This is a genomic window from Streptomyces sp. NPDC058701 (genome assembly GCF_042715295.1).
Taxonomy (GTDB): Bacteria; Actinomycetota; Actinomycetes; order Streptomycetales; family Streptomycetaceae; genus Streptomyces.
Window position 1 is genome coordinate 635 of record NZ_JBHXSY010000034.1, and the last position, 81894, is coordinate 82528.

The 81894-nt window shown below is 73.6% G+C and carries 66 protein-coding genes; 42 read left to right on the top strand and 24 right to left on the bottom strand.

The features are described from left to right. The first annotated feature begins 363 nt into the window (after window positions 1–363). Entirely contained in the window at window positions 364–1227 is an 864-nt protein-coding gene (locus ACFWW8_RS28440; protein WP_386532952.1) for a hypothetical protein, read from the top strand. Between the two features lie 72 nt (window positions 1228–1299). On the opposite strand, the gene ACFWW8_RS28445 is transcribed toward ACFWW8_RS28440, so the two are convergent. Continuing rightward, window positions 1300–2571 carry a DUF1015 family protein gene (locus tag ACFWW8_RS28445; RefSeq protein WP_386532803.1) on the bottom strand — a complete coding sequence of 424 codons (1272 nt, stop codon included), beginning with the start codon at window positions 2569–2571 and terminating at the stop codon, window positions 1300–1302. An 88-nt stretch (window positions 2572–2659) separates the two neighbouring features. On the opposite strand from ACFWW8_RS28445, the gene ACFWW8_RS28450 reads away from it, so the two are divergent. The 4 genes from ACFWW8_RS28450 (at window position 2660) to ACFWW8_RS28465 (ending at window position 6741) form a co-directional block, all read left to right on the top strand. Next, window positions 2660–3721: an HAD-IIA family hydrolase gene (locus ACFWW8_RS28450; protein WP_386532806.1), complete on the top strand. Its 1062-nt coding sequence runs from the start codon at window positions 2660–2662 to the stop codon at window positions 3719–3721. 34 nt (window positions 3722–3755) lie between these two features. Next, window positions 3756–4820 carry a FecCD family ABC transporter permease gene (locus ACFWW8_RS28455; RefSeq protein WP_386532809.1) on the top strand — a complete coding sequence of 355 codons (1065 nt, stop codon included), beginning with the start codon at window positions 3756–3758 and terminating at the stop codon, window positions 4818–4820. Window positions 4821–4888: 68 nt separating this feature from the next. Further along, window positions 4889–5890, top strand: a complete 1002-nt coding sequence (locus ACFWW8_RS28460; RefSeq protein WP_386532955.1) for a FecCD family ABC transporter permease — start codon at window positions 4889–4891, stop codon at window positions 5888–5890. Beyond that, window positions 5887–6741: an ABC transporter ATP-binding protein gene (locus tag ACFWW8_RS28465; protein ID WP_386532811.1), complete on the top strand. Its 855-nt coding sequence runs from the start codon at window positions 5887–5889 to the stop codon at window positions 6739–6741. Before ACFWW8_RS28460 ends, ACFWW8_RS28465 begins: the two co-directional genes overlap by 4 nt. Before the next feature lie 37 nt (window positions 6742–6778). Here ACFWW8_RS28465 and ACFWW8_RS28470 read toward each other — a convergent pair whose 3' ends face one another. Further along, window positions 6779–7126, bottom strand: a complete 348-nt coding sequence (locus tag ACFWW8_RS28470) for an SCP2 sterol-binding domain-containing protein (protein ID WP_386532813.1) — start codon at window positions 7124–7126, stop codon at window positions 6779–6781. Between the two features lie 64 nt (window positions 7127–7190). Here ACFWW8_RS28470 and ACFWW8_RS28475 point away from each other — a divergent pair, with 64 nt between their 5' ends. The 5 genes from ACFWW8_RS28475 to ACFWW8_RS28495 all read left to right on the top strand — a co-directional run bounded on the left by ACFWW8_RS28475 (window position 7191) and on the right by ACFWW8_RS28495 (window position 12409). Next, window positions 7191–7526, top strand: a complete 336-nt coding sequence (locus tag ACFWW8_RS28475) for a hypothetical protein (protein WP_386532815.1) — start codon at window positions 7191–7193, stop codon at window positions 7524–7526. 7 nt (window positions 7527–7533) lie between these two features. Beyond that, on the top strand, window positions 7534–8349 hold the full coding sequence (locus ACFWW8_RS28480; protein ID WP_386532818.1) for a TlyA family RNA methyltransferase: 816 nt from the start codon (window positions 7534–7536) through the stop codon (window positions 8347–8349). Between the two features lie 20 nt (window positions 8350–8369). After that, a complete protein-coding gene (locus ACFWW8_RS28485; protein WP_386532820.1) occupies window positions 8370–9263 on the top strand; it encodes an NAD kinase in 894 nt (297 codons plus the stop codon). A gap of 104 nt (window positions 9264–9367) precedes the next feature. Then, window positions 9368–11086 carry a DNA repair protein RecN gene (gene recN, locus ACFWW8_RS28490; RefSeq protein ID WP_386532958.1) on the top strand — a complete coding sequence of 573 codons (1719 nt, stop codon included), beginning with the start codon at window positions 9368–9370 and terminating at the stop codon, window positions 11084–11086. Window positions 11087–11296: 210 nt separating this feature from the next. Next, a complete protein-coding gene (locus ACFWW8_RS28495) occupies window positions 11297–12409 on the top strand; it encodes a glycosyltransferase family 4 protein (protein WP_386532823.1) in 1113 nt (370 codons plus the stop codon). Window positions 12410–12527: 118 nt separating this feature from the next. On the opposite strand, the gene ACFWW8_RS28500 is transcribed toward ACFWW8_RS28495, so the two are convergent. From ACFWW8_RS28500 to ACFWW8_RS28510, 3 genes are all read right to left on the bottom strand, one after another. Further along, on the bottom strand, window positions 12528–14147 hold the full coding sequence (locus ACFWW8_RS28500) for a PucR family transcriptional regulator (RefSeq protein ID WP_386532826.1): 1620 nt from the start codon (window positions 14145–14147) through the stop codon (window positions 12528–12530). Between the two features lie 22 nt (window positions 14148–14169). Then, window positions 14170–15552 (bottom strand): FAD-binding oxidoreductase, encoded by a 1383-nt coding sequence (locus tag ACFWW8_RS28505; protein ID WP_386532829.1) that lies wholly within the window; start codon window positions 15550–15552, stop codon window positions 14170–14172. A gap of 99 nt (window positions 15553–15651) precedes the next feature. Then, window positions 15652–17463 (bottom strand): glycoside hydrolase family 15 protein, encoded by a 1812-nt coding sequence (locus ACFWW8_RS28510; RefSeq protein ID WP_386532961.1) that lies wholly within the window; start codon window positions 17461–17463, stop codon window positions 15652–15654. Between the two features lie 456 nt (window positions 17464–17919). Here ACFWW8_RS28510 and ACFWW8_RS28515 point away from each other — a divergent pair, with 456 nt between their 5' ends. The 13 genes from ACFWW8_RS28515 to ACFWW8_RS28575 all read left to right on the top strand — a co-directional run bounded on the left by ACFWW8_RS28515 (window position 17920) and on the right by ACFWW8_RS28575 (window position 32616). Continuing rightward, on the top strand, window positions 17920–19572 hold the full coding sequence (locus tag ACFWW8_RS28515; protein WP_383910751.1) for a CTP synthase: 1653 nt from the start codon (window positions 17920–17922) through the stop codon (window positions 19570–19572). Window positions 19573–19650: 78 nt separating this feature from the next. Next, window positions 19651–20289, top strand: coding sequence for an NUDIX domain-containing protein (locus ACFWW8_RS28520; RefSeq protein WP_386532832.1), 639 nt, complete (start codon window positions 19651–19653; stop codon window positions 20287–20289). Between the two features lie 219 nt (window positions 20290–20508). Then, window positions 20509–22491: a tetratricopeptide repeat protein gene (locus ACFWW8_RS28525; protein ID WP_386532835.1), complete on the top strand. Its 1983-nt coding sequence runs from the start codon at window positions 20509–20511 to the stop codon at window positions 22489–22491. Window positions 22492–22643: 152 nt separating this feature from the next. Continuing rightward, complete coding sequence (ald, locus tag ACFWW8_RS28530) at window positions 22644–23759, top strand: alanine dehydrogenase (RefSeq protein WP_386532838.1); 1116 nt, start codon at window positions 22644–22646, stop codon at window positions 23757–23759. Window positions 23760–24085: 326 nt separating this feature from the next. Then, the gene (locus tag ACFWW8_RS28535) at window positions 24086–25246 is read left to right on the top strand and encodes a ParA family protein (protein ID WP_386532841.1); all 1161 of its coding nucleotides are present in this window, start codon (window positions 24086–24088) and stop codon (window positions 25244–25246) included. Beyond that, window positions 25231–25740, top strand: a complete 510-nt coding sequence (locus ACFWW8_RS28540; RefSeq protein ID WP_386532843.1) for a hypothetical protein — start codon at window positions 25231–25233, stop codon at window positions 25738–25740. The genes ACFWW8_RS28535 and ACFWW8_RS28540 overlap by 16 nt, the downstream gene beginning before the upstream one ends. Window positions 25741–25799: 59 nt before the next feature. Next, entirely contained in the window at window positions 25800–26981 is a 1182-nt protein-coding gene (locus ACFWW8_RS28545) for a segregation/condensation protein A (protein WP_386532846.1), read from the top strand. After that, window positions 26978–27622 (top strand): SMC-Scp complex subunit ScpB, encoded by a 645-nt coding sequence (gene scpB / locus ACFWW8_RS28550; RefSeq protein ID WP_386532849.1) that lies wholly within the window; start codon window positions 26978–26980, stop codon window positions 27620–27622. The genes ACFWW8_RS28545 and scpB overlap by 4 nt, the downstream gene beginning before the upstream one ends. Before the next feature lie 27 nt (window positions 27623–27649). Then, window positions 27650–29050 (top strand): pseudouridine synthase, encoded by a 1401-nt coding sequence (locus ACFWW8_RS28555; protein ID WP_386532852.1) that lies wholly within the window; start codon window positions 27650–27652, stop codon window positions 29048–29050. 125 nt (window positions 29051–29175) lie between these two features. Continuing rightward, complete coding sequence (gene pnuC, locus ACFWW8_RS28560) at window positions 29176–29784, top strand: nicotinamide riboside transporter PnuC (RefSeq protein ID WP_386532854.1); 609 nt, start codon at window positions 29176–29178, stop codon at window positions 29782–29784. Then, window positions 29781–30860 carry an AAA family ATPase gene (locus ACFWW8_RS28565; protein WP_386532857.1) on the top strand — a complete coding sequence of 360 codons (1080 nt, stop codon included), beginning with the start codon at window positions 29781–29783 and terminating at the stop codon, window positions 30858–30860. Before pnuC ends, ACFWW8_RS28565 begins: the two co-directional genes overlap by 4 nt. Further along, complete coding sequence (locus tag ACFWW8_RS28570) at window positions 30857–31600, top strand: NUDIX domain-containing protein (RefSeq protein WP_386532860.1); 744 nt, start codon at window positions 30857–30859, stop codon at window positions 31598–31600. The genes ACFWW8_RS28565 and ACFWW8_RS28570 overlap by 4 nt, the downstream gene beginning before the upstream one ends. Further along, complete coding sequence (locus ACFWW8_RS28575; RefSeq protein WP_386532863.1) at window positions 31597–32616, top strand: ADP-ribosylglycohydrolase family protein; 1020 nt, start codon at window positions 31597–31599, stop codon at window positions 32614–32616. Before ACFWW8_RS28570 ends, ACFWW8_RS28575 begins: the two co-directional genes overlap by 4 nt. 24 nt (window positions 32617–32640) lie before the next feature. Here the strand turns inward: ACFWW8_RS28575 and ACFWW8_RS28580 are convergent, their stop codons facing one another. The 3 genes from ACFWW8_RS28580 to ACFWW8_RS28590 all read right to left on the bottom strand — a co-directional run bounded on the left by ACFWW8_RS28580 (window position 32641) and on the right by ACFWW8_RS28590 (window position 34316). Further along, entirely contained in the window at window positions 32641–33354 is a 714-nt protein-coding gene (locus ACFWW8_RS28580) for a DNA polymerase beta superfamily protein (RefSeq protein WP_386532865.1), read from the bottom strand. A gap of 76 nt (window positions 33355–33430) precedes the next feature. After that, window positions 33431–33892, bottom strand: a complete 462-nt coding sequence (locus ACFWW8_RS28585; RefSeq protein WP_386532867.1) for a Rieske (2Fe-2S) protein — start codon at window positions 33890–33892, stop codon at window positions 33431–33433. Between the two features lie 82 nt (window positions 33893–33974). Continuing rightward, on the bottom strand, window positions 33975–34316 hold the full coding sequence (locus ACFWW8_RS28590) for a DUF952 domain-containing protein (protein WP_386532869.1): 342 nt from the start codon (window positions 34314–34316) through the stop codon (window positions 33975–33977). A gap of 122 nt (window positions 34317–34438) precedes the next feature. Between ACFWW8_RS28590 and ACFWW8_RS28595 the strand changes: the two genes are divergently transcribed. The 5 genes from ACFWW8_RS28595 (at window position 34439) to der (ending at window position 39260) form a co-directional block, all read left to right on the top strand. Continuing rightward, entirely contained in the window at window positions 34439–34924 is a 486-nt protein-coding gene (locus ACFWW8_RS28595; RefSeq protein WP_386532964.1) for a YidB family protein, read from the top strand. 136 nt (window positions 34925–35060) lie between these two features. Beyond that, window positions 35061–36149, top strand: coding sequence for a prephenate dehydrogenase (locus ACFWW8_RS28600; protein WP_386532872.1), 1089 nt, complete (start codon window positions 35061–35063; stop codon window positions 36147–36149). A gap of 205 nt (window positions 36150–36354) precedes the next feature. Then, window positions 36355–37083 carry a (d)CMP kinase gene (gene cmk / locus ACFWW8_RS28605; protein ID WP_386532875.1) on the top strand — a complete coding sequence of 243 codons (729 nt, stop codon included), beginning with the start codon at window positions 36355–36357 and terminating at the stop codon, window positions 37081–37083. Between the two features lie 56 nt (window positions 37084–37139). Beyond that, window positions 37140–37727, top strand: a complete 588-nt coding sequence (locus tag ACFWW8_RS28610; RefSeq protein ID WP_386532966.1) for a lysophospholipid acyltransferase family protein — start codon at window positions 37140–37142, stop codon at window positions 37725–37727. A 75-nt stretch (window positions 37728–37802) separates the two neighbouring features. Beyond that, window positions 37803–39260 carry a ribosome biogenesis GTPase Der gene (gene der, locus ACFWW8_RS28615; RefSeq protein ID WP_386532878.1) on the top strand — a complete coding sequence of 486 codons (1458 nt, stop codon included), beginning with the start codon at window positions 37803–37805 and terminating at the stop codon, window positions 39258–39260. A gap of 36 nt (window positions 39261–39296) precedes the next feature. Here the strand turns inward: der and ACFWW8_RS28620 are convergent, their stop codons facing one another. After that, window positions 39297–39719 (bottom strand): hypothetical protein, encoded by a 423-nt coding sequence (locus ACFWW8_RS28620; protein WP_386532881.1) that lies wholly within the window; start codon window positions 39717–39719, stop codon window positions 39297–39299. Window positions 39720–39877: 158 nt separating this feature from the next. Then, window positions 39878–40681 (bottom strand): hypothetical protein, encoded by an 804-nt coding sequence (locus ACFWW8_RS28625; RefSeq protein WP_386532884.1) that lies wholly within the window; start codon window positions 40679–40681, stop codon window positions 39878–39880. Between the two features lie 297 nt (window positions 40682–40978). On the opposite strand from ACFWW8_RS28625, the gene ACFWW8_RS28630 reads away from it, so the two are divergent. Both ACFWW8_RS28630 and ACFWW8_RS28635 read left to right on the top strand, forming a co-directional pair. Beyond that, window positions 40979–41938, top strand: a complete 960-nt coding sequence (locus ACFWW8_RS28630; protein ID WP_386532887.1) for a transglycosylase family protein — start codon at window positions 40979–40981, stop codon at window positions 41936–41938. A 78-nt stretch (window positions 41939–42016) separates the two neighbouring features. Continuing rightward, on the top strand, window positions 42017–42997 hold the full coding sequence (locus ACFWW8_RS28635) for a helix-turn-helix transcriptional regulator (RefSeq protein ID WP_386532890.1): 981 nt from the start codon (window positions 42017–42019) through the stop codon (window positions 42995–42997). A gap of 308 nt (window positions 42998–43305) precedes the next feature. Here the strand turns inward: ACFWW8_RS28635 and ACFWW8_RS28640 are convergent, their stop codons facing one another. Continuing rightward, entirely contained in the window at window positions 43306–44421 is a 1116-nt protein-coding gene (locus tag ACFWW8_RS28640; RefSeq protein ID WP_386532893.1) for a phosphatase PAP2 family protein, read from the bottom strand. A 231-nt stretch (window positions 44422–44652) separates the two neighbouring features. Continuing rightward, complete coding sequence (locus ACFWW8_RS28645; protein WP_386532895.1) at window positions 44653–45786, bottom strand: glycosyltransferase family 39 protein; 1134 nt, start codon at window positions 45784–45786, stop codon at window positions 44653–44655. 290 nt (window positions 45787–46076) lie between these two features. On the opposite strand from ACFWW8_RS28645, the gene ACFWW8_RS28650 reads away from it, so the two are divergent. Beyond that, entirely contained in the window at window positions 46077–47765 is a 1689-nt protein-coding gene (locus ACFWW8_RS28650) for an MFS transporter (protein ID WP_386532897.1), read from the top strand. A gap of 266 nt (window positions 47766–48031) precedes the next feature. After that, a complete protein-coding gene (locus ACFWW8_RS28655) occupies window positions 48032–49204 on the top strand; it encodes an acyl-CoA dehydrogenase family protein (RefSeq protein ID WP_386532899.1) in 1173 nt (390 codons plus the stop codon). Between the two features lie 10 nt (window positions 49205–49214). On the opposite strand, the gene ACFWW8_RS28660 is transcribed toward ACFWW8_RS28655, so the two are convergent. Then, complete coding sequence (locus tag ACFWW8_RS28660; protein WP_386532902.1) at window positions 49215–49667, bottom strand: cell division protein SepF; 453 nt, start codon at window positions 49665–49667, stop codon at window positions 49215–49217. Window positions 49668–49950: 283 nt separating this feature from the next. On the opposite strand from ACFWW8_RS28660, the gene ACFWW8_RS28665 reads away from it, so the two are divergent. The 4 genes from ACFWW8_RS28665 (at window position 49951) to ACFWW8_RS28680 (ending at window position 53735) form a co-directional block, all read left to right on the top strand. Next, the gene (locus ACFWW8_RS28665) at window positions 49951–51258 is read left to right on the top strand and encodes a DUF5685 family protein (protein ID WP_386532905.1); all 1308 of its coding nucleotides are present in this window, start codon (window positions 49951–49953) and stop codon (window positions 51256–51258) included. Between the two features lie 77 nt (window positions 51259–51335). Beyond that, window positions 51336–52151: a DUF1684 domain-containing protein gene (locus ACFWW8_RS28670; RefSeq protein ID WP_386532907.1), complete on the top strand. Its 816-nt coding sequence runs from the start codon at window positions 51336–51338 to the stop codon at window positions 52149–52151. A 132-nt stretch (window positions 52152–52283) separates the two neighbouring features. Beyond that, on the top strand, window positions 52284–53168 hold the full coding sequence (locus tag ACFWW8_RS28675; RefSeq protein ID WP_386532910.1) for a S1 family peptidase: 885 nt from the start codon (window positions 52284–52286) through the stop codon (window positions 53166–53168). 87 nt (window positions 53169–53255) lie between these two features. After that, window positions 53256–53735, top strand: coding sequence for a hypothetical protein (locus ACFWW8_RS28680; protein ID WP_386532912.1), 480 nt, complete (start codon window positions 53256–53258; stop codon window positions 53733–53735). Between the two features lie 26 nt (window positions 53736–53761). Here the strand turns inward: ACFWW8_RS28680 and ACFWW8_RS28685 are convergent, their stop codons facing one another. The 7 genes from ACFWW8_RS28685 to ACFWW8_RS28715 form a co-directional block, all read right to left on the bottom strand. Beyond that, window positions 53762–54655: a DUF4231 domain-containing protein gene (locus ACFWW8_RS28685; protein WP_386532969.1), complete on the bottom strand. Its 894-nt coding sequence runs from the start codon at window positions 54653–54655 to the stop codon at window positions 53762–53764. A gap of 72 nt (window positions 54656–54727) precedes the next feature. Continuing rightward, window positions 54728–58747 (bottom strand): FxSxx-COOH system tetratricopeptide repeat protein, encoded by a 4020-nt coding sequence (fxsT, locus tag ACFWW8_RS28690; RefSeq protein ID WP_386532915.1) that lies wholly within the window; start codon window positions 58745–58747, stop codon window positions 54728–54730. Beyond that, window positions 58731–60146, bottom strand: coding sequence for a TIR-like protein FxsC (locus ACFWW8_RS28695; protein ID WP_386532971.1), 1416 nt, complete (start codon window positions 60144–60146; stop codon window positions 58731–58733). Before ACFWW8_RS28695 ends, fxsT begins: the two co-directional genes overlap by 17 nt. A 43-nt stretch (window positions 60147–60189) precedes the next feature. Further along, the gene (locus tag ACFWW8_RS28700; protein ID WP_386532974.1) at window positions 60190–60927 is read right to left on the bottom strand and encodes an AAC(3) family N-acetyltransferase; all 738 of its coding nucleotides are present in this window, start codon (window positions 60925–60927) and stop codon (window positions 60190–60192) included. A 119-nt stretch (window positions 60928–61046) separates the two neighbouring features. Further along, window positions 61047–63329 carry a radical SAM/SPASM protein FxsBH, inactivated beta-hydroxylase extension form gene (fxsBH, locus tag ACFWW8_RS28705; protein WP_386532918.1) on the bottom strand — a complete coding sequence of 761 codons (2283 nt, stop codon included), beginning with the start codon at window positions 63327–63329 and terminating at the stop codon, window positions 61047–61049. 29 nt (window positions 63330–63358) lie between these two features. Continuing rightward, window positions 63359–63523, bottom strand: coding sequence for an FxSxx-COOH cyclophane-containing RiPP peptide (gene fxsA / locus ACFWW8_RS28710; RefSeq protein WP_267722526.1), 165 nt, complete (start codon window positions 63521–63523; stop codon window positions 63359–63361). Between the two features lie 237 nt (window positions 63524–63760). Beyond that, window positions 63761–64663, bottom strand: coding sequence for an alpha/beta fold hydrolase (locus ACFWW8_RS28715; protein ID WP_386532921.1), 903 nt, complete (start codon window positions 64661–64663; stop codon window positions 63761–63763). A 324-nt stretch (window positions 64664–64987) separates the two neighbouring features. Between ACFWW8_RS28715 and adhE the strand changes: the two genes are divergently transcribed. Then, complete coding sequence (gene adhE, locus ACFWW8_RS28720) at window positions 64988–67606, top strand: bifunctional acetaldehyde-CoA/alcohol dehydrogenase (protein WP_386532924.1); 2619 nt, start codon at window positions 64988–64990, stop codon at window positions 67604–67606. 96 nt (window positions 67607–67702) lie between these two features. On the opposite strand, the gene ACFWW8_RS28725 is transcribed toward adhE, so the two are convergent. Next, entirely contained in the window at window positions 67703–68305 is a 603-nt protein-coding gene (locus tag ACFWW8_RS28725) for a TetR/AcrR family transcriptional regulator (protein WP_386532927.1), read from the bottom strand. Between the two features lie 186 nt (window positions 68306–68491). Between ACFWW8_RS28725 and ACFWW8_RS28730 the strand changes: the two genes are divergently transcribed. Both ACFWW8_RS28730 and ACFWW8_RS28735 read left to right on the top strand, forming a co-directional pair. Continuing rightward, the gene (locus tag ACFWW8_RS28730; RefSeq protein ID WP_386532930.1) at window positions 68492–69883 is read left to right on the top strand and encodes a purine-cytosine permease family protein; all 1392 of its coding nucleotides are present in this window, start codon (window positions 68492–68494) and stop codon (window positions 69881–69883) included. A gap of 74 nt (window positions 69884–69957) precedes the next feature. Then, complete coding sequence (locus ACFWW8_RS28735; RefSeq protein WP_386532932.1) at window positions 69958–71613, top strand: amidohydrolase; 1656 nt, start codon at window positions 69958–69960, stop codon at window positions 71611–71613. Between the two features lie 89 nt (window positions 71614–71702). On the opposite strand, the gene ACFWW8_RS28740 is transcribed toward ACFWW8_RS28735, so the two are convergent. Together ACFWW8_RS28740 and ACFWW8_RS28745 are read right to left on the bottom strand one after the other, a co-directional pair. After that, window positions 71703–72887 (bottom strand): AAA family ATPase, encoded by a 1185-nt coding sequence (locus ACFWW8_RS28740; RefSeq protein WP_386532935.1) that lies wholly within the window; start codon window positions 72885–72887, stop codon window positions 71703–71705. Between the two features lie 150 nt (window positions 72888–73037). Beyond that, window positions 73038–74156 (bottom strand): DUF3533 domain-containing protein, encoded by a 1119-nt coding sequence (locus tag ACFWW8_RS28745; RefSeq protein WP_386532938.1) that lies wholly within the window; start codon window positions 74154–74156, stop codon window positions 73038–73040. A 147-nt stretch (window positions 74157–74303) separates the two neighbouring features. On the opposite strand from ACFWW8_RS28745, the gene ACFWW8_RS28750 reads away from it, so the two are divergent. The 3 genes from ACFWW8_RS28750 to ACFWW8_RS28760 all read left to right on the top strand — a co-directional run bounded on the left by ACFWW8_RS28750 (window position 74304) and on the right by ACFWW8_RS28760 (window position 80337). Further along, window positions 74304–78161, top strand: coding sequence for a DNA polymerase III subunit alpha (locus ACFWW8_RS28750; protein WP_386532941.1), 3858 nt, complete (start codon window positions 74304–74306; stop codon window positions 78159–78161). Next, window positions 78158–79186, top strand: coding sequence for a hypothetical protein (locus ACFWW8_RS28755; protein ID WP_386532943.1), 1029 nt, complete (start codon window positions 78158–78160; stop codon window positions 79184–79186). Before ACFWW8_RS28750 ends, ACFWW8_RS28755 begins: the two co-directional genes overlap by 4 nt. Before the next feature lie 290 nt (window positions 79187–79476). Continuing rightward, window positions 79477–80337 (top strand): esterase/lipase family protein, encoded by an 861-nt coding sequence (locus ACFWW8_RS28760; RefSeq protein WP_386532946.1) that lies wholly within the window; start codon window positions 79477–79479, stop codon window positions 80335–80337. Window positions 80338–80409: 72 nt separating this feature from the next. Here ACFWW8_RS28760 and ACFWW8_RS28765 read toward each other — a convergent pair whose 3' ends face one another. After that, complete coding sequence (locus ACFWW8_RS28765) at window positions 80410–81519, bottom strand: lytic polysaccharide monooxygenase (protein WP_386532949.1); 1110 nt, start codon at window positions 81517–81519, stop codon at window positions 80410–80412. Window positions 81520–81894: the final 375 nt, after the last annotated feature.

Below are 81894 nucleotides of genomic sequence, written 5' to 3' on the forward strand. Positions count from 1 at the left end.
GACGACGACCGTGGCGGCCGTCCGTCCAGCGGTGGCGGCGACCGCCCCAGCTACCCGCGTCGCGACGACCGTGGTGGGGACCGTCCGTCGTACCCGCGCCGTGACGACGACCGTGGCGGCCGTCCGTCCAGCGGTGGCGGCGACCGCCCCAGCTACCCCCGTCGCGACGACCGTGGTGGCGACCGTCCCTCGTACCCGCGCCGTGACGACGACCGCGGTGGGTTCCGTGGCGGGCGTGACGACCGCGGTGGCTACCGTGGCCGCGACGACCGTGGCGGCGACCGTGACTTCCGCTCCGACCGCGACCCGGTCAAGCGGCTCCCGATCGACGACGACGTCACCGGCTTCGAGATCGACTCCGACGTGCGCCAGGAGCTCCTGAGCCTCCCCAAGGGGCTCGCCGAGGAGGTCTCCAAGAACCTGGTCATGGTCGCGCGCCTGATCGACGAGGACCCCGAGCGGGCGTACGCGTACTCGCGCATCGCCCTCCGTCTGGCCTCCCGTGTCGCCGCCGTCCGCGAGGCCGCCGGCTTCGCCGCGTACGCCACGCAGAAGTACAGCGAGGCGCTCGCGGAGTTCCGTGCCGCCAAGCGCATGACCGGCTCGGTCGAGCTGTGGCCCGTCATGGCCGACTGCGAGCGCGGCCTCGGCCGTCCCGAGCGGGCGCTGGCCATGGCCGGCGAGCCCGAGGTGCAGAAGCTGGACAAGGCCGGCCAGGTCGAGATGCGACTGGTCGCCGCCGGTGCCCGCCGTGACCAGGGGCAGCTCGAAGCCGCCATCGTCACCCTGCAGAGCCCGGAGCTGGCCTCCAGCACCGTCCAGCCGTGGACCGCTCGCCTGCGGTACGCCTACGCCGACGCCCTGCTCGCGGCCGACCGCGAGGACGAGGCGCGCGAGTGGTTCGCCAAGACCCTCGAGGCGGACAAGGACGGGGCGACCGATGCCTCCGACCGCCTCGCGGAGCTCGACGGCGTCGAGTTCGTGGACGCGTCGGCCGAACACGCCGACGACGCCGACGAGGATGACGTCGATGTCGATGTCGACGTCGACGACGAGGATGACGACGACCAGGACGATGCGGAGGTCGCCGCGGCCGAGCGCGCCTCCGACGTCGCCGAGTACTACGACGAGGACGACGAGGAGTACGAGCCGCAGGAGCGGCCCGTGGCCGAAGACGTCGCCCCCGACGGTGACGACGAGCAGGACTCGGGCCGCGACAAGGCCTGAGGCATGACGTGAGAAGGGCGGTACCCCGGTCGGGGTACCGCCCTTCTGCATGTCCGGAGCGGTCCGCAGCCGTCAGACCAGGCCGCGCAGCACCAGGCCCGTCGCCGGCTTCGGGCCGAAGGAGGTCGACTTGCGGGGCATGGTCACGCCCTGGCGGGCCAGGTCCCGTACGACGTCCTCCCGGACCGGGTGCAGCAGGACCGCGGTGCCGCCGTGGCGTTCCGCCATGGCCACCGTCGACGGGGTGTCGTGTATGTACGTGATGTGCTCCGGGGTGTCCGGGACGTTCCACACGGCGTCGAGCAGGGTGGCGTGCAGGACGGTCGCGTCCAGCCGGCGCCAGGCCTCCGGGCGGTCGTGTCGGACCGTGCGGTCGAGGAGCGCCTGGTCGGGGTCGGTGACCAGGTGGAAGCTGCCGTCGCCGGTGAGGAGGAAGGCGTTGCCGCGCTCCGAGGCGTCCGCGAGGGCTTCCAGGGCCAGCGGGAGCGGTCCGTCGAGCGGGCGCACCCGGAACAGGCCGTCGAGCGCCGCCAGGGCGTCGGCGACCGGCAGGCGGCGCAGCATCCGGTGGATGGCGCGGACCTCCAGGGGGTAGTGGACGGTGTCCACCAGGAGGACCAGGCCGAAGTCCCACGGAGACGGGGAACCGTGCTCCTGCTGGAGGCGCAGGTAGGTGGCCCAGCGGTGATGGCCGTCGGCGATCAGGGCCTGGCGGTGCCCCAGGTCGGTGGTGACGGCCGCCAGCTCCTCCGGATCGGTGATGGCCCACAGGCGGTGCTGGAAGCCGTCCTCGGTCGTGGTCGACAGGAGGGGCGGGCGCCCCGCCGTCCGCTCCACGACCGCCGTCGCGCCCGTGCGGGGGTCGTCGCCCCGGTAGGTCAGCAGGAGCGGTTCGAGGTTCGCCGAGGTGGCCCGCATCAGGCCCGCCCGGTCGGTGACGACGTCCGGCATGACGTCCTCGTGCGGGAGGACGATGCCCGCTTCGGCGTCGGACAGGGCCAGGGCGCCGATGATCCCCCGTTGCAGCAGCCCGGCCCTGCGCTGCTCGTACACGTACAGTGCGGGCTCCGGGTCCGCGTGGAGGACGCCTTCGGCCAGCCAGTCGTGGAGGGTGCGCGCGGCCTGTTCGTTGCGGGCGGCCGGGGTGCCGGCCTGGGGCAGGATCAGGCGCACGATGTTGTGCGGATCGGCGGATTCGAGGTGATCGACTCCGTCCGGGCGTACGACCACGTCGTACGGCGGCGAGGTGACGGCGGCGAGGCTGCCGACCCGCTCCGCAACGTAGCGCAGGCCTTGGAACGGGATCAGACGCAGCCCGTGGTCAGCGGTGCCAGGTGTGGTCATTGGTGCATGGTAAGACCCGTCTTGGTATGCGGGATGATCGGGGGTGACCGAGGAATCACACAGATCGAACACATCGGGAGCGGACAGGATGACCAGCGTGAGCAGGAACAGTCCCGCGGCGAGTGGGCGGAGTCTGCACCAGGCGTACGACACGGCCCTGCTCGACCTCGACGGGGTGGTGTACGCGGGCGGGCGGGCCATCGCGCACGCCGTGGAGTCCCTCGCGGCCGCCCGGGCCGACGGGATGCACCTCGCGTACGTCACCAACAACGCGCTGCGGACGCCGGAGGCCGTCGCGGCCCACCTGGGCGAGCTGGGCATCCCGACCGAGGCGGACGAGGTGATCACCTCGGCGCAGGCGGTGGCCCGGCTCATCTCGGAGCAGGTGGAGCCGGGGTCGAAGGTGCTGGTGATCGGCGGTGAGGGTTTGCGGGTCGCGCTGCGCGAACGCGGTCTGGTGCCGGTGGATTCGTCCGACGAGGAGGGGCTCGTGGCGGTCGTCCAGGGGTACGGGGGCCCGGAGCTGCAGTGGTCGCGGTTTGCCGAGGCGGCGTACGCGGTCAACCGGGGCGTGCCGTGGTTCGCGTCCAACACCGACCTGACGATCCCCGGGGCGCGCGGGATCGGACCGGGCAACGGGGCCGCGGTGGAGGTCGTACGGATCGCCACGGGCGCCGAGCCGCAGGTGGCGGGCAAGCCGCTGCCCCCGATGCACCGGGAGACGGTGCTGCGGACCGGCGCGAAGCGGCCGCTGGTGGTCGGGGACCGGCTGGACACCGACATCGAGGGCGCGTTCAACGGGGAGGTGGACTCGCTCCTGGTGCTGACCGGGGTGACGGACGCCGCCCAGCTGGTGCGGGCCGAGCCCCGGCACCGGCCGACGTACGTGGACCGGGACCTGCGCGGGCTGCTGACCGGGCAGCCGGAGGTCACCGAGGAGGACGGCGCGTGGCGTTGCGGCGACTGGGTCTGCGCGGCGGACGCGGACGCGCTGGAGCTGCGGAGCATTCGCACGGCGGACGGGCCGGAGGGGCCGGACGGGGATCCGGTCGACGGGCTGCGGGCGCTGTGCGCGGCGGCCTGGACGGCCGCCGGGGACGGATCCTGCACGCTCGACGCGGAGAAGGCGCTGGCCCGGCTGGGCCTCTGAATCGTAGGGGGCGAGGGTAGGCTAACCTAACCTGGTGTTGGTCGAGAGTCCCCCAGAACCCGAACCGGGTGCCGCCGCGAGCGCGCGGCCCGTCGTCGCGGCCCGTCCGCGCCACGGCGTCCGCGCCGCCGGCCTGCTCGCCGCCCTCGTGGCGCTCGCGCTGATCGCGGTGGTGAGCATCGCGGTGGGTGCCCGGCAGGTGCCCCTGGAGGAGGTCTGGCACGGTCTCTTCTACTACACGGGGACGCCCTCCGACGTGGTGGTGCGGGACCTGCGGGTCCCGCGCACCCTGCTCGGGCTGATGGTCGGGCTGGCGCTGGGCCTGTCGGGCGCGGTGATGCAGGCGCTGACCCGCAACCCGCTGGCCGAGCCGGGCATCCTCGGCGTCAACGCCGGCGCCGCGGCCGCCGTGGTCTCCGCGATCAGCTTCTTCGGGGCGAGCTCGCTGGGCGAGTTCGTGTGGTGGGCCTTCCTCGGTGCCGCGGCCGTCTCGGTCCTCGTCTACGTACTGGGCGGGAGCCGCAGCGCGACGCCGGTGCGGCTGGCGCTCGCCGGCACGGCGGCCAGTGCGGCCCTCGTCGGCTACATCAACGCCGTACAGCTGATGGACAGCAAGGCCCTGGACAAGCTGCGGTTCTGGACGGTGGGTTCGTTGGCCTCGGCCAACGCGGACACCGTCCGGCAGGTGGCGCCCTTCCTCCTCGTCGGGGCCGTGCTCGCGCTGATCCTGGGCCGGCCGCTCAACGCGATGGCCATGGGCGACGACACCGCCCGGGCGCTCGGGGCCCGCCTGACGCGGACGCGGATCGCGGCGATGGCCGCCATCACCCTGCTCTGCGGCGCCGCGACGGCGGCCTGCGGGCCCATCGCGTTCGTCGGCCTGATGATCCCGCACCTGGTACGGGCCTTCACCGGCCCCGACATGCGCTGGGTGCTCGCGTACTCGGCCGTCCTGTCGCCCGTGCTCCTGCTCGGCGCCGACGTCTTCGGCCGCGTGATCACCCGGCCCGCCGAACTCCAGGTCGGCATCGTGACCGCGCTCATCGGCGGCCCCGTCTTCATCTACCTCGTCCGGCGCAAGAGAATGGCCCAGCTGTGATCGTGAAACTCCCGACCGGCCGGCCCGTCCGGTCGGCTGGGCCCCGCGCGCTGCGCTCGCCCGGCGGGATGTCGCTGCGGGTCGACCGGCGGGCCGTGTCCGTCGCGGTGCTGCTCACCGCCCTGGCCTTCGTCCTGGCGGTCCTGCTCATCGGAACGGGCGACTTCCGGATCGCGCCGTGGGACGTCGTGCAGACCGTGCTGGGCAACGGCACCCCGGCGAACGACTTCATCGTCAACGACCTGCGCATGCCGCGCGTGCTGGTCGCGCTGCTGGTGGGCGCCGCCCTCGGCATGTCCGGGGCCGTCTTCCAGTCGGTCTCCCGCAACCCGCTCGGCTCGCCCGACCTGCTCGGCTTCGGGTACGGCTCGGCGGTCGGCGCGCTCGTCGTCATCATCCTGTTCAACGGCAGCGCCGGCGCGGTGGCCGCCGGCGCCCTGACCGGCGGCGTGCTGGCCGGCATCACCGTCTACCTGCTGGCGTACAAGAAGGGCATCCAGGGCTACCGGCTGGTCCTGGTCGGGATCGGCGCCTCCGCCGTGCTCCTCGCCGTCATCCAGTACCTGATCACGAAGGCCCAGCTGGTCGAGGCCAGCCGGGCGCTGGTCTGGCTGACCGGCTCGCTGGCCGGCCGGGACTGGGCGCAGGTGTGGCCGCTGCTCGCGGTCTGCGCGGTGCTGTTCCCCGTGGTCCTCGGACACGGCCGGGCCCTGCGGATGATGGAGATGGGCGACGACGCCGCGTACGCGCTGGGCGTACGGGTCGAGCGGACCCGGCTGCTGCTGATGCTGGCGGCGATCCTGCTCACCACCGCGGCGAGCGCGGCGGCCGGACCGATCAGCTTCATCGCGCTGGCCGCGCCGCAGCTGTCCCGCCGGCTCACGCGATCGCCCGGCGGGAACCTGCTGACGGCCGCGCTGATGGGTTCCGTGCTGCTGCTGGTGTCCGACTGGGCCTCGCAGCAGGCCTTCGGCGCCGACCAGCTTCCCGTGGGCGTGGTGACCGGACTGGTGGGCGGCGTCTACCTGCTCTGGCTGCTCGTCACCGAACGCAAGGCGGGACGCATATGACCGCGACATCCAGGAACGTCAGGAGTGGGCAAGTGCAGCGGCTGACCGCGGAGAACGTGACCCTCGGCTACGAGAAGCGGGTCATCGCCGAGAACCTGTCGGTGGAGATCCCCGACCACTCCTTCACGGTGATCGTCGGTCCCAACGCCTGCGGCAAGTCCACGCTGCTGCGGGCCCTGTCGCGGATGCTGAAGCCGTCGGCGGGCCGGGTGCTGCTCGACGGGCAGGCCATCGCCTCGATGCCGGCCAAGAAGGTCGCCAAGACGCTGGGCCTGCTGCCGCAGTCCTCGATCGCGCCGGACGGCATCACGGTGGCCGACCTGGTCTCGCGCGGCCGGTACCCGCACCAGGGCCTGCTGCGGCAGTGGTCGCCCGAGGACGAGCGGATCGTGGTCGAGTCGATGACCTCGACCGGGGTGGACGAACTCGCCGACCGGGCCGTGGACGAGCTGTCCGGCGGGCAGCGGCAGCGCGTGTGGATCGCGATGGCGCTGGCGCAGCAGACGCCGCTGCTGCTCCTCGACGAGCCGACGACCTTCCTGGACATCCAGCACCAGCTCGACATACTGGACCTGTGCGCCGAACTGCACGAGGACCAGGGGCGCACCCTGGTCGCCGTCCTGCACGACCTCAACCACGCCGCCCGGTACGCCACGCACCTGATCGCGATGCGCGCCGGGGAGGTCGTGGCCGAGGGGCCGCCGGCCGAGGTGGTCACGGCCGAGCTGGTGGAGCAGGTGTTCGGCCTGCGCTGCCAGGTCATCGACGATCCCGCGACGGGCACGCCGCTGGTGATCCCGGCGGCGCGCAGGGCCCGTACGAAGGCCCGCGCGGGGGCGACGGCGCTCTAAGGGCCGTCCCGTACTCCCCGGCGGGCGCGCGGCCTGGCTAGAGCAGGCTCTTGAGGCGCAGGAGGTCGCGGAAACCGGCCTCCAGCCTGACCCGGCCCGAGGCCCAGGCCTTGGCGAACTTCAGCTCGCCCGCGACCATCGCGACCAGGTCGTCACCGGTCATCGCCAGCCGGATCTCGGCCTTGGCGGCCGGGGGACCCGGGGAGACCGCGTCGACCCTGATCCGGCCGCCGTCGAGGCGGCCGGTGAAGGTCCGGTCCAGGTCCGTGACGTGGCAGCTGAGGGAGCGGTCGAGGGCGGCCGCGCCGCGCACACCGCCGTCGGCGCCCGTGAGGTTGTCGGAGAGTCGGTCGAGTGCTTCGCGGCACTCCTCGATCGTAGCCATCGTGATCACGACGGTACCGCAGAGCCGTACGTGGTCGCGGAGCGCTTCGGGGTAGCGTCGGGGCATGACCGACGAAGCGGCCGAGGCCGACGGACCGGCCGCCGGCGACGGACCGGCCGACGACGGACCGGCCGGGGCCGACGACGGACCCGCGGCCGACGACAGACCCGCGGCCGACGACCGCGCCGCCCCGCCCGCCGGGCCCGTGGCGCTGGGCGTCGTACGCACGCCCACCGGCCACGCCGGGGTCGACGCGGAGCTGGCGCGGCTGGCGGAGGCCGACGGCCTCACGGCCGACGGACACGTCGCGGTGTACGAGGATGTGCACCGGGGGCTGCGCGAGGCGCTGACCGCGCTGGACGCACCGCCCGTCCCTGGTCCGTACGAAAACAGGAGCTGAACCGAACGTGGCAGGAGTGGCACGCCGCCGCCTGGACGCCGAACTGGTACGCCGCAGCATGGCCCGCTCGCGCGAGCACGCCGCGCAGCTGATCGCCGCGGGCCGGGTGACCGTGGGCGGGACCACCGCCACCAAGCCCGCGACGCAGGTCGAGACCAGCGCGGCCCTGGTGGTCCTGAAGGACGACGACGACCCGGACTACGTGTCCCGCGGCGGCCACAAGCTCGCCGGGGCGCTGGCGGCCTTCCAGCCGCTGGGGCTGCGGGTCGAGGGCCGCCGGGCGCTGGACGCGGGCGCCTCCACCGGCGGGTTCACCGACGTGCTGCTGCGGGCGGGCGTGGCCCACGTGGTGGCCGTGGACGTGGGGTACGGGCAGCTGGCCTGGGCGCTGCAGAGCGATGACCGGGTCACCGTGAAGGACCGTACGAACGTGCGCGAGCTGACGGTCGAGCAGATCGACGGAGTCCCGGCGGACCTGGTCGTCAGCGACCTCTCCTTCATCTCGATCGGCCTGGTCCTGCCGGCGCTGGTGCGCTGCACGGCGCCGGACGCCGACCTGGTGCTGATGGTCAAGCCGCAGTTCGAGGTCGGCAAGGACAGGCTCGGCAGCGGCGGCGTGGTGCGCAGCGCGGAGCTGCGGGCCGAGGCGGTGCGCGACGTGGCGGCGCGGGCCGGGAAGCTGGGCCTGGGCGTGCTCGGGGTGACCGCGAGTCCGTTGCCGGGTCCATCGGGCAACGTCGAGTATTTTCTCTGGCTGCGGGCGGGGGCACCTGCCCTCGACCCGGGGGATGTCGACAGGGCAGTGGCGGAGGGGCCTCAGTGACAGATTCTTCGGCTTCAGGGGTGGGACGGACCGTCTTCCTGCTCGCGCACACCGGGCGGCCGGCGGCCATCCGCAGTGCCGAGCTGGTCGTACAGGGTCTGCTGCGGTGCGGTCTGGGGGTACGGGTCCTCCAGGACGAGGCGGTGGACCTGCCGCTGCCGCCCGAGGTGGACCTGATGGCCGAGTGCACCCCGGAGGTGCTGGCGGGCTGCGAGCTGCTGATCGTGCTGGGCGGGGACGGGACCCTGCTGCGCGGCGCGGAGTTCGCGCGCGGCTCGGGGGTGCCGATGCTGGGCGTCAACCTGGGCCGGGTGGGGTTCCTCGCCGAGGCCGAGCGGGACGACCTGGACAAGGTCGTGGACCGGGTGGTGACCCGGGAGTACGAGGTCGAGGAGCGGATGACCCTCGACGTGACCGTGCGCACGAACGGCGACGTGGTCCACCAGGACTGGGCGCTGAACGAGGCCGCGATCCAGAAGGTGTCCCCGGAGCGGATGCTGGAGGTGGTCCTGGAGATCGACGGCCGCCCGGTGACCGGCTTCGGGTGTGACGGGATCGTCTGCGCGACCCCGACGGGCTCCACGGCGTACGCCTTCTCCGCGGGCGGGCCGGTGGTCTGGCCGGAGGTGGAGGCGCTGCTGATGGTGCCGATCAGTGCGCACGCGCTGTTCGCGAAGCCGCTGGTGACCTCGCCGGACTCGGTGCTGGCGGTCGAGGTGCAGCCCGGGACCCCGCACGGGGTGCTGTGGTGCGACGGACGGCGGATGCTGGAGCTGCCGGCCGGGGCACGGGTCGAGGTCCGGCGGGGGACCGTGCCCGTACGGCTGGCCCGGCTGCACCACGCGTCGTTCACGGACCGGCTCGTGGCGAAGTTCGCGCTGCCGGTGTCCGGGTGGCGCGGGGCGCCCCACTGACCCGTGGCCCCTCACGTAATAGCACGTCCGTTCGCAGAACCCTGGGCGGGTGACGTCACATGGCACCGGTGAAACCTCGGTATCGTCGTCCCGTGCTTGAGGAGATGCGGATACGGTCGCTCGGAGTCATCGACGACGCTGTGGTCGAGCTGTCGCCCGGATTCACCGCGGTGACCGGCGAGACCGGCGCGGGCAAGACCATGGTCGTCACCAGCCTCGGGCTGCTGCTCGGCGGTCGCGCCGACCCCGCCCTGGTGCGGGTCGGGGCCAAAGCGGCGGTGGTCGAGGGCCGCATCGTCATGCGCCCGGACGCCCCCGCCGCACTGCGCGCCGAGGAGGCCGGTGCCGAGCTCGACGACGGCGCCCTCCTGATCAGCCGGACCGTGTCCGCCGAAGGGCGCTCGCGCGCCCACGTCGGCGGCCGCTCCGTGCCCGTCGGCCTGCTCGGCGAGCTCGCCGACGACCTGGTCGCCGTCCACGGGCAGACCGACCAGCAGGGGCTGCTGCGGCCGGCCCGGCAGCGGCAGGCCCTCGACCGGTACGCCGGGGACGCCGTCGCCGTACCGCTGGAGAAGTACGCGGCCGCCTACCGGCGGCTGCGCGCCGTCGCCGTCGAACTGGACACCCTCGTCACCCGGGCCCGGGAACGCGCCCAGGAGGCGGACCTGCTCCGCTTCGGGCTGGACGAGATCGCGGGCGTGGAGCCGCTGCCCGGCGAGGACGTCGAGCTGGCGGCGGAGGCGGAGCGGCTCGGGCACGCCGAGTCGCTCGCGTCGGCGGCCCAGGTGGCCCACGGGGCGCTCGGGGGCAACCCCGAGGACCCGGAGGCCATCGACGCCAACATGCTCGTCGCGGGCGCGCACCGGGCCCTGGAGTCCGTACGCTCCCACGACCCGGCCCTCGGCGTGCTCGCCGAGCGGATCGGGGAACTGGGCATCCTGCTGGCCGACGTGGCCGGGGAGCTGGCGGGCTACGCCGACGATCTGGACGCCGATCCGCTGCGGCTGGCCGCCGTCGAGGAACGCCGGGCCGCCCTGACCCAGCTGACCCGCAAGTACGGCGACTCGGTGGAGTCGGTACTGGAGTGGGCCGAGCAGGGCTCGGCGCGGCTGCTGGAACTCGACGGCGACGACGAGCGGATCGCGGAGCTGACCGCGGAGCGCGACGGGCTGCGCTCCGAACTCTCCCAGCTGGCGCAGGCGCTGACGGACGCGCGGGTGGAGGCGGCCACGCTCTTCGCCTCCGCGGTCACCGAGGAGCTGGCCTCGCTGGCGATGCCGCACGCGCGGGTCACGATCGACATCCGGCAGGCCGACGACCCCGAGGGGGTGGAGGTCGGCGGCCGGACCGTGGCCTACGGCCCCTCGGGCGCCGACGAGGTCGAACTGCTGCTGGCCCCGCACCCCGGGGCGCAGCCGCGGCCGATCGCGAAGGGCGCCTCGGGCGGCGAGCTGTCCCGGGTGATGCTGGCGGTCGAGGTCGTCTTCGCCGGGTCCGACCCGGTTCCCACGTACCTCTTCGACGAGGTGGACGCGGGCGTCGGCGGCAAGGCGGCCGTCGAGGTGGGGCGCAGGCTGGCGAAGCTCGCCAAGTCGGCCCAGGTCGTGGTCGTCACCCACCTCCCGCAGGTGGCCGCCTTCGCGGACCGGCAGCTGCTGGTCGAGAAGACCAACGACGGATCGGTGACGCGCAGCGGTGTCACCGTCCTGGAGGGAGAGGCCCGCATCCGCGAGCTGTCCCGCATGCTGGCGGGCCACGAGGACTCGGCCTCGGCCCGGGCCCACGCCGAGGAACTCCTCGCCGCGGCGCGCGCGGACGCCTGAGCGCGGGCAGGAACGGGGTCCGGGGCGCGCGATGCGGCCCGGGCCCCTTCGCACGCCCCCACGGGAGCCCCGGGGTAGCCCGTGTGGGTGAGCCTGGGGGGTATCCGGCGGTATCCCGCAGGGAATACGCACCCGTATGGTCCCGGAACGCGCGTACGGGCTGGCATCCTGGGCGACGTCTCTGACTCCCTCACCCTGGAGCTTCGGCCCGTGAGCAGCTCCCCGGTCTCCTCCCCGGTCCCCGCCCAGCCCTACGGTCGGCCGCCGCTGCGCGCCCTCCACGTGCTCGGAGCGGGCGCGGGCGGCGGCGCGCACGTGCGCTCGCTCGCGACCGGGCTCGCCGCGCGCGGGGTGCGCGTCACGGTCTGCGCCCCCGTCGCGGCGGAGGGCGAGTACGACTTCACCGGCGCCGGGGCGCGGTTCGAGCCCGACGCGCCCTGTGCCCTGCGCGCCGCGTGCGCGGAGGCCGACGTCGTGCACGCCCACGGCGTACGGGCCGGCCTGCGGGCGGCGCTGGCCCTGCGCGGGCGCCGGGTGCCGCTGGTGGTGAGCTGGCACGGCGACGGCCCCGCGGCGGGCGGCGCCCTCGGGCGGCTCGGCCGGCTGCTGGAACGGCACGTGGCGCGCGCCGCGGCGGTCGTTCTCGGAGCCTCCTCGGACCAGGTCGACCTGGCCCGGCTGCGCGGCGCGCGGGACGCCCGGCTGGCGCCGGTGGCGGTGCCGGCCGCACCGGAGGACCCGGAGCCGGCCGACCCGGGCAAGGTGCGGGCGGAACTCGGCGCGGTGGGGCGGCCGCTGCTCGTCGCGGTCGGCAGCCTGGTGCCGCACCGCGGGTACTCCGTCCTGCTCGACGCGGCGCGCGCGTGGCGGGAGCTGGACCCCGTACCCCTGCTGGTCATCGCGGGGGAGGGGCCGCTGCGGACGGAACTGTCCCGGCGGATCGGGGCCGAAGGCCTGCCCGTACGGCTGCTCGGGCGCCGCCGGGACGCCGCGCAGCTGCTCGCGGCGGCGGACCTGGCGGTGCTGCCGAGCCGGTGGGAGGCGCGGGCTCCGCTGGCGCAGGAGGCGCTGCGGGTCGGGGTGCCCCTGGTGGCCACGGCGGTCGGCGGCCTGCCCGAACTGGTCGGCGACGGCGCGGCGCTCGTGCCGTACGGGGACCCGGAGGCGCTGGCCGCCACCGTGTCGGACCTGCTCGGCGACGCGGACCGGCGGGCGGCCCTCGCCCTGGCGGGCCGGGCTCAGGCGGCGACGTGGCCGTCGGAGGACGACACCGTCGCGCAGGTCCTGTCGGTGTACGACGAACTGATGGAACGCGGCCGGTAGCAGGGCGTCGTCGACCGCACTGCGGTCCTGCCGCCCTGCTCCCTGCGGCTTCTGGCGTAGCGAACGACGGTGACGACGCCCGCCGGCCCTTCCGCGCCCCGGCTCGCCGGGCCGGGCGTCAGGAGCCCGTGTGGCGGCGGGCGCGCAGGGCCAGGCTCAGGGACAGCACCGTCTCGGGGTCGTCGAGGTCCGTGCCCAGCAGCTCCGAGATGCGGGCCAGCCGGTTGTACAGCGTCTGCCGGTTCAGGTGCAGCTCGCGGGCCGTCTCCGCTTTGCGGCCCGCATGGGCCAGGTACGTCTCCAGGGTCGGCAGCAGCGGCGGCCGCGAGGTCACGTCGTGGGCCCGCAGCGGACCGATCGCGCGGTCCACGAACGCCGCCAGGTCGGGGTGTTCGCGCAGCCGCCACAGCAGCAGGTCGATGTCCAGGCGCCGGGCGTCGTACCAGGGGCGGGCCGGCAGGCCGTGGGCGGCCGTGGCGGTCTCCGCCGCGTGCCGCAGGCCCGCCGAGGCGGCCGCCCAGCCGCCCGCGACGCCCACGACCACCGCGGGCGGTGCGACGGCGCGTTCGAGGCCCGCACGCTCCACACCGGCCCGCAGCGCCAGCGCGACCCGGTCGGCCACCGCCGTGCGCTCCGACTCGGCGCGCAGGGAGACCAGCAGCGGCACCCGGCCCTCGACGGGCCGCACACCGAGCAGGACCGGGACGCCTACGGATGACAGCTCCTCCAGCACCGCGCGGGCCAGCACCGCCCAGTTGCCGGACGGTCCCAGGTCGGAGGACAGCCTCATCACCACGGGGAGCAGCGGTCCCGGACCCGGCTTGAAGCCGAGGACGCGCGCCTGCGCCGGGGCGTCCTCCGCCGGGATGCGGCCCTCGGCCAGGTCCGTGAGGAAGTCGCCGCGGCCGCGCGCCGCCAGCTCGTCCTCCTGCCGGGCCTGCATGAGGACCACCGCCAGGACGCCCGCGGTGCGCTCCGCCGCCATCCGGTGCACGGGGGCCAGCGGGGCGGAGACCCCGACCAGGACGACCCGGGCGCGGACCGAGCCGGTGCCGTGGCCGCCTCCCGGGACGTCGATCACCACCGTGTTCGCGGACGCCTCGACCTCGCGCTGGCCCCGCAGGCCCTCCCAGACCTGGAGCGGGTCGGCGCCCGCGTCCCCGGCCGAGCTGCCGGCCGCATACAGCAGCTGCCCGTCGGGGGTCTCCAGGAAGACCGGGTTCGCCGTGAAGTCGGCCAGGATGCGCAGCACCTGCTGGATGCCGCCGCCGCCCAGCAGGGCCTCCGTACAGCGCCGGTGGACCTCCTCGGCCCGCTGGAGGAGGGCGTAGTGACCGTTGACGATCTCGGTGTGGACCTCCTCGGTGACGGTGACGAAGGGGACCTCCCGGTGCAGCTGGACCAAGGGCAGGCCGGCGGTGCGCGCGGTCTCCACGATGGTCGCCGGCAGCCGGGTGAAGCGCGGGCCCAGTTCGACCACGAGCGCGGCGATCCCCCGGTCCGCGAGGCGGCGCACGAAGGCCCGCTGCTCGGCGGGCCGGGTGCCGAGGCCGAGGCCGGTCGTCAGCAGCAGCTCGCCGCCCTTGAGGAGGGAGGCGATGTTGGGGACCTCGCCCGCGTGCACCCAGCGGACGGTCCGGCCGAGGCGGTCGGCGCAGGCCACCACCTCGGGCAGCCCGCTGCGCAGTCCCGGCAGCTCCAGTGCCCGCTGAACCGTGATCCCGCCCTGGTTGTCCATATCGCGGGACGCTATCAGGGGGTCAGGCGGGTCGGATGTTGTGGTTGAAGCGGAAGACGTTGTCCGGGTCGTACTGCCGCTTCACGGCTCCCAGCCTGCGCAGATTGTCCTCGCCCAGTCCCGCCGCAACGCGCTCCGACCCTTCGTCGCCGGTGAAGTTCAGGTAGACGGCGCCCGTGCTCCACGGCTGTACGTCGGCCCGTACGTCCTTCACCCACCGCCGGCACCGCTCGTCGTCCGCGGGGTCCTCCCAGATGCCGAACGGGTGCACCGCCCAGGGCGAGTCCCGGTACGGGACGGGGAACTCCGCCGGGCCGTCCGCGATGGCTCCGCCCAGCGGGAACAGGATGTGCTGGGTGCCCGTCGGGACCGGCATGGAGCGCGCCCGGGCGCAGAACACCTCGACGAGCTCGTCCGGCAGGCCCGTCAGGTACTCGGCGGACCAGTAGTTCCGCATCCCCGGCGGGTCGTCGATCATGCACTGGAGGTCCGCGTACGGGATCGCGGTGACGACCTCCGCCTCGTGGGGGAGCGCCAGCAGCGGGGCGGCCAGCTCGCGCATCCGCTCCTCGGGCCCGGCGTACGTCAGCAGGACGCCGCAGAGCAGGGTGCCGACCAGGTGGGGCGGCACGAACGGCTCGGGCGGCGCGGTCAGGTAGATGAGGCCCCCGCTCGCCTCCCTCGGGCCGCCCTCGACGAGGTCCCGGAACAGGCGGGTCGCCTCCGGCCCGCGCTCCGGCGCGTACATGAGCAGGGCGATCGACATGGCGGGGAGGTCGTGCAGGCGCAGGGTCAGCGACGTCGCGACGCCGAAGTTCCCGCCGCCGCCGTGCAGGGCCCAGAACAGCTCGGGGTGGTCCTCGGCGGACGCCGTGACGCACTCGCCGTCGGCGGTGACGAGGTCCACGCCCAGCAGGTTGTCGACGGCCAGACCGCACGTGCGGTCCAGCCAGCCGGAGCCGCCGCCGAGGACGAAGCCGCCGACGCCGGTGGTGGAGGCGCGGCCCCCGGTGGTCGCGAGGGCGTGGGGCTGGCAGGCCCGGTCCAGATGGCTCATGGTGGCGCCGCCCGCGACGCGTACCGCCTTGGCCGCCGGATGGACCGTCACCTCGGTCATCCGGCGCAGGTCGACGACGAGGGCGCCGTCGCCGCTCGCGTTGCCGGCCACGCTGTGTCCGCCGCCCCGCACCGCGACCTTCAAGTCCAGTGCGCGGGCGAAGCGTACGGCGGTGACCACGTCGGGTTCACCCTCGCACTGAGCGATGACGGCCGGATGCCGGTCGATCATGGAGTTGAAGACGGCCCGGGCCTCGTCGTACCCGGGATCCCCCGGGGCGAACACCTCACCGGCCAGGTCCTCGCGGAGCGCGGTCAGCGCCGCGCCCGCCTTCGAGAGGGGAGCCATGGCTGCCCCCTTCCACCGGGGGAGGGCAAAGGACCTCTCCAGCGTAGGCGGCCGCGCGGACCGGGGCGCGGCGGGAAGCCGCCGCCCCGGTCCCCGCGATCAGCCCCCGTACGCCCCGCTCGCGGTCAGCCGCAACGCGGTGTCGATCAGCGGGACGTGGCTGAAGGCCTGCGGGAAGTTCCCGACCTGCCGCTGGAGCCGCGGGTCCCACTCCTCCGCCAGCAGCCCCAGGTCGTTGCGGAGCGCGAGCAGCCGCTCGAACAGCCGCCGCGCCTCGTCCACCCGGCCGATCATCGCCAGGTCGTCGGCCATCCAGAACGAGCAGGCGAGGAACGCCCCCTCGTCGCCCTCCAGGCCGTCGACTCCGGCCTCGTCGCCCGACGTCGGGTAGCGCAGGATGAACCCGTCGGGCGTGGACAGCTCGCGCTGGATCGCCTCGATGGTCCCGATGACCCGCTTGTCGTCCGGCGGCAGGAAGCCCATCTGCGGGATGAGCAGCAGGGAGGCGTCGAGCTCCTTCGACCCGTACGACTGGGTGAAGGTGTTGCGCTCCTTGTCGTAGCCCTTCTCGCACACGTCCTGGTGGATCTCGTCGCGCAGCTCGCGCCAGCGCTCCAGGGGGCCGTCCGCGTCCCCGCTCTCGATCAGCTTGATCGTGCGGTCCACGGCCACCCAGGCCATCACCTTCGAGTGCACGAAGTGGCGGCGCGGGCCGCGCACCTCCCAGATGCCCTCGTCGGGCTGGTCCCAGTGGGTCTCCAGGTAGCGGATCAGCTTGAGCTGGAGCAGCGAGGCGTAGTCGCTGCGGGCCAGCCCGGTCATGTGGCCCAGGTGCAGGGCCTCGGTGACCTCGCCGTACACGTCGAGCTGGAGCTGGCCGGCGGCGCCGTTGCCGACGCGGACCGGGGTGGAGCCCTCGTACCCCGGGAGCCAGTCGAGCTCGGTCTCGCCGAGCTCGCGCTCGCCCGCGATCCCGTACATGATCTGGAGGTTCTCCGGGTCCCCGGCCACCGCGCGCAGCAGCCACTCGCGCCACGCGCGGGCCTCCTCGCGGTAGCCGGTGCGCAGCAGCGAGGACAGGGTGATGGCCGCGTCCCGGAGCCAGGTGTAGCGGTAGTCCCAGTTGCGGACCCCGCCGATCTCCTCGGGGAGGGAGGTGGTCGGCGCGGCGACGATGCCGCCCGTGGGTCCGTACGTGAGGGCCTTGAGGGTGATCAGCGAGCGGACCACCGCCTCTCGGTAGGGCCCGTGGTACGTGCACTGCTCGACCCACTCGCGCCAGAACTCGGCGGTGGCCTCCAGGGCCTCCTCGGCGGCGGGGGTCTCCGGCGCCCCCTTGTGCGAGGGCTGCCAGCTGATCGCGAAGGCCACGCGGTCGCCCGGTCCGACGGTGAAGTCGGAGTACGTCGTCAGGTCCTTGCCGTAGGTCTGCGCGTCGGTGTCCAGCCACACCGAGTCGGGTCCGGCGACGGCCACCGTGCGGCCGTCGACCTTGTGGACCCAGGGCACGACCCGTCCGTAGCTGAAGCGCATGCGCAGGGCGGAGCGCATCGGCACGCGGCCGCTGACGCCCTCCACGATGCGGATCAGCTGCGGGGCGTGGTCCTCGCGGGGCGGCATGAAGTCGATCACGCGCACCGTTCCGCGGGGGGTGTCCCACTCCGACTCCAGCACCAGCGAGTCGCCGCGGTAGCGGCGCCGGGTGGCGCGGGGGGCGTCCACGCCGGCCGGGAAGGCCGGGCCGATCCGCCAGAAGCCGTGATCCTCCGTGCCGAGAATGCTCGCGAACACGGCGTGTGAGTCGAACCGGGGCAGACACAACCAGTCCACCGCCCCGTCCCGACAGACCAACGCCGCGGTCTGCATGTCCCCGATCAGTGCGTAATCCTCGATGCGCCCGGACACGTGCATCTCCAGTCGAACGGCCACGTCCGCCCCGAAGGGCGCTTGCATTGCGCGCGGTGCACGCGGTCTCCCATGGGTGGGGAACGCCGCGTTGAGCCAATGATTCCGCATATCGGCTCGGGTCGGCCGTCTGACGGCTGCCCGGCGGCGATGTTCGCAATATCCGAGCAGGATATGACGGCACCCTAGTGATCCACACAAGCCTGCGGAGAATGTGATGCCACCAAACGGGTGAGCAGGCGAAACTTTCCCGCACGACCCCCGCACACCGGGGGGCGGGGCGTCGCCGGAGGCGGACCCGTCCGGGCGCTGATAGGCTGGTACCCCGTGGACCGGTGGTCTGCCTGTGCGAATCAGGAGCCCCGAAACCGCAGCTTCGGCGCCCCCTGAGACCCTTCCGGATCGACGGAGGCCGGCGCCGGACGCACCTCACCTCGCGACCACGGGAGCCCCCTCTTGGCGATGCCGCCCAACTCCATGACGACCAAGCACATCTTCGTCACCGGGGGTGTCGCTTCCTCCCTCGGCAAGGGCCTGACGGCCTCCAGCCTGGGTGCGCTGCTGAAGGCGCGCGGGCTTCGGGTCACGATGCAGAAGCTCGACCCCTACCTGAACGTCGACCCCGGCACGATGAACCCGTTCCAGCACGGTGAGGTGTTCGTCACCAACGACGGCGCCGAGACCGACCTGGACATCGGCCACTACGAGCGCTTCCTCGACGTCGACCTCGACGGCTCGGCCAACGTCACCACCGGCCAGGTCTACTCGACGGTCATCGCCAAGGAGCGCCGCGGCGAGTACCTCGGTGACACCGTGCAGGTCATCCCGCACATCACCAACGAGATCAAGCACCGCATCCGCCGCATGGCGACCGCGGACGTCGACGTCGTCATCACCGAGGTCGGCGGCACCGTCGGCGACATCGAGTCGCTGCCGTTCCTGGAGACCGTCCGCCAGGTCCGCCACGAGGTCGGCCGCGACAACGTCTTCGTCGTGCACATCTCGCTGCTGCCCTACATCGGCCCCTCCGGCGAGCTGAAGACCAAGCCGACCCAGCACTCGGTCGCGGCGCTGCGCAACATCGGCATCCAGCCCGACGCCATCGTGCTGCGCGCCGACCGGGAGGTCCCCACCTCCATCAAGCGCAAGATCTCCCTGATGTGCGACGTCGACGAGGCGGCCGTCGTCGCGGCGATCGACGCCAAGTCGATCTACGACATCCCCAAGGTCCTGCACACCGAGGGCCTGGACGCCTACGTCGTCCGCAAGCTCGACCTGCCCTTCCGGGACGTCAACTGGACCGTCTGGGAAGACCTCCTGGACCGGGTCCACAACCCCGACCACGAAGTCAAGGTCGCGCTCGTCGGCAAGTACATCGACCTGCCCGACGCCTACCTGTCGGTGACCGAGGCGCTGCGCGCCGGCGGGTTCGCCAACAAGGCCCGGGTCCAGATCAAGTGGGTCGCCTCCGACGACTGCAAGACCCCGGCGGGCGCCGCCGCCCAGCTCGGCGACGTGGACGCGGTCTGCGTGCCCGGCGGCTTCGGCGACCGCGGCGTGAACGGCAAGGTCGGGGCGATCACCTACGCCCGCGAGAACAGGATCCCGCTGCTCGGCCTGTGCCTCGGCCTCCAGTGCGTGGTCATCGAGGCCGCGCGCAACCTGGCCGGCATCGAGGACGCGAACTCCACCGAGTTCGACGCCTCCACCCCGCACCCGGTCATCTCGACCATGGAGGAGCAGCTGGCCTTCGTCGAGGGCGCGGGCGACCTGGGCGGCACCATGCGCCTGGGCATGTACACGGCCAAGCTCGCCGAGGGCTCCGTCGTGCGCGAGGCCTACGGCGACGAGGCGTACGTGGACGAGCGCCACCGCCACCGCTACGAGGTCAACAACGCCTACCGCGGCGAACTGGAGAAGAAGGCCGGCCTCGTCTTCTCCGGCACCTCCCCGGACAACAAGCTCGTCGAGTACGTCGAGTACCCGCGCGAGGTCCACCCCTACCTCGTCGCCACCCAGGCCCACCCGGAGCTCCGCTCCCGTCCCACGCGCCCCCACCCGCTCTTCGCGGGGCTGGTCAAGGCGGCCGTGGAGCGGCAGCAGTCCGCGAAGTGACGGCCTGACCGCATAACGTAGACAGCCGGGGCACGGGATCGTGCCCCGGCTGTCGCGTTTTTCGGGAAGGTACGGGCCATGGCCATGGGCAACGACATCGAGGACACACCGGAGTCGTGGGAGGTCGTCGCCTCGCGCACTCCGTTCCAAGGGGCGAAGACGGCGGTCCGTTCGGACCAGGTCCGCATGCCCGACCGGATGGTGGTGCGCCGCGACTACCAGGCGCACCCCGGCTCGGTGTGCGTCCTGGCCCTCGACGAGGACCAGCGGGTGCTGGTCCTGAAGCAGTTCCGCCACCCCGTGCGGCACCGGCTGTGGGAGCTCCCGGCCGGGCTGCTGGACGTGCCGGGGGAGAACCCGCTGCACGCGGCGCAGCGCGAGCTCTACGAGGAGGCCCACGTCAAGGCCGAGCAGTGGCACGTGCTGGCCGACTTCTTCTCCTCGCCGGGCGGTTCGGACGAGGCCGTACGGATCTTCCTGGCGCGGAACCTGGCGGAGGCCGAGGGGAAGCGGTTCGAGGTGTCCGACGAGGAGGCCGACATGGAGATCGCGCGGGTGCCGCTCGCGGACCTGGTGACCGGCGTGCTGGCCGGGCGGCTCGGGAATCCGGGGCTGGTCACGGGCGTGCTGGCCGTGACCGCCGCTCTGGCGGGCGACGGCCTGGACGCGCTGCGCCCGGCTCTCGCCCCCTGGCCGGCCCGCCCGTACGAGGCCTGAGGCGGACGCCGCGGCGCCCGCGGCCGGCGGGCCCTCGCGCCGCCGGCCGGGCGCCCGGCCGGCCCGGAGGGCGGTCGGGGAAGCCCGCGGGTGCCGGTACGGCGTAGTGGTGTGACCATCCGCTGATCCGATTGGGGGATTTGTCCGCCGCGCTCCACCCTTCTCGTCGCTCTGCGTGAACTACGCTCGCAATCCGAAGGCAGCGAGAGGAGCGGATCCGTGACGGATTTCGTCGGGCGGCGGCGTGAGCTCAAGGAGCTGCGCGAGGACATCGCACGGACCGGGCTCGACACCCTCTCCGGCCGGAAGGCCAAAGCCCCCCGGGCGCGGGTGCTGCTCGTCGCCGGGCGGCCCGGATCCGGGCGCACGGCCCTCGCCGAGGCCTTCGTGCGCGAGATCGCCGAGCAGTACCCCGACGGGGTCCTGCGCACCCGGCTGACCTCGCCCGGAGGCGAGACCGTACCCACCGAGCGCGCCGTCAGGGACCTCCTGGAGGGACTGGGGCACGTCGCCCCGGCCGGAGCCGGCGAGGACGACCTGAGCTCCGCCCTGCGGACCGCGCTCGCCGGGCGCCGGGCGATCGTCATGGTCGACGACGCGTCCGACCCCCACCAGGTCGACGCCCTGCTGCCGGACACCCCGGAGTGCCTGGTCGTGGTCACCGCCGAGGGCCCCCTCACGGGCATCCCCGACGTGCGGCCCTGCACCCTCGGCGGACTCGACACCCCCTCGGCCGTGAGCATGCTCGCCCACCGCATCGGCGACATCCGCGTCACCGTCGACCCCCGCGCGGCCGAAGCCCTCGCCGAGGAGTGCGGGGGCCAGCCCGCCGCGCTGCGCCTCGTCGGCGGCTGGCTCGCCGCCCACCCCAAGGCCTCCGTCGTCGACGTGTCCAAGCAGCTGCACGACATGCCGCCCGCCACCGGCGGCCCGCTCGCCCGCGGCTTCCGGCTCGTCTACGAGTCCCTGCCGCAGCCGGCCCAGCGGACCCTGCGGCTCCTGCCGCTCGCCCCCGCCGGGGTCGTCGACTCGCACACCGCATCCGCCCTCGCCGGGTGCTCCGTGGCCGCCGCCCAGGCCACCCTGGACGACTTCGCCGGACTGGGCCTGCTGCACTCCTCCCGCGACGGTCTGTTCCTGGTGCCCGGCTGCCTCGCCCCGCTGCTCCAGGCCCTGCTGGAGGCCAAGGAGCGCCCGGCCGAGGTCCAGCTCGCCCGGGCCCGGATGCTGGAGCGCACCGTACGGCTGCTGCACTCCTGCCGCGCCATGGCCGAGCCCGCCGACGGGTCCGAGGACGGGCCCGTCGGTGGACCGGAGAAGCTGGACGGCCTGCCCCGCGCCCTGCGCTTCCCCGACCGGCGGGCCGCCGCGACCTGGCTGGACACCCGGCTGCCCGCCCTGACGGCGGCCGCCGCGATGGCCGTGGCCGACGGCGGGCTCGACACCCTGGCCCGCCGGCTGGTCGCCGGGCTCGTACGGGCCCTCGCGGACCACCGGGGCACCGCCGAGGCGGCCCCCGAGCTGTACGGGCTGCACCGGCTGGTCCTGGACGTCGCCGAGCGCCGCGACCTGTACCGCGAGCAGGCCGCCGCCCTGCTGAACCTGGCCGACCTGGACGCCGAGACCGGCCGGACCCAGGAGGCCCTGGAGCGCTACCGGGCCGCACTGGCCGCCGGAAAGGCGGCGAACGACCCGTACGCGACCGGCCGCGCGATGGAATCCGTAGGCGGCGCGTACCAGGAGCTCACGGACTGGCACCGGGCCGCCGACTGGTTCGGCCGGGCCCTGTCCCAGGCGCTCGCCCGCGGGGAGCGCGCGGACGAGGCGCGGCTGTACGGGCGGCTCGGGAACGTCCACACCTACGCGGGTCGCTACGGGGACGCGCTGCGCAGCTGGCGGGCCGCCGCCGCGGGCTACCGGAAGCTGGGCGATGTCCCGGGCCAGGCAAAGGCGTTGAGCGAGATGGCGCGGGTGCAGGAGTACGCGGGGCGGCCCGAGGAATCGCTGCACACCTGCCGGGAGGCGGTGGAGCTGGCGCGCCGGGTGGGGGACCAGCGACTTGAGGCCGCCCTCCAGGTCCGGCTGGCCGACACGCTGGACCGCCTCGGTGACCCCGCGGCCGCCAGGCTGCACCGGTCCGCAGCTGACAGATTGCTGGGAGATGACCCCGCAGCCTGCGAAATCCGTAGTGCTTCCGACTAAGATTATTCGTTTGCAAGGCTAGACAGCGACTCATCCTTCATTAGACTGGCTCCACCACGTCATCCTGTGGTGCATCCCGTTGCGCGTTCTTGTGGGCGGGTATGTATGGAAGTGACCCGAAAAATCCCCTGAGCCAAGGACCGTGATCGACGATGAAGGTCGGCATCCCCCGCGAGGTCAAGAACAACGAGTTCCGGGTCGCCATCACGCCCGCCGGCGTGCATGAGCTGGCCCGTAATGGCCACCAGGTCTTCGTCGAGCAGAACGCCGGTGTGGGTTCCTCGATCACGGACGCCGAGTACGTCGCCGCCGGCGCCGAGATCCTCGGCACCGCCGACGAGGTCTGGGCCACCGCCGACCTGCTGCTGAAGGTCAAGGAGCCCATCGCCGAGGAGTACCACCGCCTCCGCAAGGACCAGACCCTCTTCACGTACCTGCACCTGGCCGCGTCCCGCGCGTGCACGGACGCCCTGCTGGAGTCCGGCACCACCGCCATCGCGTACGAGACGGTCGAGCTCGCCAACCGCGCGCTCCCGCTGCTCGCCCCGATGTCCGAGGTCGCGGGCCGCCTGGCCCCCCAGGTCGGCGCCTACCACCTGATGCGCTCGGCCGGCGGCCGCGGCGTGCTCCCCGGCGGCGTCCCCGGCACCTCGGCCGGCGAGGCCGTGGTCATCGGCGGCGGCGTCTCCGGCTGGAACGCGGCGCAGATCGCCATCGGCATGGGCTTCCACGTGACCCTGCTGGACCGCGACATCAACAAGCTCCGTGAGGCCGACAAGATCTTCGGCACGAAGGTCCAGACGATCGTCTCCAACGCCTACGAGCTGGAGAGGGCCGTCCTCGCGGCCGACCTCGTCATCGGCGCGGTGCTGATTCCGGGTGCGAAGGCCCCGAAGCTGGTCACCAACGAGCTGGTGTCCCGGATGAAGCCCGGAAGTGTCCTTGTCGACATCGCGATCGACCAGGGCGGCTGCTTCGAGGACTCCCGTCCGACCACTCACGCCGAGCCGACCTTCCAGGTCCACAACTCGGTCTTCTACTGCGTCGCCAACATGCCGGGCGCGGTTCCGAACACCTCCACCTACGCGCTGACGAACGCCACGCTGCCGTACATCGTGCAGCTCGCGAACCTCGGCTGGGTCGAGGCGCTCCGCCGTGACCCGGCGCTCGGCCTGGGCCTCAACACCCATGACGGCCAGGTCGTTTACGGTCCGGTCGCCGACGCGCACGGCCTCCCGACGCTGGAGCTGAACACGCTGCTCGGCTGACGCGTCAACGACTGACGTCAATCTCACGTATCCGGCCGGACCTTGCTCGCGAGGTCCGGCCGGAGGCGTTCGCGGGGTACCCGGCGACCCCGCTCAACTCGCCTCGAACGTAGCCCTTTAACCCTTTCGCACACCCGCGAAACTTCGCGGCGACAGCTCGGACGCCCTTGACAGAGAGGTGTTCGGTTGCCGACACATCGTGCCGGGTCCGACGGATTGTGTTGCCGCTGGGCGGTGACACGCCATAGAGTCGCCAACCGTCGGCATGGTGCAACGCTGACCTATCGATAAGTGTCCTGGTCACGTCCGAGGAGGTAAGACGACTTGTGAATGAGTCGACATTTGCTCCTGGAGGTGGTCGCGCAGGGACGCCGGAGCGGGGCCCAGGCCCCGCCGGGCTCGAGGCTGTCGGCTCCGTCGCAGTCCGCACCTTCGCAAACCACCAGCACATGCAGACGCCCCGAAAGAGCATGGACGGCCTAGACGTGAACTCCAGGGCCGGCGACCCGAGCGGCGACAAGCCCGTGGGTTTCGCCGACTACGAAAACGTGCCCGAAGGGCACTTCTACGACCCCGACGCGGAGTATGAACCGGACCCCGAGTACGCGGCCACCCTCGCCCCCGACGCTGCCCGGCAGCGCCGTGAGCGGATCGGCCCGACCGGACGCCCGCTCCCGTACTTCCCGATCCCGGGTCCGCTGACCGACCACGGTCCGGCGAAGATCATCGCGATGTGCAACCAGAAGGGCGGCGTGGGCAAGACCACGTCGACCATCAACCTGGGTGCCGCGCTCGCCGAGTACGGGCGCCGCGTGCTGCTCGTCGACTTCGACCCGCAGGGCGCGCTGTCCGTGGGCCTCGGCGTGAACCCGATGGAACTCGACCTGACGGTCTACAACCTGCTCATGGAGCGGGGCATGTCGGCCGACGAGGTGCTGCTGAAGACGGCGGTCCCCAACATGGACCTGCTGCCCAGCAACATCGACCTGTCGGCCGCCGAGGTGCAGCTCGTCAGCGAGGTCGCGCGCGAGTCGACCCTGCAGCGGGCCCTGAAGCCCCTGATGGCCGACTACGACTACATCGTGATCGACTGTCAGCCCTCGCTCGGCCTGCTGACCGTGAACGCCCTGACGGCGGCCCACAAGGTCATCGTCCCGCTGGAGTGCGAGTTCTTCGCGCTGCGCGGCGTGGCGCTGCTGACCGAGACCATCGAGAAGGTGCAGGAGCGGCTCAACCCCGAGCTGGAGCTCGACGGCATCCTCGCCACGATGTACGACTCCCGCACGGTGCACAGCCGCGAGGTCCTGGCGCGCGTCGTCGAGGCCTTCGACGACCACGTCTACCACACGGTCATCGGCCGCACGGTGCGCTTCCCGGAGACCACGGTCGCCGGTGAGCCGATCACCACGTACGCCTCCAACTCCGTCGGCGCCGCCGCCTACCGCCAGCTCGCCAGGGAGGTGCTCGCCCGGTGTCACGCCGAGTGAGTCTGCCCGGAGCCGACGAACTGTTCCGCACGACCGGGGGGATGGCCCTCCAGTCGTCCTCGCCGCGGCGGGGGGCCGAGGAGGCGCCCGGAGCGGAGCACGCGCCGGCTTCGGCGGAGGGCACGGCGGGGGAGGGGCGCGGCCGGGAGGCGGCGGCCGGAACCGACCCCGTGGTGGGGGCACCGAGGCGGCCGCAGGAAGGTTCTGCCAGCTCCGCGAACGGACCGGCCCAGCCGGGCGGCCGCGGCAAGGGCCAGGGCCGGGGCGCCAACCGGCGCCCCAGCGGGCGCGAGCGGCACGACGAGAAGATCACGGTCTACGTCTCCGCCGAAGAGCTCATGGATCTGGAACACGCGCGGCTGGTGCTGCGCGGCGAACACGGGCTCGCGGTCGACCGTGGCCGTATCGTCCGTGAGGCGGTGGCCGTCGTCCTCGCGGATCTCGAATCCCGCGGGGACGCGAGCATCCTGGTACGGCGGCTGCGCGGGCGCTGACCCGGTCCTCCGGGCGCGCCCCACCCGCACCCCGCCCCTCCGCACCAGCCTGGACCGCGATGCACCTCCCCGCCGAACCCGGCCCGCCGACCCGCCGCCCCCTGGGGCGCGGTCCCGGAGCGGGGCCGCCCGCGGGGGACCCGGCGGCCGAAGCCGTCCCGGAGCCCGGCTCGCCCGAGGGGGAGCCCGAAGCCGAAGCCGTAGGGGCACCCGCCGCCGAAACCGTACGGGCACGCGCGGCCGAGCCGCCGGAGGCCGTAGGGGCACCCGCCGCCGAGCCGCCCGTCGAGCCCGGTGGCGCCGCCGAAGCCCCCGAGGCGCCCGCTGCGGCCCGCGCACCGCTTCCGGGCGGGCCGGGAGCCCCGGCGGCCGCGAAGGCCGCAGACGTCACCCCAGCGGCTCCTGGGGGCCGCACGGGGCCCGGCGGCGGGTCCGCGGCGCCGGGCGACGGCAGGTTCACCCTGCGGCTGGCCAACTTCGAGGGCCCCTTCGACCTGCTGCTCCAGCTGATCTCGCGGCACAAGCTGGACGTCACCGAGGTGGCGCTGTCCCGGGTCACCGACGAGTTCATGGCCCACATCCGGGCCATGGGTCCCGACTGGGACCTCGACCAGACCACCGAGTTCCTCGTGGTCGCCGCGACCCTGCTCGACCTGAAGGCCGCCCGGCTGCTGCCGGCCGCCGAGGTCGAGGACGAGGGCGACCTCGCCCTGCTGGAGGCCCGCGACCTGCTCTTCGCGCGCCTGCTCCAGTACCGGGCGTACAAGCGGATCGCGGAGATCTTCGAGGCCCGGGCGGAGGCCGAGGGCCGGCGCTACCCGCGCACCGTGGGCCTGGAGCCGCACCACGCCGAACTGCTGCCCGAAGTGGTCATCGGCATCGGCGCGGAGGGCTTCGCCCGCGTCGCCGCCCGCGCCATGCAGCCGAGGGCGGAGCCCCAGGTGTACGTGGACCACATCCACGCGCCGCTGGTCAGCGTGCGCGAGCAGGCCGGGCTCGTGGTGCGGATGCTGAAGGCGCGCGGCGAGGCCACCTTCCAGGAGCTCACCGAGGACGCCGGGGACACCCTGACGGTCGTCGCGCGGTTCCTGGCCCTCCTGGAGCTCTACCGGGAGAAGGCCGTGGTCCTGGACCAGGAGGCGGCCCTGGACACCCTGACCGTGCGCTGGAGCGGCGGGGACGGCGATGGCATGCCGACGGTGACCGACGAGTTCGACCGGATCGTGGAGGCGAAGGATTGAGCAGCGGCGACGCGGGGGCGCAGGCCCCGGCGGGCGGAACCGGCGCGGTGGCGGCCCTGGAGCTGAAGCCCGCCCTGGAGGCCGTCCTGATGGTGGTGGACGAGCCGGCCACGGAGGCGCACCTCGCCAAGGTGCTGGAGCGCACCCCGAGGGAGGTGGCGCTCGCCCTGCGCGAGCTCGCCGACGAGTACACGACGGCCCGCCGGGGCTTCGAGCTCCGGCTCGTCGCCGGGGGGTGGCGCTTCTACACCCGCGCGCGGTACGCGGCGGCCGTGGAGGCCTTCGTCCTGGACGGCCAGCAGGTCCGGCTCACCCAGGCCGCCCTGGAGACCCTGGCGGTCGTCGCGTACCGGCAGCCGGTCAGCCGGTCGAGGGTCTCGGCGGTCCGCGGAGTCAACTGCGACGGGGTCATGCGGACCCTCCTCCAGCGGGGTCTGGTGGCCGAGGCGGGGACGGAACCCGAAACAGGTGCGATCCTGTACAGGACGACGAACCACTTTTTGGAGCGGATGGGCCTACGCGGCCTGGACGAGCTCCCGGAACTCGCGCCCTTCCTCCCCGAGGCGGACGCGATCGAAGCCGAGACGCAGGAAGGTGTGCCGTCGTTCGATCTGGAGGCACCGTACGCCCCAGAAATGTGAAGACGACGACAAGACGACGGAACTTTGATGCGAAGCAGCGGCAACGGCAACGGTGGCGGCAACAGGAACAGCAGCGGCGGCAGCGGCGGGCGTGGTAGCGCCCGCGGCAGCGGCTCCGGCTCCGGCAGCGGTGGCTACCGCGGCGGCGGCTCCGGCGGTGGCAGCGGCTCCGGCGGTGGCTACCGCGGGGGCTCCAGCGGCGGCGGCTCCGGCTCCGGCGGTGGCTACCGCGGCGGCTCCGGCTCCACGGGCTCCGGCGGCTACCGCGGCGGCTCCGGCTCCACGGGCTCCGGCTCCGGCGGCGGTTACCGCGGCGCGGGCGGCTCGCAGGACCGCGACCGCGACCAGGCCCCCCAGCGTCCCCGCAACCCGCGCCCCGAGGAGCGCCGCTACGACGTGGGCCCCGAGGGCGAGCGCAACGGCCGCGGCGGGGCGAAGGCGGGCGGCGGCGGAGCCCGCGGCGCGGCCGACGGTCCCCGCGGCGGCTCCGGTGCCCGTGGCGCCGCGGCGCGCGGTGGTGCCAAGGGCGGCCCCAAGACCTCCAAGACTCCCGGCATCGGCGGGGCCGGCGGCCCGCGCCGAGGCCCGGGCAGCCGCAGCGGCCAGTCCCGCCCGCGCGAGCTGGACGCGCGGATCGAGGAGCGCGTGCGCGACCGGTACGCCGACAAGCCGGTCATCAAGACCCCGAAGACCTTCCCCGGCGCCGAGGAGGAGGGTGAGCGCCTGCAGAAGGTGCTCGCCCGTGCCGGCATGGGCTCGCGCCGCGCCTGCGAGGAACTGATCGAGCAGGCCCGCGTCGAGGTCAACGGCGAGATCGTGCTGGAGCAGGGCAAGCGTGTCCTGCCGAAGGACGAGATCAAGGTGGACGGCCTGACCGTCGCCACCCAGTCCTACCTGTTCTTCGCGCTGAACAAGCCGGCCGGCGTCGTCTCCACCATGGAGGACCCGGACGGCCGCCAGTGCCTCGGCGACTACGTCACCAACCGTGAGACGCGCCTGTTCCACGTCGGCCGGCTCGACACCGAGACCGAGGGCATCATCCTGCTCACCAACCACGGTGAGCTGGCCCACCGCCTCACGCACCCGAAGTACGGCGTGAAGAAGACGTACGTCGCCGCCATCACCGGCCCGCTGCCGCGCGAGATCGGCAAGCGCCTCAAGGACGGCATCGAGCTGGAGGACGGCTACGCCCGCGCCGACCACTTCCGCGTCGTCGACCAGGTCGGCAAGAACTACCTGGTCGAGGTCACCCTCCACGAGGGCCGCAAGCACATCGTGCGCCGCATGATGGCGGAGGCCGGCTTCCCGGTCGAGAAGCTCGTCCGCACCTCCTTCGGCCCGATCGAGCTGGGCGACCAGAAGTCCGGCTGGCTGCGCCGCCTGACCAACACCGAGGTCGGCATGCTGATGCGCGAGGTCGGTCTGTAGGGACCGCCCGCCCCACCGGCTCACGGAGAAGCCCGCAGCGCCCCACGGCGCCGCGGGCTTCTCCCTTGTCCCGGACCCCTCCGTCCTTTATAGTCAATTTGACTATTAAAGGGAGGGGGCCCGGAATGAACTGGACCTTGAGCTGGACCGAGGTGCTCGGCTTCGCCACCGGCGCCCTGTGCGTGTGGCTGGTCGCCCGGCAGCACGTCGCCAACTGGCCGATCGGCATCGCCAACAACATCTTCTTCATCGCGCTCTTCACCCAGGCCGGCCTGTACGCCGACGCCGGGCTGCAGATCGTCTTCATCGCCCTCGCCGCGTACGGCTGGTGGTCCTGGACCCACGGGGGTGGACCGGGAACCGAGGGGGCCCTGACCGTGCGCCGCACCACGCGCACCGAATGGGTCTGGCTGGCCGCGGCGGGGGCGGTGGGGGTGCTCGGACTGACCCTGCTGCTCTCACGGGCCACCGACTCGACCGTCCCCTTCTGGGACGCGGCCACCACCGGCCTCTCGCTCGCCGCCACCTACGGCCAGTGCCGCAAGCTCGTCGAGTCCTGGTGGCTGTGGATCGCCGCCGACCTGATCTACATCCCCCTGTACGCGTACAAGGAGCTGTACCTGACCGCCCTCCTGTACGTCGGCTTCCTCGCCCTGTGCGTGGCCGGCCTGACCGGCTGGCGGCGGTCGCTGCCCGCGCCGGCCGCCCGTACGGCCCTGGGAGCGAGGGCGTGAGGCGCTTCGGGCACGGGCTGGTGCTCGGCAAGTTCTACCCGCCGCACGCCGGCCACCACCACCTGGTGCGCACCGCCCGGGACCGCTGCGAGCGGCTGACCGTACTGGTCTGCGCCGCCTCCGTCGAGTCCGTGCCGCTGGCCGACCGCGTCGCCTGGATGCGCGAGGCGCACCCGGAGGCGGACGTGGTCGGCGCGGTGGACGACATTCCCGTCGACCTGAACGACCCGGCGGTCTGGGAGGCCCACATGGCCGTGTTCCGCGGCGCGGTGGCCGGCCCGGTGGACGCCGTCTTCACCTCGGAGGGCTACGGGGCCGAGCTCGCCCGCCGGTTCGGCGCCGAGGAGGTCTGCGTGGACCCCGGCCGGGAGCTGTTCCCGGTATCGGGGACGGCCGTACGGGCGGACCCGGCGGCCTGCTGGGACTTCCTGGGTCCGGCCGTACGGGCCTCGCTGGCCCGCAGGGTCGTCGTGCTCGGCGCCGAGTCCACCGGGACGACGACGCTGTCCCGGGCCCTGGCCGCGCACTACCGGCGGCGCGGCGGGGTCTGGGCGGGCACCGGCTGGGTCGCCGAGTACGGCCGCAGGTACAGCGAGGAGAAGCTCGCGGCAGCCCGTGCGGCGGACCCGGACGCCTCCTGGGCGGACGTCTCCTTCACCTCGGAGGAGTTCCCGGTGATCGCCCGGCGCCAGGACGCGGAGGAGGAGCGGGCCGCCCGGCTGGGCTCCCCGGTCCTGATCTGCGACACCGACTCCTTCGCGACCGGGATCTGGCACGAGCGCTACCTGGGCGGCCGCAACGAGGAGGTCGAGAAGACCGCCGCGCTGACCCGCCGGGACCTCTACCTGCTGACCGACCACGCGGACGTCCCCTTCGAGGACGACGGGCTGCGGGACGGGCCGCACCTCAGGCCGTGGATGACCGGCCGGTTCCGCGAGGAGCTCGAAGCCACCGGGAGGCGGTTCCTCGTCGTGCGCGGAGACCGGGAGGAGCGGCTGGCGACGGCCGTGGCCGCGGTGGACGGACTGCTCGCCGAGGGCTGGCACTTCGCCGACCCGCTGCCGGAGGCACGATGAACCGGGGAGCGCCGGCGGGCTACGACCCGTACGCCTTCGAGCCGTTCGCGGTGACCGTGGACCTCGCGGTGTTCACCGTACGGGGCGGGCGGCTGCACGTGCTGCTGATCCGGCGCGGGCAGGAGCCGTACGCGGGCGCCTGGGCGCTGCCCGGTGGCTTCGTCCTGCCGCGCGAGTCCGCCGAGTCCGCCGCCCGCCGGGAGCTGGCCGAGGAGACCGGGCTGCCGGAGGCGGTGGTCGCGGCCCTGCACCTCGAACAGCTGCGCACGTACAGCGAGCCGGACCGGGACCCCCGGATGCGGGTGGTCTCGGTCGCCTTCACGGCGCTGGTCCCGGACATGCCGGAGCCGGCGGCCGGGGGCGGCGGCGACGCGGCCCACGCCTGCTGGGTGGCGGCGGGGGAGGCTTCCGGGCTGGCCTTCGACCACGCGGTGATCCTGGCGGACGCGCGGGAGCGGGTCGGCGCGAAGCTGGAGTACACCTGCCTCGCCACCGCGTTCTGTCCGCCGGAATTCACCCTCGGCGAGCTCCAGGCCGTCTACGAGACCGTCTGGGACGCCGCCCTCGACCGCCCGAACTTCCGCCGCAAGGTGCTGGCCACCCCCGGCTTCGTGGAGGCCGTACCCGGCGCCGCCCGGCTCACCGGCGGCCGTGGCAAGCCCGCCGCGCTCTACCGGCCGGGACCGGCCACCACCCTGCACCCGCCCCTGCTCCGCCCCTCGGAAGGACACCCCCGATGACGACGACCACGAAACGAGCGGCGACGGGCGCTCTCATCGGCCTCGCGCTGGGTGACGCCCTGGGCTACCCCACCGAGTTCAACGACGTCCCGTCGATCCTCGCGAAGACCGGCCCGTGGCGCGAGATGAAACTGCCCCGCCCGGCGATGGTCACCGACGACACCCAGATGACCCTCGCCCTGGCCCGCGGCATACGGACCGCCGCCGAACGCGGCCGCGTCGGCCCCCTGCGCCTGGCCGGGCCCGTCCGGGAGGAGTTCGTCGCCTGGTACCACTCCCCGGAGAACAACCGGGCTCCCGGCCAGACCTGTTTGACGGCCTGCCGGCTGCTCGACCACCCGGACCGGGACTGGCGCGACGCCAGCCGGCTCGGCTCCAAGGGCTGCGGCGCGAACATGCGGGTCGCACCGGTCGGGCTGGTGCCCGGCTGGACGGAGGAGGAGCGGGCCGGCGCGGCCCAGCTCCAGTCGGCCCTGACCCACGGACACCCGACGGCGCTGGCCGCCTCCGACCTGACGGCGCGGGCGGTGTACCTCCTGGCCCGGGGCACCGAGGTGACCGGGCTGGTCGGGCAGCTTCGCTCGTACGCCCTGGAGAACCGCACCCGCTACCACGAGCGCTGGCTCGGCGACCTCTGGACGCGGACGTCCTCCGACGCCTCCGCGACGTCCTTCATCGCCCGGGGCTGGGACGAGTGCCTGGGCGTCCTGGACCGCGTGGCGCAGGCCCTGCGCACCCCCTCCCCGGAGACCGACCCCTGCCTGACGACGGGCGACGGCTGGATCGCGGAGGAGGCCTTCGCCACGGCCCTGCAGTGCTTCCTGCTCTTCCCGGAGGAGCCGCTCACGGCCCTGCGCCGCGCGGCCTGCACGGCGGGCGACTCCGACTCGATCGCCTGCCTGGCCGGCGCCTTCGCGGGCGCCCACCTCGGCGCGGACGCCTGGCCGCGCGAGTGGGAGGGCCGCATCGAGTACCGCGACGAACTCCTGTCCTTCGGCACCCTCTGGGACGCGTGACCCCGTAGGGGGTGAGGCGTCCCGTCAGTGCCGGGACGCGGACGCGGCGGTTTCGGTGTGGACGGCCGAGGCGCGGCGGGCGCGGAGGAGGAAGTCCTCGACGCGGGCCCGGTCCGGGGCCTCGGGGAGGGGCGTGCCGGCCAGGGCGGCCGCGGTCTCCTCGACGAGGCGGGCCATCCAGGCGTCGGTCTCGTCCCAGGTGAGCTCTCCGCGGCGGACCGCCAGGAGGCGGTCGCGCATCGGACCCGCGTCGATGGCCAGGTGCCCCGTGCGCAGCAGGTCCCGGCAGGACAGCAGCAGGCGCAGCAGGTGCATGGCGTGCTTCCAGCGCGGGGCCCCGTGGACGCGGACGTCGGCGAGGAGCTTGCCGTGCTGGGACTGGGCGTACCGGCTGAAGCTGGTGTGGGCCCGGCGGGAGAGGAAGGCCCCGCGGAGGGAGAGGAGTTCCTCGCCCACCGGGGTGACCTCCTCCACCAGGGGGGAGTGCAGGCACTCCAGGATGTTCGGGTTGGCGCGCAGGGCGAGCGCGCAGAAGTGCTCCAGCTCCCAGGAGAACTCCTCGTCCCGGGGGCCCTCCACATGCGTGGGGGGCTTGTCGAAGCGCCAGAACAGCGGAGTCGGGGCGAGGTAGACACCGCGCAGGTCGGTGTCGCTCGCCTCGGTCGCCAGTCCGAACGCCCGGGAGCCCATCACGCAGCGGTAGACGGTGTGGTCCCGCACCAGCGTCAGATCGTCCATCCGGAGAGCCTAAGGGGGCCTGCCGACAGGCCACCCCTCGGATCGTGCCGGGTCGGCACGATCCGAGAGGGACGCCCTAGGCGAGCGAGATGTTGCCGTCCGCCGCCACGGTGATCTTCTTCTCGGACAGCGGGCGGGTGGCCGGGCCCTTGGTGACCGCGCCGTCCGTGTCCTTGAACTTGCTGTCGTGGCAGGGGCAGACGATGGTGCCGTCCGCGACCTTGTTCACGAGGCAGCCCGAGTGGGTGCAGACCGCCGAGAAGCAGCGGTACTCGCCGGCCTTCGGCTGGGTGATCACCAGCTTCTCCTCTTTGAGCACCGTGCCGCCGCCGACCGGTACGTCCGCCGTCTTGGCGATCGCCTTCGCGGCGCTCCCGGCGGGCGCGGACGGTGCCGCGGAGGGTGCGGCCGCACTGCCGGGCTCGCTGGCCGGCTTCGGCTCGGAATCGCCGCCGCAGGCGGCGAGCGCGCCGCCCGCCAGGGTGGCCGCGCCTGCCGCCAGGACGGTGCGCCGGGCGGTACGCGTGGGGTAGCTCATGACTGTCTCCTCGCTCTGTGGCCGGATGGCGTGCAGCATCCTGGCCTGTGACGGGCCCCGGGACGGAGTCCGCCGCGCCTTTTCAGGTTCCCGGCTGCCATGGGGCCAGTGAGGCAGGACTGCCGGGAGTGCGTACGACCTCCCACACGCGGATCACGGCCTCCCGGTTCAAAGGGCCGTGGACGTGCGGGTAGCGGCCCCCTGAATCACCCTCCCGGCGGACGTCCGCCGTCAGGGCTGCTTCGTCGAGTTCCACCGCGAGCAGGGTCCCCCGTACCCCGTGGTAGTGCGCGTCGGCGATCGCCAGTGCGGTCGGGCGGTCCGCCGAACAGTGCACGAATCCCTCGGTGGCGAGTGAGGGCGGGGCGTACGGGAGGCCGGGTGCGGCCGCCCAGTCGGCGAGCGGGACGAGGTGGAAGATCATGCCGAACGTTCTACCGGAGCGGGAGGGGAAGCGGGATCCGGAACCGGAACGGGCGTGTGCGCCAGGTGGCGGCACCGTCCGGTACGGGTGACATTGTCCGTGTCTCGAAGCCGGGTGCGCCGCTGTCCGCGCGGCCCGGTCCCTCTCCGAAAGGCACGACCATGGCGGGTAACGACCTCGGCTCTCTTCTCGGTGGCCTCCTCGGCGGCGGCCAAGGCGGCACCGGAGGCGGCGGCGGCAACATCCTCGGCTCGCTCCTCGGCTCGCTCCTCGGCGGCGGCGGCGCGGCCGGCGCGGCCGGCGCCCAGGCGGGCGGCGGGAACAACCCGCTGGGCGGCCTGATGGACATGCTGACCAAGTCGGGGCTGGCCGAGCAGGCCCGGTCCTGGGTCGGCACCGGCGAGAACAAGTCGGTCAGCGGTGCGCAGATCGCCGAGGCGCTGCCCGACGAGACCCTCCAGAAGGTCGCCGAGCAGGCGGGCGTCACCCCCGAGAAGGCGGCCGACGAGATCGCCAGGACACTGCCCCAGGCCGTCGACAGGCTGACGCCCGACGGACAGGTGCCCTCGGGCTCGCTGGAGGACATCATCCGGCAGCAGAAGCTCTGACCGGCGCGCACGCCGCCGTTCGCGAGGGCCCGGCCCACCGTCCCGAGGGACGGACCGCCGGGCCCTCGCGGCGCGCGCGGTGGCTACGCTGGCCGGGCAGTGCCCCCGCCGTGCCGTACGCAACCCTGGAGCGCCCGTGAGAACCGCCGTCGTCATCGGAACCGGACTGATCGGCACCTCGGCGGCGTTGGCCCTGTCCGCCCGCGGGATCGCCGTCCACCTGGTCGACCACGATCCGGCCCAGGCCCGTACCGCGGCCGCCCTCGGCGCCGGCACCGACGAGGCCCCGGAGGGCCAGGTGGACCTCGCCGTCGTCGCCGTGCCACCGGCCCACGTCGCCGCGACGCTGGCGGACGTGATCGGACGCGGGGTGGCCCGGGCGTACGTGGACGTGGCCAGCGTAAAGGGCGGTCCGCGCCGGGAACTGGCCGAACTGGGCGTGGACGTCACCGCGTACATCGGCACCCACCCGATGGCCGGCAAGGAGCGCTCCGGCCCCCTCGCCGCGACGGCCGACCTCTTCGAGGGGCGGCCGTGGGTGCTGACCCCGACCCGGGACACCGACCACGAGGTGCTCAACCTCGCGCTGGAACTGGTGGCGCTGTGCCGGGCCGTGCCGGTCGTGATGGACGCGGACGCGCACGACCGGGCGGTGGCGCTGGTCTCGCACACCCCGCAGCTGGTGTCGAGCATGGTCGCGGCCCGCCTGGAGGAGGCCGACGAGACGGCGGTCCGGCTCTGCGGGCAGGGCATCCGGGACGTGACGCGGATCGCCGCCTCCGATCCCCGGATGTGGCTGGAGATCCTCTCCGCGAACCCGGGACCGGTCGCCGACGTCCTCTCCGGGATCGCCGCCGACCTCGCGGAGACCGTGGAGGCCCTGCGGGGCCTGCAGTCGGCCGACGAGGAGAAGCGGCGCGGCGGGGCGGCGGGCATCGAGGACGTGCTGCGGCGCGGGAACGCCGGCCGGGTACGGGTGCCGGGCAAGCACGGCGCGGCGCCGACGGTGTACGAGACCGTGGCCGTCCTCATCAGCGACCAGCCGGGCGAGCTGGCCCGCATCTTCGCCGACGCGGGACGGGCGGGGGTCAACATCGAGGACGTCCGCATCGAGCACGCGACGGGCCAGCAGGCCGGCCTCGTCCAGCTGATGGTGGAGCCGCGGGCGGTGGCCGGACTGACGGCCGAGCTGCGCGAGCGCGGCTGGGCCCTGCGTCAGCAGTAGCCGGCCCGGACGCTCCCGCCGGGCTCCGGCGGCGGAAATCCGCCGGTGCGCGGACCCGTACCGCCGGGTTCCGGCCGCGCGGAACCGGCTCCCGGAGGGTCCGGATCCGCCGGGCGGGGACGGGGGGCGCCGGGGCCCGGTAACCTGGGGAGGGGCGCTTTTGGCGCGCCCGGACAGCACCAGCAACCAGGAAGGTGCCCGCACCGTGGAAACCGTAGCTCCGTCCGCCGTGATCGTCGCCATCGACGGTCCCTCCGGCACGGGCAAGTCCAGCACCTCCAAGGCCGTGGCCGCCAAGCTCGGGCTGCGCTACCTGGACACCGGCGCCCAGTACCGGGCCATCACCTGGTGGATGATCACCAACGGCGTCGACACCGACGACCCGCAGGCCGTCGCGGTCGCCGCGGGCAAGCCGGCCATCGTCTCGGGCACCGACCCGCACGCCCCCACGATCACCGTGGACGGCGTGGACGCCTCCGGTCCCATCCGCACCAAGGAGGTCACCTCCAAGGTCAGCGCCGTCAGCGCCGTCCCCGAGGTGCGCACCCTGATCACCGCGCTCCAGCGCTCCATCGCCGCCGCGGCGGCGACGGGGATCGTCGTCGAGGGCCGGGACATCGGCACCACCGTCCTGCCCGACGCCGACCTCAAGATCTTCCTGACGGCCTCCGCCGAGGCGCGCGCCGCGCGCCGCAGCGGCGAGCTCCGCGGCAAGGAGGCCGCCGACCTCGCGGCCACCCGGGAGGCGCTGGTCAAGCGCGACGCGGCCGACTCCGGCCGCAAGACCTCCCCGCTGGCCAAGGCCGACGACGCCGTCGAGGTCGACACCACCGAACTCACGCTCGACCAGGTCATCGAGTGCGTCGTCACGCTGGTGGCCGAGCGGCAGACCCCGCAGACCGCCGGAAGCATCCGGAACGGGCGGTCCGCGTGAGTGAAGCGCCCTCCCTGAAGGGTGCGGAGGTCGGCAGGCGCATCGGCATCGGGCTCATGTACGGGCTGTGGAAGCCGCGCGTCCTGGGGGCCTGGAAGGTGCCCGTCTCGGGCCCCGTCATCCTCGCCGTGAACCACTCCCACAACATCGACGGCCCGATGGTCATGGGCACCGCACCGCGGCCGCTGCACTTCCTGATCAAGAAGGAGGCCTACGTCGGCCCCCTCGGCCCCTTCCTCAACGGGATCGGGCAGGTCAGGGTCGACCGGAGCGGAGCGGACCGGACCGCGATAGGGCGCGCCCTCGGTGTGCTCGACCAGGGCGGAGCGCTGGGGATCTTCCCCGAGGGCTCCCGGGGCGAGGGCGACTTCGCCTCGCTCCGTGCGGGACTCGCGTACTTCGCGGTCCGCAGCGGCGCCCCCGTCGTGCCGGTGGCCGTCCTCGGCAGCGGCGACACCCCGGGACGCCTCGTCAAGGGGCTCCCGGCACTCAAGAGCCGGGTCGACGTCGTCTTCGGCTCGGCCTTCGACGCGGGGGACGGCAGTGGCCGCCGGACCCGTACCGCGCTGGACGAGGCCACCGTACGCATCCAGGACCGGCTGACCGCCCACCTGGCCGATGCCAAGCGCCTCACCGGGCGCTGAGCGAGACTTGAACCAGTAGTGGAACCCCGCTGCGCGGGTGCCACCGATCACCACGAACGACGAGGAACGGACTTCATGAACGACCAGCACGACCAAGGAGCACTTGGCGACGCCGAGTACGCGGAGTTCATGGAGCTCGCCGCGGAAGAGGGCTTCGACATCGAGGACGTCGAAGGCGCGCTCGGGGAGGCCGCTGCCGGCCCCCTGCCCGTCCTCGCCGTCGTGGGCCGGCCGAACGTCGGCAAGTCGACCCTCGTGAACCGGATCATCGGCCGCCGCGAGGCGGTCGTCGAGGACAAGCCCGGCGTCACCCGCGACCGCGTCACGTACGAGGCGGAATGGGCCGGCCGCCGCTTCAAGGTCGTCGACACCGGCGGCTGGGAGCAGGACGTCCTCGGCATCGACGCCTCCGTCGCCGCCCAGGCCGAGTACGCCATCGAGGCCTGCGACGCCGTCGTCTTCGTCGTCGACGCCAAGGTCGGCGCCACCGACACCGACGAGGCCGTCGTCCGGCTGCTGCGCAAGGCGGGCAAGCCCGTCGTGCTGTGCGCCAACAAGGTCGACGGCCAGAGCGGCGAGTCCGACGCGGCCTCCCTGTGGTCGCTGGGTCTCGGCATGCCGCACCCGGTCTCCTCGCTGCACGGCCGCGGTACGGGCGACATGCTCGACGCCGTCCTCGAAGCGCTGCCGGAAGCACCCGCGCAGACCTTCGGCACCCCGGTCGGCGGCCCGCGCCGCATCGCGCTGATCGGCCGCCCGAACGTCGGCAAGTCCTCGCTGCTCAACAAGGTCGCGAAGGAGGACCGCGTCGTCGTCAACGAGATGGCCGGCACCACCCGTGACCCGGTCGACGAGCTGATCCAGCTCGGCGGCGTCACCTGGAAGTTCATCGACACCGCGGGCATCCGCAAGAAGGTGCACCTCCAGCAGGGCGCCGACTACTACGCCTCCCTGCGCACGGCCGCCGCCGTCGAGAAGGCGGAGGTCGCGGTCATCCTGATCGACTCGACCGAGAACATCAGCGTCCAGGACCAGCGCATCATCACCATGGCCGTCGAGGCGGGCCGCGCGATCGTGATCGCGTACAACAAGTGGGACGAGCTCGACGAGGAGCGCCGCTACTACCTCGAGCGCGAGATCGAGACCGAGATGCAGCAGGTCGCCTGGGCGCCCCGGGTGAACGTCTCGGCGCTCACCGGCCGCCACATGGAGAAGCTGGTCCCGGCGATCGAGACCGCCCTCGCGGGCTGGGAGACGCGCGTCCCGACGGGCCGCCTGAACGCCTTCCTCGGCGAGGTCGTCGCCGCCCACCCGCACCCGGTCCGCGGCGGCAAGCAGCCCCGCATCCTGTTCGGTACGCAGGCGGGCAGCAAGCCCCCGCGGTTCGTCCTCTTCGCCTCCGGCTTCCTGGAGCACGGCTACCGGCGCTTCGTCGAGCGCCGCCTGCGCGAGGAGTTCGGCTTCGAGGGCACCCCGATCCACATCTCGGTGCGGGTGCGCGAGAAGCGCGGCGCCCTGCACAAGAAGAAGTAGGAGCGCGGGAACAGCAGCGCGGCGGGACGCCGGGGGTCAGTAGCCCCGGCGCGGAGCGGGCGGCAGGGCCGCCGGGATGTGCGTCATTCCGGTCTGGTGCTGCCGCCCGTTCGTGTAGGCGGGGCTGCCGGCGTACGAGTACGCGGGCTGGGGCTGCGGCTGAGGGGCCGGCGAAGGCTGCCAGCCGTCGGTCTGCTGCCAGGCGGGGCCGCTCCACGCGCTGCCGTACGCACTGCCGCCCGTGTACCCGCCGCCGTACGAGAACGCCGTGAAGCCGAGGTCCTCCTCACCCGTGCGGTCACCCGGAAGGGCCCGGAAGGAGCGCAGGTACTCCGAGTACAGGGCGTCGTAGATCGGGGTGTGCGAGGCGGCCGGAGCACTGACCCGGTCCCATGCGGGGCGCGTGGGGGAGACGCTGCTCGGATGGGACGGGGCGCGGGAGGAGTCGTGTGAATGCACGTATCAGCCAACGAAACCAGCGCCCTGCGGATGCGGGGTGAGGGGCGCGAAAACGCAGATCGCCGGGGGTGCGCGGGACGGACCGCGCACCCCCGGCGCACGCCGCCCGGCCCCCTCGGCGGGGGGTCGGGCGGCCGTTCCGGCGGCAGGGGAGGGCGTCAGGCGCCCGCGGTGCCGGCCAGGGGCATCGAGGCGGCCACGAGCTGGCCCGCGGCGGCGGCCTTGTCCAGCGCGTCGCGCAGCAGGTCTTCGCGCGGCTGCTGCCCGATGGAGCCGACCGGGGCGGCGTAGATGAGCACGCGCTGGGTCTTGTTGACGGCGGCCCGCCAGCCGTCGGTGACCGACAGGGCCTGGTGCGCCTGCCACCAGGAGACCGGACGGCCGCCGTCGAGTCCCGGCTGCAGCACGGCGTGCAGCTGGCCTGCCGCGAGCAGGACCGACCAGCCCGCGAGTCCGGCGGGGAGCTCGGAGGTGTCCGTGACGGGGACGAAGCCCTGCTCGATGAGGAGCGGGAGGAAGTCGTCGCCGGGGCCGTCGCTGCCGGGACGGGCGATGGGCGCGGTCGGCTCGACCACCAGGGCCGGGTGCAGCTCGCCGCCGATCAGGACCAGACCGCTGGTGATGCCGAGGACGGCCTGCCCGCCCGGGTTGCTCTGCGGGGCGCCCGCGGGAGCCGGGGCCGGGCTGTCGCCGGTGATGCTGGCCACGGCGCCCTGGAGCTGCTCCTCGGAGACGGTGACGACCTGCGAGGGGATGCAGGTGGCGTGCGCGAAGGCCAGGACGGCCGTCTCCTCGCCGACGAACAGCACCGTGCTGGTGGGGTCGCTCTGCGGGTCTCCGGGGGTGCGGCAGGAGGTGCAGTCGTAACTGCGCGGCGCGTCGTCGCCGACGAGCAGCCTGTCGGCTTCTTCGTCACCGATCTCGGCACGTACCTCATCACTGACGTCGAGCATGGGCGGCACGGGGTGGCTCCTCGGCATAGGTGCGGCGGGCCGGGGGGTTCCCGGCTCGCCGGGCTCAACGGCCGAGCGGTGGCCGGGGTCACGCCATGGGAGGGAACGGATTCGAACCCGGCCCCCGGAGGGGTGAACCGTCCGACGGGGGCTTTGCTTTCGTGCCAACTCTTTTCTGTTTGTGTGCAGTTGGTGGGCAGTGCTGTGTGTTTCGGGTGCGTGGGCCGCGTCGGCCGACCGGGTGGGGCGCAGGGGCGCGCGGTGTGGCGTGCGGGCGGCCCGGGCGCTCCTCCGTAGCGTGGCCCGATGCCCCCTCTCCGGATCCGGCAGGCCGCGCGCGGGGTCGCGGCCGCGCTGGTGCTCGTACTCCCGTGGGACGCCGCCGCCCGGGCCTGCGCCGCCTCTGCGGGGGCCCCGCCGCCGCCCGCGCCCGGACCGGCCGGCGCCGCGTACCCCGGTTCGCCCGGGATCGTCGGCCGGGGGCCGGGGGACTGCGGGCCGGGCGGGGAGTGGCCCTGGGACTGCGTCGCCGACTGCGAGAGCGGCGGGCGCTGGGCGGTCAACACCGGCAACGGCTTCTACGGGGGGCTGCAGTTCTGGCAGCCGACGTGGGAGGAGCACGGGGGACTGGCTTTCGCGGCCCGGGCGGACCTGGCGAGCCGGGAGCAGCAGATCAGGGTCGCGGAGGACGTGCTGGGCGCGCAGGGGTGGGAGGCGTGGCCGGTGTGCGCGAAGCGGTACGGGCTGGCGGGGCGGATGCACGCGGTGCGGGCCGGGGAGACGCTGGTGTCGATCGCGGCGAGGCGCCGGGTGGCGGGCGGATGGCGGGCCCTGTACGAGGCGAACCGGGGGGTGATCGGGGAGCGGCCGGAGCGGCTCGCCGTGGGCACGCTGCTGGCCCTGCCCCCGGCCGCCGCGCCCCCGCCGGCCAAGGCGCCCGCACCGGCGGCCCCGACGCCGGGACCGGCCGTCCCGATGCCATCGGCCAAGGCGCCCGCAGCGGCGGTCCCGAAGCCGCCGGGCAAGGGGCCCGTACCGGCGGTCCCGACCGCGCCGGGCAAGGCGCCCGCGGTGGCGGTCCCGAAGCCGCCGGGCAAGGGGCCCGCGGCGGCTCCGACCGCGGTACCGGGCGCCTCCGTTGCGGGGACCGCCGCGGGGCGTCCGGCTTCCGCGCCGGTCCCGGCCGGGCCGGTGGCGGCGCCCGCCGTCGGCGGGCCGTCACCGGCGCCGCCCGGGGCGCGGCTCGCGCCGTCGCGCCCGCGCTGAACCCGGGCCGCCCGCGCGCGGCGTGCCCGGGCGGCCCGGAGGGGGAGCGTCCGCTGGGTGACCGGCAGACTGCTCCGCATGCTTGATGCCTCCGCACGACTGCTGCGCCTGCTGTCCCTGCTGCAAGCCCACCGGGAGTGGACCGGGGCCGATCTCGCCGACCGGCTCGGGGTGACCCCGCGCACGGTGCGGCGGGACGTCGACCGGTTGCGGGAGCTGGGGTATCCGGTCAACGCCAGCCCCGGGACCGGAGGCGGCTACCAGCTGGGGGCCGGGGCCGAGATGCCGCCGCTGCTGCTGGACGACGAGGAGGCCGTGGCGGTCGCCGTCGGCCTGCGCACCGCCGCCGGGAACGGGGTGGAGGGGATCGGGGAGGCCTCCGTACGGGCCCTCGCGAAGCTGGAGCAGGTGCTGCCGGCGCGGCTGCGCCGCCGGGTCTCGGCGCTCAACGAGTTCACCGTGTCCATGCTGCGCGACCCCCAGGGCTCCACCGTCGACCCCTCCGTCCTGACCGAGCTGGCCGCCGTCTGCCGGGACGGCGAGCGGCTGCGCTTCGGGTACCGGGACCACGCGGGCACCGTCAGCCGCCGCACCGTGGAGCCGCACCGGCTGGTGTGCACCGAGCGGCGCTGGTACCTCGTCGCCTGGGACGTGGACCGGGAGGCCTGGCGGACCTTCCGGGCCGACCGGATCGAGCCCAGGCCCCCGCACGGGCCCCGGTTCACCCCGCGCCCGCCGCCGGCCGCGGACCTGGCCGCGTACGTCTCCCGGGGCGTGTCGCAGGGCGTGTACGCGGCCAGGGCGCTCATCCGGCTGAAGATGTCGGCCGAGGAGGCGGCACTGGTCGTCGGGCCCAGTGACGGAACCCTGGAACCGGTCGACGCGGAGAGCTGTCTGCTGCGGACCGGGGCGGTGAACCTGACCGTTCTCGTGATTCACGTCATGGTGCTCGGCTGTGAGTTCGAAGTCGTCGAGCCGCCGGAGCTGACGGACCGGATCAGGGCCGCGCGGGATCTCCTGGGCCGGGCCGTGGACTCCGCACCCGTGAAGGAAACGTAAGGGAACTGAGGGCCAATCACCTGGTCCGGTCCACGGGTTCCCGGCAATCCCCGGCGGGAATTACCCCTCTCTCGGAGGGAATTCCACGCGGTCTTCCCGGCGGGCGTGTCGCGCACGGGAAAACAAAGGGAGGCCGTCGATATTCTGTGACACAAGCGTGACCCGGGACGGACTAACGTGCCGGCCGGCCGCTGACGGTACGGGGGGCGCCCGCGGGTCCCGCGGCGGGAACGGCGGAGGCGGGCCGGGTCGGTGACCCGGCCCGCCTCGGTGTCGCGGGGGAGGTGGTGCGCACCGACCCGCGGACGTCAGCCGCCGGTCACCGGACGCGCCGCGGCGCCCCGGCCGGGGGCCCGCTCGGCGTGCGCCGGACGGCGGCTGCCGGCCGGGGTGACCGGGGTCCGCTCGGAGCGGATCACGTGCGCCCTGGTGGCCACGTGCACGGCGGGGCGGGGCGCCGGGGAGTGCCCGGTGGCCGCGCCCGCGGGGACGGCGGGGGCGGCGGACGGGGCGGAGCTGACGGGGGCCGCCGGCTCGGCGGCCGCGGCGGGGGCCCGCGTCGGCGCCCCGGCGGCGTCCGCGTCCAGCCTGAGCTGCCACTTGCCGCCCGCGGAGAGCAGCGGGGTGAGCGCGACGGCCACCGGCGCGGGCATCCGACCGGTCTCGGCGCGGCGGCGCAGCAGCTCGCGCAGCTCGAAGACGTAGGCCTCGACGCGGGCGATGAGCGGTTCGAACCAGGGGAGCGCCAGCAGGATCAGCAGCCCCGCGGTCCAGCCGAGCAGGACGTCGCTGACCCAGTGGGTCCCCAGGTAGACGGTGGTGGCGCCGACGCTCAGGGAGACGACGGCGGACACCACGGACAGCACCCGCCGGGTGACCACGGTGGAGGCCAGATAGGCCAGGATTCCCCAGGTCACGACGGCGTTGGCGGTGTGGCCGGAGGGAAATATATCGCCGCCCGCGAAGAGCTCGGCGGAACCGATCTCGGTGGCGTAGTGCGGGCCGAGGCGGCCGAGGCCGATCTTGACGGCGCCGACGGTGACATTGAGCAGCAGCAGGGCCACGCCGAGGGTGATCAGCGGGCGGAGGGTGTGCTGGCGCCAGGAGCGCCAGCCGAGCCAGGCGGCGACCATCACCGCGGTCGGTCCGCGCTGGCCGAGCACGACGAGGTAGTCGAGGAAGGCGTGCAGCTGCGGCCACTGCTCGTAGGGGCGGAAGAACATGACCTGCCAGTCCAGCCGGACGAGCCAGGACGTGGTCAGTACGGCCACCACGATCGCGAGGTAGAAGGCCAGCGTCGATCCCAGGAGCACGACGCGGTGCCGGCTCATCTGCGGGGTTTGCAGATGAGCCGGTCGCTCTGGTTCCCGGTCCAGCCGGGCGAACACCCGCTCCAGACGGGGCAGGATCAGATCGGTACGCACTCAATCGACGTTACCGCGCGTGGCTGGGCGCCCCGGGCGAATCACGCGCTTTGTGATGACCATGTGATGTGGAGTTGGTCTCACACGGGACTTAATTGCCGCTATTTCGAACGCGGTTGGAGTCCGGCTGATCCACTGTTACCGAAATTGGTTTCGCGCACTTACCTGTGCTTTATTGCCGCCGCTGGCGCCCTTTGCCGAAAGGTGGATCGGAATGTTTCATTCCGTTATCTACGGGGGTCCGGAGCCGTTCAGCCAGAACGCCCCGTAGACCGCCGAGGCCGAGGCCGCGGCCCCCAGCGCCAGGGCCGCCCACCGCGTCCGCCACCGGGCCAGGGCCACCGCCACGGGAAACAGCAGCGGGAAGGCGGGCAGCAGCAACCGCGGCTTGGAGCCGAAGTACCCCGACGCGCACAGGGCCAGCGCCATCACGATCCCGCCGTACACGAGCAGCGGCACCGGCTGCCGCTGCCGTACGCACCGCACGTACAGCCACAGCACCAGCGCGACCCCGGCGACCAGCCCGGCGCCGGCCGCGAAGCCCGCGGAGGCCGGGGCGCCCGGTGAGGCAAGCTTCGCCCCGACGAAGCGGGCGAAGGCCCGGCCGCCGTCGAAGCCGTTGCCCCAGCCCGCCTGCACGTCCAGGTAGCCGAACGGCCCGCCCCCGGTGCGCGCGCCGACCCACAGCACGTACGCCGCCGCCCCCAGCGGGGCCAGCAGGGAGCCCGCGGCCATCCGCCACGACCGCTCCCCGCGCCGCAGCGCCAGGGCGACCGCCGCCCACACCGCCGCGACCACCGCGGCGCCGACCGGGCGGGTCAGCCCGGCCCCCGCCGCCAGCAGCCCAGCGGTCAGCCACCGGCCGCGCAGGGCCCCGTACAGGGCCCAGGCCGCGAGTGCGGTGAACAGGGCCTCGCTGTACGCCATGGACTGCACGATCCCGACCGGCAGCACCGCCCACAGCGCCACGGCCAGCACCCCGGCCCGGCGGCCGTACAGCAGGTCGGCGACGGCGAAGATCCCCCAGGCCGCCGCGAGCCCCGCGAACGCCGACACCACCAGGCCCGAGGAGCCGTGGGAAAGCCCGGTCACGGCCGACAGCAGCCGCTCCAGCCAGGGCAGGAGCGGGAAGAAGGCCAGGTTCGAGTGGACGTCCCCGTTCGGGAGGACCACCTCGTAGCCGTATCCGCCGGCCGCGGTGCGGGCGTACCAGAGCGAGTCCCAGCGGGCCGACAGCAGCGTGTGCGGACTGCTGCCGGCGGCCGCGCTCCAGCCGCCGAGGACGAGCAGCCCGAGCAGCCTGACCGCCGCGAAGACGGCCAGCGCGGGCGCGGCCCGGCGAAATCCAAGATCTTTCACGGGCATGATTATCGGTGGCGGCGTCCCGCGGGCGCCCCGCGGGCGCGGCCGGGCACCACGAGCCGTGAACGCGCGTGTACGCGGGGAGAAAAGCGGCCCGGCGAGTGGCGTACGCCACACGGCGGCCGCCTGCGGGATGAGAGCTTGACCACGTGGGCGACAGGCGAACTCGCGTACGCTGACCGTTCACTCGCGTGTCGATGCCGGACCCGTCGGAAGCCGCACAGCGCACCATCCCCGCGGCCCCACAGACGCTGGTCCGCCGAGTGCGGGGGGATCACCTGGGAGGTACATGCATGTCGGGGACGAACACGGCCGACCGCAGGACCCCCGGCTCCTGGCAGCGGCTCCGCGCGGCATCCGGCGGGGCCAACCGCTGGGTCGTCCTGGCGGTGCTCTGCGTCAGCCTGGTCCTCGTCGCGCTCGACGCGACGATCCTGCACGTCGCCGTCCCGTCCGTCACCGAGGACCTGCGCCCCGGCTCGATCGAGCTCCTCTGGATCGTCGACGCCTACCCGCTGGTCTGCGCCTCCCTGCTGATCCTCTTCGGCACCCTGGGCGACCGGGTCGGCCGCCGCCGCGTCCTGCTCCTCGGCTACGGGCTCTTCGGCGCGGCCTCCGCGCTGGCGGCCCTCGCCGACAGCGCCCAGGTCCTCATCGCCGCCCGCGCGCTGCTCGGCATCGGCGGCGCGATGATCATGCCCGCCACGCTGTCGATCCTGCGCCAGGTCTTCCCCGACCGGCGCGAGCGGGCCCTCGCCATCGGCATCTGGACCGCCGTCGCCGCCGTCGGCGCCGCCAGCGGACCGGTGCTCGGCGGCTTCCTCGTCCAGCACTTCTGGTGGGGCTCCGTCTTCCTCATCAACATCCCGCTGATGGCACTGATCCTCCCGCTGGGACGCTGGCTGCTTCCCGAGTCGAAGGGCACCTCCGACGGCCCCTGGGACGTGCTCGGCGCGCTGATGGCCGCCGCCGGAGTGCTCGGCTCGGTGCTCGGCATCAAGCGGCTGGGCGCCGAGCGGCAGCTGCTCGACGCCGAGGCGATGGTCCCGCTGTTCCTCGGGGCGGCGCTGCTCGTGCTGTTCGTACGGCGCCAGAGGCGCCGCACGCACCCGCTGATCGACATGCGGCTGTTCTCCCGCGCCGCCTTCACGACCGCCGTCGGCTGCATCGTGCTCGCCATGCTGGCCCTGGTCGGCCTGGAGCTGATCGCCGTCCAGTACCTCCAGCTGGTGCTGCACCTCAGCCCGCTGGAGACCGGCCTGCGGCTGCTGCCGCTGACCTTCGCCGCCATGGCCGCCGGCGCCACCGGGTCCTACACCCTGACCCGGATCGGCCCGCGGACCATGGTCTCGCTGGGCTTCCTGCTCACGGCCTTCGCCGTGCTGCTGCTGACCCTGATGGGACATCAGGACCGTCCCGTCCTGCTCACCACGGGTTTCATCCTGCTCGGCTACGGGCTCCAGACCACCCTGTTCGCCGCGTACGAGTCCATGCTGAGCGAGGCCCCCGCGGCCACCGCCGGCGGTGCGGCCTCGATCGGCGAGACCTCGTACCAGCTGGGCGCGGGCATGGGCATCGCGCTGCTGGGCAGCGTGATGAACGCGGTGTACGCCCCGGGGCTCGTTGGGGTGCCGGGCGTCTCGGCGGCGCAGTCGGAGGGCGCCGCCCATTCGCTGGGCGAGGCCTACCAGATCGCCGCGCAGCTCGGCGGGCCCGCGGGGGCGTCGCTGTACGAGGCCGCACGGCACTCCTTCGTGCACGGGCTGCACGTGACGCTGGTCGTGAGCGCGGGGCTGCTGCTCGCGGGCGCGGCGATGGCGCTGAAGCTGCCGCGGGTGATGGAGTGCGGGGCGCCTGGCGGCGAGCCGGGCGGGGACGTGGCGGTGCGACTGCCTGCCCAGGGGGGCGGGGAGCGGGTCGGAGGGGTGCCTTCGCAGGCCGCCGGTGAGTCGTATCCGGCTCCTGCGGAGCGCGCGGGCTGATCATGCCGGGCCGCTGTGCCGCTGTGGGCCCGGGTGCGTGTTCGCCTGCGGCGCCGTTGCCGGGGGCGCTGCCCCCGGACCCCCGCGCCTCGAATGCCGGCGGGGCTGAATCATGGCCGCGGGGGCTGATCAGGGCCGCGCTGATCGTGGTCTGCTGATCATGGGCGGGGTGGGGGTGGACGGGTGGGGAAGGGGGCGTCTAGCGTCGGGGGCGCCGCGCGAAAACGTGCGCTGCCAGGTTCCGACTCCGGCCGCCGGGAGGCCCCGTGTCCGCGTTCCAGCCCCATGATCCGCTCGGGCTCGACGAGCTCCTCGGTCCGGAGGACCTCGCCATCCGCGACACCGTCCGCGGCTGGGCCGCCGACCGGGTGCTGCCGCACGTCGCCGAGTGGTACGAAAAGGGGGAGCTGCCGGAGATCCGCGAGATCGCCCGCGAGCTCGGCTCGCTCGGCGCCCTCGGGATGTCGCTGACCGGCTACGGCTGCGCCGGCGCCAGCGCCGTCCAGTACGGCCTCGCCTGCCTGGAGCTGGAGGCCGCCGACTCCGGCATCCGCTCACTGGTGTCCGTGCAGGGGTCCCTCGCGATGTACGCGATCTGGAAGTACGGATCCGAGGAGCAGAAGCAGCGATGGCTTCCCGGCATGGCCGCGGGCGAGCTGATCGGCTGCTTCGGGCTGACCGAGCCGGACCACGGCTCCGACCCCGCGGGCATGCGGACGTACGCGAAGCGCGACGGCACCGACTGGGTGCTGAACGGCCGCAAGATGTGGATCACCAACGGGTCGGTGGCCTCCGTCGCCGTGGTGTGGGCGCAGACCGACGAGGGGATCCGCGGCTTCGCGGTGCCCACCGGCAGCGCCGGGTTCCACGCCCCGGAGATCCGGCACAAGTGGTCGCTGCGCGCCTCGGTGACGAGCGAGCTGGTCATGGACGACGTACGGCTGCCCGCGGACGCGGTCCTGCCCGGCGTCACCGGTCTCAAGGGCCCGCTCGGCTGTCTCAGCCACGCGCGGTACGGGATCATCTGGGGGTCCATGGGAGCGGCGCGCGCCAGTTTCGAGTCCGCGCTCGACTACTCCAGGACCCGGGAGCAGTTCGGCAAGCCGATCGGCGGCTTCCAGCTCACACAGGCCAAGCTCGCGGACATGGCCCTGGAGCTCCACAAGGGCATCCTGCTGGCCCACCACCTGGGCCGGCGCATGGACGCGGGCACCCTGCGACCGGAGCAGATCAGCTTCGGCAAGCTCAACAATGTCCGCGAGGCCATCGAAATCTGTCGGACCGCGCGGACCATCCTGGGTGCCAACGGGATCTCCCTCGAATACCCCGTCATGCGGCACGCCACCAACCTCGAATCGGTCCTCACCTACGAGGGCACCGCCGAGATGCACCAACTGGTGCTGGGCAAGGCGCTCACCGGGCTCGACGCCTTCCGGTGAGGGGCCCTGCCTAGCTCTGGTTGAAGAAGTCGCGCGAGCGGCCGCCGGGCTCACCGCTCACGATCTGGGTGTCGGCCGGGGTCAGCAGGAAGACCCTGGTCGCCACCCGCTCGATCGATCCGCGCAGCCCGAAGGTCAGTCCGGCCGCGAAGTCGACCACGCGCTTCGCGTCGCCGGGGTCCATCGACGACAGGTTGACGATCACCGGGACGCCCTCGCGGAACAGCTCGCCGATGCCGCGCGCGTCCCGGAAGCCGTCCGGGGTGACCGTGGCGATCCGGCGTCCCTGGTCGACGGCCGACTCCGAGGCCACCTTGACCCGGGGGTCGGTGACCCACGCGTCGCCGGGGCCGGAAACCGAACCGCCCTGGGCGCCCTCCGCGTAGTCGTCGTCGTAGTAACGCTCGTCGTCGCTGTCTTCCACGAGACCCAGCCAGGCACTCGCCTTGCGCACCGAACCCATGGACGCCTCCTTTCACCGCGGTCAGTCTGTCTTCTCTCCGCTGCCCCTATGGTCGTCCATGATGCTGACAACGCGCCAAGTGGATAGTCGGCGCGCACGGGTTTCGTGACGGTACTGGTGCAGAACATCCGTTGCACGGTCAAGGATCCAGGCGGCTACCGCTGCTGACTGAGTGAAAATACGACTGCTGCGGCCTTACGGGTGAGCGATGCGGACGTACGGGTGACGTGCGGGGCTCGCTACGATGCCCGGCAGACAGGCGTACGACCCACGGGGGAGCAGATTGTTCGGCATCGTCAGACCTTGCACGCACCGGCTCGGGGAGCGGTTCAAGGCGGAGTGGATGGCCCATCTGTGCGGGCTGTGCCTGGCACTTCGCGGGGACCACGGCCAGTTCGCCCGGATCGTCACGAACTACGACGGCTTGCTGGTCTCCGTTCTGACGGAGGCTCAGTCCGGGCCCGCTCCCGGCGCGCGCCGCACCGCGGGGCCCTGCCCCCTGCGCGGGATGCGCACGGCCTCGGTGGCCCGGGGCGAGGGGGCGCGGCTCGCGGCCGCCGTCTCGCTCGTCCTGGCCTCCGCGAAGGTGCGGGACCACGTCGCGGACCGGGACGGGCTGTTGGCCCGGGCGCCCCTCGCCCTGGCGGCCCGTACGGTCGCCCGCGGCTGGGACCGGGCCGGTGCCCGGACCGGGGCCTCGCTCGGGTTCGACACGGCGGTGCTCGTCGACGCCGTGGACCGGCAGGGGGGCGTCGAGGCCCTGGCCGGCCCCGGCACGCCCGTGCTCGTCGTGACCGAGCCGACGGAGACCGCCACGGCCGCCGCCTTCGCGCATACCGCGCAGCTGGCCGGACGGCCAGGCAACGCCGCCGCGCTCGCCGAGGCGGGCCGGTACTTCGGGCGGCTCGCGCACCTGCTGGACGCGGTGGAGGACCAGGGCGCCGACGCCGAGGCGGGCGCCTGGAACCCGCTCACCGCCACCGGGACCCCGCGCGCCGAGGCCCGGCGGCTGTGCGACGACGCCCTGCGCGGCATCAGGCTGGCACTGGACGAGGTCGAGTTCGCCGACGCCGGCCTCGCCCACCGGTTGCTCGTGCACGAGCTGCGCACCTCCGTGGACCGGGCCTTCGGGACCGCGAGCTGCGGGCACGACCACACCGCCGCGGCATCGGCCGGGCAGGGCGGCCCGTACGGGAGCCAGCCCTACGGGAGCCAGCCCCACGGGAGCCAGCCCCACGGGGGGCAGCCGTACGGCGGCCAGGGCGCCGGCAACCCGTACGCGCAGCACCCGTACGGCGGCCCGCCCCAGGGCGGCGCCCCGTACGGCGGGGGAGCCCCCGGCGGGCCCGGCGTGCCCCCCTCGGGCCCGGGCGGCGGTGGCGGCGGCTTCGGCGGGCCGACCCCGCCGAAGCCGCGCCGCGGGCTGCTCGCCGGCTGCGCGGTCGCCATCGGCCTGTTCTGCACGTGCCGGATCTGCTGCGCCGACGAGTACGAGGGCCCCTGGTCCCGCAAGAAGCGCGAGGGCTGCTGCTCCAACTGCGACTGCCCGTCGGGCTGCAACTGCGACGGCTGCTGCTGCCCCTGCGACTGAGGCTCCGTCAGGTTCCACAGGTCCGGACGGGGTACCCCCGGGTTCCCGTCCGGACCGGCGTGGAAGGGTTGAGCGGCATGAGCGACGACGCGGACGATCCGCACACCGACTGGCGGAAATGGCACGAGCGACGGCTGGCCGCCGTGTCCGCCCCCTACGGCCCCCTCGCGCTGACCGGAACCCACTGGCTCGCCGACCACCCGGAAGGTCGACTTCCGGCCGTTCCGGGGCTCTGGCGCGCGAGCGGCGGCGCGGTGACGCTGACCGCCGCCGCCGGGGACTCCCTGCGCCTCGACGGCGAGCCCCTCGCGGGCGAGGCCGTGCTCGGCGCCGACGAGGGCCCGCCGTCGGGCTCCCGGGTCTCGGCGGGCGAGGTCCGGCTCGTCGTGATCCGGCGCGAAGGGGAGTGGGCGGTCCGCGTCTTCGACCCCGGCTCCGAGGCCCGCCGTGCCTTCTCCGGCATCGAGGCCACCCCGTACGACCCGGCCCTCGCGCTGCCGGGCCGCTTCCGCCCGTACGCCGAGGACCGGACCGTCCAGGTCGAGAACGCCGACGGGCGTGCCCGGGGCCTCGGGCTCGGAGGGGAGCTCGTCTTCGCCCACGAGGGCGCCGAGCACACCCTCCAGGTCGCCGTCGACGAGGGCGACGGCAGTCTCTGGGCCGTCTTCGGCGACGCCACCGGCGGTCGCTCCAGCTACCGCTTCCGCTTCCTGAAGCCCGGCGCCCCCGCGCCCGACGGCTCGATCACCGTGGACCTCAACCGCGCGGTGCTGCCGCCCTGCGCCTTCGCGGACCACTTCGTGTGCCCGTTCCCGCCGCCGGGGAACACGCTGCCCTTCGAGGTGGCGGCAGGTGAACGGCGGCTGAAAGCCGCCCTTGCGACCGGTATCTGACGACAGCACACTCCCGACAGTGCTTGTCAGGGACACGGCGTGTTCTTCTGCGCTCAACGTGCCCCTGCCGCGCCTCACGGGCTCCGGCACCCCCACGATCGCCGGGCCCCCGAACCTCCCGGAGGACGATAAGTGAGGATCAAGAGCATCACCCGTACCAGGCTGCTCGCGGCGGCCACCGGCCTGGCCGCCGTAGCCGCGCTCGCCGCTCCCACCGCCGCCAGCGCCGACACCCAGGACGGCGGGTTCAGCGCCTCCCGCCTCGCCTCCGCCGGCGCGTCCGTGCTGCGCGCCGACGTCGCCGGCACCGCCTGGCACACCGACCCCGCCACCGGGACCCTCGTGGTCACGGCCGACTCCACCGTCTCCGCCGCCTCCCTCGCGAGAATCAAGCGCGAGGCGGGGGCCGACGCCGGTGCCCTGCGCATCGAACGCACCCCGGGCAAGCTGACCAAGCTGCTCTCCGGCGGCGACGCCATCTACGCGTCGAGCTGGCGCTGTTCGCTCGGCTTCAACGTCCGCAGCGGCAGCACCTACTACGCGCTCACCGCCGGGCACTGTACGGACGGCGCCGGCACCTGGTGGAGCAACTCCGCCAAGACCACCGTGCTCGGCTCGACCACCGGGTCCAGCTTCCCCACCAACGACTACGGCCTGATCAAGTACGCCAGCAACTCGCCGGTCCCGCCCGGGACCGTCGGCAGCCAGGACATCACCAGCGCGGTCAACGCCACCACCGGCATGGCCGTCAAGCGGCGCGGGTCCACCACCGGCACCCACAGCGGTTCGGTCACCGGCCTCAACGCCACCGTCAACTACGGCGGCGGCGACGTCGTCTACGGCATGATCCGCACCAACGTGTGCGCCGAGCCCGGCGACAGCGGCGGCCCGCTCTACTCGGGCACCCGCGCCGTCGGCCTCACCTCCGGCGGCAGCGGCAACTGCTCGTCCGGCGGGACCACGTTCTTCCAGCCCGTGGTCGAGGCCCTCAACGCCTACGGGGTCAGCGTCTACTGACGGTGACCCACGCGCCCCCGGACGCACCCTGGACGTCCTCCCGCCATCTGGGAGGATGTCCAGGGTGTCCACGGGGGAGGCTTGCGCATGAAACGCATCGGAGTGACCGGCCACCGGTCCATCCCCGGCAGGGCGCTCGGCCACGTGGAGAGCGCCCTGCGGGCCGTACTGGACCGCCACGAAGGCCCGCTGGAGGCCCTCTCCAGCCTCGCCGAAGGGGCGGACCAGCTGTTCGCCGCCATCGCGCTCGAATGCGGCGCCGACCTCACCGTGGTGATCCCCAGCGGGGACTACGAGGACGCCTTCGAGGACGCCGAGGCCCTGGCCCGCTACCGGGGTCTCAAACGCCGGGCCGCCCAGGAGGTGCGGATGGACTTCGCCCACTCCACCGACGAGGCCTACTACGCCGCCGGCACCTACATCGCCGACTCCTGCGACCGGCTCGTCGCCGTCTGGGACGGGCAGCCCGCGCGCGGGCACGGCGGAACCGCCGAGATCGTCGCCTACGCCCGCACGCTCGGCAAGCCGGTCACCGTCATCTGGCAGGCGGGCGCGACCCGGGACTGAGCCGCGCCCCCGCTCCCGGACGGCCGTCAGCTGCTGTGCCGGGCCAGCCAGTCCGTGTGCTGCGGCGAGACGTACCGCTCGGTCTCGTACACCGACGAGGGCCACTGGGACTCGGTGATCGTCGTCTGCATCACGACCATCATCGCCGCCAGGTCCTGCTCGATCAGGGTGTGCGCCTCGATCAGCGGATGATGGCGGCGCACCTCGTTCCAGGCGATCCCGGCCGCGGCGGCCGCGCTCAGCAGCCCGGTCAGCTCCGCGCCCGGACCCGAGCCGAACATGCCGAACACCGCGAACAGCAGGGCCAGGCAGGTCAGCAGCACGATCGTCCACGACCACAGGGCCGTCGCCCGGCGGGACACCTCCGTCCGCCGCCGGTACCAGTTGCGCTGCTCGATCAGCCGGTCCCGGACGTACGTCTCGCGCCGCGCCTGGTAGCCCATCCCGCGCAGCCGCTCCATGGCGCCGGTGATCTCCCCGCCCTCCGGGACCTCCCCGGCGGCCCGCGGGTCCTCCCAGCCCATCTTGCGCAGCTCGTCCAGCCCCTTCTCCAGCCGGGTCCGGTACGTCGCCCCCGCGTCGACGGCATCGCCGAACGGCGCCCCGTGCACGGCGTACCGCCAGGCCAGGGACTTGATGAACTCCGCCGCACTGCGGTTGAGCTGCCACTGCGGGCGGGCCCGCCGCCTGGTCGCCCGTACGCCCACGGCCAGCACCCCGGCGTACGCGAGTGCGCTCAGCAGCCCGAACAGGCGCACCGGGCCGAGCTCCGGGCCCGACGGCAGCGCGGCCGCCCCCGCCGCCGTGACCAGCAGCAGCAGCTGGGCACGGGTCGCCTGGGTGGACTCCCGCTGGCGGGAGATCGCGGCCCGGTCGGTGTGGTGGAAGAGGGCCGGCAGGTCCTCGTTTCGAAAGGTCATGCTGTCGGTCACAGCGCCCCCTGCTGTCGGGTGGCGGGGGCGGGGCCGCACGGCCCCGCCCCCGCGGTCGGATCACACGGCGAGGGGCTCCAGGTCACGGTGGACCCGCCGCTCGTCGCGGGCGTAGCGGGTCAGGCCGTGCTCCTCGCCGAGCAGCCGGGTCAGTTCGGCCACCGTCTCCGCGCGGACCCGGGCCGCCTCCTCCTTGCGGCCCATGGAGTCCAGGCTGACCGCCATGTTGGAGGCGCTCGCCAGGGTCTCCGGGTGGTGCACCCCGAGCGCCTCGCGCAGCCGCATCACCGACAGGCGCTCCAGCTCCAGGGCACCCTCCGGATCACCCAGGTCGGCCCGGGCGTTGGCCAGGTTGAGGTGCGCGAAGATCGTGTGCGGGTGGTTGTCGCCCAGCACCTCGCGCATGTGCCGGATCGTCTGCCGCAGCATCGGGTCCGCCGTCTCCGCCGCCCCCGTGCCCCAGTGGAAGACCGCCAGGTTGTTGACGGCCGCCAGCGTGTACGGGTGACGCTCGCCCGGCACCTTCATGTACTCGTCGACCACCTCCTGCGCCAGGTCCCGCGCCGCGCCCGGGTCCCCGGTCGCGAACAGGTCCGCGGCCAGGTTCAGCTCGCAGGCCAGCAGGTCCGGGTTGACCGAGGTGTACTTGGCCCGGTAGCGGCCCCGGGTGGCCGTCGTCAGCCGCAGCGCGTCCTCCAGCTCGCCGGCCCGGCGCAGCGACACCGCCAGGTTCTTCGCCGCCGACAGCGTGCCCGGGAACGCCCAGCCGAGCTGCCGCTTGTAGATCTCGTACGTCCGGGCCAGCAGCTGCACCGAGTCGTCGTAGCGGCCCACCTCGCGCAGGTCCCGGGCCAGGTTCTGCGCCGAGGACAGGGTGTACGGGTGGTCCGGGCCCAGCACCTCGGTACGCCGGTCGAAGACCTCCTGGTCGATCTCCCGGGCCCGGGAGTACTGCCCGACCATGCGCAAATTCAGCGCCAGGTTGTTCGCCGCGGCCAGGGTGCGCGGGTGCGCCTCGTGGAAGATCTGCCCGAAGCCCTCGTGCGCGGCCGTCGCCAGCTCCATCGCCTCGCCGTAGCGGCCGAGCGCGCCCAGGTCCATCGCCAGTCCGCTGGTGGTCATGTACGTGTGCGGGTGCGAGGCTCCGAGGGCGTCCCGCTGGCGCTCCAGCGTGCCCTCGTCCAGCTCCATCGCCTCCACGAAGCGGCCCTGCGAGCGCAGGATGTTGGAGAGGTGGAACCGCAGGTAGAGGTACTGCAGGTCGTCGCCGCCCAGGGTCTCCTTCCAGACCTCGCGCAGCTCCTCGCCCAGCTGGTGCGCGGCCTTGAAGTCACCGCGCTTCCACAGGTAGCGCACCCGGTCGATCAGCAGCCGCCGGGTCTCCGGCTCCTTGCAGTGCCGGGCGTCGGACGGGGTCAGGTGCGGCCAGATCGTGTTGAACCGCGGCCACGTCTCCGGATTGTCTATCGGCTCGTCGTCGTCCGGCCGGGCACCCGCCAGGATCCGGTGCACCGCGTGCCGGGCCTCGTGCTGCTCCTCCTCGGAGAGCTGCGCCCGGATGACCGCCTGGACCAGGCGGTGCACCTGGATGCTGTTGCTGACCTGGTCGACCTTGGCCAGGGCGAACCGGCCGATCTCCCGGATCACCCGGCCCAGCACCAGCTTCTCCTGCAGGGAGGAGTCGTACGGCTTCAGCGCGTCGATCATCTCCTTGCTGTAGAGGAGGTTGGCGGAGATCGGCTCCGGTGCGAAGAAGGCGCACAGCTGCAACAGCCGTACGGCGGCGGGGGAGCGGGACTGGAGCCGCTCGATGGACACGTTCCAGGTGGCGGCCACCGGCTCCGGGTACCCGGGCGGCTGATTCAGGCCCAGCACCCGGGCGGCCTGCTGCGCGAGCTGCTCCAGGTACGCCGACACCGGGGTCGCGGTCTCCGCGATCCAGGCACCGGCCTGCTCCACGGCCAGCGGCAGGTCCCCCACCGCCACGGCGACCTGCTCGGCGTCGTCCTGGGACAGGCCGGGCGCGCGGCGCTGGAGGTGCTCGATGGACTCCTCGCGCAGGAAGACGTCCACGGGCAGCGCGTCGCCGTACTGCGACCAGGACTGGTTGCGGGAGGTCACCAGTACGTGGCCCGGACCGCCCGGCGGGAAGAACCGCTTGAGCGTCTCCGGATCGTCCGCGTTGTCGAAGACCAGCAGCCAGCGGGAGGACGGGACCCCGCGCCGGAGCAGGTCGATCGCCTCCTGCGAGGCGGACGCCATGTCCTCCCCGGTCTGCGCCCCCAGCCGTACGGCCAGCTCGGCGAGGGCCGCGACCACGTCGTCGGTCTGCTCCGAGGAGATCCACCACACCAGGTCGTAGTCGGCCATGAACCGGTGGACGTACTCGAGGGCCACCTGGGTCTTGCCGACGCCGCCGAGCCCGTACAGCGTCTGCGGCTGCGGCAGTACGACGGCCATGCCGCCGCCGAGCTGGTCGCGCATCCGCTCCAGCACGATGCTGCGGCCGGTGAAACCGGTGTTGCGGGGCGGCGCGTTCCAGATCTTCGGGACGGTCCCCGGGAACCGGGGGCCGGGCTGCGAGGTGCTGTGGACGCTGTCGGGCAGGGCCATCGGCCGCTCCACCGCGCGCAGCAGGGCGGTGGTGGCGTGCACCTCGTCCAGCCGGAACAGGTCCACCGGGTTGCGGTCGATGTAGGGCGTGGCGAGCCGTACGTCGCCCACCCGCAGCGGCACCAGCTGGCGCCGCCCGCCGGTCGGGTCCTCGGCGGCCGCCCGGTTCCACACGTCCACGGCCCGGGCCGACTTGAGGTAGGCGCTGGAGAGCAGGACCACGGTGCGGGCGGCGGTGTCGACGGCGAGGCCCGCGCCGCCGAGCGTGTCGCCGGAGCCCGCCCCCGCCCCCGTACCGGCTCCGGCGGCCGCTGAGCCGCTCGGCGCCGGTTCGGCGGAGACGTCCCGGGGGACGACCCGGAAGCCGGCCCGGGTGAGCACCGACTCGATCCAGTCGGCCCACATCCGGTTCTCGGCGACGTACGAGAGGAACAGGTCGGCGGGCAGTGCGGGACGGCGCCGGGTGAAGGCGTCCCGGATGCGCAGCCGGACCTCCTCGCCGATGACCGGCATCGAGGTGATCTCGCCGCCGGTGACCACGGTGGTCAGGCGCTCGAAGGCGGAGAGCAGGGAGTTGGTGAGCCCGGCCTCGTCGCCGAAGGTCGCCAGGGTCTCCTCGTACGCGTAGTACGGGCGGTACGGGATCTCCACCGCGCCCCAGTAGGAGGTGAGCTCGTCCCCGATCAGGCCGCCCGGAAACCGGTCGAACTTGATCCGGGCCAGGGCCCGGCCCGCGTCGGCCTTCTCCTTCTCGCCCTCGTCGATCCGCATCGGGACCGGGTAGATGGTGATGCCGCGGTCGTTGAACCGCTCGTCGATCTGCCGGGCGACGGAGGCGGCGCCGTCGATGGACTGGTCGGAGAGGGTGAAGCAGTCGACGAGGACGTCCGGGAGGTGGACGGTGCAGATGTCCGCGATGTCGGACAGGCCGGTGCGGCTGTCGATGAGGACGTAGTCGTAGTTGCGCTTCATGTCCGCGCGCAAGGCGTCGAAGAACAGCCCGCCGCCGAGCCGGTCGTAGAAGTTGTCCCAGTCGAAGGTGGAGACGGTCGCGGAGTACTCGCGGTTCTGCCGGCCCGCGGAGACGAAGTCGAGGGTGCCGCCGTCGGGGAACTCCCAGCCGAGGGTCTCCGGGGTGAGCGAGACCGCGTGCGGCTGGATGCGCGCGTAGTCCTTGTGCCAGTCCTCGGCCCGCGCCACCGGGCTGGTCGCGGCCCAGGCGTACTCGCTGATCAGGTCGATGACCCCGGTGGTGGCGCCGAGCGTGGACGGGTCCAGGAAGGGGTGGAAGAAACGGTGCAGGCCCGGCGCCTCCAGGTCCCAGTCCACGGCGAGGACCCGCTTGCCGTTGGCGGCGAGGATCCAGGCGGTGTTGGCCAGCGCCATGGTGCGGCCGGTACCGCCCTTGTACGAGTAGAAGGTGACGATCCGTCCGTCACGGCTGTCGCTGTCACGACTCGCTGTCATCCGCGTCCCCCCGGTCGATGTCGTCGGCGTCGTTGCCGGCGTTGCCGGCGTTGCCGTCGTTGCTTGCGGTGTGCGCGCGCTGGGCATCGGGCGGGAAGGGGACGGACGGCGCGGGAGCGAACGGCTCGTTCATCCCCATCGGCCCGATCAGCCGCGGTCGTTCGGTGTGGGTGTTGCCGGCCGGCAGGTACACCTGGGCGTGTCTGAGGAACTGCTGGGCCGCGGCCTCGACCACCTGCGGCAGGATCTGGCCGAGGGTCTCCATGTTCGCGACGCCGTTGGCCGCGGCCCGGCACGCGGCCCGGCCCTGTCCCATCTTGACGGGGAGGGTCTCCTCCAGCCGCCGGGTCAACTCGGCCTCCTTCGCCCGGCTCTGGTGGTCGTAGCGGTTCCACGGCACGACCACGTTGATCCAGGGGCGGGACTCCTGGTCGAAGGCGGCGAGGCGCTGGCGGCGCTGCTCGTCCTCCACCACCCAGCGGTCGACGATCAGGATCTCGGGGCGGGTCGGCGGCTGCTTGCTGTCGAAGTGCCCGGCCTCGTCGTCGAACGTGGCCACGGTCGTGCGGTAGTTGAGGGAGCGGACCAGGTCCTCGGCCACGTACGCGATGGGCTTCTGCGAGACCGGGTGGTACGGGTTCCACTCCAGCGCGCTGTCCCCGTAGTACTCGGGACTGCGGCCCTCCGGCAGGTCGTGCCGGGACGGGGCCGCCACGGTCACCTGGAGGGTGCGGCCGGCGTTCCCGGGAGTGCCGAAGGCGCTCGGTATGCCCCGGTAGTCCACCGGGCGGGTGGACGCCAGGCGGACGGTCTCGGCCACCGACACGATGCGCTTGGCCAGCTCGTACACGGCCCGCTCGTACTGCTCCGCGTATCCGCGCAGCTTGATCAGCCCGTACAGCCCGTCGGTGACGTACCGCTCCCCGAGGGTGTTGTGGTTGAACTGCAACCGCTCGGCAGGACCGGGCAGTTGGGTGGGAGGCACCGGTACCCACAACGCCGGCACGATGGCATCGGCCGATTCGTTCGTGATGGCGCTCTTCTGGATGAGGCGCTGCGTGAAGGCGAACCACTCCTTGCCGCACATCTCACTGGCGAAGTACCGCGGCGAAAAGAGGGGTACGAACACCCGGCAGGTGGCGAGCGCCGCCCCGAGCCGCTCCGACCAGCCCTCGCCGCTGCGTATCTCCCGGTCCATGAATCCGGCGTCCGAACCCGCGGGGAGGTCCGTCAGGGCCATGACGTGGTTGCAGAGGTCGCGGAAGAGACGCTCGACCCACATGTCCGGGTCGGGCCCCCCGGCCCCGAATCTCGGTGTATGCGCATAACTGAGAAAAAAGTACGGCTGCACTGATGCGGGCACACGCCCCCCGTCCCGAAGATGCGAGCGAAGAAACATCATTCCGGAGCTGCATCGCCACATCCCCTCATCGTTCAGTCAATCAGCGTCTGTTTTCGGTCATCCATTCACGGGCGTGATCGACGGCGTCCGGGATCGAGAAGAGCATGGCCGGAGCCCCGCCCACCAGACCCCTGCGCACCCGCGAATCCGGGAACGTCCCGCCGATCTCCGCGAAATCGCTGTCGTCCAGCGCGACGTCCTCGTACGCGGTCCACTCTCCCCCCTGCTGACGCCCTTGCCGGACCCCCGGATGGTTCACCTTCACCACACACTCGTACATGCGCAAGGGGGGCTTCGGAATTCGATACTCCGCGAGATGGAAAGCGGTGCAGACGGAAAACCCCACATTGATCATGAGTACCTGTCCTCCCTCCCAGCACAGCTTTCCCAGGGGGGAGTCCTCGCCCATGTGGCTTTCGATCCGGTGGCCCGAGCAGAGCCGCGCCGCGTCCCGGCCCACGGCGGCGAACGAGGTCTGCGGGTGGGCGCTGCGCGCCGCGCCCGGCGCCGTGCGGACCGCCTCGGCGAGGACCCCCATGCCCTCGCTGGGGCTGAGCAGCGGATCGTACGGGGGCATGCGCTCCCGGAAGGCCGCCACCTGCTCGGGGGTCAGGCCCGCCGTGTACCGCCGGTGGCTGGCGGAGGTGACGGAGTTGGACGAGGTGAACGCCGGCACCACCAGGGTGCCGCGGGGACCGAGGAGGCCGGTCAGGGCCTCGCACAGCACCTCGGCGCGCAGCCCCGTACCGCTCAGGGAGGCGTGGGCCATCAGCCGCATCCCCGGGCGCACGCCCAGCCGCCGCAGCTGCGCCGCGAGGGTCAGTGAGCCCGGCACCCCGCGCGGCGGGGCGGAGGTCCCGTTCGGCCCGTTCGGCCCGGGAGCTCCCGGCGGGGCGCTCACGCGTCGACCGCCTTCAGCTCCCAGCGCAGCTCCGCCACCAGCCGCTTGCCGGTGACCGTCAGCTCGGCCGCCCCCGACAGCTGGTCCAGGGCCCGGTGGATGCGGTCCGAGGCCCCGGGCTCCGGGGCCGCCGTCGCCCGCCGGTACGCCTCCACCGCCACCCGCTCGTGCACGTCCGCCAGCAGCCGGGACACCGGGACCGGCTGCTCCCGCCACGGCGAGGGGTGCTGCCACTGCCCGTCCAGCGCGTACAGGTCGGTCACCTCGGTCAGGGCCCGCAGCCGGGCCCGGCGCCGCCCGGTCAGCAGCGCGAGCGCCGTCTCCCGGACCCCCGCCGCGTACGGCACCCCGAGCGCCCCGGGGCCGTGCCGGCCCGCCTCGCCCCAGGCGCCGGCCCGCGGGCCGCCCGCGAGCGGGGTCAGGGTGCTCAGCGGGCTGAGCCCGGCGGTGGCGGCCCGGGTGAACTCCGGCAGCGAGCCGCACAGCAGCGCCCACGCACCGTCCAGCCGGCCGCGCCACTCCTCGGCCTCCCCGGCGCCGAGCCGGAGCCTGGGCGGGCGGGCGAAGCAGTTGCGGTACGGGTCGAGGTCCTCCAGCGCCACCGGCGCGGAGTCCGGCCCGGGCGACCAGGTCCGTACGGGCTGCCAGCGCGCGTCCCCCGCGGCCGGACCGAAGCGGTGCTCGGCGCGGCCGTCCCGTACGGCGTACCCCCCGTCGGCCGCCCGCAGCGCGGCCCGGCCCTCGGTGCCGGGCTCGCCCAGCCGCAGCAGGCCCAGCGTCGGGAGGTACACCTCGCCGTCCCGGTACGCGACCTCGGCCGGCAGGTCCAGCCCGCCGCGCAGCACGGCCGCGGCGGTCAGCGCGGTCAGCCGGCGCGCGGCCTCCGCGGGATCGGGGCCGGGCGCCGCGCCGGAGGGACGGTCCCCTCGCGCGCCGTCCAGGGAGGCCAGCACCCAGGTCCGGGTGAACGGGTGGTCCAGTACGGCGTCCAGGGCGTCGGCGCCCGCGTCCCCGGCCCGCTCCACCGCGGCCAGCAGCTCCCAGGCCCGGGCCCAGTCGGGCTCCCCGGCGAGGTCGGCGTGCAGCCGGGCGAGCAGCACCCGGGTCAGCTCCTCCTGGGAACGGGCGAGTTCCGCCGGGTCGGCGAGCTGCGGCGCGGTCTCCCGGGCGGAGGTGCGGCCCTCGACGCCGTCGACGAGCTCGCGCAGGTCGGTGCAGTACACGGAGGGGTTCTCGAAGCCGTGCCCGTCGCGGTAGCGGTGGGTGTAGAGCCCGCCGCCGCACGAACGTACGACGGGGCACCGGCGGCACGCCTCACTGACCCCGGCCAGACCCAGCTGCCGGGCGCGGACCCCCGGATGGGCCGCGACCTGGTCGAACGCGTGGTCGAAGACGTTGAACCCGGTGGCCGCCGCCCCCTCGTAGGCGCTCTTGAGCGAGTCCACCTGCTCCAGGGTGCCGTCGGTCTCGACGACGACGAGGTCGGTGGGCGCCAGGCCCAGGGACTCGGTCAGGCTGGGGCCGCCGCGCAGGGTGGAGAGCAGGGACTCGAAGAGCCGTACGGGCACCGGGCGCTCGCGGCGCTCCCAGTGGTCGAAGACCCGCAGCAGCCAGCGGGCGTACGCGTCGGGTGCGCCGTCGGGCCGCTCCGGGGGTGTGTCCCAGGTGGCGTGCGGGAGGAGGAAGTCCACGCGTGGGGGTTCGAGTTCGACGAGCGCGTCCAGGACCGCGACCGGGTCGTTGGCGACGTCCACGGTGCAGAGCAGGCCCTGGTAGAGGTGGCGGTAGGGGGCGGAGCGGAGCAGGGCGACGGCGGCCAGGACCAGGGGGTGGCTCGTACGGCCGTCCGCGAAGCGGCGGTGGCGGTCGTTGGCGGCGCGGTCCCCGTCGAGGGAGATGCCGACCCGCACGCCGAACTCGTCGAAGAGGTCGAGGTGGCGTGTGCCGAGCTGGAGCCCGTTGGTGTGGATCCGCAGGTCCAGGTCGGCCGTTCCGGCGAGCGCCCGGGTGAACTCCTCGCACACGAGCCGGAGCCGGGCGGTGCCGGCCAACAGGGGTTCCCCTCCGTGGAGAATCACCGTGACAGAGGGGAGTGCATGGTCACGGGCATGCTCGGCGAGCCGCGACGCGGTGTGCGAGACGACCTCGGGGGAGATCACCTTCGGCTGGGCCCGCCAGCTCTGATCTGCGTGTTCGTAGACGTAGCAATGATCACAAGCAAGATCGCATCTGCTGTGAACTTTCAGGACGATCTCGCGAAATGCGATCAGGCCGGTCATTCCACCAGTCTAGAGCGCTTACTACACCGTCAGAGAGCGGAGTTGAAGATCGGTGCCTGAACCGAACGGCCGGATTCCGCCGGCAGTACACGGCCGAGCGTCGCCGTCGCCGAGGCGCTGCGGACGTCGATCTGGGCGAGGGGGGTCCGGCGGGCCTTGACCGTGCTGGTCGCGGGGGTTGCGGAAGTGTTCACGACACCGTCCTTCGGGGGAGCCATGTGGAATGGGCATGTGAATGACAACAACGGCACGCTGCTGTCAAACGTGGACTTTACTCGGCCACACCCCATTGGCAACTGAGACATGACGCCTGGTCAAGCGTTCTAGGCAGAGCGTCGCGGATTTCACGGTAGGCGTATTCGGCCGTTCGCCACACGGCAAGATCCATTTCTTGCGCCGGTCGGATCCGGCGCGCCGGCCCCGCCCGCGCGCTACGCCGGCTGCTGTTCGCTGACCGGCGGTGCCGGGACGTCGCGCAGCAGCCAGTTCAGCACGTCGGGCAGCGCGCGCAGGGCGGCGAAGTGGGCGCCGGCCGGGTCGATGGTGGTGGTGGCGCCGGGGATCCGGCGGCCCAGCCAGCGGGAGTGGCCGACGGGGGAGAAGACGTCCAGCTCCCCGTGCCAGATGAGCACCGGGCAGCGGATGTCGGCAGGGTCGAAGCCCCAGGGGCGGCTGAAGGCGAGGGCGTCGTCGATCCATCCGTACGCCGAAGTCCGCAGGCCCTCGCGGTAGTTGCGCAGCAGCATGGACCGCAGGCCCGCGTCCGAGACGATCATGCGGTCGTTGGCCGTCAGGTCCTGGCGCAGTTCGTCCAAGAGCCGGCCGGGGTCCTTGCGGATGCCGTCGGCGCGGGGGATGAGCCGGGCCGCCAGCTCCTCGGGGTCGTCGAAGGCGGTGGTGTACTCCTGGACGTTGGAGTCGGCCATCCCGGCGAACCAGTCCAGGTCCTCCGCGTCCCAGGGGGCCAGCCCCACCATGGCCGCCGTCCGGGTGACCCGGTCCGGGAGCAGGGCGGCGCAGGCCAGGGCGCCGGGGGCGCCGCCGGAGCGGCCGGCCACGGCGAAGGCGTCCAGGCCGAGGGCGTCGGCGATCGCGGCCACTTCCCGGGCCACGTCCGCGACGGTGCGGCCGGGGTGGCGGTCGGAACCGCCGTAACCGGGTCTGTCGTACGCGATGAGCTGCATCCGGCGCTGGTAGAGGACCATGCCCCGGGGTGCGGGGCCCAGGCGGCTGCCGGGGGTGCCGTGGAGCAGGAAGACCGGCCTGCCGCCGGGATCGCCCCAGCGCTCCACGGTCAGGGCGCGGCCGTCTGCGGTACGCACCTGATGGCGCACTCGCTCCCTCCCTCATGGTTGACGCGAGCCGTCACGGTGATTGTGCTCGCTGGGGGAGGAGTACGGTAGGGCGCACTTCGCGCGAAATTCTTGTGAAAGTTTTCACAAGAACGCAGGGGTCTTTGGTCCCTCGGCATATGCCCAGGTCACATAGGGGTTCTATGGGGCGTGAACCGGCGTGAACGGACCTTCGACTCCCTCGGAAAGGGCTTTTTCGGCGCCGCAGCCTCCGTTTTCGGGTGTGGAATTGAGTCATCGGGCTGAGGCGTCAGGAAATCAGCGGATCGCCGGTTCGGACCGGGTCGAAATGAAGGAGTTCCCGTCATGCAGGCCAACGAGATGGTGGACGGACTGGTCCGGGGCGCGCTCGCGGCGCTCCGCCGGTTCGAGTCGTTCAACCAGGAGCAGGTCGACCACATCGTCCAGAAGGCCTCCCTGGCGGCGCTGGCCCGGCACGGCGAGCTCGCGCAGCTCGCCGTCGAGGAGACCGGCCGCGGCCTCTTCGAGGACAAGGCGGTCAAGAATCTCTTCGCCTGCGAGCACGTCGTGAATTCCATGCGCGGTCTGAAGACGGCGGGCGTCATCCGCCGCGACGAGCTGAACGGCATCACCGAGATCGCCGAGCCGGTCGGCGTCGTCTGCGCGATGACCCCGGTCACCAACCCGACCTCGACGACGCTGTTCAAGGCCCTGATCGCGCTGAAGACCCGCAACCCGATCATCTTCGCCTTCCACCCCTCCGCGCAGAACTGCTCCGCCGAAGCCGCCCGCACCGTGCGCGACGCGGCCGTCGCGGCCGGCGCCCCCGAGGACTGCGTCCAGTGGGTCACCGTCCCCTCCATGGAGACCACCGGCGCGCTGATGAACCACCCGGGCGTCTCCACCATCCTCGCCACCGGCGGAAACGCCATGGTCAAGGCCGCCTACTCGTGCGGCAAGCCGGCTTTGGGCGTCGGCGCGGGCAACGTTCCCGCGTACGTCCACAAGAGCGCCAAGCTGGGCCGTGCCGTCCACGACATCGTGCTCTCCAAGGCCTTCGACCACGGCATGATCTGCGCCTCCGAACAAGCCGTCATCCTCGACCGGGAGGTCTACGAGGCCGGCCTCGCCGAGTTCAGGCGCCTTGGCGCCCACGTGGTCAGCGCCGCCGAGAAGACCAAGCTGGAGCAGTTCGTCTTCGGTACGACGGCCCACGCCGCCGACTGCTCCGGCGCGAAGCTGAACCCGGCCGTCGTCGGCAGGTCCCCGCGGTGGATCGCCGAGCAGGCCGGATTCGCCGTCCCCGACGGAACGTCCCTCCTGCTCGCCGAGTGCGGCGAGGTCGGCGACGGCGAGCCGCTGACCCGCGAGAAGCTCTCCCCGGTGCTGGCCGCGCTGAAGGCCTCCGACACCGAGCACGGTCTCGAACTCGCCGCCGCGATGGTGGAGTTCCACGGGCTGGGTCACAGCGCCGCCATCCACGCCGAGGACGAGGCGCTCGTCGAGGAGTTCGGCCGCAGGGTCAGGGCGATCCGCGTCATCGCCAACTCCCCCTCCACGTTCGGCGGCATAGGCGACGTCTACAACGCCTTCCTGCCCTCGCTGACCCTCGGCTGCGGCTCCTACGGCCACAACTCGGTCTCCGGCAACGTGACCGCGGTGAACCTGGTCAACATCAAGCGGATCGGACGGCGCAACAACACCATGCAGTGGTTCAAGGTCCCGCCGAAGATCTACTTCGAGCGCAACTCCATCCGCTACCTCGGCGAGATGGACGGCATCAGCCGCGTCTCCGTCGTCACCGACCGGACGATGGTCTCCCTCGGCTTCGTGCGGCGGGTCACCGACATCCTCCACGCCCGCGAAGGCGCGGTCGCCGTCCAGGTCATCGACGACGTCGAGCCCAACCCGGAGCTGGCCACCGTACGGGCGGGCGCCGCGCTGATGCGCGAGTTCCGGCCCGACACGATCATCGGCCTCGGCGGCGGCTCCCCGATGGACGCCGCGAAGATCATGTGGCTGATGTACGAGCACCCGGAGGTGGAGTTCGGGGACGCGAAGGAGAAGTTCTTCGACATCCGCAAGCGCGCCTACACGTTCCCCCCGCCGGGCGGCAGGGCGAAGATGGTCGCCATCCCGACCACCTCGGGCACCGGTTCCGAGGTCACCCCCTTCGCGGTCATCTCCGACCCGGCCGCGGCCCGGAAGTACCCGCTCGCCGACTACGCGCTGACCCCGGACGTCGCCATCGTCGACCCGGTCCTGCCGATGGGCCTGCCGCCCACCGTGACAGCGGACTCCGGGTTCGACGCGCTGACGCACGCCACCGAGGCCTACGTCTCCGCGTACGCCAACGACTACACCGACGGCCTCTGCCTCCAGGCGATCAAGCTGATCTTCGAGAACCTCCAGCGGTGCGTCGTCGACGGGCCGAACGACCCCGAGGCCCGCGAGAAGATGCACAACGCCTCGACGGTCGCGGGCATGGCCTTCGCCAACGCCTTCCTGGGCCTGGTCCACGCCATGGCGCACACCCTGGGCAACACCTTCAAGGTCGCCCACGGCCGCACCAACGCGATCCTGCTGCCGCACGTGATCCGCCACAACGGCACGGTCTCGCACAAGGCCGCCCCGTGGCCGAAGGCGGAGGTCTACCGGGCGCCGGAGCGCTTCCAGGGGATCGCGAAGATGCTGGGCCTGCCGGCGGCCACCCCCGCCGAGGGCGTCGAGTCCTACGCGCGGGCCGTCGAGGAACTCCGTACGAGGTGCGGCATCCCGGCCTCCTTCGCCGAGGAGGGTGTGGACGAGCGGGCCTTCCTGGAGGCCCTGCCGACCCAGGCCGTGAACGCGTACGCCGACCAGTGCGCCCCGGCCAACCCCCGGATGCCGATGATCGACGACATGCGCCAGCTCATGCGGCAGGCCTACTACGGCAACGCGGAGGGCGCCCCGGCCGGGGCGTGACCCCCGTACCGCCGGTCGAGGGCGGTGGGGGAACAGGGGCCCGCCCGGTGTGCCGCGCACCGGGCGGGTCCCTCCGCGTCCCTGACGGGACGGCCCCTAGAGGTGCGGGATCAGGGCCGTCGTGGCCGAGCGGGCCCGTTCCAGGGCGGTGGTGCGGTCCGCGCCGGGCTGGCCCAGGACCACGCGGGTGCTGAGCCCGTCCAGCAGGGCCAGCAGCTCCGAGGCCCGGCCGGGCACGTCCAGCGGGGCGAAGCGGCCCTGGTCGACGCCCTTGGCGAGGAGGGCCTCCAGGTCGCGCTGCCAGCCGTCGTCGATCTCCTGCTGGGCGGCGCGCAGCGGCTCGTTGGAGGCCGTGCGGGCCCACAGCTCGATCCAGAGGGTCCAGCGCGGGTCCCGCGGGCCGCGCGGCAGGTACAGCTCGGTGAAGAGGGCGAGCTTGCGGTGCGCGGTGACCCGCCGGCTCAGCAACTCGGCCCGCTCTGCCGCGAGTTGGTTCTCGCTCCAGCGCAGCGCCTCCAGCAGCAGGCGGTCCTTGCTGCCGAAGTAGTACAGGATGTGGCCGCCGCTGGTGCCGAGCCGCTCGGCGAGCGCGGACATGGTGAGCGCCGCCAGCCCGTCCTCGGCGATCGCCGTCATGGCCTCTTCCAGCATCCGCTCCTGGGCGATCTGCCCGTCGCGCCGCCGTGCCGCTCCCGCCACCGGTCCGCCCTCCTGATCTTCGGGTCCCGACCTTATCCCGGACAGGGTCTTGACGCGGCCCCGGTTCGCCCCGCATCTTGAATGCCATTCAAGAACCTAGAACGTCGTTCAAGGTTCAGTGCGGTCCGGAGCGGTCCCGCAGGGCCCCGCGGGTTCCCGCGGGTCGAAGATCAGGGGTTACGGCGCATGACACAGCAGGAGACGACGCCCGACGTCGACGAGGTCTTCCGGGTCGAGACCCACGGCATCGACCCCATTCCCGACGCCGAGCGGCACGGCAGCGCCAAGGACCTCTTCTGGCTCTGGTTCGGTTCGAACCTCACCTTCACCTACGTGATCAACGGGGCCCTCGCCGTCGCCTTCGGCCTCTCCTTCTGGCAGGCCACCGCCGTGGTCGTGATCAGCGGACTGTCCTTCTTCGCCGTCAGCGCCGCCGGCCTCAGCGGCATCCGCACCGGCACCGCCACCCTGGTCATCTCCCGCGCGGCCTTCGGGGTCCGCGGGAACTTCCCCGCCGGCGTCCTGAACTGGGTGGTGAGCATCGGCTACACCATCGTCAACACCGTGGTCGGGACGCTGGCCCTGGAGGTCTTCTTCGCCGAGACCGGCCTCGGCGCCGGGAACGGCGTCCGGGCCCTCGCGCTCACCCTCACCCTCGCGCTGACCTTCGCCGTGGCGATGTGGGGCCACGCCACCGTGCAGTTCGCCGAGCGCTGGATGGCCTACGTCCTCGCCGCCGGCTTCGGCGCGCTCCTCGTCTTCGTCCTGCCCGGCGCCGACACCTCCGCACCCGCCGCCGCCCCCGGGCCGTCCGGCTGGAGCCTGGCCTTCGTGGTCATGCTGGCCGGGCCGTTCTCCTACCTGCCGATGCCCGCCGACTACACCCGCTACCTGCCCCGCACCACCACGCTGAAGTCGATCACCTGGTCGGGGGCCCTGGGCGGCTTCGTCTCCTCCGTGGCCCTCGGTGTCGCGGGAGTGGCCGTGGCCACCCAGACCGACATGACCGACGCGGTCGCGGGGACCGAGAGCCTGCTGCCGGGCTGGTTCCAGCCCCTGTTCCTGGCCCTGGTCCTCGGCGGCTCCGTCACCAACTCGATCATCACCCTCTACTCCTCCAGCCTGAACCTCCAGGTCCTCGGCATCCCCTGGAGCCGGGCCCGCGCCATCGTGATCAGCGCCGCCGTCACGGCCGCCGGCTCGCTCGGGGCGCTGTTCCTCACGGACTTCACCACCTCCCTGCTCTCCTTCCTCTCCCTGCTGATCATCGTCTTCGCGCCCTGGGGCGGGGTCTTCCTCGCCGACATGCTGCTGCGCCGCTGCCGCTACGACTCCGACGCGCTGCACGCGGGGCGCGCGGGCGCCTACTGGTACCGCGCCGGCTACCACCCGGCCGGCCTGGCCGCCCTGCTCGCCGGCATGGTCTTCGCGGCCCTGACGTGCGACTCGGAGCTGTGGACCGGCCCGCTGGTGGCCCCGCTCGGCGGCGCCGACCTCACGCTGCTCGGCGCGGTGGTGTCCGGCCTCACGTACGCGGCCCTCGTACGCCGTTCACCCGCGCACGCGCCGGCCGCCTGACCCTCCCGCACCCGCCCCGGCCCCCGGCCTCCCCGTCGCCACCACCCGTCCACGCCGCACAGGAGCACCGCCCCATGTCATCGCGTCCCTTCCCCGCAGACCTGCTGCTCACCGGAGCCCGCATCCACACCGTGGACCCCGCCCGGCCCGAGGCCGAGGCCCTCGCCGTGCACGACGGCCGGATCGTCTGGGTCGGCGCCGACGCCGACGCCGGGCAGTGGCGCGGGCCCGGCACCGAGGTGCTCGACGCGGGCGGGAAGCTGGTGCTGCCCGGCTTCATCGACGCGCACAACCACGTCCGGCTCGGTTCCGACGACGCCTGCGTGCAGCTGGCCGGCGTCCGGACCCTGGAGGCGATCCTCGACCGGATCGGCACGTGGCGGGAGGAGCACCCGGACGCGGAGTGGATCGAGGCGGAGGCCTTCGACTACTCGGCCGTCCCGGGCGGGCGGATGCCGTGCGCGGCCGACCTGGACCCGGTCACCGGGGACACCCCCGCGATCGTGCTCTCGTACGACGTGCACACGGCCTGGCTGAACACCGCGGCCATGCGGCGCCTGGGCGTGACCCGCGACCGCACCGACCTGCCCTTCGGCACGGCCGCGACCGACCCGGACACCGGCGAGCCCACCGGGTTCGTCACGGACTTCGCCGTCAAGGGGCTCTCCCGCGACGGCCACCGCGAGCTGCGCGCCCTCGGCGTTCCGTGGGCCTCGCCCGAGCGGCAGTACGGGCGGCTCGTGAAGAGCCTCGACGACGCCATCGGCTTCGGCATCACCACCGTGGTGGAACCGCAGAACTCCCTCGACGACCTGGAGCTCTACGAGCGGGCCCGGGCGGAGGGGCGGATGCGCTCGCGGATCGTCGCCGCGCTGTTCCACCCGCGCGGCACCACCGGGGAGGAGCTCGACGGCTTCGCCGCGGCCGCCAGGATGTACGCGGGGGACCGGCTGCGGGTGGGCCCGCTCAAGCTGTACATCGACGACGTGGTGGAGCCGCGCACGGCCGCGCTGCTGGAGCCGTACACCGGCTGCGGCGCGCACCGGGGCGAGACCTTCTACCCGGCGGAGGAGTTCGCGGAGCTGCTGGCCGGGCTGGACGCGCGAGGCTTCCAGTGCTTCGTGCACGCCACCGGCGACCGCGGCATCCGTACCGTGCTGGACGCGGTCGAGCACGCCCGTGCGGTGAACGGGCCGCGCGACGCCCGCCACCAGGTCGTGCACGTGGAGTGCCTGGACCCGGCGGACGTGCCGCGCTTCGCGGAGCTGGGCGTGGTCGCGTGCATGCAGCCGCGGCACTGCGCACCGGAGATCGCCGGACCCGGCCAGGACTGGGCGGAGAACGTGGGCGAGGACCGCTGGCACAAGGCGTGGCCGATGCGGAGCCTGCAGCAGGCGGGCGCGGTGCTGGCCTTCTCCAGCGACTGGAACGTCGCCGAGATGGACCCGATGGTCGGCATCTACACGGCGGTGACGCGCCGTCCGCTGGGCGGCGGCGACCCGTGGCAGCCGGCCGAGACGGTGGACGTGGCGCAGGCGGTGTACGGGTACACGATGGGCTCGGCGTACGCCAACTTCCTGGAGGCGGAGCGGGGTTCGCTGACCGTGGGCAAGGCGGCCGACTTCGTGGTGCTGTCGCGGGACATCCTCGCCGTCGCCCCGGAGCGGATCCCGGGCACGGTGGCGGAGGTGGTCGTCGTGGCGGGCGAGGTCGCCCACCGGGCCGGCTGACGCCCGGCCCGCCGGACGCGGGATTCCGGCCCGGGCTCCGGCGCGGAGGCGGGGCGCGGGGCGGGCGGTCCGGGCCCTTCCCGGACCGGTCAGCGCTGGGGCCAGTACCAGAGCGGTTCGTCCAGCGGGCCCTCGCGGCCCGCGACCTCGGTGCGGCCGAACTCCTTGACCAGGGTGATCGTCCGCAGGTCCACCCGGTGCCGGCGGGTTCCGGCCGCCAGGGCCCCGGCCAGCGGGTCGGCATGGGTGACCACCACGGTCTGGGTGTTCCGGGAAGCCGTGAGGATCAAGTCCGCGAGAGGTTCCAGCAGGTCCGGGTGGAGGCTGGTCTCCGGCTCGTTCAGCACCATCAGGGCGGGCGGCCGCGGGGTCAGCAGGGCCGCCGTCCAGAGCAGGTAGCGCAGGGTGCCGTCGGAGAGCTCGGCGGCGCCCAGCGGGCGCAGCAGGCCGTGCTGGTGGAGCTCCAGCGCGAAGCGGCCGTCCCGTTCGGTGACGGAGACCCGGCTGCCCGGGAAGGCCGCTTCGACGGCCTCGTCCAGGGCGGCGTGGTCCCCGATCTCCCGGATCGTCTGGAGCGCGGCGGGCAGGTCCGATCCGTCGGAGGCGAGCACCGGCGTACGGGTGCCGATCCGCGGGGTCCGGGCGGGGGCCCCGGCGTCGGTGCGGACGTGGTCGTAGAACCGCCAGGACCGCATCAGCTCGCGCAGGGCGAGGAGGTCGGGGGCCAGCTGGGGGTCGGCGAGCTCACTGAGCACGGAGTCGTACGGGCGCAGGGCGTTCTGCGTCCGGTGCCAGCCGCCGTCGGCCGTGCGCGTCCGTACGGCGGGGCCCGCCCGGTCCGACAGCAGCGCGGCCGGGCGCAGCACGGGCCCCGCCCAGGTGCACTCGCGCTTGATCTCCGGGTCCAGGGAGAAGAGCGAGTCCGGGACCGGGGCCGGGTGGCCGAAGTCGACGGCGTACCCGAACTCGTCGCCCGCGAAGCCCAGGCGCAGGCTGACCGGCTCGGTACGGACCGTGCCCTGGAGCGGTTGCTGCCCCTCGCGCACGGCCCGGCCGAGCTTCTCCGGCCCCGCCCACAGGGTGGACGGCAGACCGCCCTCCCCGGCCAGGGCGGCGACGGCGCCGCCGCGGGCGGAGTCGGCGAGCAGGCGCAGCGAGCGGTAGAGGCTGGACTTGCCGGTCCCGTTCGCGCCCGTGACGACGGTCAGCCGGCCCAGCGGGACGACCAGTTTCCGCAGGGAGCGGTAGTTCTCGACGGCGAGCGTGGTGATCACGGGACGATCATGCCCCGGGGTGCTCCCCGGGCGCGAGGAAGCGGCCCGTGGCAGCACCCGGCGGCCCCGGGTGCTCTCCGTGATCGGCCCGGCGGGCAGGCACGCGGCTCCGAGGGCGCCGAGCAGGCCGCTCCGCCGGGACCGGGTCGTTCACCGGGCGTCCGTTCCCTCCCCGGCGAAGCGGGGGACGGACGGCGCGTCGTCGGGGAGTCCGCTGCCGACCGCCGGGCCGGGCCTGCCCTTGCGGAAGACCGCGCAGGCGAGCGTGACCGCGGAACCGAGGACCGCCCAGCCGGCCAGTACCAGCATCGGGCCGCCCGCGCCGTTGCCGCTGAAGTACGCGATGGAGCGCGCGGCGTACGTGCCGGCGCCCGGCGGCAGGGCCGGGCCGATGGCACTCCAGAACGGCGGCAGCAGCGGGTACGGGTAGGCGCCGCCCGCGCTCGGGTTGCCGAACACCACGACCAGCAGGATCGCGAGGCCGATGCCGACCACGCCCGCCAGCCCCTGGAGGGCCAGGGTGATCGCGCCGACCGCGAAGACGACCAGGGTGCCCAGTCCCCACAGCGCCATGAGGGAGCCGGGCAGGGCGCCCAGGACCGGGCCGGCGATGACCGCGCCGAGCAGTCCGGCGACGATCGCGTACACGAGCAGCGCGCCGAGCCGGATGACGGCGCGGGCGGAGTTCGCGGGGCGGGCGCCGGCGCTGATCGCGAGGATCGCGGCGCACAGGTAGCCGCCCACGCACCAGCCGACGACCAGGTAGAAGGCGCTCAGTCCGCGTCCGTCCCCGGCGGCGGCCGGGGCCACGTCGACGATCCGGACGGTGCGGCCCTGGCTCTGCTCGGCGAGGCCCACGACCTCCTCGACGGCCTGGGAGAGGGAGGCGCCGCCTCCGCTGGCGACCAGCAGGCGGTCGATCGTGCCGGACGGGTCGATGATCAGCGCGGCGTCGACGTCCCGGTTCTCGATCTGGACGCGGGCCGCGGCCTCGTCCTTGACGGTGCGGGGGTCGAGCGGGTCGCCGGGCAGGGCGCCGAGCTGCTGCGCGGACCGTTCGGCGACCGGAGCGAGGGGGGCGGCGACCGCGATCGGGATGTCGCTCGGTTTCGGGTGGTGGAAGGCCCCGATGTACGAGGTGATGAAGGCGAGCTGGAGGGCCAGCACCCCCAGGACCAGCAGGGCCGCCCGGGTGGTCACGGCGTCCTTGACCTCGGCGAGGAAGCCCCCGGACGGGCCTGCTGCGGTGCTCTCGGTGGGCTGGTTCATGCCCCCCACGCTCGGCGCGGCGGGGGCGCGGCGCAGCAGGGGAGGACCGAATGGATGACCGAACACGTGTTTCGCACGTGTATTCGAATTGCTCTATGGTGGAGAGCGGGGGAGGTGTTTTCTTTCGAGCGAAGCAGGAGGCCGCGGGTGCCTGGTTTTACGCATCTGCACACCGTTTCGGGGTTCTCCGTGCGATACGGGGGATCACACCCGGACCGGCTGGCGGAACGGGCCGCGGAGCGGGGCATGGACGCCCTCGCCCTGACCGACCGCGACACCCTCGCGGGCGCGGTGCGGTTCGCCAAGGCGTGTGCGAAGGCGGGCATCCGGCCGCTGTTCGGAGTGGACCTGGCCGTGGCGCCCCCCGCGCCGTCGGGCAGGCCGGGCGGGGCCGCCGGGTCGGCCGGGCCGGGGGGCCCGGCCGCCCCGGGACGTGCGGGCGGCGCCGGTCCGCGTACGGGCCTCGTGCGCACGGGGCTCACGGACGGGGGCGGGGCCGGGTGGGCCGCGGCCCGGCCGGGCTCCGGTTCCGGCGTCGGACCGGGTACCGGCTTCGGCGCCGTACCGGGCTCCGGGCCGGGGGCCGGCTCCGCCGAGGTCTCGTACCGGCGGCGGAACCCGGTCAAGGGCGGCGCCTTCATCGACGAGTCCGCCCCGCGCGCGGTCTTCCTGGCCCGCGACGGGGCCGCCGGATGGGCCGAGCTGTGCCGGCTGGTGACCGCCGCCCACGCGGCCGGCGGCGACGTGCCGTCCGGGTCCGGCGGGGCGGGCTCCGGGCAGCCGGTCGTGCCCTGGGGCGCCCTGGGCGGGGGTGGCGTGTACGTCCTGCTCGGGCCCGGTTCCGAGGTGGGACGGGCGCTCGCCGCCGGGCGCCCCGACCGGGCCGCCCGTCTCCTCGGGCCCTGGCGCGAGGTCTATGGGGACTCCCTGCGCCTGGAGGCCGTCCACCACGGCCGCACCGGTACCGGCCCCGGCTCGCTCCGGCTGGCCGCCCGTACCGTCGGCTTCGCCGCCGAGCAGGGCGTCCCGGCCGTCCTCAGCAACGCCGTCCGGTACGCCGACCCCGGCCAGGGCCCCGTCGCCGACATCCTCGACGCCGCCCGCCGGCTGGTTCCCATCGACCCCCGGGGGCCGCTCGACACCGGCGAACGCTGGCTCAAGGACTCCGCCGCCATGGCCGAGACCGCCGACCGGGTCGCCGAGGCCGCCGGCCTGCGCCCCGCCGACGCCCGCCGGCTCCTCGCGGAGACCCGGCGTACGGCCGAGGCGTGCGCGGTCGACCCCGAGGACGACCTCGGCATGGGCTCCGTGCACTTCCCCGAGGCCCGGCTCGTCGGCGCCGCCCGCCGCAGCGCCCAGCGGGTGCTCACCTCCCGGGCCTCCGCGGGCATGGTGCTGCGCGGCTACGCCGGCGACCGCGCGTACTGGGAGCGGATGCACCAGGAGCTCGACGTCATCGCCTACCACGGCTACGCCTCGTACTTCCTGACGGTCGCTCAAGTAGTGGACGACGTAAGGAACATGGGGATCCGGGTGGCCGCCCGCGGCTCCGGCGCGGGCTCCCTCGTCAACCACCTCATCGGCATCGCGCACGCCGACCCCGTCGAGCACGGCCTGCTCATGGAGCGCTTCCTGTCCAAGCGCCGGCGCGTCCTGCCCGACATCGACGTCGACGTGGAGTCCGCCCGCCGGCTGGAGGTCTACCGGCGCATCATCGACCGGTTCGGCACCGAGCGGGTCGCCACCGTCTCCATGCCCGAGACCTACCGGGTCCGGCACGCCATCCGGGACGTCGGCGCCGCCCTGTCCATGGACCCGGCCGCCGTCGACCGGCTCGCCAAGGCCTTCCCGCACATCCGGGCCCGCGACGCCCGCGCCGCGCTGGAGGAACTGCCGGAACTGCGCGACGTGCGCGGGGAGTCGTACGGGCGGCTGTGGGAGCTCGTCGAATCGCTGGACGCGCTGCCGCGCGGGACCGCCATGCACCCGTGCGGGGTACTGCTCTCCGACGCCTCGCTGCTCGCCCGTACGCCGGTGGTGCCCACCAGCGGCGAGGGCTTCCCCATGTCCCAGTTCGACAAGGACGACGTCGAAGACCTCGGGCTGCTCAAACTGGACGTGCTGGGCGTGCGGATGCAGTCCGCGATGGCGCACGCGGTCGCGGAGATCCGGCGCGGCACGGGGGAGGAGCTCGACCTGGACGACCCGGCGCAGGTGCCGCCGGGCGACGAGGCGACGTACCGGCTGATCCGCTCGACCGAGACGCTGGGCTGCTTCCAGATCGAGTCCCCGGGCCAGCGCGACCTGGTGGGGCGGCTCCAGCCGTCCACCTTCCACGACCTGGTGGTCGACATCTCGCTGTTCCGGCCGGGACCGGTCGCCGCCGACATGGTGCGGCCCTTCATCGAGGCCCGGCACGGCCGGGCGCCCGTCCGCTTCCCGCACCCCGACCTGGCCGACGCGCTGCGCGGGACGTACGGGGTGGTCGTCTTCCACGAGCAGATCATCGAGATCGTGCACGTCATGACCGGTTGCGGGCGCGACGAGGCGGACCGGGTGCGGCGCGGGCTGTCCGACCCGCAGTCGCAGGGGCGCATCAAGGTCTGGTTCGCGGCGACGGCGGCCGGGCGCGGCTACCCGGTGGAGGTGATCGCCCGTACCTGGGAGATCGTCCAGGCCTTCGGGTCGTACGGTTTCTGCAAGGCGCACGCGGTGGCCTTCGCGGTGCCGACCTACCAGTCCGCGTGGCTGAAGGCGCACCACCCCGCGGCCTTCTACGCCGGACTGCTCACCCACGACCCGGGGATGTACCCGAAGCGGCTGCTGCTGGCGGACGCCCGGCGGCGGGGCGTGCCGGTGCTGCCGCTGGACGTGAACCGGTCGGCGGCCGCCCATCGTATCGAACTGGTGTCCGATGCGGGCGGGGGCCGGGGCAGGGCCGGTCTGGGCGCGGGTGGAGGCGTGGGCGGGGTGTGGGGTCTGCGGCTCGGCCTGTCCGACGTGCTCGGCATCGGCGAGGCCGAGGCGCGCCGGATCGAGGACGGGCAGCCCTACGCCTCCCTGCGCGACTTCTGGGACCGCGCGCATCCGGGGCGCCCGGTCGCCGAACGGCTGGCCCAGGTGGGGGCCTTGGACGGCTTCGGCGCCAACCGTCGTGATCTGCTCCTGCACTTGACGGAGCTGCACGGCGCGCAGCGGGCGGCGGGAGCCCGCGGGGGTGCCCAACTCCCCCTGGAGGGAGGCCGGTCCACGGCCTCCGTCGGACTGCCCGACCTGACCGACGCGGAACGGCTCAGCGCCGAACTGGGAGTCCTCGGCATGGACGCGTCCCGGCACCTGATGGGCGACCACCACGCCTTCCTGGCCGAGCTGGGGGCGATCTCGGCCCGGCGGCTGCGGGACACCGCGCACGGGCAGACGGTGCTGGTCGCGGGGGCCAAGGCGGCCACCCAGACCCCGCCGATCCGGTCGGGGAGGCGGGTCATCTTCACCACGCTGGACGACGGGACGGGCCTGGTCGACCTGGCCTTCTTCGACGACAGCCACGAGCGCTGCGCGCACACCGTCTTCCACTCCTTCCTGCTCCTGGTGCGGGGTGTCGTGCAGCGGCGCGGCCCGCAGAGCCTGAGCGTGGTCGGAGCGGCGGCGTGGGACCTGGCGGAGCTGGTGGAACTGCGGGCCTCGGGCGGCCTGGACGCGGTCGCGGCCCGCCTGGCCGCGGGCGGGGACGGCCGGGGCGAGACCGCTGACGGCGACGGCGGCGGCGGTGGCGACGGCGGCGGGGACCGTGGTGACGGCGGCGCGGCGGGGGCCGGGTCCGAGCCGCAGACGCCCGGGGCCGGGGCCGCGGCCGGAACCCGGGCTGGGACCGGGGCCGGGGCCGGCCGCCGGATCCGCATGTCCACGGGGTACGAGATGAACCCCTGGGCCGACCTCCAGCCCCCCGGCACCGGCCCCGCGACCGGCCGCAAGCTGTGGCACTCCAGCCCGGGGAGCGCGGGATGACCCGGGCCGGCGCGCCGCGGGCCGTGATGTGCCTGCGGCTGCGCCCCGCCGACGGGGGCCCGCTCGGGGCGGAGGCGTACGCCGGGGTGCTGGCGCTGCTCGGCGGCCTCACCCCGGTCGTGCAGGCGCTGCCGCCCGACGCCGCGCTCGCCGATGTCCGGGGCGCACTGCGCTACTTCGGCTGCGACGCCGTCCGGCTGGCCGCCGTGGTCCGGGTCCGGGCCCTGGCCCTGTACGGGGTGGACGCCGCCGCGGGCATCGCCGGGAACCCCATGCTGGCCCGGACCGCCGCGCGCGACGCCCGTCCCGGGGAGACCCTGGTCGTCCCCGACGAGCCCGCCGCCGTGGCGCGGTTCCTGGCCGGCCGCCCCGTCACCGACCTCGACGGGGTCGGTACCAAGGCCGCCCGGACGCTGTGCTCCTACGGCCTCGACTCCGTGGGGCGGGTCGCCGCCGCCCCGCCCGCCGCGCTGCGGCGGATCCTCGGGGCCCGGCTCGGCCGCGAGGTGCGCGAGCGTGCCCTGGGGATCGACCCCACCACCGTCCGGCCGGGCTCGGCCGCCCGGGCCGTCGCGGCCGAACGGCCCTTCGACCGGGACGAGCTGGACCCCGTACGGCACCGGCGGGCGCTGCTCTCGCTGACGGAGGAACTCGGTGCCCGGCTTCGTACACAAGGACCCGGGCAGGGACAGGTCTGCCGCACGCTCTCGCTCACCGTCCGCTGCGCCGACCGCACCACGCTCACCCGCACCCGCACCCTGGCCGAACCCACCGCGCACTCCGCCGTCCTGACCGCCACGGCCTACGCGCTGTACGCGGGCCTCGGCCTGCAGCGGGCCCGGGTCCGCGCGCTGTCCCTGCGGGCCGAGGACCTGACCCCGGCCGAACGGGCCGCGCGGCAGCTCAGCTTCGACCCCGGGGACGAGAAGGCCCGCCGCCTGGAAGCCGTCACCGACCGGGTGCGGGCCCGCTTCGGGCCGCACGCCATCGCCCGCGGCACGCTCGCCGCGGAGCGGGCGGCGTAACGGCGGTGTAGCGGGAGGTGCGGCGGCCGTCGTGGCGGCCGTCGTGGCGGGGCGACTCGGGGGGTGGCCTGACGGGCCGCTCGGCGGGTGGCCCGACCTGCCGTCGGCCCGCTTATCAAACCGCGGGGACGACACGGCGATTTTTTACCGACGCGTAACTTCCCAGTTTTGCTACCCGCCCGTAATTTGGCGGCAGCAGCACCCCCTTGTGATCCGGATCACGGGACGAGCCCCCACGCCCCATCCCCCCGCGCCATCCCCTTGAGTCGCAACCGCAAGGAGATCACACGATGCTGCCCTGGAGACGCCTGCTCCGCCCGCTGGCCGTCCTCACCCTCGCCGCCGCAGCGCTCGTCGCCCCCACCGGCGCCGCGCAGGCCGCGTCCGCACCCAGCAGCGGCTGGAACAACTGGTCCTGCAAACCGTCCGCCGCGCATCCGCGCCCCGTCGTGCTCGTCCACGGCACCTTCGGGAACTCCGTGGACAACTGGCTGGGCCTCGCCCCCTACCTCGTCCACCGCGGCTACTGCGTCTACTCGCTCGACTACGGGCAACTGCCCGGCGTTCCCTTCTTCAACGGGCTCGGACCCATCGACAAGTCGGCCGGCCAGCTCGACGTCTTCGTCGACCGGGTCCTCGCCGCGACCGGTTCCGCCAAGACCGACGTCATCGGGCACTCCCAGGGCGGCATGATGCCGCGTTACTACCTGAAGTTCCTGGGCGGCGCCGACAAGGTCAACGCCCTGATCGGACTGGCGCCCGACAACCACGGCACCACACTGCTCGGCCTCACCAAACTGCTCCCGTACTTCCCCGGCGCCGAGGATCTGATCAGCTCCGCGACCCCGGGTCTCGCCGACCAGATCGCCGGATCCGCCTTCCAGAACAAGCTGAACGCGGGCGGGGACACCGTCCCCGGCGTCAAGTACACGGTGATCGCGACCAAGTACGACCAGGTGGTCACCCCGTACCGGAGCCAGTTCCTGGACGGCCCGAACGTACGGAACGTCGTGCTCCAGGACCTGTGCGCGGTGGACCTCTCGGAGCACGTCGCCATCGGGCTCACCGACCGGATCGCCTGGCACGAGGCCCTGAACGCCCTCGACCCGGCCCATGCCGAACGGACCACCTGCGCGTCGGTCTTCGACTGACGCACGGGCGGTCCGGGGCCGCGGCCCCGGCCGCCGGTCTACGGACCGACGGCCGGGGAACCGGTTTCACGGCTAGTGGCCGTGGCGGCCCGCCGTCGTCCGCCGCCGGGCCACACCGAACAGCACGGCCGCACCGACGGCCAGGACGGCGGCCCCGCCGATCGCGATGACCGGGGTCGCGCTGCTGCCGCCGGTCTCCGCGAGGTTCGAGCCGTCCGACGAGCCCGCCGGGACGGGGACGGAGACGGCCTTGCCGTTCGTCTTGGGGTCGTTGTCTCCGTGGCCGTTGTGCTCCACCGAGGACTTGTCCGCGCCGGCGGCGATCTGCTGGTCCGTCGGGACCTGCGCCACCGGGCCGGTGCCGGGCTGGTCGGACGGCTCGCCGCCGGGCTGGTCCGAGGGCGTGGAACTCGGCTTCGAGGTGGGCTTCGTGCTCGGCTTGGTGCTCCCGCCGCCCGCGGTGCCGGTGCCGGTGCCGGTTCCGCCGGTCGTGGCGCCGGTCGTGGCACCGGCGCCGCCGGTGGCTCCGCCCGTCGTGCCGCCGTTGTCCTTGCCGAAGACCACGTCGGAGCAGGTGTAGAAGGCCTCGGGGCTGTCCGAGCGCTGCCAGATGCTGTAGATCAGGTGGCGGCCGGTCTTCTTGGGCACGGTGCCGGAGAAGACGTAGTCGCCGTTCTGCATGCCCGGGTCGGTGGACTTGAGGAAGGGCGCCGCCTCCAGGTCGGACCACTTCAGCGGCTTGGCGGGGTCGTACCCGTCCTTCGTCACGTACAGCTCGAAGGACCCCTTGTGCGGGGCGGTCCCCTTGTAGCGGAAGGTGTGGGCGCCCGCCGTCATCGGGCTCGACGGCCAGTCGGCGCGGGCCAGGTCCAGCCCCTTGTACTTGCTGTTTCCCGCCGAGCAGAGCTGCCCGTCCGGGATCAGCGACTTGCTCTGGCCGGCCGCGTTGGCGATGTTCACCGCGTTCCAGTCGTAGAACGCCTGCGCTCCGCTCGCGGCCACGGCCGCCTTGCACGCGGCGGACCTTGGCGACTCCGGCCCCTCCGCGTAGCACGCCGCCACCCGGCTCACCGGGTCCGTCATCGACCCGTGGGCGGCCGCGGGAGCGACGGCGTACGCGGCCACCGCGAGCGGGGCGAGACCTACGGCGGCGATACGGGTGGCGGTACGGCGTACGGGCATGGGTGGATCTCCTTCGGAGCACAAGACAGGGGTGCGCCAGCGGTACCGGGCAGTGCGGCGCCGCCCCCGACGGGGGATGCGGCGCCGCTCCGGCCCTCCCTGGCCCCGCCAAGCTAGCCCGCGAAACCCCCCGTTTCCCGAGCTCGAGCCCCCAAAGGCCGATCCTTAGGCTCCACTTAAGGCACCGGTAAGCAGCCCCTCAGGAATGGGGCTCGCAGAGCCCTTCCGCCTCAAGAAGGCTGGCTCCCCACCGTCCAGGTCAGTCCAGGAGAATCCGCCTCGTGTCGCCCCCGGTGGCTCCCTATCTGGCTCCCCGCCCTCTAGTGCTCTGACCGCATAGGTTCGCCGGGTTGGCGGTCGTGGCGGTTGGATGTG

Excerpts from the sequence above, each read along its gene's own strand:
- ACFWW8_RS28445 (WP_386532803.1), bottom strand. The coding sequence starts at position 2,571 with ATGACCACACCTGGCACCGCTGACCACGGGCTGCGTCTGATCCCGTTC.
- ACFWW8_RS28450 (WP_386532806.1), top strand. The coding sequence starts at position 2,660 with ATGACCAGCGTGAGCAGGAACAGTCCCGCGGCGAGTGGGCGGAGTCTG.
- ACFWW8_RS28460 (WP_386532955.1), top strand. The coding sequence starts at position 4,889 with ATGTCGCTGCGGGTCGACCGGCGGGCCGTGTCCGTCGCGGTGCTGCTC.
- ACFWW8_RS28465 (WP_386532811.1), top strand. The coding sequence starts at position 5,887 with ATGACCGCGACATCCAGGAACGTCAGGAGTGGGCAAGTGCAGCGGCTG.
- ACFWW8_RS28470 (WP_386532813.1), bottom strand. The coding sequence starts at position 7,126 with ATGGCTACGATCGAGGAGTGCCGCGAAGCACTCGACCGACTCTCCGAC.
- ACFWW8_RS28475 (WP_386532815.1), top strand. The coding sequence starts at position 7,191 with ATGACCGACGAAGCGGCCGAGGCCGACGGACCGGCCGCCGGCGACGGA.
- recN (WP_386532958.1), top strand. The coding sequence starts at position 9,368 with ATGCGGATACGGTCGCTCGGAGTCATCGACGACGCTGTGGTCGAGCTG.
- ACFWW8_RS28500 (WP_386532826.1), bottom strand. The coding sequence starts at position 14,147 with ATGGACAACCAGGGCGGGATCACGGTTCAGCGGGCACTGGAGCTGCCG.
- ACFWW8_RS28505 (WP_386532829.1), bottom strand. The coding sequence starts at position 15,552 with ATGGCTCCCCTCTCGAAGGCGGGCGCGGCGCTGACCGCGCTCCGCGAG.
- ACFWW8_RS28510 (WP_386532961.1), bottom strand. The coding sequence starts at position 17,463 with ATGCACGTGTCCGGGCGCATCGAGGATTACGCACTGATCGGGGACATG.
- ACFWW8_RS28515 (WP_383910751.1), top strand. The coding sequence starts at position 17,920 with ATGCCGCCCAACTCCATGACGACCAAGCACATCTTCGTCACCGGGGGT.
- ACFWW8_RS28520 (WP_386532832.1), top strand. The coding sequence starts at position 19,651 with ATGGCCATGGGCAACGACATCGAGGACACACCGGAGTCGTGGGAGGTC.
- ald (WP_386532838.1), top strand. The coding sequence starts at position 22,644 with ATGAAGGTCGGCATCCCCCGCGAGGTCAAGAACAACGAGTTCCGGGTC.
- ACFWW8_RS28545 (WP_386532846.1), top strand. The coding sequence starts at position 25,800 with ATGCACCTCCCCGCCGAACCCGGCCCGCCGACCCGCCGCCCCCTGGGG.
- ACFWW8_RS28555 (WP_386532852.1), top strand. The coding sequence starts at position 27,650 with ATGCGAAGCAGCGGCAACGGCAACGGTGGCGGCAACAGGAACAGCAGC.
- pnuC (WP_386532854.1), top strand. The coding sequence starts at position 29,176 with ATGAACTGGACCTTGAGCTGGACCGAGGTGCTCGGCTTCGCCACCGGC.
- ACFWW8_RS28570 (WP_386532860.1), top strand. The coding sequence starts at position 30,857 with ATGAACCGGGGAGCGCCGGCGGGCTACGACCCGTACGCCTTCGAGCCG.
- ACFWW8_RS28575 (WP_386532863.1), top strand. The coding sequence starts at position 31,597 with ATGACGACGACCACGAAACGAGCGGCGACGGGCGCTCTCATCGGCCTC.
- ACFWW8_RS28580 (WP_386532865.1), bottom strand. The coding sequence starts at position 33,354 with ATGGACGATCTGACGCTGGTGCGGGACCACACCGTCTACCGCTGCGTG.
- ACFWW8_RS28585 (WP_386532867.1), bottom strand. The coding sequence starts at position 33,892 with ATGAGCTACCCCACGCGTACCGCCCGGCGCACCGTCCTGGCGGCAGGC.
- ACFWW8_RS28590 (WP_386532869.1), bottom strand. The coding sequence starts at position 34,316 with ATGATCTTCCACCTCGTCCCGCTCGCCGACTGGGCGGCCGCACCCGGC.
- ACFWW8_RS28610 (WP_386532966.1), top strand. The coding sequence starts at position 37,140 with ATGTACGGGCTGTGGAAGCCGCGCGTCCTGGGGGCCTGGAAGGTGCCC.
- der (WP_386532878.1), top strand. The coding sequence starts at position 37,803 with ATGAACGACCAGCACGACCAAGGAGCACTTGGCGACGCCGAGTACGCG.
- ACFWW8_RS28630 (WP_386532887.1), top strand. The coding sequence starts at position 40,979 with ATGCCCCCTCTCCGGATCCGGCAGGCCGCGCGCGGGGTCGCGGCCGCG.
- ACFWW8_RS28635 (WP_386532890.1), top strand. The coding sequence starts at position 42,017 with ATGCTTGATGCCTCCGCACGACTGCTGCGCCTGCTGTCCCTGCTGCAA.
- ACFWW8_RS28645 (WP_386532895.1), bottom strand. The coding sequence starts at position 45,786 with ATGCCCGTGAAAGATCTTGGATTTCGCCGGGCCGCGCCCGCGCTGGCC.
- ACFWW8_RS28650 (WP_386532897.1), top strand. The coding sequence starts at position 46,077 with ATGTCGGGGACGAACACGGCCGACCGCAGGACCCCCGGCTCCTGGCAG.
- ACFWW8_RS28660 (WP_386532902.1), bottom strand. The coding sequence starts at position 49,667 with ATGGGTTCGGTGCGCAAGGCGAGTGCCTGGCTGGGTCTCGTGGAAGAC.
- ACFWW8_RS28670 (WP_386532907.1), top strand. The coding sequence starts at position 51,336 with ATGAGCGACGACGCGGACGATCCGCACACCGACTGGCGGAAATGGCAC.
- ACFWW8_RS28680 (WP_386532912.1), top strand. The coding sequence starts at position 53,256 with ATGAAACGCATCGGAGTGACCGGCCACCGGTCCATCCCCGGCAGGGCG.
- ACFWW8_RS28685 (WP_386532969.1), bottom strand. The coding sequence starts at position 54,655 with ATGACCTTTCGAAACGAGGACCTGCCGGCCCTCTTCCACCACACCGAC.
- fxsT (WP_386532915.1), bottom strand. The coding sequence starts at position 58,747 with ATGACAGCGAGTCGTGACAGCGACAGCCGTGACGGACGGATCGTCACC.
- ACFWW8_RS28695 (WP_386532971.1), bottom strand. The coding sequence starts at position 60,146 with ATGTTTCTTCGCTCGCATCTTCGGGACGGGGGGCGTGTGCCCGCATCA.
- ACFWW8_RS28700 (WP_386532974.1), bottom strand. The coding sequence starts at position 60,927 with ATGCGGCTGATGGCCCACGCCTCCCTGAGCGGTACGGGGCTGCGCGCC.
- fxsBH (WP_386532918.1), bottom strand. The coding sequence starts at position 63,329 with ATGACCGGCCTGATCGCATTTCGCGAGATCGTCCTGAAAGTTCACAGC.
- adhE (WP_386532924.1), top strand. The coding sequence starts at position 64,988 with ATGCAGGCCAACGAGATGGTGGACGGACTGGTCCGGGGCGCGCTCGCG.
- ACFWW8_RS28730 (WP_386532930.1), top strand. The coding sequence starts at position 68,492 with ATGACACAGCAGGAGACGACGCCCGACGTCGACGAGGTCTTCCGGGTC.
- ACFWW8_RS28735 (WP_386532932.1), top strand. The coding sequence starts at position 69,958 with ATGTCATCGCGTCCCTTCCCCGCAGACCTGCTGCTCACCGGAGCCCGC.
- ACFWW8_RS28745 (WP_386532938.1), bottom strand. The coding sequence starts at position 74,156 with ATGAACCAGCCCACCGAGAGCACCGCAGCAGGCCCGTCCGGGGGCTTC.
- ACFWW8_RS28755 (WP_386532943.1), top strand. The coding sequence starts at position 78,158 with ATGACCCGGGCCGGCGCGCCGCGGGCCGTGATGTGCCTGCGGCTGCGC.
- ACFWW8_RS28760 (WP_386532946.1), top strand. The coding sequence starts at position 79,477 with ATGCTGCCCTGGAGACGCCTGCTCCGCCCGCTGGCCGTCCTCACCCTC.
- ACFWW8_RS28765 (WP_386532949.1), bottom strand. The coding sequence starts at position 81,519 with ATGCCCGTACGCCGTACCGCCACCCGTATCGCCGCCGTAGGTCTCGCC.